118 protein-coding genes, 1 tRNA gene, 1 other RNA gene and 1 pseudogene (2 of these 121 only partly in view) are annotated in these 108,704 nt (G+C 62.8%); 60 read left to right on the top strand and 61 right to left on the bottom strand.

The annotated features are described in order from the left end of the window. Nucleotides 1–539 carry the 3' portion of an ABC transporter permease gene (locus AC1DXN_RS18030; protein ID WP_477277220.1) on the top strand. 505 nt of this gene lie to the left of the window's left edge, so 539 of the gene's 1,044 nt are visible here — the last part of the coding sequence; its start codon lies beyond the left edge, outside the window; its stop codon occupies nt 537–539. Between the two features lie 27 nt (nt 540–566). Here the strand turns inward: AC1DXN_RS18030 and AC1DXN_RS18025 are convergent, their stop codons facing one another. The 3 genes from AC1DXN_RS18025 to AC1DXN_RS18015 all read right to left on the bottom strand — a co-directional run bounded on the left by AC1DXN_RS18025 (nt 567) and on the right by AC1DXN_RS18015 (nt 6,465). After that, complete coding sequence (locus AC1DXN_RS18025) at nt 567–3,272, bottom strand: ATP-dependent helicase (protein WP_477277218.1); 2,706 nt, start codon at nt 3,270–3,272, stop codon at nt 567–569. Between the two features lie 141 nt (nt 3,273–3,413). Next, complete coding sequence (locus AC1DXN_RS18020; protein WP_477277216.1) at nt 3,414–4,700, bottom strand: flavin-containing monooxygenase; 1,287 nt, start codon at nt 4,698–4,700, stop codon at nt 3,414–3,416. A 124-nt stretch (nt 4,701–4,824) separates the two neighbouring features. After that, nucleotides 4,825–6,465, bottom strand: coding sequence for a LuxR C-terminal-related transcriptional regulator (locus tag AC1DXN_RS18015; RefSeq protein WP_477277214.1), 1,641 nt, complete (start codon nt 6,463–6,465; stop codon nt 4,825–4,827). Between the two features lie 262 nt (nt 6,466–6,727). On the opposite strand from AC1DXN_RS18015, the gene AC1DXN_RS18010 reads away from it, so the two are divergent. Next, a complete protein-coding gene (locus AC1DXN_RS18010) occupies nt 6,728–9,040 on the top strand; it encodes a glucose/quinate/shikimate family membrane-bound PQQ-dependent dehydrogenase (protein ID WP_477277212.1) in 2,313 nt (770 codons plus the stop codon). A 34-nt stretch (nt 9,041–9,074) separates the two neighbouring features. Here AC1DXN_RS18010 and AC1DXN_RS18005 read toward each other — a convergent pair whose 3' ends face one another. From AC1DXN_RS18005 to AC1DXN_RS17990, 4 genes are all read right to left on the bottom strand, one after another. Further along, entirely contained in the window at nt 9,075–9,515 is a 441-nt protein-coding gene (locus tag AC1DXN_RS18005) for a hypothetical protein (RefSeq protein WP_477277210.1), read from the bottom strand. Nucleotides 9,516–9,537: 22 nt separating this feature from the next. Beyond that, on the bottom strand, nt 9,538–9,699 hold the full coding sequence (locus tag AC1DXN_RS18000) for a hypothetical protein (protein ID WP_477277208.1): 162 nt from the start codon (nt 9,697–9,699) through the stop codon (nt 9,538–9,540). A 132-nt stretch (nt 9,700–9,831) separates the two neighbouring features. Next, complete coding sequence (locus tag AC1DXN_RS17995; RefSeq protein WP_477277206.1) at nt 9,832–10,626, bottom strand: SAM-dependent methyltransferase; 795 nt, start codon at nt 10,624–10,626, stop codon at nt 9,832–9,834. 24 nt (nt 10,627–10,650) lie between these two features. Further along, nucleotides 10,651–12,024 carry a cytochrome P450 gene (locus AC1DXN_RS17990; protein ID WP_477277204.1) on the bottom strand — a complete coding sequence of 458 codons (1,374 nt, stop codon included), beginning with the start codon at nt 12,022–12,024 and terminating at the stop codon, nt 10,651–10,653. A 187-nt stretch (nt 12,025–12,211) separates the two neighbouring features. Between AC1DXN_RS17990 and AC1DXN_RS17985 the strand changes: the two genes are divergently transcribed. Then, on the top strand, nt 12,212–13,102 hold the full coding sequence (locus AC1DXN_RS17985; RefSeq protein ID WP_477277202.1) for a dienelactone hydrolase family protein: 891 nt from the start codon (nt 12,212–12,214) through the stop codon (nt 13,100–13,102). Between the two features lie 10 nt (nt 13,103–13,112). On the opposite strand, the gene AC1DXN_RS17980 is transcribed toward AC1DXN_RS17985, so the two are convergent. Then, nucleotides 13,113–14,006 carry an EamA family transporter gene (locus AC1DXN_RS17980; protein ID WP_477277200.1) on the bottom strand — a complete coding sequence of 298 codons (894 nt, stop codon included), beginning with the start codon at nt 14,004–14,006 and terminating at the stop codon, nt 13,113–13,115. An 89-nt stretch (nt 14,007–14,095) separates the two neighbouring features. On the opposite strand from AC1DXN_RS17980, the gene AC1DXN_RS17975 reads away from it, so the two are divergent. Continuing rightward, nucleotides 14,096–14,575, top strand: coding sequence for an Lrp/AsnC family transcriptional regulator (locus AC1DXN_RS17975; protein ID WP_477277199.1), 480 nt, complete (start codon nt 14,096–14,098; stop codon nt 14,573–14,575). A gap of 18 nt (nt 14,576–14,593) precedes the next feature. On the opposite strand, the gene AC1DXN_RS17970 is transcribed toward AC1DXN_RS17975, so the two are convergent. After that, complete coding sequence (locus AC1DXN_RS17970) at nt 14,594–14,791, bottom strand: hypothetical protein (protein WP_477277197.1); 198 nt, start codon at nt 14,789–14,791, stop codon at nt 14,594–14,596. Nucleotides 14,792–14,939: 148 nt separating this feature from the next. Further along, nucleotides 14,940–15,425: a thioesterase family protein gene (locus tag AC1DXN_RS17965; RefSeq protein ID WP_477277195.1), complete on the bottom strand. Its 486-nt coding sequence runs from the start codon at nt 15,423–15,425 to the stop codon at nt 14,940–14,942. Between the two features lie 192 nt (nt 15,426–15,617). Between AC1DXN_RS17965 and AC1DXN_RS17960 the strand changes: the two genes are divergently transcribed. The 4 genes from AC1DXN_RS17960 (at nt 15,618) to AC1DXN_RS17945 (ending at nt 22,590) form a co-directional block, all read left to right on the top strand. Then, complete coding sequence (locus AC1DXN_RS17960; RefSeq protein ID WP_477277193.1) at nt 15,618–17,027, top strand: FAD-binding oxidoreductase; 1,410 nt, start codon at nt 15,618–15,620, stop codon at nt 17,025–17,027. A gap of 83 nt (nt 17,028–17,110) precedes the next feature. Then, entirely contained in the window at nt 17,111–17,548 is a 438-nt protein-coding gene (locus AC1DXN_RS17955) for a hypothetical protein (protein WP_477421619.1), read from the top strand. Nucleotides 17,549–17,702: 154 nt separating this feature from the next. Next, nucleotides 17,703–21,650 carry an AsmA family protein gene (locus AC1DXN_RS17950; RefSeq protein WP_477421617.1) on the top strand — a complete coding sequence of 1,316 codons (3,948 nt, stop codon included), beginning with the start codon at nt 17,703–17,705 and terminating at the stop codon, nt 21,648–21,650. Between the two features lie 4 nt (nt 21,651–21,654). Then, complete coding sequence (locus AC1DXN_RS17945) at nt 21,655–22,590, top strand: trypsin-like peptidase domain-containing protein (protein ID WP_477277186.1); 936 nt, start codon at nt 21,655–21,657, stop codon at nt 22,588–22,590. A gap of 43 nt (nt 22,591–22,633) precedes the next feature. On the opposite strand, the gene AC1DXN_RS17940 is transcribed toward AC1DXN_RS17945, so the two are convergent. The 4 genes from AC1DXN_RS17940 to AC1DXN_RS17925 all read right to left on the bottom strand — a co-directional run bounded on the left by AC1DXN_RS17940 (nt 22,634) and on the right by AC1DXN_RS17925 (nt 24,445). Further along, nucleotides 22,634–22,876, bottom strand: coding sequence for a ribbon-helix-helix domain-containing protein (locus AC1DXN_RS17940; protein WP_477277184.1), 243 nt, complete (start codon nt 22,874–22,876; stop codon nt 22,634–22,636). 10 nt (nt 22,877–22,886) lie between these two features. Next, nucleotides 22,887–23,078: a DUF4169 family protein gene (locus tag AC1DXN_RS17935; protein WP_477277182.1), complete on the bottom strand. Its 192-nt coding sequence runs from the start codon at nt 23,076–23,078 to the stop codon at nt 22,887–22,889. A gap of 18 nt (nt 23,079–23,096) precedes the next feature. Continuing rightward, the gene (locus AC1DXN_RS17930; protein WP_477277180.1) at nt 23,097–23,639 is read right to left on the bottom strand and encodes an SspB family protein; all 543 of its coding nucleotides are present in this window, start codon (nt 23,637–23,639) and stop codon (nt 23,097–23,099) included. A gap of 119 nt (nt 23,640–23,758) precedes the next feature. Further along, nucleotides 23,759–24,445: a TetR/AcrR family transcriptional regulator gene (locus tag AC1DXN_RS17925; protein ID WP_477277178.1), complete on the bottom strand. Its 687-nt coding sequence runs from the start codon at nt 24,443–24,445 to the stop codon at nt 23,759–23,761. A gap of 185 nt (nt 24,446–24,630) precedes the next feature. Here AC1DXN_RS17925 and AC1DXN_RS17920 point away from each other — a divergent pair, with 185 nt between their 5' ends. After that, on the top strand, nt 24,631–25,836 hold the full coding sequence (locus tag AC1DXN_RS17920; RefSeq protein ID WP_477277176.1) for a multidrug effflux MFS transporter: 1,206 nt from the start codon (nt 24,631–24,633) through the stop codon (nt 25,834–25,836). Nucleotides 25,837–25,895: 59 nt separating this feature from the next. Here the strand turns inward: AC1DXN_RS17920 and AC1DXN_RS17915 are convergent, their stop codons facing one another. Further along, entirely contained in the window at nt 25,896–27,320 is a 1,425-nt protein-coding gene (locus tag AC1DXN_RS17915) for an aminotransferase-like domain-containing protein (protein ID WP_477277174.1), read from the bottom strand. 84 nt (nt 27,321–27,404) lie between these two features. Between AC1DXN_RS17915 and AC1DXN_RS17910 the strand changes: the two genes are divergently transcribed. Beyond that, a complete protein-coding gene (locus tag AC1DXN_RS17910) occupies nt 27,405–28,268 on the top strand; it encodes a DMT family transporter (protein WP_477277172.1) in 864 nt (287 codons plus the stop codon). A 57-nt stretch (nt 28,269–28,325) separates the two neighbouring features. On the opposite strand, the gene ssrA is transcribed toward AC1DXN_RS17910, so the two are convergent. Beyond that, nucleotides 28,326–28,685: a transfer-messenger RNA gene (ssrA, locus tag AC1DXN_RS17905) on the bottom strand. 181 nt (nt 28,686–28,866) lie between these two features. Here ssrA and AC1DXN_RS17900 point away from each other — a divergent pair. Continuing rightward, nucleotides 28,867–29,178 (top strand): DUF2853 family protein, encoded by a 312-nt coding sequence (locus tag AC1DXN_RS17900; RefSeq protein WP_477277170.1) that lies wholly within the window; start codon nt 28,867–28,869, stop codon nt 29,176–29,178. A gap of 101 nt (nt 29,179–29,279) precedes the next feature. Continuing rightward, the gene (locus tag AC1DXN_RS17895) at nt 29,280–30,074 is read left to right on the top strand and encodes a thymidylate synthase (RefSeq protein WP_477277169.1); all 795 of its coding nucleotides are present in this window, start codon (nt 29,280–29,282) and stop codon (nt 30,072–30,074) included. Between the two features lie 179 nt (nt 30,075–30,253). Here the strand turns inward: AC1DXN_RS17895 and AC1DXN_RS17890 are convergent, their stop codons facing one another. Next, nucleotides 30,254–30,463 carry a TOBE domain-containing protein gene (locus AC1DXN_RS17890; RefSeq protein ID WP_477277167.1) on the bottom strand — a complete coding sequence of 70 codons (210 nt, stop codon included), beginning with the start codon at nt 30,461–30,463 and terminating at the stop codon, nt 30,254–30,256. Nucleotides 30,464–30,636: 173 nt separating this feature from the next. Here AC1DXN_RS17890 and modA point away from each other — a divergent pair, with 173 nt between their 5' ends. The 4 genes from modA (at nt 30,637) to AC1DXN_RS17870 (ending at nt 33,695) form a co-directional block, all read left to right on the top strand. Then, the gene (gene modA, locus AC1DXN_RS17885; protein WP_477277165.1) at nt 30,637–31,434 is read left to right on the top strand and encodes a molybdate ABC transporter substrate-binding protein; all 798 of its coding nucleotides are present in this window, start codon (nt 30,637–30,639) and stop codon (nt 31,432–31,434) included. 15 nt (nt 31,435–31,449) lie between these two features. Continuing rightward, nucleotides 31,450–32,154 carry a molybdate ABC transporter permease subunit gene (modB, locus tag AC1DXN_RS17880; RefSeq protein ID WP_477277163.1) on the top strand — a complete coding sequence of 235 codons (705 nt, stop codon included), beginning with the start codon at nt 31,450–31,452 and terminating at the stop codon, nt 32,152–32,154. Then, nucleotides 32,151–33,263, top strand: coding sequence for a molybdenum ABC transporter ATP-binding protein (gene modC, locus AC1DXN_RS17875; protein WP_477277161.1), 1,113 nt, complete (start codon nt 32,151–32,153; stop codon nt 33,261–33,263). Before modB ends, modC begins: the two co-directional genes overlap by 4 nt. A gap of 90 nt (nt 33,264–33,353) precedes the next feature. Then, nucleotides 33,354–33,695 carry a winged helix-turn-helix domain-containing protein gene (locus AC1DXN_RS17870; protein ID WP_258600902.1) on the top strand — a complete coding sequence of 114 codons (342 nt, stop codon included), beginning with the start codon at nt 33,354–33,356 and terminating at the stop codon, nt 33,693–33,695. A 96-nt stretch (nt 33,696–33,791) separates the two neighbouring features. Here the strand turns inward: AC1DXN_RS17870 and cobF are convergent, their stop codons facing one another. Then, nucleotides 33,792–34,553 carry a precorrin-6A synthase (deacetylating) gene (cobF, locus tag AC1DXN_RS17865; protein WP_477277159.1) on the bottom strand — a complete coding sequence of 254 codons (762 nt, stop codon included), beginning with the start codon at nt 34,551–34,553 and terminating at the stop codon, nt 33,792–33,794. A gap of 142 nt (nt 34,554–34,695) precedes the next feature. Between cobF and AC1DXN_RS17860 the strand changes: the two genes are divergently transcribed. The 7 genes from AC1DXN_RS17860 to AC1DXN_RS17830 all read left to right on the top strand — a co-directional run bounded on the left by AC1DXN_RS17860 (nt 34,696) and on the right by AC1DXN_RS17830 (nt 40,900). Next, entirely contained in the window at nt 34,696–35,715 is a 1,020-nt protein-coding gene (locus tag AC1DXN_RS17860; RefSeq protein ID WP_477277157.1) for a DUF4424 domain-containing protein, read from the top strand. Next, complete coding sequence (locus AC1DXN_RS17855; protein WP_477277155.1) at nt 35,715–36,245, top strand: dihydrofolate reductase; 531 nt, start codon at nt 35,715–35,717, stop codon at nt 36,243–36,245. The genes AC1DXN_RS17860 and AC1DXN_RS17855 overlap by 1 nt, the downstream gene beginning before the upstream one ends. Next, complete coding sequence (locus tag AC1DXN_RS17850; protein WP_477244748.1) at nt 36,242–36,856, top strand: dimethylsulfonioproprionate lyase family protein; 615 nt, start codon at nt 36,242–36,244, stop codon at nt 36,854–36,856. Before AC1DXN_RS17855 ends, AC1DXN_RS17850 begins: the two co-directional genes overlap by 4 nt. 154 nt (nt 36,857–37,010) lie before the next feature. Next, nucleotides 37,011–38,129, top strand: coding sequence for an FtsH protease activity modulator HflK (hflK, locus tag AC1DXN_RS17845; RefSeq protein WP_477244750.1), 1,119 nt, complete (start codon nt 37,011–37,013; stop codon nt 38,127–38,129). Continuing rightward, on the top strand, nt 38,129–39,061 hold the full coding sequence (gene hflC / locus AC1DXN_RS17840; protein WP_477277153.1) for a protease modulator HflC: 933 nt from the start codon (nt 38,129–38,131) through the stop codon (nt 39,059–39,061). Before hflK ends, hflC begins: the two co-directional genes overlap by 1 nt. Before the next feature lie 6 nt (nt 39,062–39,067). Further along, entirely contained in the window at nt 39,068–39,259 is a 192-nt protein-coding gene (locus tag AC1DXN_RS17835) for a DUF2065 domain-containing protein (protein ID WP_477244753.1), read from the top strand. Between the two features lie 123 nt (nt 39,260–39,382). Continuing rightward, nucleotides 39,383–40,900, top strand: coding sequence for a DegQ family serine endoprotease (locus tag AC1DXN_RS17830; protein WP_477277151.1), 1,518 nt, complete (start codon nt 39,383–39,385; stop codon nt 40,898–40,900). Between the two features lie 46 nt (nt 40,901–40,946). On the opposite strand, the gene AC1DXN_RS17825 is transcribed toward AC1DXN_RS17830, so the two are convergent. Both AC1DXN_RS17825 and serB read right to left on the bottom strand, forming a co-directional pair. Beyond that, a complete protein-coding gene (locus tag AC1DXN_RS17825; RefSeq protein WP_477277149.1) occupies nt 40,947–41,519 on the bottom strand; it encodes a GNAT family N-acetyltransferase in 573 nt (190 codons plus the stop codon). Continuing rightward, nucleotides 41,516–42,403, bottom strand: coding sequence for a phosphoserine phosphatase SerB (gene serB, locus AC1DXN_RS17820; protein ID WP_477277147.1), 888 nt, complete (start codon nt 42,401–42,403; stop codon nt 41,516–41,518). Before serB ends, AC1DXN_RS17825 begins: the two co-directional genes overlap by 4 nt. Here serB and miaA point away from each other — a divergent pair. Together miaA and AC1DXN_RS17810 are read left to right on the top strand one after the other, a co-directional pair. Then, nucleotides 42,393–43,361, top strand: coding sequence for a tRNA (adenosine(37)-N6)-dimethylallyltransferase MiaA (gene miaA, locus AC1DXN_RS17815; RefSeq protein ID WP_477277145.1), 969 nt, complete (start codon nt 42,393–42,395; stop codon nt 43,359–43,361). The two genes, serB and miaA, sit on opposite strands and share 11 nt — an antisense overlap. Nucleotides 43,362–43,490: 129 nt before the next feature. Further along, nucleotides 43,491–44,282, top strand: a complete 792-nt coding sequence (locus tag AC1DXN_RS17810) for a GGDEF domain-containing protein (protein ID WP_477277143.1) — start codon at nt 43,491–43,493, stop codon at nt 44,280–44,282. A gap of 281 nt (nt 44,283–44,563) precedes the next feature. On the opposite strand, the gene AC1DXN_RS17805 is transcribed toward AC1DXN_RS17810, so the two are convergent. After that, nucleotides 44,564–46,390: an ATP-binding protein gene (locus AC1DXN_RS17805; RefSeq protein ID WP_477277141.1), complete on the bottom strand. Its 1,827-nt coding sequence runs from the start codon at nt 46,388–46,390 to the stop codon at nt 44,564–44,566. A gap of 151 nt (nt 46,391–46,541) precedes the next feature. Between AC1DXN_RS17805 and AC1DXN_RS17800 the strand changes: the two genes are divergently transcribed. From AC1DXN_RS17800 to AC1DXN_RS17790, 3 genes are read left to right on the top strand one after another with little or no spacing between them, the layout of a single operon-like run. Beyond that, complete coding sequence (locus AC1DXN_RS17800; protein ID WP_477277139.1) at nt 46,542–47,108, top strand: helix-turn-helix domain-containing protein; 567 nt, start codon at nt 46,542–46,544, stop codon at nt 47,106–47,108. Nucleotides 47,109–47,112: 4 nt separating this feature from the next. After that, nucleotides 47,113–47,421 (top strand): hypothetical protein, encoded by a 309-nt coding sequence (locus AC1DXN_RS17795; RefSeq protein ID WP_477277136.1) that lies wholly within the window; start codon nt 47,113–47,115, stop codon nt 47,419–47,421. Nucleotides 47,422–47,443: 22 nt separating this feature from the next. After that, entirely contained in the window at nt 47,444–47,971 is a 528-nt protein-coding gene (locus AC1DXN_RS17790) for a GNAT family N-acetyltransferase (RefSeq protein ID WP_477277134.1), read from the top strand. An 8-nt stretch (nt 47,972–47,979) separates the two neighbouring features. On the opposite strand, the gene AC1DXN_RS17785 is transcribed toward AC1DXN_RS17790, so the two are convergent. Together AC1DXN_RS17785 and AC1DXN_RS17780 are read right to left on the bottom strand one after the other, a co-directional pair. Next, nucleotides 47,980–49,782: an NAD(P)-binding domain-containing protein gene (locus AC1DXN_RS17785; protein ID WP_477421615.1), complete on the bottom strand. Its 1,803-nt coding sequence runs from the start codon at nt 49,780–49,782 to the stop codon at nt 47,980–47,982. A 175-nt stretch (nt 49,783–49,957) separates the two neighbouring features. Further along, on the bottom strand, nt 49,958–50,833 hold the full coding sequence (locus tag AC1DXN_RS17780) for a LysR family transcriptional regulator (protein ID WP_477277130.1): 876 nt from the start codon (nt 50,831–50,833) through the stop codon (nt 49,958–49,960). Nucleotides 50,834–50,953: 120 nt separating this feature from the next. Between AC1DXN_RS17780 and tmpA the strand changes: the two genes are divergently transcribed. The 11 genes from tmpA (at nt 50,954) to AC1DXN_RS17725 (ending at nt 64,205) form a co-directional block, all read left to right on the top strand. Continuing rightward, a complete protein-coding gene (tmpA, locus tag AC1DXN_RS17775; RefSeq protein WP_477277128.1) occupies nt 50,954–52,105 on the top strand; it encodes a 2-trimethylaminoethylphosphonate dioxygenase in 1,152 nt (383 codons plus the stop codon). Next, nucleotides 52,102–52,707, top strand: a complete 606-nt coding sequence (gene tmpB, locus AC1DXN_RS17770) for a (R)-1-hydroxy-2-trimethylaminoethylphosphonate oxygenase (RefSeq protein WP_477277126.1) — start codon at nt 52,102–52,104, stop codon at nt 52,705–52,707. Before tmpA ends, tmpB begins: the two co-directional genes overlap by 4 nt. A gap of 388 nt (nt 52,708–53,095) precedes the next feature. Continuing rightward, the gene (locus tag AC1DXN_RS17765) at nt 53,096–54,877 is read left to right on the top strand and encodes an acetolactate synthase 3 large subunit (protein ID WP_477277124.1); all 1,782 of its coding nucleotides are present in this window, start codon (nt 53,096–53,098) and stop codon (nt 54,875–54,877) included. An 84-nt stretch (nt 54,878–54,961) separates the two neighbouring features. Next, nucleotides 54,962–55,534, top strand: coding sequence for an acetolactate synthase small subunit (gene ilvN, locus AC1DXN_RS17760; protein WP_477277122.1), 573 nt, complete (start codon nt 54,962–54,964; stop codon nt 55,532–55,534). A 171-nt stretch (nt 55,535–55,705) separates the two neighbouring features. Continuing rightward, complete coding sequence (locus tag AC1DXN_RS17755) at nt 55,706–56,302, top strand: LysE family translocator (protein ID WP_477277120.1); 597 nt, start codon at nt 55,706–55,708, stop codon at nt 56,300–56,302. Nucleotides 56,303–56,619: 317 nt separating this feature from the next. Further along, entirely contained in the window at nt 56,620–57,885 is a 1,266-nt protein-coding gene (locus tag AC1DXN_RS17750; RefSeq protein WP_477277118.1) for an efflux RND transporter periplasmic adaptor subunit, read from the top strand. Next, nucleotides 57,882–61,049, top strand: a complete 3,168-nt coding sequence (locus AC1DXN_RS17745) for an efflux RND transporter permease subunit (protein WP_477277116.1) — start codon at nt 57,882–57,884, stop codon at nt 61,047–61,049. The genes AC1DXN_RS17750 and AC1DXN_RS17745 overlap by 4 nt, the downstream gene beginning before the upstream one ends. A 62-nt stretch (nt 61,050–61,111) precedes the next feature. Continuing rightward, nucleotides 61,112–61,717, top strand: a complete 606-nt coding sequence (nthA, locus tag AC1DXN_RS17740; protein WP_477277114.1) for a nitrile hydratase subunit alpha — start codon at nt 61,112–61,114, stop codon at nt 61,715–61,717. After that, nucleotides 61,714–62,373: a nitrile hydratase subunit beta gene (nthB, locus tag AC1DXN_RS17735; RefSeq protein ID WP_477277112.1), complete on the top strand. Its 660-nt coding sequence runs from the start codon at nt 61,714–61,716 to the stop codon at nt 62,371–62,373. The genes nthA and nthB overlap by 4 nt, the downstream gene beginning before the upstream one ends. Next, the gene (locus AC1DXN_RS17730; protein WP_477277110.1) at nt 62,360–62,710 is read left to right on the top strand and encodes a nitrile hydratase accessory protein; all 351 of its coding nucleotides are present in this window, start codon (nt 62,360–62,362) and stop codon (nt 62,708–62,710) included. The genes nthB and AC1DXN_RS17730 overlap by 14 nt, the downstream gene beginning before the upstream one ends. Before the next feature lie 367 nt (nt 62,711–63,077). Then, nucleotides 63,078–64,205, top strand: coding sequence for an ATP-dependent DNA helicase (locus AC1DXN_RS17725; RefSeq protein WP_477277108.1), 1,128 nt, complete (start codon nt 63,078–63,080; stop codon nt 64,203–64,205). Here AC1DXN_RS17725 and AC1DXN_RS17720 read toward each other — a convergent pair. Next, nucleotides 64,198–64,605, bottom strand: a complete 408-nt coding sequence (locus AC1DXN_RS17720; RefSeq protein ID WP_477277106.1) for a SpoIIAA family protein — start codon at nt 64,603–64,605, stop codon at nt 64,198–64,200. The two genes, AC1DXN_RS17725 and AC1DXN_RS17720, sit on opposite strands and share 8 nt — an antisense overlap. A 170-nt stretch (nt 64,606–64,775) precedes the next feature. On the opposite strand from AC1DXN_RS17720, the gene AC1DXN_RS17715 reads away from it, so the two are divergent. The 3 genes from AC1DXN_RS17715 (at nt 64,776) to AC1DXN_RS17705 (ending at nt 68,717) form a co-directional block, all read left to right on the top strand. Then, complete coding sequence (locus AC1DXN_RS17715; protein WP_477277104.1) at nt 64,776–65,516, top strand: pyridoxine 5'-phosphate synthase; 741 nt, start codon at nt 64,776–64,778, stop codon at nt 65,514–65,516. Nucleotides 65,517–65,619: 103 nt separating this feature from the next. Continuing rightward, complete coding sequence (locus AC1DXN_RS17710) at nt 65,620–67,539, top strand: potassium transporter Kup (protein ID WP_477277102.1); 1,920 nt, start codon at nt 65,620–65,622, stop codon at nt 67,537–67,539. Between the two features lie 137 nt (nt 67,540–67,676). Continuing rightward, a complete protein-coding gene (locus AC1DXN_RS17705) occupies nt 67,677–68,717 on the top strand; it encodes an SDR family oxidoreductase (protein WP_477277100.1) in 1,041 nt (346 codons plus the stop codon). A 46-nt stretch (nt 68,718–68,763) separates the two neighbouring features. Here the strand turns inward: AC1DXN_RS17705 and AC1DXN_RS17700 are convergent, their stop codons facing one another. Continuing rightward, nucleotides 68,764–69,657, bottom strand: coding sequence for an SDR family oxidoreductase (locus AC1DXN_RS17700; protein ID WP_477277098.1), 894 nt, complete (start codon nt 69,655–69,657; stop codon nt 68,764–68,766). A gap of 158 nt (nt 69,658–69,815) precedes the next feature. On the opposite strand from AC1DXN_RS17700, the gene AC1DXN_RS17695 reads away from it, so the two are divergent. Next, nucleotides 69,816–70,205 (top strand): winged helix-turn-helix transcriptional regulator, encoded by a 390-nt coding sequence (locus AC1DXN_RS17695; RefSeq protein WP_477277271.1) that lies wholly within the window; start codon nt 69,816–69,818, stop codon nt 70,203–70,205. A 71-nt stretch (nt 70,206–70,276) separates the two neighbouring features. Next, on the top strand, nt 70,277–71,512 hold the full coding sequence (locus tag AC1DXN_RS17690) for an FAD-dependent oxidoreductase (protein ID WP_477277096.1): 1,236 nt from the start codon (nt 70,277–70,279) through the stop codon (nt 71,510–71,512). On the opposite strand, the gene AC1DXN_RS17685 is transcribed toward AC1DXN_RS17690, so the two are convergent. After that, on the bottom strand, nt 71,460–72,191 hold the full coding sequence (locus tag AC1DXN_RS17685; protein WP_477277095.1) for a glutathione S-transferase family protein: 732 nt from the start codon (nt 72,189–72,191) through the stop codon (nt 71,460–71,462). The genes AC1DXN_RS17690 and AC1DXN_RS17685 overlap by 53 nt on opposite strands. Before the next feature lies 1 nt (nt 72,192). After that, nucleotides 72,193–72,498: a Rieske (2Fe-2S) protein gene (locus AC1DXN_RS17680; protein ID WP_477277093.1), complete on the bottom strand. Its 306-nt coding sequence runs from the start codon at nt 72,496–72,498 to the stop codon at nt 72,193–72,195. 97 nt (nt 72,499–72,595) lie between these two features. Between AC1DXN_RS17680 and AC1DXN_RS17675 the strand changes: the two genes are divergently transcribed. The 5 genes from AC1DXN_RS17675 (at nt 72,596) to AC1DXN_RS17655 (ending at nt 76,400) form a co-directional block, all read left to right on the top strand. Beyond that, complete coding sequence (locus AC1DXN_RS17675; protein WP_477277091.1) at nt 72,596–73,054, top strand: MarR family winged helix-turn-helix transcriptional regulator; 459 nt, start codon at nt 72,596–72,598, stop codon at nt 73,052–73,054. Between the two features lie 154 nt (nt 73,055–73,208). Next, nucleotides 73,209–73,859 carry a TetR/AcrR family transcriptional regulator gene (locus AC1DXN_RS17670; RefSeq protein ID WP_477277269.1) on the top strand — a complete coding sequence of 217 codons (651 nt, stop codon included), beginning with the start codon at nt 73,209–73,211 and terminating at the stop codon, nt 73,857–73,859. A gap of 26 nt (nt 73,860–73,885) precedes the next feature. Beyond that, nucleotides 73,886–74,905, top strand: coding sequence for a ketol-acid reductoisomerase (gene ilvC, locus AC1DXN_RS17665; RefSeq protein ID WP_477244814.1), 1,020 nt, complete (start codon nt 73,886–73,888; stop codon nt 74,903–74,905). Between the two features lie 139 nt (nt 74,906–75,044). After that, a complete protein-coding gene (locus AC1DXN_RS17660; protein WP_477277089.1) occupies nt 75,045–75,314 on the top strand; it encodes a hypothetical protein in 270 nt (89 codons plus the stop codon). Nucleotides 75,315–75,431: 117 nt separating this feature from the next. After that, nucleotides 75,432–76,400, top strand: coding sequence for a DUF3592 domain-containing protein (locus AC1DXN_RS17655; protein WP_477277087.1), 969 nt, complete (start codon nt 75,432–75,434; stop codon nt 76,398–76,400). 19 nt (nt 76,401–76,419) lie between these two features. Here the strand turns inward: AC1DXN_RS17655 and AC1DXN_RS17650 are convergent, their stop codons facing one another. Beyond that, nucleotides 76,420–76,779, bottom strand: a complete 360-nt coding sequence (locus tag AC1DXN_RS17650; protein WP_477277086.1) for a hypothetical protein — start codon at nt 76,777–76,779, stop codon at nt 76,420–76,422. 89 nt (nt 76,780–76,868) lie between these two features. Here AC1DXN_RS17650 and AC1DXN_RS17645 point away from each other — a divergent pair, with 89 nt between their 5' ends. After that, a complete protein-coding gene (locus AC1DXN_RS17645) occupies nt 76,869–77,477 on the top strand; it encodes a hypothetical protein (RefSeq protein ID WP_477277084.1) in 609 nt (202 codons plus the stop codon). Nucleotides 77,478–77,594: 117 nt separating this feature from the next. On the opposite strand, the gene AC1DXN_RS17640 is transcribed toward AC1DXN_RS17645, so the two are convergent. Continuing rightward, a complete protein-coding gene (locus AC1DXN_RS17640) occupies nt 77,595–78,017 on the bottom strand; it encodes a cupin domain-containing protein (protein ID WP_477277082.1) in 423 nt (140 codons plus the stop codon). 54 nt (nt 78,018–78,071) lie between these two features. Between AC1DXN_RS17640 and AC1DXN_RS17635 the strand changes: the two genes are divergently transcribed. Further along, a complete protein-coding gene (locus AC1DXN_RS17635) occupies nt 78,072–78,566 on the top strand; it encodes a MarR family winged helix-turn-helix transcriptional regulator (RefSeq protein ID WP_477277080.1) in 495 nt (164 codons plus the stop codon). Between the two features lie 160 nt (nt 78,567–78,726). Here AC1DXN_RS17635 and AC1DXN_RS17630 read toward each other — a convergent pair whose 3' ends face one another. Both AC1DXN_RS17630 and AC1DXN_RS17625 read right to left on the bottom strand, forming a co-directional pair. Then, a complete protein-coding gene (locus tag AC1DXN_RS17630; protein WP_477277078.1) occupies nt 78,727–79,011 on the bottom strand; it encodes a PilZ domain-containing protein in 285 nt (94 codons plus the stop codon). A gap of 177 nt (nt 79,012–79,188) precedes the next feature. Continuing rightward, the gene (locus tag AC1DXN_RS17625) at nt 79,189–79,746 is read right to left on the bottom strand and encodes a BA14K family protein (protein ID WP_477277076.1); all 558 of its coding nucleotides are present in this window, start codon (nt 79,744–79,746) and stop codon (nt 79,189–79,191) included. 168 nt (nt 79,747–79,914) lie between these two features. Here AC1DXN_RS17625 and AC1DXN_RS17620 point away from each other — a divergent pair, with 168 nt between their 5' ends. Next, nucleotides 79,915–81,027: an endonuclease/exonuclease/phosphatase family protein gene (locus AC1DXN_RS17620; RefSeq protein ID WP_477277074.1), complete on the top strand. Its 1,113-nt coding sequence runs from the start codon at nt 79,915–79,917 to the stop codon at nt 81,025–81,027. Nucleotides 81,028–81,032: 5 nt separating this feature from the next. Further along, nucleotides 81,033–81,764 carry a hypothetical protein gene (locus AC1DXN_RS17615; protein WP_477277071.1) on the top strand — a complete coding sequence of 244 codons (732 nt, stop codon included), beginning with the start codon at nt 81,033–81,035 and terminating at the stop codon, nt 81,762–81,764. A 52-nt stretch (nt 81,765–81,816) separates the two neighbouring features. Here AC1DXN_RS17615 and AC1DXN_RS17610 read toward each other — a convergent pair whose 3' ends face one another. Continuing rightward, nucleotides 81,817–82,929 carry a 1-aminocyclopropane-1-carboxylate deaminase gene (locus AC1DXN_RS17610; protein WP_477277069.1) on the bottom strand — a complete coding sequence of 371 codons (1,113 nt, stop codon included), beginning with the start codon at nt 82,927–82,929 and terminating at the stop codon, nt 81,817–81,819. A gap of 146 nt (nt 82,930–83,075) precedes the next feature. On the opposite strand from AC1DXN_RS17610, the gene AC1DXN_RS17605 reads away from it, so the two are divergent. Beyond that, nucleotides 83,076–83,552 carry an Lrp/AsnC family transcriptional regulator gene (locus AC1DXN_RS17605; protein ID WP_477277067.1) on the top strand — a complete coding sequence of 159 codons (477 nt, stop codon included), beginning with the start codon at nt 83,076–83,078 and terminating at the stop codon, nt 83,550–83,552. A gap of 8 nt (nt 83,553–83,560) precedes the next feature. Here AC1DXN_RS17605 and AC1DXN_RS17600 read toward each other — a convergent pair whose 3' ends face one another. Beyond that, nucleotides 83,561–83,803, bottom strand: coding sequence for a hypothetical protein (locus tag AC1DXN_RS17600; RefSeq protein WP_477277065.1), 243 nt, complete (start codon nt 83,801–83,803; stop codon nt 83,561–83,563). Nucleotides 83,804–83,972: 169 nt separating this feature from the next. Here AC1DXN_RS17600 and AC1DXN_RS17595 point away from each other — a divergent pair, with 169 nt between their 5' ends. Both AC1DXN_RS17595 and AC1DXN_RS17590 read left to right on the top strand, forming a co-directional pair. Beyond that, complete coding sequence (locus tag AC1DXN_RS17595) at nt 83,973–84,317, top strand: ArsR/SmtB family transcription factor (protein ID WP_477277063.1); 345 nt, start codon at nt 83,973–83,975, stop codon at nt 84,315–84,317. A gap of 4 nt (nt 84,318–84,321) precedes the next feature. Further along, nucleotides 84,322–84,818, top strand: a pseudogene (locus tag AC1DXN_RS17590) (SRPBCC domain-containing protein). 72 nt (nt 84,819–84,890) lie between these two features. Here AC1DXN_RS17590 and AC1DXN_RS17585 read toward each other — a convergent pair. Genes AC1DXN_RS17585 through AC1DXN_RS17575 form a run of 3 tightly spaced genes read right to left on the bottom strand, consistent with a single transcriptional unit; the run spans nt 84,891 to nt 88,114 of the window. Then, complete coding sequence (locus AC1DXN_RS17585; RefSeq protein WP_477277062.1) at nt 84,891–86,108, bottom strand: ABC transporter permease; 1,218 nt, start codon at nt 86,106–86,108, stop codon at nt 84,891–84,893. A 2-nt stretch (nt 86,109–86,110) separates the two neighbouring features. Then, nucleotides 86,111–86,818, bottom strand: coding sequence for an ABC transporter ATP-binding protein (locus AC1DXN_RS17580; RefSeq protein ID WP_477277060.1), 708 nt, complete (start codon nt 86,816–86,818; stop codon nt 86,111–86,113). 3 nt (nt 86,819–86,821) lie between these two features. Further along, a complete protein-coding gene (locus AC1DXN_RS17575) occupies nt 86,822–88,114 on the bottom strand; it encodes an efflux RND transporter periplasmic adaptor subunit (RefSeq protein WP_477277058.1) in 1,293 nt (430 codons plus the stop codon). Nucleotides 88,115–88,215: 101 nt separating this feature from the next. Here AC1DXN_RS17575 and AC1DXN_RS17570 point away from each other — a divergent pair, with 101 nt between their 5' ends. Together AC1DXN_RS17570 and AC1DXN_RS17565 are read left to right on the top strand one after the other, a co-directional pair. After that, nucleotides 88,216–89,124 (top strand): PhzF family phenazine biosynthesis protein, encoded by a 909-nt coding sequence (locus tag AC1DXN_RS17570; protein ID WP_477277056.1) that lies wholly within the window; start codon nt 88,216–88,218, stop codon nt 89,122–89,124. A gap of 106 nt (nt 89,125–89,230) precedes the next feature. Then, a tRNA-Lys gene (locus AC1DXN_RS17565) sits at nt 89,231–89,306 on the top strand. A gap of 150 nt (nt 89,307–89,456) precedes the next feature. Here the strand turns inward: AC1DXN_RS17565 and AC1DXN_RS17560 are convergent. Beyond that, nucleotides 89,457–89,729: a hypothetical protein gene (locus AC1DXN_RS17560; protein ID WP_477277055.1), complete on the bottom strand. Its 273-nt coding sequence runs from the start codon at nt 89,727–89,729 to the stop codon at nt 89,457–89,459. Between the two features lie 160 nt (nt 89,730–89,889). Next, nucleotides 89,890–90,474, bottom strand: coding sequence for a hypothetical protein (locus AC1DXN_RS17555; RefSeq protein WP_477277053.1), 585 nt, complete (start codon nt 90,472–90,474; stop codon nt 89,890–89,892). Between the two features lie 422 nt (nt 90,475–90,896). Between AC1DXN_RS17555 and AC1DXN_RS17550 the strand changes: the two genes are divergently transcribed. Further along, nucleotides 90,897–91,073 carry a hypothetical protein gene (locus AC1DXN_RS17550; RefSeq protein ID WP_477277051.1) on the top strand — a complete coding sequence of 59 codons (177 nt, stop codon included), beginning with the start codon at nt 90,897–90,899 and terminating at the stop codon, nt 91,071–91,073. A gap of 525 nt (nt 91,074–91,598) precedes the next feature. On the opposite strand, the gene AC1DXN_RS17545 is transcribed toward AC1DXN_RS17550, so the two are convergent. The 22 genes from AC1DXN_RS17545 to cbiE all read right to left on the bottom strand — a co-directional run bounded on the left by AC1DXN_RS17545 (nt 91,599) and on the right by cbiE (nt 107,374). Beyond that, complete coding sequence (locus AC1DXN_RS17545; protein ID WP_477277049.1) at nt 91,599–92,195, bottom strand: hypothetical protein; 597 nt, start codon at nt 92,193–92,195, stop codon at nt 91,599–91,601. Continuing rightward, nucleotides 92,192–92,929 carry a TIGR04255 family protein gene (locus AC1DXN_RS17540; RefSeq protein ID WP_477277047.1) on the bottom strand — a complete coding sequence of 246 codons (738 nt, stop codon included), beginning with the start codon at nt 92,927–92,929 and terminating at the stop codon, nt 92,192–92,194. The genes AC1DXN_RS17545 and AC1DXN_RS17540 overlap by 4 nt, the downstream gene beginning before the upstream one ends. A 291-nt stretch (nt 92,930–93,220) precedes the next feature. Then, nucleotides 93,221–93,610: a hypothetical protein gene (locus tag AC1DXN_RS17535; RefSeq protein ID WP_477277045.1), complete on the bottom strand. Its 390-nt coding sequence runs from the start codon at nt 93,608–93,610 to the stop codon at nt 93,221–93,223. Continuing rightward, a complete protein-coding gene (locus tag AC1DXN_RS17530) occupies nt 93,603–94,058 on the bottom strand; it encodes a hypothetical protein (RefSeq protein WP_477277043.1) in 456 nt (151 codons plus the stop codon). The genes AC1DXN_RS17535 and AC1DXN_RS17530 overlap by 8 nt, the downstream gene beginning before the upstream one ends. A gap of 106 nt (nt 94,059–94,164) precedes the next feature. Beyond that, complete coding sequence (locus AC1DXN_RS17525; RefSeq protein ID WP_477277041.1) at nt 94,165–94,425, bottom strand: hypothetical protein; 261 nt, start codon at nt 94,423–94,425, stop codon at nt 94,165–94,167. Next, nucleotides 94,422–95,654 (bottom strand): HK97 family phage prohead protease, encoded by a 1,233-nt coding sequence (locus AC1DXN_RS17520; RefSeq protein WP_477277039.1) that lies wholly within the window; start codon nt 95,652–95,654, stop codon nt 94,422–94,424. The genes AC1DXN_RS17525 and AC1DXN_RS17520 overlap by 4 nt, the downstream gene beginning before the upstream one ends. 11 nt (nt 95,655–95,665) lie before the next feature. After that, nucleotides 95,666–96,718 carry a phage major capsid protein gene (locus AC1DXN_RS17515; RefSeq protein ID WP_477277037.1) on the bottom strand — a complete coding sequence of 351 codons (1,053 nt, stop codon included), beginning with the start codon at nt 96,716–96,718 and terminating at the stop codon, nt 95,666–95,668. Nucleotides 96,719–96,794: 76 nt separating this feature from the next. Then, a complete protein-coding gene (locus AC1DXN_RS17510) occupies nt 96,795–97,022 on the bottom strand; it encodes a hypothetical protein (RefSeq protein WP_477277035.1) in 228 nt (75 codons plus the stop codon). A 197-nt stretch (nt 97,023–97,219) separates the two neighbouring features. Beyond that, nucleotides 97,220–97,726 (bottom strand): hypothetical protein, encoded by a 507-nt coding sequence (locus AC1DXN_RS17505; RefSeq protein ID WP_477277033.1) that lies wholly within the window; start codon nt 97,724–97,726, stop codon nt 97,220–97,222. After that, nucleotides 97,723–98,079, bottom strand: coding sequence for a hypothetical protein (locus tag AC1DXN_RS17500; RefSeq protein WP_477277031.1), 357 nt, complete (start codon nt 98,077–98,079; stop codon nt 97,723–97,725). Before AC1DXN_RS17500 ends, AC1DXN_RS17505 begins: the two co-directional genes overlap by 4 nt. Continuing rightward, nucleotides 98,063–98,263, bottom strand: coding sequence for a hypothetical protein (locus tag AC1DXN_RS17495; protein WP_477277029.1), 201 nt, complete (start codon nt 98,261–98,263; stop codon nt 98,063–98,065). Before AC1DXN_RS17495 ends, AC1DXN_RS17500 begins: the two co-directional genes overlap by 17 nt. A gap of 78 nt (nt 98,264–98,341) precedes the next feature. Then, nucleotides 98,342–98,569, bottom strand: a complete 228-nt coding sequence (locus AC1DXN_RS17490; protein ID WP_477277027.1) for a hypothetical protein — start codon at nt 98,567–98,569, stop codon at nt 98,342–98,344. A gap of 87 nt (nt 98,570–98,656) precedes the next feature. After that, nucleotides 98,657–99,085, bottom strand: a complete 429-nt coding sequence (locus tag AC1DXN_RS17485) for a hypothetical protein (protein ID WP_477277025.1) — start codon at nt 99,083–99,085, stop codon at nt 98,657–98,659. Continuing rightward, nucleotides 99,082–100,233 carry a tyrosine-type recombinase/integrase gene (locus AC1DXN_RS17480; protein WP_477277023.1) on the bottom strand — a complete coding sequence of 384 codons (1,152 nt, stop codon included), beginning with the start codon at nt 100,231–100,233 and terminating at the stop codon, nt 99,082–99,084. Before AC1DXN_RS17480 ends, AC1DXN_RS17485 begins: the two co-directional genes overlap by 4 nt. Before the next feature lie 299 nt (nt 100,234–100,532). Then, nucleotides 100,533–100,865, bottom strand: coding sequence for a hypothetical protein (locus tag AC1DXN_RS17475; RefSeq protein WP_477277021.1), 333 nt, complete (start codon nt 100,863–100,865; stop codon nt 100,533–100,535). Nucleotides 100,866–101,063: 198 nt separating this feature from the next. Continuing rightward, a complete protein-coding gene (cobT, locus tag AC1DXN_RS17470) occupies nt 101,064–102,074 on the bottom strand; it encodes a nicotinate-nucleotide--dimethylbenzimidazole phosphoribosyltransferase (protein ID WP_477277019.1) in 1,011 nt (336 codons plus the stop codon). A 24-nt stretch (nt 102,075–102,098) separates the two neighbouring features. Continuing rightward, nucleotides 102,099–102,875 (bottom strand): adenosylcobinamide-GDP ribazoletransferase, encoded by a 777-nt coding sequence (locus AC1DXN_RS17465; protein WP_477277017.1) that lies wholly within the window; start codon nt 102,873–102,875, stop codon nt 102,099–102,101. Nucleotides 102,876–102,878: 3 nt separating this feature from the next. Beyond that, on the bottom strand, nt 102,879–104,189 hold the full coding sequence (locus tag AC1DXN_RS17460) for a cobyrinate a,c-diamide synthase (RefSeq protein ID WP_477277015.1): 1,311 nt from the start codon (nt 104,187–104,189) through the stop codon (nt 102,879–102,881). Beyond that, a complete protein-coding gene (gene cobA, locus AC1DXN_RS17455) occupies nt 104,186–105,004 on the bottom strand; it encodes a uroporphyrinogen-III C-methyltransferase (RefSeq protein ID WP_477277014.1) in 819 nt (272 codons plus the stop codon). The genes AC1DXN_RS17460 and cobA overlap by 4 nt, the downstream gene beginning before the upstream one ends. Further along, complete coding sequence (gene cobM / locus AC1DXN_RS17450) at nt 105,001–105,765, bottom strand: precorrin-4 C(11)-methyltransferase (protein WP_477277012.1); 765 nt, start codon at nt 105,763–105,765, stop codon at nt 105,001–105,003. Before cobM ends, cobA begins: the two co-directional genes overlap by 4 nt. Then, nucleotides 105,762–106,148 carry a cobalamin biosynthesis protein gene (locus AC1DXN_RS17445; protein WP_477277010.1) on the bottom strand — a complete coding sequence of 129 codons (387 nt, stop codon included), beginning with the start codon at nt 106,146–106,148 and terminating at the stop codon, nt 105,762–105,764. The genes cobM and AC1DXN_RS17445 overlap by 4 nt, the downstream gene beginning before the upstream one ends. Further along, entirely contained in the window at nt 106,145–107,374 is a 1,230-nt protein-coding gene (gene cbiE / locus AC1DXN_RS17440; protein WP_477277008.1) for a precorrin-6y C5,15-methyltransferase (decarboxylating) subunit CbiE, read from the bottom strand. Before cbiE ends, AC1DXN_RS17445 begins: the two co-directional genes overlap by 4 nt. Before the next feature lies 1 nt (nt 107,375). Between cbiE and AC1DXN_RS17435 the strand changes: the two genes are divergently transcribed. Further along, a complete protein-coding gene (locus AC1DXN_RS17435; RefSeq protein WP_477277007.1) occupies nt 107,376–108,143 on the top strand; it encodes a cobalt-precorrin-6A reductase in 768 nt (255 codons plus the stop codon). Here the strand turns inward: AC1DXN_RS17435 and AC1DXN_RS17430 are convergent. Further along, nucleotides 108,107–108,704: the 3' portion of a precorrin-3B C(17)-methyltransferase gene (locus tag AC1DXN_RS17430; protein WP_477277006.1), read on the bottom strand. It continues 167 nt past the right edge of the window; the window shows 598 of its 765 coding nt (coding positions 168–765); its start codon lies off the right edge, out of view — the gene reads right to left on this strand; its stop codon occupies nt 108,107–108,109. The genes AC1DXN_RS17435 and AC1DXN_RS17430 overlap by 37 nt on opposite strands.

Genomic DNA, 108,704 nt, shown 5'->3' with positions numbered 1-108,704 from the left:
AGGGCAAGTCGATGGCGCTGACCGGCCTTGCCGACAGCTGGGCCTACAAGATCTTCTCCAGCCAGCTCTACGGCATCCCGGTGCAGATATTCTGGGCCATCGCCTTCGTCGTATTGTCGGCGATGCTCTACAACCGCCACCGCTTCGGCGCGCAGGTGAGGGTGGTCGGCGACAATCCTGACAGCGCCCAGCAGATGGGCATCGACGTCAAGCGTGTCAGGGTCAAAGTGTTCGTCTTCGTCGGAATCGGTGCCGCGATCGCCGGCACCTTTTCGGTGATGATCAACTTCACCTGGTGGCCGACCGCCGGCGACGGCTATCTGCTGCCGGTGCTGGCCTCGGTGTTCGTCGGGGGCACGCCGACCTGGGGCGGCATCGGCACCGTCGTCGGGGGAGCCATCGGCGCCGTCACCGTTTCCTTCATCCAGACCGGCGTAGTCGCGGCAGGGTTGAGCGGCTTCTACGTGCAGTTCTTCAACGGGCTGATCATCATCCTGTCGCTGCTCGGCCATAAGTGGAACCAGGCGAGGTATCGGTGACAGTAGGCTCTTTGTAGCCGAGAGGCGTCACACCGCCGCGACAAACCCGTCCAGCACGCGCTTCTGGCCGGCCTTGTCGAAGTCGATGGTCAGCTTGTTGCCTTCGATGGCGGAAATGTTGCCGTTGCCGAATTTCTGGTGGAAGACGCGGTCGCCGATGCTGAAGGCCGACGGTGTGTCGGCGACGGATTTGGCGACCAGTTCGCCGTCGATGGTGCGACCTTTGACGCTGGTGCGGCCGGCGCCATAGCCTGAGTCCGTCTCGCCATAACCGATGCGCTCGACCTGATGGCCGGAGCGCGAGCCCCAGTTGCGGTCGGTCGCCTCGGTGCGGTTGGCCTGCGCGCGCTGCCAGCCGGGCGTCGCATAGGTGTTGGAAAAGGCGCCGGATTTCTCCGCGCTGCCGGTGTTGGCGCCGACATTGTCGAAGCGTGAGGCGCCATACGGATTCTGCCTGCCGCCACGGCCGGAGGCGAATGAGCCGCCACCATAGGAATTGCCATAGCCGCCGTAGGAGTTGCCGCTTTCGGCGACCTCGACATGAGCGTTCGGCAACTCTTCGAGGAAACGCGACGGGATGGTGGACTGCCACAGCCCGTGGATGCGGCGGTTGGAGACGAACCAGATATGCAGGTTCTTCTTGGCGCGGGTCAGGCCGACATAGGCGAGGCGGCGCTCTTCCTCCAGCCCGGAGCGCCCGCCCTCGTCGAGCGCGCGCTGGTGCGGAAACAGGCCTTCCTCCCAGCCGGGGAGAAAAACAGTTTCGAATTCGAGGCCCTTGGCCGAGTGCAGCGTCATGATATTGACGGCGTCGAGCTCGGCATTCTGCTCGGCGTCCATGACCAGCGCGACATGCTCGAGGAAGGAGCGCAGCGATTCGTACTCCTCCATCGAGCGGATCAGTTCCTTCAGGTTCTCCAGGCGGCCGGGGGCTTCGACCGAGCGGTCGTTCTTCCACATGTCGGTGTAGCCGCTCTCCTCCAGAATGGTCTCGGCGAGCTCGGTGTGCGGTGTGGTTTCCAGCGCCTTCTGCCAGCGCTCGAAATTGGCGGCGACTTCGCGCAGCGCGGCGCGCGGTTTCGGCTTCAGCTCATCGCTTTCCGCGAGTTTGGCGGCGGCCTCCAGCATCGGGATGCGCAGTGCGCGCGCGGTGTCGTGGATCTGGCGGATGGTGGCTTCGCCAAGGCCGCGCTTGGGCACATTGACGATGCGCTCGAAGGCAAGGTCGTCGGCGCCTTGCGCGACGACGCGGAAGAAGGCCAGCGCGTCGCGGATTTCGAGGCGCTCGTAAAAGCGCGGGCCGCCGATGACGCGGTAGTTGAGGCCGAGCGTGACGAAGCGGTCCTCGAACTCACGCATCTGGAAGGAGGCGCGCACCAGGATCGCCATGTCGTTGAGATTGTGCTTTGCGCGCTGGTAGGTCTCGATGGTCTCGCCGACGGCACGGGCCTCCTCCTCGGAATCCCAGGCGGCATGGACATGCACCTTCTCGTCGTCCTCGGCGATTTTTTCGGTGAAAAGCGTCTTACCGAAGCGGCCTTCATTGTGGGCGATGAGGTGGGAGGCGGTGCCGAGGATGTGCGCGGTGGAGCGATAGTTGCGCTCCAGCCGGATGATGGTAGCGCCGGGGAAATCCTTGTCGAAGCGCAGGATGTTGTCGACCTCGGCGCCGCGCCAGCCATAGATCGACTGGTCGTCGTCGCCGACACAGCAGATGTTGACGGTGGCCGGGCGCTGATTTCCCTCCCCCTTGAGGGGWGGGTGGCCGGGCGAAGCCCGGTCGGGTGGGGTCCGAGCGGCAGTGCTCGACGTTCTGGTGTTTGATGACTGGGAGGTGCCTTCTCCGCCGACCCCCTCCGCCCGCTTCGCGGGCACCTCTCCCTCGAGGGGGGAGGATTGCGGCCGCTGCGCCAGCAGGCGCAGCCACATGTACTGGGCGGTGTTGGTGTCCTGATACTCGTCGACGAGGATGTATTTGAAGCGCTTGTGGTATTCCTTCAGCACATCCGGATTGGCGCGGAAGATACGGATCGGGTGGCATAAAAGGTCGCCGAAGTCGCAGGCGTTCAGCGTCTTCAGTCGCTCCTGATAGGCCTTGTAGAGCTCGCGGCCCTTGCCATTGGCGAAGGCGCGGGCATCGCCCTCGGGAATGTCGGCGGGGCCAAGCCCCTTGTTCTTCCAGCCGTCGATCATCTGGGCGAATTGTTTGGCCGGCCAGCGCTTGTCGTCCAGACCTTCTGCCTGGATCAGCTGCTTGATCAGGCGCACGACATCGTCGGTGTCGAGGATGGTGAAATCGGATCTGAGCCCGGCAAGCTCGGCGTGCCGGCGCAAAAGCTTGACGCCGATCGAGTGGAAGGTGCCGAGCCAGGGCATGCCCTCAACCGCTTCGCCGACCAGCAAGCCGATGCGCTGCTTCATCTCGCGCGCGGCCTTGTTGGTGAAGGTGACGGCGAGGATCTGCGAAGGGAAGGCTTTTCCGGTGGCAAGAATGTGGGCGATGCGGGTGGTCAGAACGCGCGTCTTGCCGGTGCCGGCGCCGGCCAGCACCAGAACCGGGCCTTCGGTGGTTTCCACCGCCAGCCGCTGCTCGGGGTTGAGGCCGTTCAGATAATCGGGTGCATTGTTGTGGCCGCTGCGGGCCGCCATGGCGCGCGCGGCTATACCCGACGGGGCCGTGGGCCGCGCGTTCGGTTCGTCAAAAAAAGGCATGTCTTCCGAAAAGCCGGACATCGCCCCCGAATGTAGTGATTCGGTGGAGAAAGGCCAGAAGTGTCTACGTTTTGTTCTGGTTTGGAAGCCAGATTCCCGGGCGCCGTGCGAATAATGTCGCCGCAGCGCCCGGCAAGCTGTGCAAAACCCTCTCGCCCGGCATTACCCCGCGGCCGCTCGCATCCGCTCGCTGATCTTGCCTGCGACATAGCCGGCATCGCGTGCCGCGCCATGGATCATTGTCGAGGATGTGGAGTGCTGGAAATGCAGGCCGCAGACATAGAGGCCGGGTTCGCCCTCCACAGCGCCGCGATACTGCTTCACCCGGCCGCTGTCGTCGAAGATCGGCAGCTTGATCCAATCCAGTCCGGCCCGAAACCCGGTACACCAGATGACGTTCGAAACGTCGAGAAGCTGGCCGTCGTCGAGCAGCGGTTTGCCGTCGCGGACACCGGCAACGCGGGCGACCCTGCGGACGCCGGCGGTATCCAGATCCCGAGGCTTGACCCGGATCAGCGGCAGGCCATGGGCGAGCTGCCCAGGTTTGGCCTTGCGGCCCATTGGCGTATCGACCGTGAGCACCCGGTGGAAGACAAAGCGGAAGACGATCGGCAAGATCAAACGCATCGCGAAATAGCCATTGTAGGCGACCGGGATGTTGCCGGGATGTCGTCCGGCCAACCAGACCTGATGGGTGGAAGCGATGTCGATGGCGATTTCCGCGCCGGAATTGCTGGCGCCGACCAGAAGCACCTTGCCCGGCTTGAGTTGCTCGGGGTTCTTGTAGGCGACCGAATGGAATTGCCGGATCGACGGATCGAGCGAGGCCGCGAAATCCGGGATCTTCGGCTTCTGGTAGCTCGAGGCCGCGACCACGACATGATTGGCGATGTACCGCGTCCGGCCAGCCGTCACGACATAGCGACCGTCGATGCGGGTCACCTCGTCGACCTTGACGCCGGTGCGCACCGGCAGGGCGAATTTCTTCGCGTAGGCCTCCAGATAATCGGCCATGTCGTCCTTGGTCGGGAACGAGTAGCGGGCGGCAGGAAAGGGCATGCCGATCAGCCCGTCAAAACGCGCCGGCGTGAACAGGCGCAGCGAATCCCAACGCGAACGCCAGATGTCGCCGACGCGTTCGCGTGCCTCCAGGATGACGAACTTCACGCCCTTGCGGGCGAGGTGATAGCCGACGGAAAGGCCATTCTGTCCAGCGCCGATGACGACGACATCGACATGTTCTTCCCTCGGTACCGGTCGCGTTTCGTCGCCGATAGGCGCCTGGCTTCCAGCTGCCTGCAGTGCACCAGCCTCCAGTTGCATGAACGCCACGCCTTGTTCCAGCAGCGCGCCGGCACGCGCCCTGGTCTCGGCGATGCCGACGTTACGGCGGCTATGCGGTTTCGCCGCGTGGCTTGAAGTCGGGCCAGATGTTGAAGTCGGGGTCATGATCGTCTCCATGCGGTTTCGTCAATCATGGATCAAAAAATAGCGAACCGGCTCGGCGGCGCTTCGGGGAGATACCCCACACGACAAAAGAAACGGCATGGGGATTCCCCCCCATGCCGCAGCGTCAGAGCAGGCCGTTCTGAAAGGCGTAAGCGGTCGCTCCAGCGCGCGAGCTGACCGCGAGCTTGTCGAATATGTTGCTCAGATGCCGGTCGACGGTCTTTTCGCTGAGGCCCAATTCGGTCGCTATCAGCCTGTTGGTCTTGCCGGTGGCGACAAGGCCAAGCACTTCGATCTCGCGCTTTGTCAGGCCGTGCGAAGTTGAATTGGCTGGTCCGGTCAGCGCAGTGACGCGGGCGAGGTCGGGCGCGGCGCCAAGTTCGGCGAAGATCGCCCGGGCGGCATCGAATTCAAGTCCGGCGCTGTCCTCGTCGCCAAGGCTGCGGCAGGCCTGCCCGGCCAGGACGCGCAGACGTGCCTCCAGATAGGGCGCGCCGGCCCGCTGCCAGGTCGTCAGCGCGGCGCGGAAATGGCCGAGCGCTGCTGCCGGGTTGCCTTCGGCCAGTTCGATTTCGCCTCTCGCCTGCGATGCCATCGCGGCAAGAATGTCGGTGGCGAAGCGGTCGGAGATCGCCTGCAATTCCTGGCAGGCGTCGCGCGCCTCCTCTTTGGCGCCGGCGGCGATCATGATCTCGACCAGCGCCGGCAGCAGGCGCGCCCGGCTCAGCGGAGCCTTGGTCGTGGCCAGCACGCGGCGAATGGTTGCCGCCGCCTGTTCAGCCCGGCCCTGCATGAGACGCAGCAGGGCCATGCCGGGCTGCGGCTCGAGCCCGAGCCGGCTGGCGGAACGGTAGAGCTTCTCGGCGGCGGTGACTTCGCCGCGCAGCCGATGGATTTCGGCCTCCTGGTAGGCGGCTCCAGCCTCCATCTCGTTGCCGATCGCATGGGCCAGCGACAGCGTCGCGCGCCGTGCCTCGGTAATGGATTCCTGCCAGGCGCCGTTCAACTCCAGGATCTCGGCGCGGTGCAGCATGCAGATGCCGTGGAACTGAACCAGCTGCGGCTGTGCTCCGCACCAGTTCGACAGCGCGTCGGTCCATTCGCGCGAGCGGTCGAGCGCATAGACCTGCCGGCACGCAGCGATGAGGTTGCAGTAGATGAGGCCGGTGACGATGGGCGAGAGCTTGCCTTCCGCAGCCGGCAGCATGGCCTCGTCGAGCAAGGCGATGCCTTCCTCGATCCGGCCCTGCCGCACCAGGGCACGGCCGAGATAGCACCTGCCGAAGGCGATCAGGTCGATGTCGCAACAGCGTTCACCGATCGCCAGCGCCTGCCTTGCCAGCACCTCCGATGCCGGATCGTTGCCGGTCATGCTTTCCTTTTGGGCGGCCAACAACACCAGGTAACCATGCGCGGCGCACTCGCGGCCGAAGCCATCCGCGAGGCGCTGCGCCTGCTGGATACAAGCGGTTGCGTGGCCTTCCTCGCCCAGTGCGAAAAGCCGAAAGCCACGGAAGAATGCCCAATACGCCGCCCGGTCGTCGCGGCCGGCTTCGATAAGCATGTTGAAGAGGCGCTCGCCGGTGGCGAAGCTGTCCTCATCGCGGTCCAGCATGCCGGCCGTCCAGAGCAGCCGTTCCAGGTCTTCCGGGCCTAGCGGGGCGATCTCATCCGTCGCCCGCAAAAGCTCGAATGCATCCGCCCACGCGCGCTGCCCATAGGCATTGCGGGCCTGTTCGAGCAGTGAGGCGGCATCGGCTTTCATCGGCAAAGCATAGCATTGCTCGATGGGCGGCAGAAGAACGGCAAATGCTACGCCCTGTCATTTCGACGTGAGCGGGGGCACGACCAGAGGATGGGCAAAGCAGGGTCGGGGGCATCAAAGGATGTTGTTCTGCTAATTTGACACCGGGCGCAGGCGGGCGGAAAACTGCGGCAGCGGGTGAAATAGAATCGGAAGAAAGCTACGTTTCGATTTCATGGTGGCGGTTTGGGCCGCTCGCCTGTTGGCCTGAAGGAGTGTCGTCATGGCAACCGTCCTCACCGCCCTCATTTTGGCTGTTATCGGTCTGGTGATTGGCGGCGGTGGCATACGGTTGGCGATGCTGGGCGGCAGTTGGTACTACGTCATCACAGGCATCGCCTTCCTGATCGCAGCATGGCTGCTCTACAGGCGCCGGTCCACGGCGCTGTGGCTCTACGCGGCGATCGTCATCGGGACGCTGTGCTGGGCGGTCTGGGAAATCGGCTTCGACTGGTGGGAACTCGGCCCGCGCGGCGGCGTCATCGTGCTTCTGGCGCTGTGGCTGTTGACGCCGTGGGCGCGGCGCGGCCTGACCGGTCCCGACGGGCGGGCGCCGCTCATCCTGGCGGTGCTGGCCTCGCTCGCCGTCGCCGGCTATTCGATGACCGCCGATCCCAAGGATATAGCCGGCGATCTCAACGCGGAAAAGGTGACGCCATCCGCCGATCTCGGCGGCAATGTGCCTCCCGGTGAATGGCACTTCTACGGCCGCACGCAATATGGCCAGCGCTATTCGCCACTCGACCAGATCACACCAGACAATGTCGCCACACTGCAACCGGCATGGACCTACCGCACCGGCGACGTGAAAGGACCCGACGACATCGGCGAGACGACCTACCAGGTGACGCCGCTGAAGATCGGCGATGCCCTCTACATCTGCACGCCGCACAATTTCGCCATCGCCATCGATGCCGCGACCGGCAAGGAGAAGTGGCGCTTCGATCCCAAGATCAAGCTGGACAAGGACCGCCAGCATCAGACCTGCCGCGGCGTGTCCTATTATGCGGACGCCAAGATCACTGCCGGCCAGCCCTGCGCGACGCGTGTCTATCTGCCGACATCCGATGCGCGGCTGATTGCGCTCGATGCCGCCAACGGGCAGGTCTGCCCGTCCTTCGCCGAAGCCGGCACACTGAACCTGCTCGCCAACATGCCTTACCCGAAGTCGGGCTATTATTATTCGACCTCGGCGCCGCTGATATCGGGCGGCAAGATCATCGTCGGCGGCGCGGTCAACGACAACTATTCGACGCAGGAGCCCTCCGGCGTCATTCGTGCCTTCGACGTCGACACCGGCGCCCTGGTGTGGAACTGGGATTCAGGCAATCCGGACGAGACGACGCCGCTGGCGGCGGGCCAGACCTACACCAACAACTCGCCCAACATGTGGTCGACGGCGAGCGCTGACGAGAAGCTCGGCCTGCTCTACGTGCCGCTCGGCAACCAGACGCCGGACCAGCTCGGCATGGGCCGTAGCGCCAATGTCGAGAAGTTTTCCTCCTCCATAACCGCGCTCGATCTCGCCACCGGGCAGTTGCGCTGGGTGCGGCAGACCGTGCACCACGACCTCTGGGACATGGACGTGCCGGCGCAGCCGACGCTGGTCGACATCACCACCGCTAGCGGCGTGGTGCCGGCGCTGGTCGGGCCGACCAAGCAGGGCGACCTCTATGTGCTCGACCGGCGCACGGGCGAGCCGATCGTTCCGGTCAAGGAAGTGCCGGCGCCCGGCGGCGCGGTCGACGGCGACCAGGCCTCGCCGACGCAGCCGGCTTCGGACCTGAGCTTCAATCCGAAGCCGCTGACGGGCGCCGACATGTGGGGCATCACCATGTTCGACCAACTGGCCTGCCGGATCGAATTGCTGAAGCTGCGTTATGAGGGCCGCTACACGCCGCCTTCCGTGCAGGGCTCGCTGATCTATCCCGGCAATTTCGGCACCTTCAACTGGGGCGGCGTGGCGATCGATCCGGTGCGGCAGGTGATGTTCGGCATGCCGACCTATCTGGCGTTCAAGTCGCAGCTCATTCCGCGCGATCAGGTGCCGCCGCCGGATGGAGGTCGTGGCAGCGAACAGGGGCTCAACCGCAATGAAGGCGCGCCCTATGCGGTGGTGATGGGGCCGTTCCTGTCACCGCTCGGTGTCCCTTGCCAGGCGCCGCCCTGGGGCTATGTCGCCGGCGCCGATCTCAGGACCGGCAAGATCATCTATAAGCACCGCAACGGCACGATCTACGACATGACGCCGCTGCCGCTGCCGCTCAAGGTCGGCGTTCCCGGCATCGGCGGGCCGATGATCACCGCCGGCGGCGTCGCCTTCCTGGGCGCCGCGCTCGACGATTATTTGCGCGCCTATGACCTGACATCGGGCAAGCAGCTCTGGCAGGCGCGGTTGCCGGCCGGCGGCCAGTCGACGCCGATGACCTACACGGTCGCCGACGGACGCCAGTTCGTCGTCATCGTCGCCGGCGGCCATGGCTCGGTCGGCACCAAGCCGGGCGACTATGTGATGGCCTACACGCTGCCGAAGTAATTGCGGGTGCAGAGCTACGCTGGGGCGGGCGGGATCAGAGCCCGAGATGGCTCTTCAGGCTTGGCACCGAGCTGAGCACCTGGTTGGTCAGATCGGGGCCGGCAGCGGCTTCCGCCTGCTGGATCAGGGTCGTGCCAGCCTTCTGGATCTGCGCCATGTCGAGGCCGGATGCCTTGAGCGCGGCGACGCCGTTGATCAGCGCGCCGGTCTTTTCGCCAAGCACGCCGCCGAGCGCACCTTGCAGCGACGACAGAAAACCGCCGCCGCTGGTGCCGCCGGCCGTGCCGGCAGCCATCACGTCGTATTTTTGGGCGAGGGCGTCGGCTCCGGGAATCCTGGCGAAGAATGAGGAGATGCTGGTGCCTTCCGCCTCATGCTCGAGCACCGAAAAAATAGTGCCGACGACCTTTTCGGTCGTTGTCTGGTCGAGACCGGCCTTCTGGGAGACGGTGTTCACGATGTCCTGGACGTTCATGGTCTCGACCTCAGGCTTGGGTTCAGTCGTTGGTTTTCGAGCGGCGGCCAGTGGGCCGGGGCCGGTTGCTGCGGACCTTGACCATCGATCGCTTCGTGGCGGCCAAAGCGGCCGACCGCAGCGCCAGCAAGGCGGCGCCGGCAAGCATGAACGCGCCGGCGAGGATCGGGGTGGGGAAGGTCATGGGCGTTGTTCCTTCTTGGTCGGAATGGGTGCAACTGCAGGGCAGGGACGTGACCGCCACCGGCAGCTTCCCTTTATATTGTGGCAGCAGCACCAAGATTGTTGGAAATGACCAAAATGTGATTAAGGGGCATTACGGCTTTCGCGCCGAAACCAGCAGATATGCCTTGGTGATCGCGCCGAAATAGCCCGCAATCAACCGGCAGACTGCGGTGCTGCTCAGGCTCATGGCCAGGCTCATGGCGCCTTTCGCGCGTTCGGACGCCGGCCACGCGACGAGGCTGCGGCGGAAGCCGCCGAGGCATTCGTCGGTGGCGTCTTCGACCGTCACGTCCTTGAATCCCGCCGCGTCGAACTGCGCCCGATAGGACGGAATGTCCGGGCAAAGGTTGGCTTTTGGCACGCCGATGCGGTCGGAGATGCCGGATGTGAACCCGCGGAACAGGATGTCGGAGAGGACGAGCGCACCGCCGGGCTTGAGCACGCGAAACGCCTCAGTCAGGAAGGCCGCGCGCGTCTCGAAGTGAAAGGCGGCCTCGACGCAGATCACAGCGTCAAAACTTTCATCGGCAAAGGCGAGCTTGGCGGCGTCCATCTGGAGCACCGTCGCACCGGGAGCGTTGCGGAGCGCCGTGGCGACCTGAGCGGCGGAGATGTTGATGGCGGTGACCGCCTGCTGGGGATAGCTGAGCAGCAAGCGCCTGGTCGAGGCGCCCAGCCCGCAGGCGACGTCGAGGATGCTGCCGCCCTTTTTGGGAAGCCGCGCCAGCAGCGTGTCGACCAGCGCTTCGCTCGCCTCGCGCTGCGATGCCGCGCCCGTCGCCCAATAACCGAAATTGTAGAAGCCGCTGCCGCCATAGTAGCGGCGCTGCTTGCCGCTTTTCATGGCCCGGTCGTAGATGCGGACCATCATGCGTTCTCTTTGCATTGTTCGTTTCCGTCAGCGTGTGGGCTAAAGCATATCAGGAAGGGCGACGAGATCGCGGAAACGGCCGTTGGCGCGGGCCTGGCGGACAGCTTCACCGCGCGGCCGCAAGATGACCTCGACCTTGCCGTGAGGCCGGTGGGTCACGGCAAGGCGATGGCCGATGTTCGAGCCAGCCGGCAGTTCGACTGCGCGCTTGGTCAGAATGGTCGCCAGCGCGATGCGCATCATCTGATAGCCGAACGTGGTGCCGGGGCACATGTGGCCGCCGGCACCGAACACCAGATATTGGAAAGGCGACGGCTTCAGAGCTTCCCAACGGTCGGGGTCGAAGCGATCCGGTTCCGGGTAGAGCGAGGGATCGCGGTTGATCAGCATGCCGCCGATCAGGACCCTTTCACCACGCCTCACATCCTCGTCGCCGAGCCTGGTTTTCGCGGCCGCCTTGCGCATCAGCAAGGGTACCGGCGGGAACAGCCGCATGGCTTCCTTGACCACGGATTCGAGCAGCGGCACCCGATCGAGATTCTTCATGGTCACCGGTCCGCCGTCCAGGGCGACATCGAGTTCGCCGACGAGCTGGGCCATGATGGCGGGATGCTGGGTCAGCAGGATCATTGTCCACGACAGCGCGTTGAGGCAGGTGTCGTATGCAGCGCCAAAGAAGAAACTGATGATGCCGCCGATCAATTGCGGGCTCGGCGGGTTGCCCGCCTCGTCGAAATTGTTGGCGAGCAGCGCCAGAATATCCTGGGCGTCCGGGTTGCCCCGTTTTTCCGCCGCCCAGTCGAGGATGGCGCGTTCGAGCTTCGGCGCCTGGAGGATCCAGCGCACATAGGCCGGACCGGGTACGATCCAGCTTGCGGTCATCAGACTGCCGATCATGTCGGCGACCGGCAATCCGCGGGCGGAATCATCACCGAACAACAGCCCTACGGCGAGATGCTTTGCCATCTGGGAACTGATCTGTGTCAGCGGCAACGGCGCACCGACAGGCCAGCCGTCAACCAGCGTTTCCGCGATCGACGCCATCCTGGGTGCCATGGCGAGCACGGGCGGCCGTTTGAGCGGTGGCACGAACATTTTGCGGTAGTGCTCGTGACGCTGGCCGCGCAGTCGCGTCATGCCATAGACGAGGCGCGAAGAAGCATGGTTCTTCCTGCCAGCCATGTTGATCTGCACGTTGAGCCAGGTTTCGGTCCCGGACAACAAGGTCCGGCACAGCCCCGTATCGGCAACCACCAACAGCCGCTTGGGGTTGGCGCGGGTCGAGTGCGGGTAGTCGATCTGCAGAAAGGGGCCAAAGGCGCGGTGCGCATCACGCACGGTGACCAGCGGATCGGCGAGAAACCGCGCTATAAAGCCAAGAGACCGGCGTCTGCCCAATCGATACGGTAACATGCAATTCCCCCGGGTCAGGCATCCTAAGGAAATCGTCGCGCTGGTCCAGAGGCTTATGCAGGTGGATTGATGTGGCACCCGCGTCGTTGTTGCCTGGTGCGCATCGTCACCCATCCGTGACTGGACCATGCAAGTCTCGACCCTATCTTGCGCAGCGAGCGCGTTGCCGAAGCCGAGGAGCACAGCCATGACCAAAACCGCCAGCACCAAGCCTGCCATTACCCAGGCGATGATCGATGCCTATGACGAATACACGCATCTGACGCTCGACCGCCGCAGCTTCATGGAGCAGTTGACCAGGCTGGCCGGATCGGGTGCCGCGGCCGCCGCGATCGCGCCGCTGCTTGCCGCCAATTCGGCGCAGGCGGCGATCGTCGCCGACGACGACCCGCGGGTGAAGGGGGAGGACATCACCTATCCCGGCAGCAGCGGTGAGATGAAGGGCTATCTGGTCAAACCGGCGGCGCAGACCGGCAAGCTCGGCACGGTCATCGTCGTGCATGAAAACAGGGGGCTCAACCCGCATATTCGCGACGTGGCGCGGCGCGTGGCGCTGGAAGGGTTCGTGGCGCTTGCGCCGGATTTTCTGTCGCCGCTCGGCGGCACGCCAGGAGATGAGGACAAGGCGCGCGACATGTTCACCAAGCTCGACGCCAGCCAGGTCACGGCCGATGGCGTGGCGACTATCGCCTACCTCAAGGGCGAGAAGGATGGCAACGGCAAGGTCGGCGCGGTCGGCTTCTGCTGGGGCGGCGGCACGGTCAACACGCTGGCCGTCAATGCGCCCGATCTCGCAGCAGGCGTCGCCTATTACGGAATGCAGCCGAAGGCCGAGGATGTAGCGAAGATCAAGGCAGCGCTTTTGTTGCACTATGCCGGCCTGGACGAGCGCATCGACGCCGGCATCGATGCCTACAAGAAGGCGCTCGACGCCGCCCATGTTGAATACACCGTCTATGTCTATGACGGCGTCAACCACGCCTTCAACAACGACACATCGGCCGCGCGCTATGACAAGAAGGCAGCGGATCTCGCCTGGGGGCGGACGATCGCCTTTCTCAAGGAGAAGCTCGCATAGCCGATCCGGATCAGTCCGGGGCCGGCTTGTGGAAGGCGACGCCGGCGACGACCAGCGCGATGCCGATACAGTCGCTGATGCCAGGAATCTGGCCGAGCACGACGATGCCGATCAGCGTTGCGGTGACCGACAGCAGCGACAGCATCAGGGCAAAGCTGGAGCGCGGCAGGCGCGACATGGCGAGCTGGTCGCAGATATAGGGAATGACCGACGAGCAGGTGCCGACGCCGATGGCGGCAAGCAGCAGCAGCGGTGAGAAGAAGGCCGGCAGGGCATCGGTGAAGCCGACCGGCAGCACGACGAGGAAGGCGACCGCCATCGCCGCACCCAGGCCGGCTATGCCGTCGCCGGCACCGGCAACGCGGTGGCCGAGCACGATGTAGCCTACGAACAGCGCGCCATTGAGGAAAGCCCAGGACAAGCCGATAGGGTCGCTTGCCCATTTGACGTCGATGAGCAGCAAGGTGCCGGTAACGGCGACGGCAAGGGCGGCGAGATTGCGCGGGCTTCTGAGGCCGATCAGAGCGACGCCGATGGTGCCGACGAATTCGATGGCCGCCACGAGCGAGATCGGCAAGCGGTCGAGCGCGAGATAGAACGAGCAGTTCATCACCGCCAGGCAAGCGCCAAAGGCCAGAAGCAGCAGCCGGGTGTGCCGGTCGGCGCGAGCGAATGTTTTCCACGGCTTGGTCAGTGGCGCGAAGACAAAAGCGGCGGTGGCGACGCGCAGCCATGCCATGCCAAGCACGCCGACATGCGGGAAGAGCAGCACGGCGAAAGCCGGCCCGAGATAGTGGAACACGGCGCTGACGCCGAACCAGACATGCGGCGGCAGCGAGCTTGCCAGGTTGGCATAGACAAAGCGGGCGGGGTTGGCGACGGGTGCTTGCGTTTGATCATCCATGCGATCAGTATCGCAGGCGATTTACGCGATCTATATGGGTGATGGTTGGCTCAGGCAGTTGTCTTCCATCTAGATGCAAGGATTTTTCCATGAAACGCCTTCGAAATGAAATTCCCGATCTGGATGCGGCGGATCTGAAGATCCTGCGCCTGCTGGAAAAGGATGCCCGCACCAGCACGGCGGAACTGGCGCGGGCGGTCGGCCTTTCGGCGCCAAGTGTGGCCGAGCGCATCAAGCGGCTGCAGGAGAGCGGCGTCATCGAGGCCTATACGGTCAGGATCAATCCGGCCGCCCTTGGCATGAAGCTGTCGGCATGGCTGCGGATCAGGCCGGTGCCGGGGCAACTGGCTGTTGTGACCGAGATCATCCGCGAGCTGCCGGAAATCGCGCAATGCGACCGGGTGACCGGGGAGGATTGTTTCATCGCACTAGCGCATGTCGGCTCGGTGGGCGAGCTCGAACGGGTGATCGACCGCATCATCCCCTATGCCATGACCAATACGGCGATCATCCAGTCGTCACCAGTGGTGGCACGCTCGCCACTGGAAGCCGTGGTGAGAGGGCGGTGATTCTAAGGGCGGTGATTCTCAGGCGTGGCCGCGCTTCATGCGCGCCTGTTTCAGGATGGCGCGCCAGCGGATCATGTCGAAAGGAATCGGCTCGTTGCTGTTGGCGATGTGAAAGATCTCGTTGTTGACGTTCTTCAACGAGCGCCAGAAATCATAGTCGGTAATGCGCGGATCGGCGACCAACCTGTCGACCTCGACCTTGATGTCGGTTTTCATGCACTTCCCCCGAACCAGCTTCCGCCCCCGCCCCCCGTATCGCAAACCCGATACGAACGGTTTCTACCGCCGCGCTGAGTCGTTCAACGCCTCAATTCGCTTGTTCACGTTAAAACCCCGGTAAGGTTAACGGCGGCGGGCTTCAGGTTCAAGATGTCTTGCGGCGAATACCGATCGAGCGGCCGGCGCGCTCCGGCATTGGCAGCACGGAATGGGCGGCGCGCATGGCCTCCACCTTGGCCAGCACATCGGCAGGAAAGGGCGCTACCTTGGGGCCTGACATGTCGACATGCAGCGACAGCGTTTCGGAGGTTGCGGCGAGCCAGCCATCGACGTGGCGGATTTCCTGATAGGCCCTGAGCCGCTTCTCATCATGGTCGATGAGCTGGAAGGAGACGACGACCTTGTGGTCGAGATGCAGCTCCTGCACGTAGCAGACATGGACTTCGGCCGTGTAGATGGTCAGCCGCCGCTCTTTCACATAGTCCAGCCCCATGCCCATCGCCTCGAAGGCTTCGTCCGAGCAGCGGTCGAACAGCACGTTGTAATAGGCCATGTTGAGATGGCCGTTGTAGTCGATCCAGTCCTTCTCGATGTCCATGGGTTTGGAGACGAAGGGGGCGGGGATGGACATGGAAGAGCTTCCTTTTCGTCTTTGCTGGACAGAGCGTGGCTGGTGCGAGTCTTTTGGTCTGACGCAATCCCCAAGGGAAAGCGCTGTTCGCTTTTCCCGGGAAAACCGCTTCACACTTTTCCTGGAATTGCTTTAGGCATGATCCATAATCGCATAACAAGCGTGGACGCTGGTCCATTCGCGGAGGAATTCATGGCTCTGAGCGACCTCAACCCGGTCGAGCGCAACGAAGAAGGCATCGCGGCCGTGCTTGGCATTCTCAAGCAGCAGCTGGGCGAGCGCTTCCAGACCGGCCAGGCGATCCGCGCCCAGCATGCGCATACCACCACCTATATCCCGACGCAGGCGCCAGACGGCGTCGCCTTTCCGGAGACGACTGAAGAGGTGCAGGAGATCGTGCGCGCCTGCGCCGCGCATCGCGTGCCGGTGATCGCGTTTGGCGTCGGCTCCTCGCTCGAGGGGCACACCAATGCGCCGGGCGGCGGCATCTCGGTCGATACGTCGCGGATGAACCGCATCCTTGCGGTCAATCCGCAAGATCTCGACTGCACCGTCGAGCCCGGCGTGACGCGCGAGGATTTGAACCGGCATCTGCGCGACACCGGCTTGTTTTTCCCGATCGATCCGGGCGCCAACGCTTCGCTCGGCGGTATGGCGGCGACGCGGGCGTCCGGCACCAATGCAGTGCGCTATGGCACCATGCGCGAGAACGTTTTGTCGCTGACGGCCGTGATGGCCGACGGCGAGACGGTGACCACCGGCAAGCGGGCGAAAAAGAGCTCGGCCGGCTATGATCTTACCCGGCTTTTGGTCGGCTCGGAAGGCACGCTCGGCGTCATCACCTCGCTGACCCTGAAGCTGCAGGGGATACCACAGGCGATCTCCGGTGGTGTGTGCCCGTTTCCGAGCCTCGAGGCGGCCTGCAACGCGGTCATCGCAACCATCCAGATGGGCATCCCGGTGGCGCGCATCGAACTGGTCAACGCGCTGCAGATGCGGGCGATGAAGAATTATTCGAAGCTCGATTATCCCGAGAGCCCGTGCCTGTTCGTCGAATTCCACGGCAGCGACGCCGGTGTTGCCGAGCAGGCCGAGACGTTCGGCATGATTGCAGAAGAAAATGGCGGCGGACCATTCCTGTGGACCAGCGTCGCCGAGGAGAGGACGAAACTGTGGAAGGCCAGGCATGACGCCTATTGGTCGTCGCTGACGCTGCGGCCCGGCGCCAAGGGCCTGTCGACCGATGTCTGCGTGCCGATCTCGCGCTTTGCCGAATGCGTCACCGAGACCGAGGCCGACATTGCCGAGATGGGGCTGATCGCGCCAATCGTCGGCCATGCCGGCGACGGCAATTTCCACGTGCTGGTGCTGATGGATGTCGAAGACCCCAAGGAAATCGCGCTGTCGGAAAAATTCGTCGCGCGGCTGAACATGCGGGCGATCGCCATGGATGGCACCTGCACCGGCGAACACGGCATCGGCCAGGGCAAGGTCGGCTTCCTGCGCCATGAGCTCGGCCATGGCGTCGACATCATGCGCACCATCAAAAAAGCGCTCGACCCGCAAGACATCATGAACCCTGGCAAGATATTACCTGCATAGCCGAAATGTGAGGAGCGGCAATGCGATACGGGAGAGAGACTATTGAGCCCCTGGTCATAAGCGCATCGCGCGGCAAGACACTGTTGTTGTTGTCGGCCAGTCTCGCCTTTGTCCTGGCCTGCGCTTTCCTGATCCATGTCTCCAAGGACGGCGACAYCGCCGGCCTTTGGTGGTGCATGGCCTTCTTCGGACTGGGCGCGTTGGTGTTTGCCTGGCAACTTGCGCGCCCGCAGATTCTGATGCTGAACGTACAAGGTTTCAGTCTCGGCGGAGGTCTTGTCCGATCGCCCAAGCTGGTCCCCTGGAAGGATATCGAAGGCTTCTACGTCGTCCATCGTCGGCGCAGAATCGGCGATATGATCGGGTACGATTTCGCACCGGGGGTCAAGGAAAGCTCCGTCGTGCGCAGCGTCACCAAAAGCCTGGGCGCCGAAGCCGCATTGCCTCAGGGCTGGACATTGTCGCCCGAAGAGATGGTCGTGTTGCTGAACGAATATCGCCGAAGGGCCATGGCGGGATAGGCTGCGTATAGGCGGGCACGCAATCACCGGCTGCCGAGAACCTCCGATCTTCCAGATGCATCAGAGATCAAGCGTCTCTGGATGAATTGCCTCTTTATAGACACGCTGATGCGGGTAGAGTGCGGCTGGCTTTCAACCAACCCAATCGGAGCTGATGCTCGCACGCCTGTTCGTGATCTTCGGTGGCCTTTTCGTGCTGGTGCTGTGTGCGGCGCTGGTAGTGCCGTATTTTGTCGACTGGACGGGCTACCGCGCCGAGTTCGAACGCGAGGCAAGTGCCGTTCTGGGGCGCAAGGTCACCGTCGAGGGTGATGCGACGGCGAGGCTGTTGCCGTTTCCCTCGGTGACGTTTTCGGACGTCACCGTCGCCGGGGGGCCGGGCGGCCAGCCGGCAATGACCGTCGAGACTTTTTCGATGGATGCCGAACTCGCGCCCTTCCTGCGCGGTGAGGTGCTGATCTTCGACATGCGGCTGGTGCGGCCGAAGGCGACGATCGACATTGCCGCCGACGGCACCGTCGACTGGGCGATGCGGCCGTCCTCGCCCTTCGACCTCAACCAGATTTCGATCGAGAAGCTGACAGTGACGGAGGGAGAGATCGCGTTGAGCCACGCCGCCGGCGGGCGCAGCCATCTCATTTCTGAGATCAATTCAACCATTTCGGCCAAGTCGCTGGCCGGGCCATGGCGGATGGATGGATCGCTCCGGCTCGACGGGTTGCGCACCGCAATCACCGCTTCCACCGGCAAGGCCGACGGCACCGRCCAGATGCGGCTCCGGCTCAAGGCCGATCCGGATGCCTATCCCGTGGTCATCGAGAGCGACGGCAATGCCGGTATCGTCAAGGGCGCGGCTGTCTATTCGGGCCAGTTCAAGATCTCCGGCGCCGACAAGAATTCGGCCGAGCTGCGCGGCACCGACGGGGAGACGGTCAAGGTCAGCACCGGCAAGCCGGATCCCGGGTTCCGGCTGAACGGCAAGTTTTCGCTCGACCACCAGAAACTCGGCGTCGATGAATTCCGCTTCGAGACCGGGCCGCTCGACAATCCCTACACCGCCGACGGCAAGGCAAGCGTCGACCTTGGGCTGAAGCCGCGCTTTTCCATCGAGGCCAATGGCGCGCAGGTGCAGTTCGATGAAGCTGTCGGTGCCGCGGCCGGCGCCGGGCTGACCCTGTCCAAGCGCGTCGCGGCACTCGAGCAGGCGCTGCTCGATTTGCCGAAACCGACCATACCCGGCACCGTCGAGGTCAAGCTGCCGGCGGTGGTGGCCGGCGACACGACGGTTCGCGACGTGCATCTTTCCGCAGAACCGACCGATGGCGGCTGGTCGGTGAAGTCGCTGGCCGCGACGCTGCCCGGCCGCGCCACGCTGGAAGCCAATGGCATGCTCAGCGTCGGGGATCAGTTCAACTTCACCGGCTCGCTGCTGCTGGCCGTGGCGCAGCCTTCCGGCTTTGCCGCCTGGCTGTCGAAGGATGTCGACGAGGCAATCCGGCTGCTGCCCGCCGCCGGCTTCAAGGCCAAGGTCGATCTCTCGGAGAAGCGCCAGGCCTTCACCGATCTCGAACTCATCCTCGGCAAGGCGAAATTTTCCGGCCGCATCGATTCCAGCCAGCCGGACGATGCCAAACCGTCGGTGTTGATGCGGCTGCAAGGCGGCGAGCTCGACGTCGATGGGCTTGCAGCTTTCGCCTCGATCTTTGTCAGCGACAAGGGCGCCAACCGTTTTTCCGACCGCGACCTCGATTTCCAGATCAAGGCGGGGCCGGTCAGTGCCGGCGGGCTGACCGCCGATACGGTCGATACGGCGCTGAGGCTGCGTGATGGGCTGGTCGAAATCGACCGGCTGTCGCTCGGCGGGCTGGCCGGTGCATCGATCAGCGCCACCGGCCGCATCGAGGATTTTCCGGAGAGCCCGACCGGCAAGCTCGACGCGTCGGTGGTCGCTGTCGACCTCAAGCCGTTGATCGATGTTGCCGCACAACACTATCCCGACAACGTGGTGCTGAAAGGGCTCTCGGCACGCGCAGCGGCCTATCCCGACCTGTTCCAGGACGCGCGCATCGATTTGGTGGCAAGTGCCGCCGACAATGGCGACGGCACCACGGGGCTCGCGGTCAGCGGGCAAGGCAAGGCCGGCGGCTCGGCCTTTTCAGCGTCGCTGTCCGGCAAGGGGGCGCCCGACCGGCTTCTCGATGCGCCGATGGCGCTGACCTTCAATGCGAGAAATCCTGACGCCACGGCGCTGCTGGCGCTCTATGGTTTTCCGGCGCTGCCGCTCGGCATGCTCGGCCAGGCAACCACTGACGTCTCGGCGAAAGGCACGCTTGGCGGCGGCCTGGCAACGAGCGTCAGCCTTGCCGCCGACGACTTCAAGGCTGGCTTTGACGGGACGTTCGCCGACACGCCGCAAGGGGCGACCGCCAAGGGCAAGGTCAGCCTCGAGGCCACCGACATCGAGCCATGGCTGATGACGGCTGGGGTCGGGCTACCGGGCATGGGGGCAGGGATGTCGACGTCGCTCGCGGCCGACGCCGATTTCGGCAACGGCCTGCTGGTGCTAAGCGGGCTCAGCGGCGCCATCAACGAAGCGGCGGTTGCCGGCGACCTCAACATCGATGTGAAGGACGGGCTGCCGCATCTTGCCGGCGCGCTGACGCTCGACGAACTGGACCTCGACCCGATGGCGGTAACGCTGTTCGGTGACCAGGCCTTCCTTGGTGAGGGCGGGGCCTGGCCGACGGCGCCATTCAGCCAGAAGTCCAGCCTGCCGTTTACCGCCGACCTCGACCTGACCACGGCGGCCCTTGCCGCCGGCTCGTTCGCCACAGCCTACGACGCAGGCTTTACGCTGAAGCTCGACCAGGAAGGGATTCGCGTTTCGGACCTCAAGGCCAAGCTCTTGGGTGGTGCACTGACGGGGCTGTTCGAATTGAAGAACACTGACGGCACCGGGCTTTTCACCGGTCAGATGAAACTGTCGAGCGCCGATCTGGCCACCGTGCTGCCGGACGCCGGAATGACTGGAAGTGGTGATTTCTCCACGTCGCTTTCGACCAGCGGCAAATCGGTCGACGGAATGGTCGCGGCGTTGTCGGGCGCCGGCACGGCAGCGCTGAAAGGGCTGACCATTGCCGGCGTCAATCCTGACGCCTTCGGCGCCTTCATTGCCAAGGCCGACACGATCGGGCGGGATATCGATGCCGCCAAGACCGCCGACTTCGCGCCGCAGATTGCCGCCGATGGCAGTTTTCCGGCGCAGGACACGGATGTTGCCTTCGCGATTGCCGGCGGCACGCTGCGGGCACCGCCGGTCAAGCTGGAGAATCCGCAGGCGACACTGTCCGCCGACATCACCGCGGACCTGAACGTCGGCACCGTCGCTGCAAAGGGATCGATCGCCTACAGGCCTGGCGACGAGGCGCTGGTGGGCTCCGAACCGACGATGAATTTCAGCGTCGACGGACCGTTCGGCGCAGCGAAGCGGCAGTTCGACAGCGAGCCGCTGGCGCAGTTCCTGACCCAGCGTGCGCTGGAAAAGGAACAGCAGCGGGTCGAGGCGATGCAGGCGGCACTACTTGAAAAACAGCGCCTGCGGCGCGAGGTGCGTTATTACGCGGCGCTGCAGACCGAGCGCGACAATGCAGCGGAGGAACTGCGCAAGCAGGAGGAGGCGGCGCGGTTGCAGGCGGAAGCGGACGCCAAGGCGAAAGCGGAAGCCGACGCCAGGGCTCAGGCCGAGGCGGACGCAAAAGCCAAGGCTGACGCCGAGGCAAAGGCTGTGGCGGACGCGAAAGCCCAGGCTGAAGCTGACGCAAAGGCCAAGGCGGATGCCGATGCGAAGGCGCAGGCCGAGCAGCAGGCTGCCGATGAGGCGGCGAAGGCTGAAGAGCAGGTGCGCAAGAAGGCGGAAGACGCGATGCGCATCGCGTCGCAGGAAAAGGCCAGGCTCGAAGCCGAGCGCAAGGCTGCGGAGCAGGCGCCAAAGGTCGACCGATCGCTCCCTGGCGTCAACGACAATCCACCGCCGGCCCCGCCGAAGCCGAAGGCCAATCCGTTCTCGGTCGACAATCTGCTGAAGTCGCTGGGTGGCGGCTAGGCCGATGTTTCCGGACTTCAAGGCAGACCTTCAGCGCGTCGTCTTACCCATCCTCGCGACCGGGGAGCATGGACTGTTCGAGGCTATTGGCACGGGTTTCGTGGTGGGCGCATTCGGACGACAGGCGCTCGTTCTTTCAGCGGCCCACAACTTCGATCATATCCGGCGCCTCGATAGGCCGTACATTCGGCATCATCCGTCCACGCCATTCTTTGTGGAAGAGACCGACGTGACGCTTAGCCGTACGACCATGAGGATGGCCTTCTGGGATGGTGATCGAGGGGTCTTCCCGGCTTCAGTTGATAAGGTTTGGATCAGTAATCCTCTTGATATAGCCGTTTGCTCGGTGCGGCTTGGTGAGGACACTCCGCCTGAAGTCGCTTTTCAAACTAGGCTGGCTATTGACACTGCACCTCCCAGCGTTGGTGACCAAATAGCTGCTGTAGGATACGCGGATATGGAGGCCGTGCCGATAGGCGAGGCTATTGCCTATCCGTATGTCGTTCGTATGGAGCAGCGACTTGATTGGCGCGAAGGTACTATAACCGAAGTATTCAATGGAACGGGGCCGCGGGGCCAGCCGTGGCCATCCTTCCAGTGCAATGTTGGCTTTGATTCCGGCATGAGTGGAGGACCGATTATTGCTAAGAAACACGGAGACGTACTAGTTGCGTGCGGCGTGATCAGCACCGACTCTTCACTGGACAGTAAGCAGATGAGGCGCGGTTCGGGACTCGACGCTATCGCTGCGATGCTGTGGCCGGCGATGGTTACCAGCATTCCGATTGAGACAGAGAGCGGGCCGTCTGTCGTTTCGCTTGTGGAATTGCAGCGACAAGGCTTCGTGGATGACCGGGGTGATGCGGCGCGACACATCATCTTCGGACGAGACACTCAGGGTGAGATAGCGACAGTCAGGTGGACGGCTCTCGAATTGTAAATTTGTAGCGAATATTTGAATCTAAATCAGAATTCGCCTTCACTTAAGATCGGGCAATTTGCTCGGCATTGCTGCCGCGCTTTGCCCAGTCCAGCACATAGAGCCTGAGCGCCGAGGACAGGTTGGCATCGCGTGGACGGGTTTCGTCGATTTCAGTGACCAGCGCTGCCAATGTCAGTTTTCGCGCAGCCGCGATGACGCTGAGGTCGTCGTAAAAAGGCTTCTCGAGCGAATAGCTGGTGCGGTGGCCGCGAATGGTGACCGAACGTTTTTCGACCGGGCTCACGTGATCCCGCCTAATCCGGGTCGCCGGATTTGTCGCGGCGATGGCTGGCGACGAACTTTTCGGCCTTGTCGGCGGTCAGGCGATCATGTTCGCGCTCGGCTTTGGTGCGGCCGTGCAGCGCCCGGTTCTGGCTGGCCAGACGGTCCTTCTCAATCCGCGCCTTCTGCTTGCGCGCCTGGCGGAGATTGACGATGTCGGCCATGTCGCGCGACCTGCCGGCTCACTTCTTGCGGAAGGCGTCGAGCGAGACGACATCGGCGCCCTTGCCAGCGGCGGCGTCGGCCACGGCAGGCTTCTTTTCGGCCTCGGCGGCAGCCTTTTTCTCCGCCTTCGGCTTTTTCTCGGTGACGATGGCCAGCGGTTCGGGAGCAGGCTTTGCCGTTGGCTCGTCTTCTGCGGGCGTGTCCGTCTTGACGTCGAATTCAAGTTCGAAGTTGACGGACGGGTCGTAGAAGCCGCGCACGGCCGAGAACGGGATTTCCAGCTTTTCCGGCACGTCCGAGAAGGACAATCCGACTTCGAAGCCGGTGTCGGTGACTTTCAGGTCCCAGTACTGGAACTGGATGACGATGGTCATCTGTTCGGGATAGCGCTCGCGCAGCCTTGAAGACACGCGCACGCCCGGCGCCCCAGTGAGGAAGGTGATGAAGAAATGGTGGTTGCCTGGCAGGCCGGTGCGTGCGACCTCGGCCAGGACCTTGCGCATGACGCCGCGCAACGCCTCCTGGGCCAGAATGTCGTAGCGGATGTGGTCGTCGGCCATGTGGCGGTCGGGTTCCGTTGAATCGTCCGCATAGCTGTAATCAAGCTTGAGGGCGGCGTAAACCGGATATAGCGCCCGACTTCGCAGATGCGAGGGGGCGATGCCTGCGATTTGATCGCTCAGGCGCTGGTGAGGGCGTTGTGTTTGTCGGCGCGAACCGCCTGCCGCTTGCCGAAAGCGCGCAGGAAAGTGCGCACGCCGTTGGTTGCGGACTGCAGCACCTCATCATCCCCGGGCGAGCCACCGAGCATGAAGGTTGTCTGCAGTTCGGCATTGGCGAGCGCCAGGAACTGGCGCGCCGCCACATCGGGATCCTCGATCGTCAGGTGCCCGGCATGGGCGAGGCGGGCGAAACGGGCGGCAAGTGCGGGCCATGTCCGGCCTGGCCCTTGGTCGCGCCACTCGGCAAAAAGCTCGGGATAGCGCTCGCCTTCGGTCTGGATCAGCTTGCGCAGGAATTTTCCATCGCGATTGCAGATGCAATTGCGGTTCATGCGCACGGCAAAGCCGATCAGGTCGGCCTCGAGATCCCTGGGCTGGTCGGGGAAGCTGGCGAAGGTGGCAAAGATCCCGGCATTGCAGCGCTCGGTGAGATCGCGCACGACGGCAACGAACAACCTCTCCTTGTCGCCATGGTGGTTGTAGACGGTCTGGCGCGACACGCCGGCCTCGACCGCGATGAGGTCGATGTTGGCGCCGGCAAAGCCTTCCCGGCAAAACACCGAGGCTGCAGCATCAACAATCGATATGCGCTTGGCCTCATGGCCGCGTGGCGGGAAAATGTCAGGAGAGACGTGCAGTTTCATAAAAATCTATATAGAGGTGATTGACGAATTAGACAAGACTGTCTAAATTTGTGGACATAACACAAAGAGATTTCGGTCCGGAGAGACGAATTTATTCGCTCTGGAGTCGGGATTTCACGGGATGGAACGTCCTAGGGTAGACGCCGCTTTGCGGCGGCAACCAGAATTCGAAAGAAGCCATTATCATGAGTCCCAAATTCCTCCGCATTGCGGTCGTGCTCGGTTTGTTGTCTGCCATCGGCCCGTTCGCCATCGACATGTATCTTCCCGCGCTGCCGTCGATCGGCGAGGATCTGCACGCCGGCACTGCGGCCGTGCAAATGAGCCTGTTGATCTTTTTCCTGTCGATGGGCTTCGGCCAGATCGTCGTCGGGCCGATCTCCGACATGGTCGGCCGCAAGCTGCCGCTCTATGGCGGCCTCGTGCTGTTCATGATCGGCGGCGTCGGTTCGGCGCTGGCGCCGACCATCGAATGGCTGATCGCCTTCCGCTTCCTGCAGGGCCTTGGCGCAAGCGCCGGCATGGCGGTGCCGCGGGCGATCGTGCGCGATCTGCACACCGGCACTGAAGCGGCCAAGCTGATGTCCTTGTTGATGCTGGTGTTTTCGGTGTCGCCGATCCTGGCGCCGCTGACCGGCAGCCAGATCATCGAGAATTTCGGCTGGCGCGCCGTGTTCTGGACGGTGACGGGTGCCGCACTGCTCGCCACCATCCTTTTGGCGACCTCGCTCAAGGAGACACGGCCGGTCGAAGAGCGCGTCGGTTCTTCCTTCGGCACCGCGCTCTCAGGCTACCGCTTGCTGATGGGTGACCGCAACTTCCTGGGTCTGGTGGCCATCGCCGGCTTCGGCATTGCCAGCTTCTTCGTCTATCTCTCCAGCTCGTCCTTCATCCTGATCGACCATTACGGGCTGTCGCCTTCGGTCTACAGCGTGTTCTTCTCGATCAACGCGGTTGCCTTCATCGGCATGTCGCAGCTGACGGGACTGCTGGCCGAGCGCTTCGGGCTGCGGCGCGTGGTGCGGGTCGCGGTGACCGGCTATGCGACGACCATGGTGGTGCTGTTTGCGGTGATGGCAACCGGCGTCGACCGGCTCGACGTGATGGCCGCATTGCTGTTCGTCGGCTACGGCTTCCTCGGTCTCGTCATCCCGACCACGTCGGTGCTGGCCATGGAAGAGCATGGCGAGATCGCCGGAACGGCCTCGGCGCTGATGGGCACGCTGCACTTCGCCATCGGCGCAGTCGCCATGGGTGTCGCCGGTGTGTTCTTCGACGGCACGCCGCTGCCGATGGTGGCCGGCATCACGCTTTGCGCGGTGATCTCGTTCACACTGGCGAAGGTGACGCTTGGCCGTTCGCGCGACGCGGTCGAAGCGCCGGCAGAATAAGCAACACCACCGAGATCGAAATAGGCCGGGTCAGTGCCGGCCTTTTTCATGAGCGCATTTCAGCCCTGCATCGCCCGTTCAAGCGCCGAGAAGATGCGCGGATCCGATGATTGCGCAACGTTGAAACGCAGATACCCGGTGGCGGATTGCACGAGGCTGAAGGCATTTCCCGGCGCCAGCACGATGTTTTCAGCCAGTGCGCGGCGCGCAATATCGGCCGCGTCCAGGCCCTCAGGCAGCGTGCACCACAGGAACATGCCGCTCCTTGGCTCGATCCATGGCTTGATGCCCATGACCTTCAACCGCGCGCCGGTTTCCGCCATGGCGCGGGACAGGCGATCGCGCAGGCTGTTGATGTGCTTGCGATAGGTTCCATCCCTGAGAATGCCGAGCACAAGCTCGGCGGCAATCGGGCTGCCGCCGAATGAGGTGGCGATTTTCAGGTCGATCAGCCCATCCGTCCAATCGCGTCGGGCGGCGATGAACCCACACCGCGTCGCTGCCGACAGCGTCTTGGAAAAACTGCCGATGTGGATGACCCGGTCGAGCCCGTCAAACGCGGCCAGGCGCGGCGCGGGCTCGTGTTCGAAGTCGGCGAAAATATCGTCCTCGATGATGGTCAGCCCCGATTGCTCGGCGAGCTTCAGCAGCCGGTGTGCAACGACAGGCGAGAGCGTCGCCCCGGTCGGATTGTGGATCGCCGAATTGGTGATGTAGAGGCGCGGCCGATGCTCGCTCAGCGCTTGCCCGAACAGCTCCATGTCGGGGCCGGATTGCGTGTAGGGAACACTGACGACCTTGGCGCGATGCGCGCGCAACAGGGCAAGAAAATTGAAATAGCAGGGGTCGTCGACAAGCACCGTGTCGCCCGGCTCGATCAGGAACCGGCACAGCAGATCAATCGCCTGCGTGCCGGATTCCGTCAGCATGATCTGGTCGGGTGCTGCCTCGATGCCGCGCTCGGCCATGCGCCGCGACAGAAGCTGGCGCAGCGGCAGAAGGCCGAGCGGCGTGCCGTAGTCGGTCAAAGCAGTGGCATCGGCGCGGGCCAGGCCGCGCAGCGATCGGCGCAAATCGGCTTGCGGCATCCATGCGGCGGGAAGCCATCCGCAGCCCGGCTTCATTGTGTCGCCGCCGGCTTCCAGCGATTGCCGCGACACCCAGAACGGATCCACGGCGCGATCCAGCCGCGGACCGATTTCGGCAAGAGCCAAAGGCGGCAGGTGGCCGACAACATAGAATCCCGAGCCGCGCCGCGACTGGACGACGCCTTCGGCGACGAGCCGGTCATAGGCTTCGACTACGGTCGACTTCGAAACGTCCATGACTTTGGCAAAGCCGCGGATGGAGGGCAGTTTCGCCCCCGGTGCGAGCGTTCGTCCGACGATGCGTTGCCGTATCGCCGCCATGACGCGCTGGACAAGCGTGCCGGTATCGTTCGGACTATCCAGCCTGGTGTCCATCCGTACTGCTCCTGCAGCCATGACAGTTTGCCAAAACTGTCATGCACTGTCTCTTAGAAATCGGCTCGACGCAACCGATACTGGCGACGAAACAGGACAGGTGTGATGGACAAGGCGACCAGCGGCTGGATCAACGGCTTTCTCGGGGTGCTGATCTTCAGCGGATCGCTGCCGGCGACACGGGTGGCGGTGGCCGCCTTTGACCCTGTGTTCCTCACCGCCGCCCGTGCGGGAATCGCCGGCGTCCTGGCGCTCTGTCTGTTGCTGGCTTTTCAAGAGAAGCGGCCGGGAGCGACCGATATCGTTTCGCTGATCGTCGTCGCCCTTGGCGTCGTCGTTGGTTTTCCCCTGCTGACGGCGCTGGCGCTCAAACATGTCACCTCCGCGCATTCCATAGTCTTCATCGGCCTGCTGCCGTTGGCGACGGCGATTTTCGGGGTCATACGCGGCGGCGAACGACCACGCCCGGCCTTCTGGCTGTTCTCCTGCCTTGGCAGCAGCCTGGTTGCCGGATTTGCGATGACGCAGAGTTCTTCCGTTTCGCCGGTCGGTGACATGTTGATGCTCGCGGCCGTCGTCGTTTGCGGCCTTGGCTATGCCGAAGGTGCAAAACTGTCGCGAACGCTCGGCGGCTGGCAGGTGATTTCCTGGGCGCTGGTTATCTCGTTGCCGATCATGGCAACGCTGGCCGTCGTCATCATGCCGGCGTCTTTTGCCGGAACGGGGCAGGCGGCCTGGATCGGTCTCGCCTACGTCTCCCTGTTCAGCATGCTGATCGGCTTCATCTTCTGGTACCGGGGGCTCGCCCAGGGCGGCATCGCCGCCGTCGGGCAATTGCAGCTGCTGCAGCCGTTTTTCGGGCTGACCCTGGCCGCGACCTTGCTGCACGAAGCCGTGAGTTGGGCCATGGTGGCCGTCACCGCCGCCGTGGTCCTCTGCGTCGCCGGCGCCAAACGCTTCGCCAAATGATGCGTGCCGCTTGAAGATAGCTGCAGGCTGCAGTGAAACAGGCATGGTGTGGGGAGAAGTGGAGGTTTCTGTTGCCAGGTACCTCCGAACCCCGCCTAGAAGTGCGAACCTCTAGGACTTGAATTGAAGCTATCGCACCGCTTACGCGGCGAGACGTGCTTCCGCATAGTTGTCATTTGCAACTACAGGTTTAGCCCGATGACGGTGGTACCATGCCGGGCAAAAGTACGATCTTTACACCTTCGTCGATCCTATTTCGCCCCCATCAACAGCCGCTCTGAATGACAGAGCGGTTCTTGGTGGAGGCGCCGGGTACCGCCCCCGGGTCCGAACGGCTTATTTCATCGCCCATTTATCGCCATAGTCGGTCAAGCCGACAAAACGAATATAGGGGGCCATCGCAAAAAATGAAAGGCCGCATTGATGCTTTGTCCCTGGGTCAAACCGTGTGCCAAACGGTGACGCAAAGGGTTGACTCGCAAACGGTCTCAACCGAAGCTTTAAGGCGGTGAGGAGTTAAACGACCTAGCGCACAAGTTGCGGCAGCGCGCCACAGCCCTCACCGATCGGATCCGTGGCGCCGACGTGGGGAAATCTGATGGCCGACTATCTCACAGACGTGAAGAAATACGACGCCGCGGCAAGCGCCGACGTGGTCGCCAAGATCGTCAAGCATCTGGGCATCGCGCTGAGAAACCGCGATTCCTCGCTGGTGTCCTGCACCGACCCCAAGGAACTCGATCGCGTCAAAGCGGGCTGGGTTTCCAAGAAGCTCGGCATCACCGACGGCAGCAAGGCCGATGCCTCGATAGAAAAGGCCTGCAAGGCGATGGCGGCCGACAACACCAAGAGCCGGGTGACCTTCTACTATCTGGTCGCAAAGGATTTGGGCAAGCTCGGCTCCCTCTGACGAACACCCTATTTGATGCAGATGCCGGCGCGATTTTCGCGCCTGCTTCTGTTGCCGGATTCGGCTATACTCACCGGTAACCCCGAATCGAGGCGAAACCGATGCGCCAATATCTCGACCTGTTGAAACACGTGCTGGAAAACGGCGCCGATCGCGGCGACCGCACCGGCACCGGCACGCGTGGCGTATTCGGCTACCAGATGCGCTTCGACCTGGCGCGCGGCTTTCCGGTCACCACCACCAAGAAGCTGCACCTGAAGTCGATCGTGCATGAGCTCCTGTGGTTCCTGGCCGGCGACACCAACATCAAATATCTCAACGACCACGGCGTCTCCATCTGGGACGAATGGGCCGACGAGAACGGCGACCTCGGCCCGGTCTATGGCAAGCAATGGCGCTCGTGGCCGGATGGCCATGGCGGCGGGATCGACCAGATTGCGAACCTTCTCAAGGAGATACGCAAGAACCCTAATTCGCGGCGGCTGATCGTTTCGGCGTGGAACCCGGCCGAGGTGGAAGCCATGGCGCTGCCGCCCTGCCACTGCCTGTTCCAGTTCTATGTCTCGGAAGGCAAGCTTTCCTGCCAGCTCTACCAGCGCTCGGCCGACATCTTTCTCGGCGTGCCGTTCAATATCGCTTCCTACGCGCTGCTGACGCTGATGGTGGCGCAAGTCACCGGGCTGAAGCCGGGTGACTTCATCCATACGCTTGGCGACGCGCATCTCTATTCGAACCATTTCGAGCAGGCGCGCGAACAGTTGCGGCGCACGCCCAAGGCGCTGCCGACGCTGTGGATCAATCCCGAGGTGAAGGATCTTTTTGCTTTCCGCTTCGAGGATTTCCGGCTCGAGAACTACCTCGCCGACGCAACGATCAAGGCGCCGATCGCGGTCTAAGGCGTGCCGATATTCAGGTGAGGCCGGCCTGCAAATGGCTGATACCTGCGCTTCCGGTGCTCACGTACTTAAGTACGCTCCGCCTCGGTATCAGCCATTTTCGACTCGGGCTGACCTGAATCTCAACACACCTTAGGTTCAATGTCGGAATTTGCAGGACGTCTGCCCGACCATCGCTGTCAATCGATGCCGACCATGACGTCCGAGGCCTTGATCACGGCATAGGCCTGCTTGCCCTTTTCAAGCTTGAGGTCGGCGACGGCCTCGTTGGTGATCGAGGCGGTGACGACAGCGCCGCCGCCAATGTCGATCCTGACATGCGAGGTGGTGGCTCCCTTGACGACCTCGACAATCGTTCCCTTGAGGATGTTGCGGGCACTGATTTTCATAGGACGTCTCCTTTGATCTCTATTTCGCTGTATCCAACTGAAATCATCGTAGGTCGCGACAGCCTCAAGATACAATGGTGGCTTGGAGCAAAAGCCTTCCATTGTTATGTTCATCCGGATATATCGATCGGCAGGCCGCGAGCCGATCAGGTTTCAAACCCAGGGAGAGTTTCATGCTGACGCGCAAAGGTTTTGGATTGAGGGCGATTGCGATCGGTGGTTTTGCGGCAATGCTGGCGGCTGCCGTGCCGGCGGCGCACGCGGAAGACGAGGTGCTGGTTTTTGCCGCGGCGAGCCTGAAGGACGGACTCGATGCCGTGAACAAGGCCTGCGAGGCCGATGTCGGCGAAGCCGCGACCATTTCCTACGCGGCAAGCTCGGCGCTGGCCAAGCAGATCGAGGGCGGCGCGCCGGCCGATGTCTTCATCTCGGCCGATCTCGACTGGATGAAATACCTTTCCGACAAGAAGCTGACCAAGCCCGACACGCAAGTGAAGCTGCTCGGCAACCAGATCGTGCTGGTGGCGCCGAAGGATTCGAAGGCCGAGACCAAGATCGAGAAGGGTTTCGACCTCGCCAAGCTTATCGGCGACGGCAAGCTCGCCATGGGCGATTTCAAGGCGGTGCCGGCCGGCAAATACGGCAAGGCCGCACTTGAATCGCTCGGCGTCTGGTCCTCGGTCGAGGGCAAGGTGGCGCAGGCCGAGAATGTGCGCGCAGCGCTCAAGCTGGTCTCGACCGGCGAAGCAGCGCTCGGCATCGTCTACGCCACCGACGCGCATGCCGACAAAGCTGTGAAGGTGGTCGGCACCTTCCCCGAGGATTCGCACCCGCCGATCATCTATCCGGTTGCCCAGACGGCCGATTCCAAGGACAAGGATACGCCGGCTTTCCTGAAGTGTCTTGAGTCTGCCAAGGCGGCGGAACTGTTCAAGGCACAAGGCTTCACGATCCTGGCGCCGAGCAACTAAGGCAACGCCTGACGCATGAACTGGCTGCTGGACCTCACTCCCGACGAATGGAATGCGGTCCGGCTGTCCATCAAGGTAGCGACGGTGGCGATGCTCGCCAGCCTGCCACCGGGCATATTGATCGCACTGGTGCTTGCCCGAGGCCAATTCTGGGGCAAGACGCTGCTCAACGGGCTGGTGCATCTGCCGTTGATCCTGCCACCGGTGGTGACCGGCTATTTGCTGTTGCTGACCTTCGGCAAGCGCGGCCCGGCCGGCGCCTTTCTTGCCGAGCATTTCGGCATTGTTTTCTCCTTTCGCTGGACGGGCGCGGCACTGGCCTGTGGCGTCATGGGCTTTCCCCTGATGGTGCGGGCGATCCGGCTGTCGATCGAGGCGGTGGATCGCAAGCTGGAAGCGGCGGCGGGAACGCTTGGCGCCAATCCTGTGTGGGTGTTCGCCACCATCACGCTGCCGTTGATCCTGCCTGGCCTGATTGCCGGCGCCATCCTGTCGTTTGCCAAGGCGATGGGCGAGTTCGGCGCGACCATTACCTTCGTTTCCAACATCCCGAACGAGACGCAGACGCTGCCGTCGGCGATTTATACTTTTACGCAGGTGCCGGGCGGCGATGAAGGCGCGCTGCGGCTGACGCTGATCTCGATCGTCATCTCGATGGCGGCGCTGGTCGCCTCGGAAGTGCTGGCGCGGCGCGTCGGCCGGCGGATGGACATCGAATGAGTGTTCTCGTCGACATCAGCCATCGCCTCGGCGATTTCGGCATCGACGCCCGCTTCGAGAGCGACGGGCGGCTGACCGCGCTGTTCGGGCCCTCCGGCTCCGGCAAGACGACGCTGATCAATTTGATCGCCGGGCTGATCCGGCCCGACAAGGGGCGGATCGAAGTCGACGGCCGTGTGCTGGTCGATACCGATGCCGGCCTGTTCATGCCGAAGCACAAAAGGCGAATCGGCATGGTGTTCCAGGACGCGCGGCTGTTTCCGCATCTGAGCGTCGCCGGCAACCTTCGTTATGGCCACTGGTTTACGCCGACGGCGGAGCGCTACGCGGATTTCAATGCGGTGGTCGACTTGCTTGGCATCGCTCATCTGCTCGACCGGCGGCCGGCAAAGCTTTCCGGCGGCGAAAAACAGCGCGTGGCGATCGGCCGGGCGCTGCTGGCCAGTCCGAAACTGCTTTTGATGGACGAGCCGCTGGCTTCGCTCGACGAAGCCCGCAAGGCCGAGATCCTGCCCTATGTCGAGCGGCTGCGCGACGAGACGAAAATCCCGATCGTCTATGTCAGCCATTCCGTCGCCGAGGTGGCGCGGCTGGCAAGCGACGTGGTGGTGCTGTCGCAAGGCCAGGTAGCCGCTTTCGGCCCGACCGGGGCGATCATGCAGCGGCTCGACCTTCTGCCGGCGGAAGAGCGCGGAGAAGGCGGCGCGGTGCTGGACACCAGCGTGCTGCGCCACGACGAGGCGTTCGGCATGACCGTGCTTGGCTCGGCAGCGGGCGAGATCCGTGTGCCGCGGCTGGCAATGGCGGCCGGTGCCCCGGTGCGCATCCGTATTCGCGCCCGCGACGTGATGATCGCCACCGAGCAGCCGGCGGGGCTCAGTGCACTCAACATTTTGCCAGGCACGATCATCGCGATAAAGCCGGGCGAGGGACCCTCGGTCGAAATCGGCATCGACTGCAACGGCGCCATCGTGCTTGCCCGCATCACCGAGCAGTCGCGGCAGACGCTGAAATTGCGGCTCGGCGGAAAAGTCTTCGCGGTGGTCAAGACGGTGAGCTTCGATCGGGCGAATACCGGCGCCGGCCTGCCTGCCGAGGCGCATGGATAGTCGCGAACGATGTCGTTATATCGATTTGGAATAGCGGTGAGCGCGTTGAGGGCCTAATGTGGGTAAGGACGTGACTGCGGAGGACCGGAAATGCCATCGCTGAGCTTGCGCATAAACCTCGATCCGGACGGGCGCATCGGACCCGGCAAGATCGAGCTTCTCGAGCAGATCGCCGCCTTCGGCTCGATCTCGGCCGCGGCGCGCGGCATGGAGATGTCCTACAAGCACGCCTGGGATCTGGTTGAGGACATGAACCGGGTGTTCGGCAAGCCGCTGGTCGCAGCGCAGACCGGTGGCAGAAAAGGCGGCGGCGCCCAATTGACGTCTGTAGGGCTCGCCGTGGTCAGCCGCTTTCGCGCCATAGAACGGGCGGCGACGTCCGCGGCAGCGACGCATATGGAGGCACTGCAGGCGGAGATTGATGCGGGGTGAGGGAATAGGCAGTAGTGAGTAGGCAGTAGGCAGTAGGCAGTAGGCAGTAGGCAGTAGGGAACGACGCCGGCTTCACCGCTCACTATCGACTACTCCCTATTCCTGCTTGCGCAGCAGATACGTGTCCATGATCCAGCCCTTCATCCGGCGGGCTTCTTCGCGAGTTTTCTCGATCGCGGCGCCGACATCACCAAGGCGGCCGGCGATCAGGATCTCGTCGGGCGTGCCGAGATAGGCGCCCCAGTGGATGATGAGATCCTTGTCGGCCAGCGTGTTGAAGGCGCATTTGCCGTCGAGCATGACRACCGTGCTGCCGGCATTTTCGGGCATGCCTTCCTCGGTGAGGCGGCGACCGGTGGTGACCAGGATGGAATCGCCGATGTGGTTCAGCGCCATTTTGTGGCCGGCGGCGAGCGCCTGGACGGCGGTGATGCCGGGAATGACTTCCAGCTCGAACCCGACATTGCCTCTGAGCCCCACCCGCTCGAGGATGCGCAGCGCGCTGTCATAGAGCGACGGGTCGCCCCAGATCAGGAAGGCGCCGCAGCCGTCGTCTGCAAGCTCGTCGCGGATCAGGCCTTCGTAAATCGCCGCGATCGCCTCATGCCAGTCATCGACGGTCGAGCGATAAGAGGGCGCCGGTTCGGCGCGCACCGGCACGTCGAACTCGACTCGACGCGATTTCGGATTGGTGACGAAACGGTCGCAGATATGGCGGCGCAATTCGGCAAGGTCGTTCTTTTTCGTGCCCTTGTCGGGGATAAACAGGACGTCCGCCCGGTTCAGGCCGTCGATGGCCTGGACCGTCATGTGGTCGGGATTGCCGGCGCCGATGCCGATGACGAGAAGCTTGCGCATGGGCGAACTCCTGCCCGATCGCAACGTCGGTGTCCAGACGGCCATGACATGTGCGCAAGCCTTGCCGGGCATGTTGAAGGGCTTTGAAACGCCACATTGAAACGTCTAGTGTCGCCGCGGCATTCTTGCCGAGGGGGCTTCCATGTTTCGTACCATCCTGATCGCAGCGCTGGCGCTTTCTGCCGCACCTGCATTGGCCAATGATTCGGTCGCCGAACTCGGCACCGGCGGGCTGATCCTGTCGCGCAGCGATGCGGTGTCGATGCAAAGCGAGGATCTCTTTATCTCGCCGGAAAAGGTGACGGTCGACTACGTCTTCCACAACAACACCGACAAGGATGTCGATGCCATCGTCGCCTTCCCGTTGCCTGACATCGAAGGTAACCCGGAGGAAATGCCGGCGATCCCTGAAAATCAGAGCGACAATTTCCTTGGCTTCGAGGTGACGATCGATGGCGTTGCGGCAAAACCGCAGCTCGAGCAGAAGGTGTTTGCGCTCGGCATCGACATCGGCGCCGATCTGAAGGCGCAGAACGTGCCGTTCAATCCATTCGGCGATGCGGCAAAGGCGGCCCTGGCGAAGCTGCCGAAGGCGGTAGCCGAGGATTGGGAGAACCGTGGCATCATCATCGAGGATACGGGAAGCGACGGTACTGAGGCGAACAAGGTCTATACGCCGTGGTGGCAGTTGCGCTCGACCTATTGGTGGCACTCGACCTTTCCGGCCAACAAGGATGTCCATGTCTCGCACCGCTACAAGCCCAGCGTCGGCGGCACGTCATCCGTCAGCTTCTTCTATGACGGCAAGTTCCAGGGTAGCCAGTATGCTCCCTACAAGACCCGCTATTGCCTGGACAACGATTTCGAGAATGCGGTGAGCAAGGCGGCCAAGGAAGATCCGGACGGTTATCCCAAATTCTACGAGAAACGCATCTCCTATATCCTGACCACCGGCGGCAACTGGGCGAACGGCAGCATCGGCAAGTTCAAGTTGACCGTCGACAAGGGCAATCCGAAAGCGCTGATCTCGTTCTGCGGTGACAATGTCAAAAAGGTCGGGCCGACGACCTTCGAGACGACGGCGAAGGATTTCTATCCCGAGCACAACATCGACCTATTGCTTTTGGAGCCGTCGGATGACGACGCCGGGGAAGCCAACTGATGGACCTCGCAATCTATGTTGCCATTGCCGAGAATGGCGTGATCGGACGCGATGGCGGCTTGCCATGGCGGCTTTCCACCGATCTCAAGCGCTTCAAGGCCGATACGATGGGCAAGCCGATCATCATGGGCCGCAAGACCTATGAAGGCATCGGCCGGCCCTTGCCGGGCAGGCTGAATATTGTGGTGACCCGCGACAAGGCCTGGCGCGCCGAGGGCATCGAAATCGCGCATTCGCTCGACGAGGCCATCAAACTGGCGACCGTGCGTGGGCGCTGCATGGCCGGCGCCGACGAAATCTGCGTCGTCGGCGGCGGCGAGATCTATGCTCAGGCGCTGCCGCTGGCCGACCGTCTGCACGTCACCCATGTGCTGGCCAGTGTCGATGGCGACGCGCATTTCCCTGACATCGACCCGGATTTGTGGCGGCTTGTCAGTTCGCAGGATATCCCAGCCGGTGAAAAGGACAGTCATGCGACGCGCTATACGGTCTATGAACGCCGCCGGCCAATGGCACAGGTATTTCCATGACGGTCAGCATGCATCGGCCGCTCGGTGCTTTCATGGATTTGCTCAGCACGGAGATCCGCTCACGTATGGGAAATGATCCGTCGCGCGAAGCCGCCCATAGGCGGATTTTCGGCGACATGGCACTTGAGGCGCCGCAGGCGAGCCATGAGCTGCCCCAACGCCAGCCGGCCTGCCGTCATCTTGCGGCGTGCTTTGCCGATCTTGAAAAGCTCGGCGGCAATCTCGGCAAGCTCGCTGTCGCGTTGCGTGAGATCGAACCCAATCTCAGCTGGAACAACCAAAGCGAACGTCGCAAATCGGCGGTGCTAGCTGAGAACTACGCCGATTCCTTCATTGTCGGTCCGCGCGGCTTCGTCCCGAGCAGCAGAGTCGAGATCGGAGTCTCGGTGATGGCGCCGCACACGACGTATCCCGACCATAGGCATCCACCGGAAGAGCTCTATCTTGTCTTGTCGCAGGGCGAGTGGCGGCAGAATGCCGACGCGTGGCACGAGCCGGGCGTCGGCGGAGTCGTCTACAATCCGGCTAACATCGTCCATGCCATGCGTGCCAACGCGAAGCCACTTTTTGCTATTTGGTGCCTGCCCTTAGACAATGGGCCGCATTCATAGGGCGACTTATTGGAATTTGCCGCTTTCGCCGGCTCAAATCGGACAATGCAGTGTCGGATCGCGTTGAAAGCGCGCCCGGGCATCCCTATAGAAGAACAACTGGATTTCGCGCCGCAACGCCGGCGCCGAGGGAATTCCAAGCGAAAGGACATTCATGCCCTGGAACGATAAAAGCGGCGGTGGCGGCGGCCCATGGGGCGGCGGCGGCGGCAACAATCAGGGGCCCTGGGGGCAGGGACCAAAGGGACCGAGCGGTCCGCAAGGCTCGCCTCCCGATCTTGAAGACATCATCCGGCGCGGCCAGGACAGGCTCCGGCGCGCGCTGCCCGGCGGTGGCGGCGCCAGCCCCGCCGTCTTCGCACTGATCGCGGCCGCACTGGTCGTGCTGTGGGCATTCAAGGCGGTCTACACCGTGCAACCCGATGAGGTTGCGGTGGAGTTGCGCTTCGGCAAGCCGAAGGCCGAACTCTCGCAACCCGGCCTGCATTTCCATTGGTGGCCGATCGAAACGGTCGAGACGGCCAACATCGCAGAGCAGCTCGTCGATATCGGTGGCGGCAACACCAGCGGCAACGGCCTGATGCTTTCCGGCGACCAGAACATCGTCAACGTGCAGTTCTCGGTGGCCTATCAGGTTTCCGATCCGCGGGCCTATCTGTTCGACGTCTCCGATCCCGAAGGCATGCTGCAGCAGGTCGCCGAAAGCGCCATGCGCGAAGCCGTCGGCCGGCGACCGGCCCAGGACATCTTCCGCGACGACCGCCAGGGTATTGCAGCGTCGGTGCGCGAAATCATCCAGACGACCCTGGACGGCTACAAGGCCGGCCTGAACGTCAATGCGGTTTCGATCGAGGACGCGGCGCCGCCGCGCGATGTCGCCGATGCGTTCGACGAAGTGCAGCGCGCCGAGCAGGACGAGGACAAGTTCGTCGAGCAGGCCAACCAGTATTCCAACCAGAAGTTGGGCCAGGCGCGCGGCGCGGCGGCACAGGTCCGCGAGGATGCGGCCGCTTACAAGAACCGTGTCGTGCAGGAGGCCGAAGGCGAGGCGCAGCGCTTCATCTCGGTCTATGACGAATACGCCAAGGCGCCGGATGTGACGCGCAAGCGGCTTTATCTGGAAACCATGGAGAAGGTCCTGAAAGACTCAAACAAGGTCATCGTCGAACAGGGCAACGGGCAAGGGGTCGTTCCCTATCTGCCGCTGCCGGCACTGCAGCAGAAGGCGCCGGCGCCTTCTGCGCTGGGTACGACCACGGGAGTAGCCCAGTGATGGCCAACCGTCTCCCCATCCTCGCGGTCGTCGCCGCGGTCATCCTGTTCCTGATCTATTCGTCTGTCTTCGTCGTCAACGCACGCCAGCAGGCGCTGGTGCTGCGCTTCGGCGAGATCGTCGACGTCAAGAATGAGCCCGGCATCTATTTCAAGGCGCCTTTCGCCTTCTTCGATGCCGACAGCGTGCAATTGATCGAAAACCGGGTGCTGCGCTTCGATCTCGATAACATCCGCGTCCAGGTTTCGGGCGGCAAGTTCTATGAGGTCGACGCTTTCATCGCCTATCGCATCTCGGATCCGCGCGTGTTCCGCGCCGCCGTATCCGGTCAGATCGGACTGGCCGAGGCACGGCTACGGACGCGTCTCGATGCGGCGCTGCGCCGTGTCTACGGTCTGCGCGACTTCGAGGCAGCACTCTCTGAGGAGCGTGCCGTGATGATGCGCGAAGTGCGCGATCAGCTCAGGCCCGACGCCACCTCGCTCGGCCTGCAGATCGAGGACGTGCGCATCCGCCGGACCGACCTGACGGCCGAGGTTTCGCAGCAGACGTTCGACCGCATGAAGGCTGAACGTCTGGCCGAGGCCGAGCGGCTCAGGGCTCGCGGCAAAGAGGCGGCGCAGCGCATCACCGCCCGTGCCGACCGTGAAGTGGTGGAGATCGTCGCCGAAGCACAGAAGGAATCGGAGATACTGCGCGGTGAGGGCGAAGCCCAGCGCAGCGCCACCTTCGCCGATGCCTACAAACGCGATCCGGCCTTCTTCGATTTCTACCGGTCGATGAGCGCCTATGGCACGGCGCTGGACAATAGCGGCACGACGATGGTGCTGTCGCCGAACTCGGAGTTCTTCCGTTTCTTCCGCGACCCCGACGGCAAGGCTCCGCCGGCAGCACCCGCTGCACCGGCTACACAGCCGAGCACCGGCCAGTAACGGCCGGTGCAGGATTTCCTGGCGGCAATAGGCCTGGTCCTCGTCATCGAGGGCCTGGTCTATGGCGGCTTTCCGAACCTCGCCAAAAAACTTGCCGGGGAGGTGCTGTCGATGCCGGAGAATGCGCTGCGCATTGCCGGGTTGGCTGCGATCGCCATCGGTGTCGGCATCGTCTGGCTGGTGCGCGGTTGGCTGTAACGGAGGATTTATCCTCTGCCGGTAGTCATAGCCGCAAACGTGCCGTATTTTTTGCCAACATGGCGCGACGCGGCATTTTGCCAAAGCGCTTTTCTTTTTCTTAAAACACCGGGAGGCTTCTCGATGACATCCAACACCCTTCTGCGCGCAGCGAGGCGGACGTTCATCGCCGGCGCAGCGGCACTTCTCGTCGGCGCCGTTGCCGTCCCGTCCTTCGTGACGCCGACGGTGGCCGCGGACGGGCCGGCTTCGGTCGCCGACCTTGCCGAGGGCCTGCTTGGCGCGGTGGTCAACATCTCGACCTCGCAGACGGTGAAGGGCACGGAAGGTCCGGGCGCGGTGCCGATGCCGCAGCTTCCGGAAGGTTCGCCCTTCCAGGATTTCTTCGACGATTTCTTCAAGAACCGTGGCGGCGACAAGGATGGCGGCGCGCAGAAAGTGCAGTCGCTGGGTTCCGGCTTCGTGGTCGACGCCGAGCAGGGCATCGTCGTCACCAACAACCACGTCATTGCCGACGCCGATGATATCGAGGTGAATTTCTCCGATGGCATCACGCTGAAGGCGACGCTGGTCGGCACCGACACCAAGACCGATGTTGCCGTGCTGAAGGTCGACCCGAAAGGGCACAAGCTGACAGCGGTCAAGTTCGGCGATTCCAACAAGATGCGTGTCGGCGACTGGGTGATGGCGATCGGCAATCCGTTCGGCCTCGGCGGCACGGTGACGGTCGGCATCGTTTCGGCCCGCAACCGCGACATCAATTCCGGCCCCTATGACGACTTCATCCAGACCGATGCCGCCATCAACCGCGGCAATTCCGGTGGACCGCTGTTCAACAGCGTGGGCGAGGTCATCGGCATCAACACCGCGATCATCTCGCCGTCAGGCGGCTCTATCGGCATCGGCTTCTCGATCCCCTCGCAACTCGCCTCGGGCGTCGTCGACCAACTTCGCCAGTTCGGCGAGACGCGGCGCGGCTGGCTTGGCGTGCGCATCCAGCCGGTGACCGACGACATCGCCGAAAGCCTCGGCATGGCGACAGCCAAGGGGGCGCTGGTGGCCGGCGTCATCAAGGGCGGACCGGTCGACAACGGCACCATCCTGGCCGGCGACGTCATCATCAAGTTCGACGGCAAGGACATCCATGAAATGCGCGACCTGCCGCGCGTCGTCGCGGAAAGCCCGGTCGGCAAGGCGGTCGACGTGATCATCGTACGCAAGGGCGTCGAGCAGACGGTCAAGGTGACGCTCGGCCGGCTCGAGGACGGCGAGAAGCTCGCCAGCGGCGAAGACGGCACTACCGACGAGGATAAGGGCGGCGACAAGGCGCCGGCGGTTTCAACGGCTTCGGTGCTCGGCATGACCGTCGGCGAACTCAACGACGAGACGCGGACCAAGTTCGGCATTGCCGCCGATGTCTCGGGCGTCGTCATCACCGACGTCACCAAGGATTCGGCCGCGGCTGAACGCGGCATCCAGGCCGGCGAGGTGATCACCGAGATCGCCCAGGAATCGGTCGCGACCCCGAAAGACGTCATGGACCGGATCGGCGCGCTGAAGGAGCAGGGCCGCAAGAATGCGCTTCTGATGCTGGCGTCCAAGACCGGCGAATTGCGGTTCGTTACGATCCGGATGGATTGAATCCGGAAGGGCCGATAACGCTCTGATCCTGATATGAAAAAGGCGGCTACTCAGCCGCCTTTTTTCTTGCCTGCCAGTCATGCCGCGAAAGCCGGTAGAGGACGTGCCTCTTGAGATGAGGGTGGCTGTCGGGAATCTCTGGATGATCGAAGTCTCTCGATGGATCGGCGGTCATGCCAAGCCGCTCCATGACGGCGGTCGAGCGGCGGTTGGCCGCGACGGCGAAGGAGACGATTTCGTCGCGATCAAGCGTTTCGAAACCAAAGGCGAGCCAGGCTTCGGAGGCCTCGGTGACATAGCCCTTGCCCCAGAATTCCGGCGCCAGCCGCCAGCCGATCTCGATCGTATCTGAAGGCATGGACGGCACGTGATCGGTCTCCAAGAGGCCGACAAAGCCAATGCATTCGCCCGTCGCGGCAATTGCGGCGGCGGCAAAACCAAAGCCGTCCTCGGCGATCCAGCCCCGAAATTCGTCCATCTTGGCATCCGTCTCGGCACGCTCGCGGCGGAACGGAAAGAATTCCATCACCCGCTCGTCCGAATTGATGCGATGGAAGAGTTCGCGATCGCGGTCTTCCCAGTTGCGCAGGATCAGGCGCTCGGTGCGCATCGGTTTCATCCGGCAAACTCCTCCTGGTGATAGCCCTGGAGATAGAGCAGCGCCGTCAGATCGCCATGGTCGATGCGAACCTTGGCTTGCGCGGCCACAGTTGGCTTGGCGTGCAGCGCAACACCGGTGCCGGCCAGCCGGATCATGTCGAGGTCGTTGGCGCCGTCGCCGACGGCAATGGCGTCGGCCGGAGTCAGGCCCAGGCGGGCCGAAATCTCGTTCAGGGCATCGGCCTTGGCGGCGCGGCCGAGGATCGGCTCGGCGACCAGCCCGGCAAATCGGCCGTTCTCCTCAATCAGGCGGTTGGCGCGGTTTTCCTGAAAGCCGAGCATGTCCGCGATGCGGCTGGTAAAGACGTCGAAGCCGCCGGAGACGAGTGCCGTCCAGGCGCCGTTCTTCCGCATCGTCTGCACCAGAGCGCGGCCGCCGGAGGCCAGCGTCAGCCGATTGGCGATGATGCGGTCGACCACGGCAGTGTCGAGGCCTTTCAACAACGCCACCCGCTCGCGCAGGGCCGGTTCGAACGCGATCTCGCCATTCATCGAGCGCGCCGTGATGGCGGCGACACGATCCTTGACGCCGATCTCGTCGGCAAGCTCGTCGATGCACTCCTGGTCGATCATGGTCGAATCCATATCGGCGATGAGAATCTTCTTTCGCCTGCCGTCAGCCTGCTGGACGATCACGTCGAGCGGTTCGGACGCCAGCGCGGCGCGCAGATTGGCGGTCGTTTCAGCGGCTTTGGCGGCCTCGGGCAGGACAAGATCGCAAGCGATGCCTTCGGCCAGCCAGCGAACAGCGCTTGCGCGGACCGACCGTGACGCCATATTCGCAAGCGAGGCCGACAATGCGTGGCCGGCGGGATGAGACACGAGCGTGGCGATGAGCGGCATTGAATATTCCGACGAGCAGGCGGGCGAGGGCCGCGTGAAGAACGCGATCCTGATAGCCGGGCCGACCGCCAGCGGCAAGTCGGCGCTGGCGCTCGATCTCGCCGAGCGCAAGGGCGGTGTCATCGTCAACACCGATTCCATGCAGGGCTATTCGGTGCTCGACGTGCTGACGGCGCGGCCGCGTGCAGCCGAGCTCGCCCGCGCGCCGCATTTTCTCTACGGCCACGTTCCTCCGTCGACTGCTTATTCCACCGGCGCGTGGTTGCGCGACGTGATGAAGCTGATCGACGACGGCACGCTTTCCGGGCGACCTGACGGCACGCTCTTCGAACGGCCAGTGATTTTCGTCGGCGGCACCGGGCTTTACTTCCGGGCGCTGGCGGAAGGCATTTCGGAAATGCCCGACATTCCGCAGTCGATCCGCGACCGCTGGCGCTATGAACTCAAGGAGCAGGGGTCGGAAAAGCTGCACCGCATCCTGCTGCATGAGGATTCGGCGGTCGCCATGTCGCTGAAGCCGACCGACAGCCAGCGCATCGTGCGCGCGCTCGAAGTGCTCGATGCGTCTGGCCGTTCCATCCGGGAGTGGCAAGCGGCGCGCGGCCGGCCGCTGATCGACCGCGACAGCGCAAAATTCCTGGTAATCGAGCCGGATCGCGGGGCCTTGGTGGAACGCATCGAAGCGCGGTTCGACCGCATGCTCGACCAGGGCGCGCTGGATGAGGTCAAGCAGTTGGTGGCGCTCGGCCTCGACCCTGATATGCCGGCGATGAAGGCGATCGGCGTGCGCGAACTGCAGGCGGCGATGGCCGGGGACATGAGCTTTGCCGAAGCCATCGAACGGGCCAAGATCGCGACACGGCAATATGCCAAGCGTCAGGCGACCTGGTTCAGGCACCAGCTAGGCCCGCAATGGCGCAGATTGCTGCCCGGCGACATCTCGGAAATCGCCATCTGAGTCAACGCTTCTCAACCAATCTTAAAAGTTGACGTTAATTGTAGATTTCCCGTCGAGGTTGTCCTGGTTAACCCTCCGTAAGGCCCTGCATGCCATAAAGTCTATGGGCACTTTTCCAACGGGGAGCAGATGCGTTTCCACAAGGCGGAATCCGCATTTTTCGTCTTTATCTTCGTGATCCTCGCCGCGGGCCTGGTGACGCTTCATGCCTATGGACTTCTGCAAGCCTTTGCCGACGAGGTCCACACGCCTTCCAAGACCGAGGAGATCGCCTATCTCAACAAGCTGTTGCTGGCGACCGGCGTGCTTTTGGCGACCGCATTGTTCTTCGGTATTTTCTTCATCTACCCGATGATCCGCAGGCAGGCGGCGGAAGAGGGCAAGCTGCGCGCCATGACGGTCTCGCTCAGCGCCCGTTCGGATTCGCTGGAGCATGCAGCGCTGACCGACGGCCTGACGGGTATGCAGAACCGGCGCTATTTCGACGATGCGCTGAAGGAATATCTCGAGGAATTCCGCCGCATCGAGAAGCCCGTCGGGCTGATGATCCTCGACCTCGACCATTTCAAGCAGGTCAACGACACCCATGGCCACGATGTCGGCGACGAGGTGCTAAGGGCCGTCGCCGGTTGCCTGAAGGGCATCACACGCTATCACGATGTGGTGGCGCGGCTCGGCGGCGAGGAGTTCGCCGTGGTTACGCCCAATATGGACGCCGAGCTTCTGGCCAAATTTGCCGAGCGCATCCGCAAGGCGGTCGCCAACATGTCGGTGCTGTCAGGCAATGTCCGCCTGAAGATCACCACCAGTGTCGGCCTTGCCGTCTGGGACCGCAAGGAAACGGCGGAGGATTTTTATCGCCGCGCCGATCGCCAGCTGTATGAAGCCAAGAGGCAGGGACGCAATCGCGTCTCCGCCTAAAATCCCGTCATTAAATTCGTGATGCTGGCCGTTTGATGCCGGCTTCTGCGCTTCCGGCCTTCGCCGGCCGAAGCACTCATGAGTGGTGTGACTGTCAAGGCTACGGCCGGCGTAGGCCGGTGCTCACGGACCCAAAAGTCCGCTCCGCTCCGGTTCTCGAAGTCGACACCAACCGACTCAGCCTGACGAATTTCCTGACGGGATTTACCCAAGCGGGCCAACGAACAAGAGCTTGACGCGGCTTCTCGATCGTTCGGTGGAGTGGGGTTAGGCCTCTCGCCTCAGTCGTTCTGCGGGCGCAGGCCGAAAGTTGCGGGCTTGAGGCCGTAGCGCAAGTCGAAATCGTCGTCCGGCTGGATGCGCGTCGCGGGCGGCTTGCGGTAGTCGGGATCGCCGGCCTGCCGGCCCGAATCGACGACTTCGGCAAAAGCCATCGCAGATTGCGCCTTTGGCACGTTGCGCAGTCGTTCGACGATCGCGGCAAGATCGACATCGCCGCTGGTTTCCGACTCAAAATCGTCGCGCTTGGCGGTGCCGGGGATCAGTTCTTGTGACAGTTTCTCGAATTTGAGCCGCATGGTGGTCGCTACGCCTTCACCGAAGGCGATGGCTTCGCGCTGGCCCATGGACGACAGGAACGCCAGCGTCGAGGCCGAGGAATCGGCGATCGCCGAGCGGATGATCGCCTGGTCCTGTTCATTGGCCAGCCGCATGGCAAAGAAGGTCGAGCACTGCGACAGGATGGTTGGGTCGAGTTCGCCAGGGCGCTGGGTGACGACACCGAGATAGCAGCCATATTTGCGGCCTTCCTTGGCGATGCGCGACAGCGCGTGCCGGGTCGGCGCGAAGCCAAGGCGAGGATCGGCCGGCATGTAGCGGTGTGCTTCCTCGCACAGAAGGAGCAGCTTCAGCCGTCCCTCGCTCCACAGCGCGAGGTCGAAGGCCAGGCGCGCCAGCACCGAACAGACGGAATTGACCACTTCGGACGGCATGCCCGCCATCTCGAAGCAGGTCACCGGGCGGCCATGGTGCGGCACGCGGAAAATGTTGCCGATCGTCTCGTGGATGGTGTCCTCGATCAGGCGCGAATTGAACATGAAGCGGTAGCGCGGATCGGATGCCGCCGATTCGATGCGCGTCTTCAGCGATTTCAGCGTGGGGCGGTCGTTCTTGCTTTCCAGCAGTCCCATGCGCTCGTCGATCTGCTTGATGAGATCGACCATGCGATAGGGCACGGGTGTGTCCGCGGTCAGGGCATCGCTGCCGCGCTTGAGGTAGGCGCCGGAATTCGGATTGCGGTACAGATTCTTGGCGGCCGGGATAAGATCGCGCAGGACATCGACTTCTTCCGGAACGGTCTCGCGCCCGCGAAACAGCACTTCGGCGAACTCCTCGAGCCTGAACATCCAGAACGGCAGGTCCAGCGTCTTTGAATCGACCCGGACGCAATATTCGGGCAGCGATGCGGCGAATTCATTGTGCGGATCGAGAATAAGGATACGCAGGTCGGGCCGGGCGGCGATCGACTTGCGCAACAGCAGCGAGACGGCGGTGGATTTGCCGACGCCGGTGGTGCCGACAATGGCGAAATGGCGTGCCAGCGTGTCGTCGATGGCGATGTTGGCGTCGATCGCCTCGTCCTGCGACAGGGTGCCGATGGTGATCGAATGACGCCCGGCGAGATCGTAGACCGCCTGCAGGTCGCGGCTGCGGATGCGGTGGGCAATGGCGCCGATATGCGGATAGGTGGTGATGCCGCGGTCGAAAATCGGTTTGGCGCCAGGCTCGGCGCCGTCGCGGACCTCACCGATGAGCTCGACGCTGACCTCGATCGGGTTCTGGCCCTCATTGCTCCAGGCACGATCCGACTTGCCGATCTCATAGACCAAACCGACGGTTCGCGACGTGCCGAGATTGATGGAGATCATCTTGCCGACCGTCCACAGGCCGGTGATGGCGCCTTCGATGTCGTCGGCATAGGCGCTGATGGTGGCCCGCGCGCCATCGCATTGCACGACATTGCCCAGAATGCGCTTGTCGTTCTGTTCCGCGTGGCGGCGCTCCTGCGATGTCGGTTCTCCGACGGAGGCTTCGCGTTCGACAAACATCAATAGCCGTCCCCATTTCCCTGAGCTTCGACCCTACACAGACGGGGTTAAGGCGGGGTGAGGTCGGATGGTGTAGGCGGTGTTAAGCTCTTTGCGAAAATTGACTCGATTAGCCTCTTTTCCCGTCTCATAAATTCGATATATTGGACGAATGACTGATATAGCGAATGACATCTCCTCGACCATCGGCAGAAGAATACACGCCGAGAGGACTTTGCGGGACTGGTCGCTGGCTGAGCTCGCCGACCGCTCCGATGTGTCGAAAGCCATGCTGAGCACCATAGAACGCGGCAAGACGAGCCCGACCGCGGCACTGCTCGTGCGTATCGCAGCGGCATTCGGCATGACGCTTTCCACGCTGATCGCGCGGGCGGAACTGCAAGGCGGAGGCCTGCTTCGCGAAAGCGATCAGCCGCTGTGGCGCGATCCTGCCACGGGCTATGTCCGGCGGCATCTTTCGCCAGTATCGGACATGCCGCTCGAACTGGTCAGGGTGCAGCTGCCGGCCGGCGCCAAGGTGAGTTTTCCGGCGGCATCCTACGCCTTCATCAAGCAGCAGATGTGGTTGATCTCCGGGCGGCTGGAATTCACCGAGGGCGATGTCGTGCACAATCTCGAGCCTGGCGACTGCCTGGCGCTCGGGGCGCCGTCGGACTGCACCTTCCACGCTGCCGGGCCGGACGCCGCCGACTATCTGGTCGCGCTGGTCAGGGGCTGAACGCATGGCACGCCGTCCCAAACGCTCCGACAATGGAGGGCCGCCGCTCGACGACTACAAGGGGCCGCCATGGGGCAAGGGCGACCCCTACATCTTCCTCGCCTGGCAGGCCGCGCACGCCAAGGCGTGGAAAGCGCCGAGCCGCGAGGTTATGCTGATGCGGATGGAAAAGGCCGAACGGCTGGGCCTGACCTATGAGGAATACACGCTCGAAATCCTCGAACGCGGGCTGCATCTGCAGCCGAAGGACACCGATCGCATTGCCGCGATCAAGGCTGCGCGGAAGCGACGCCGGGTCAGTCGTGTGGATTGAAGACAGCAAGGACACAGGACGCATGGGTTCCATGGAAATCAAAGTTCTGAGCCAGGCTGCCGCGACGCAGGCGATGCTGGTCGACATACTGATCGAGACGGTCGCGGCCGGCGGATCGGTCAGCTTCATGCATCCTTTGTCGAGGCAAGCGGCGGGAGACTTCTGGACCAACGCGCTGGCGGCGGCAGCGAGGGGCGAAAGAGCGGTGTTCGGCGCATGGGATGGCGAGGTGCTGGTGGGCACTGTCACTGTGCTGCTCGATTGTCCGCCCAACCAGCCGCACCGGGCCGAGATTGCCAAGCTGATGACTCGTGTCGACCATCGCGGCAAAGGCATTGCGACCCGCCTGATGCGGGCCGCCGAGGACCTTGCCGTGGAGAGGGACCGCAGCTTGCTGGTGCTGGACACCGCCACCGAGGAGGGTGCTGCCGGTCTCTACGAGAGACTTGGCTTCACGCTTGCCGGCGAAGTACCGGACTATGCGTTGAAGCCGCATGGCGGGCTGACCGGCACGCTCATCTACTGGAAGCGCGTCGGCCAGCGTCGGTAACGGCTGCGCTAACCCTTGTGATGCACCTGCTGCAGCCCGTAGACCGGTGTCGCGATGCCTTCGTGCCGCGCCTTCAGCTGCAGCGACAGGAACTGCGAATAGTGGCGTGACTGGTGCAGATTGCCGCCGTGGAACCACAGCGCCTCCTGCTGCGTCGGCTTCCACATGTTGCGCAGCTCGCCTTCCCACGGCCCGGGATCCTTGGTGGTGTTGGAACCGAGGCCCCAACATTTGCCGACCTTGTCGGCGACATCCCTGGAGATCAGGTCGGCCGCCCAGCCATTCATCGAGCCGTAGCCGGTGGCGTAGACGATCAGATCCGCCGGCAATTCCGAGCCGTCGGAGAGCAGAACCGAATGCTCCTTGATCYCGTTGACGTCGACACCGCTTTTCAGCTTGATCGAACCGTCGATGATCAGCTCGGAGGCGCCGACATCGATGTAGTAGCCTGAGCCGCGCCGCAGATATTTCATGAACAGGCCGGACTCGTCATCGCCCCAGTCGAGCATGAAGCCGGCCTTCTCCAGGCCCTTGTAGAACTCGGCGTCGCGCTTCTTCATCTCGGCATAGGCCGGGATCTGGAACTCGTGCAGGATCTTGTAGGGCAGGGAGGCAAAGATGAGGTCGGCCTTGGCGGTGGTTATGCCGCTCTGCACCGCCTTCTCCGAATAGAGCGACCCCAGGCCGATTTCCATCAGCGTGTCGGATCTCGAGATATGGGTGGTCGAGCGCTGCACCATGGTGACATCGGCGCCGGCTTCCCAAAGTGCGGCGGCGATGTCGTGGGCGGAATTGTTGGAGCCGATGACAACCGCCTTCTTGCCGGCATAGGCGTCCGGCCCGGGGTGTTTCGAGGAGTGGTGCTGATCGCCCTTGAAGGTTTCCATGCCTTTGAATTTCGGCAGATTGGCCTTGCCGGATTGTCCGGTGGCCAGCACCAGCTGCTTCGGCCTCAGGGTGATGTCCTTGCCGTCGCGGCGCACCACAACGGTCCATTCCTTTTTCTTGTCGTCATAGACGGCGCTCTTCGCCTCCGTCGACGACCAGTAGTTCAGCTCCATGACCTTGGCATACATTTCCAGCCAGTCGCCGATCTTGTCCTTGGGCGCGAAGACCGGCCAGTTCCTGGGGAAATCGATATAGGGCAGATGGTCGTACCAGACCGGATCGTGCAGGCAGAGCGACTTGTAGCGCTTGCGCCAGCTGTCGCCGGCGCGCTCGTTCTTTTCGACGATGATGGTGGGAACGCCGAGCTGCCGCAACCGGGCGCCGAGCGCGATGCCGCCCTGGCCGCCGCCGATGATCAGCGTGTAGGGCTGCGTCTTGAAGCCGAGCTCGGCGGCCTCCTTCTCGCGCTCTTCCTTCCAGGTTGGACGGTTCTTGCCATGACCGTGCTTGGCGCCGAGCGGGCGGTCGAAGCCGGCCGGTTCCTCATGGCCTTTCAGTTCGACCATGGTGGTGAGCAGCGTCCAGATCTTGCCGTCCTTGAGCCGGATGTGGCCGAAGCCGCGCGCCACCTCTGTTTCGAAGCTGATCCAGCCTTCCAGCAGCCCGTCGCTTTCGCTGGCGTCTTCGCCTTTGGCAATTTCCCAATTCGATGGTTTTGTCTTCGCCAACTGGCTCACCAGCATGGCGCGCACCTGGTCGCGGCCTTCCATTGTCTTGATGTTCCAGGTGAAGGTGACGAGGTCGCGCCAGTAGCAATCCTCCTGAAAGCAGGCGACGGCCTTGTCGATATCGCCGGCGGCAAGTGCCGCGCCGAATTTGTCGAGCAGGTCGGAAAGCTTCTTGTTGGGGGCCTTGTCGAGCATCAAATTTCCTCCGCAATTTTTTTCGTGGCCGCTTGGGATGAGCGGAACCTGCCGAAGCTTGATGTCCGGCCTTGCGCAGTATCGCGGCAAACTGGGCGCCGCGTCACGTCGTCAAATAGTTTGGCGCGTTTTCAGCGGCTTATCGGGAAAGTCGGGGAGACTGACCCTGCCGGGATTAATGCGAGAGGTGGTCGCTCATGCGTTGGGCGAACACAGTCGCGAACCATTGACGGACATCGTCTTCCGCGCGGCTGAGATGGGCGCCGGAAGGTGCGGTCAGATAATGGCCGGCGCCGCTCGACAGGGCGAAATCCGACAGCGTCACGAGCGATCCGTCGGCAAGTGCCGCGTTAGCCAGCGGGCGTGAGCCGAGCACCATGCCGGCGCCGTGTTTTGCCGCTTCAAGCGCGGTGACGAAACTGTCGAACTTGTGCGTCGGACCGATCGCCGGCGTCATTCGGGCGGCGGCGAACCATTCGCCCCACATTTCGCGCGCGCCGACGACGCCCAGCATCGGCAGCTGTGTCCAATCCGGGGTTTTGGCGAGGCTGGGCGCCGCCATCGGGATCAATGTCTCGCGGGTCAGGCGATCCGCCTGGCGGCCGGTAAAAGAGCCGTTGCCGAAGCGGATGTCGAGCACGCCGGAGCGTTCGCCATAGTCGGCCGGCGTGTGGATGGTCTCGATCTGCAACTGGACGAAGGGCAGGCTTTTGGCCATTTCAGGCAGGATCGGCGCGATCATCAGCACGGCAAACGAAATCGGCGAGCGTATCGTCACGCTCCGCAGCGTCTTGGGTTCGAACAGCTCCCGCGTGCTGTGGCCGATCACCGCAAAGGCCGATTGCAGATGCGGCAGGTAGGCAGCACCTTCCGGCGTCAATTCGACGCCGCGCGCCAGGCGGATGAACAGCGGCTGCCTGAGCCGATCTTCAAGCGAGCGGACATGTTGGCTGACGGCCGCTTGGGTGAGGCCGAGCTCGGCGGCGGCAGCGGTGAAATTCGACAGCCGCGCGGCGGCCTCGAAACTGCGCAGCCAGTCCAGTGGCGGCATCTTTCCTGCTGACGCACTAGTCATAAAATTTCTATGGCCTTAGGTCGTAAAATGATAACTTGAATTATGCATGCCTAGGGGTCAGGTTGCAATGGTGGAAGCCAGGCAGGGACCCCGATCATGCTGACCAATGTGGAAATCGCCGAGGACGGGCGAACGGTTGAACTGAGCTGGAGCGGCGGCAAGCGTGGCCGCTTTCATGCGATCTGGCTGCGCGACAACGCGCTCGACGACAAGACACGCAGCCCCGGCAACGGCCAGCGGCTGATCACCATTCTCGACATTCCGGCGGAGACCTGGATCGACCAAGCTACGATCGAACACGGCGAGCTGCGGCTGCGTTTCCTGCCCGAAGGCAAGGACGTGACATTCCCGTCGGCGTGGCTGAGCGCAAACAGCTATGATCGCCAGGCGCCAGACACGGCAGGCTGGACCGGCGAGACCATCCGGCGCTGGACCAAGGCGACGATGCAGGACACACTGCCACTTGCCGGCTATGCCGCGGCGGCTCGCCATCCCGCGGTGCTGGCAGGCTGGCTGGCGGCGGTGAGGAGCTATGGCTTTGCCGTGATGGATGGCCTGCCGACCGAATCCGGAGCCCTGTGCAAGGTCGTCGACCTGTTCGGCTACATCAGGGAGACCAATTACGGGCGCTGGTTCGAGGTGCGCGCCGAGGTCAACCCAAGCAATCTCGCCTACACCAATCTCGGCCTGCAGGCGCATACCGACAACCCCTATCGCGATCCGGTGCCGACGCTGCAGGTTTTGGCCTGCATCGAAAACACGGTGGAGGGCGGTGAATCGAGCGTCGTCGACGGTTTTGCGGTTGCCGCCGCGCTGCAAGCCGAAAACCCCGAGGGGTTTCGTCTGCTGAGCTCATGTCCGGCCCGTTTCGAATATGCCGGCTCGTCCGGTGTGCGGCTTCAGTCGAAGCGGCCGATGATCGAGCTTGGCCCGGACGGCGAGCTGATCGCCATCCGCTTCAACAACCGCTCGCTTGCCGCCACCACCGACGTGCCGTTCGCCGATATGGAAGCCTACTACGCCGCCTATCGCCGCTTTGCCGAACTGATCGAGGATCCCGCCTTCGAGGTAACCTTCAAGCTCGAACCGGGACAGGCTTTCATCGTCGACAACACCCGCGTCATGCATGCGCGCAAGGCGTTTTCGGGCACCGGCAGGCGCTGGTTGCAAGGATGCTACGCCGACAAGGACGGGCTGCTGTCGACGCTGGCCGCGATCGAACACGGGTTCAGGGAAGCAGCCGAATGAGCAAGCAACAGCCGACTGTCGACACCATCGTCGAATTCATCGCCGACATCTTTGAGCGGCGCGGCGCCGAGTCCTATCTCGGCGAGCCGGTGACGATGTCCGAGCACATGCTGCAAGGCGCCTGGCTGGCCGAGCGGGACGGCGCGCCCGACGTCCTGATAGCGGCAGCCCTGCTGCACGACATCGGCCACTATACCAGCGAGTTCGGCACCTATTCGCCCGACGATGTCGAGGACAAGCACCACGACGAAGCCGGCGGCGAGGTGCTAGCGCCGTTCTTCCCGCCGGTCATCGTCGAATGCGTCAGGTTGCACGTGTCCGCCAAGCGCTATCTCTGCGCCACCGACCCAACCTATTTCTCCCGACTGTCACCGGCTTCGGTGCACACGCTGTCGCTGCAGGGCGGGCCGATGAACGCCGAGGAAGTCGCCGAGTTCCGTGAGAATCCGTACCATGAAGAAGCGGTGCGGGTCCGCAGGTGGGACGAGGGCGGCAAGGTCGCCAACATGAAGACGCGGGCGTTCCGCGACTATGTGCCGATGCTGCGGCGGGTTGTTCGCGACTTCAAAAAAGCGCGCCTGACGGCGGCGGATCACCGGTGAGGAGGCAGCCCATGTGTTTTTGCTTCGATGGTGAAGGCGCGGTGGCTGCATACCGGCCCGACGACTGCCGGGAACGCCTGCCAGCCACAAGCAGCCCCGCTGCGCTACCAACGTCTCCCCCCGGCAAGTCGATTGAACCTGATATCATCTGCGCGTCCGGACAGGTCGAGGAGGTGCACATTCGCCGTTGACATCGGCGCAAAACCAATTCTATTGTCCGCCACCATGAAAAAGGCACTCATTCTCGTAGGAAAGCGCGTGGGCAAGGCGGTGTAACCGCCGGGCGAAATCCCCCCATGCGCACGACACAGGCTCCCTCGGGGGCCTTTTTTATTGCCTGAAACACGACTAAACAACGCCCAAACGGCGACAGTACGGGACCAGACCGATGAGCAACGGACAGAACGAACGGCGTGAGATGACGGGCGCCGAAATGGTGGTGCAGGCGCTGAAGGACAATGGCGTCAAGCATATCTTCGGCTATCCCGGCGGCGCCGTGCTTCCGATCTATGACGAGATTTTCCAGCAGGACGAAGTCGAGCACATCCTGGTTCGCCATGAGCAGGGTGCCGGCCATGCGGCGGAAGGTTATGCGCGCTCGACCGGCAAGGCCGGTGTCATGCTGGTGACCTCGGGGCCGGGCGCCACCAATGCGGTGACGCCGCTGCAGGACGCGCTGATGGATTCGATCCCGCTGGTCTGCCTGACCGGGCAGGTGCCGACCTCACTGATCGGCTCCGATGCCTTCCAGGAGTGCGACACCGTCGGCATCACGCGCCCCTGCACCAAGCACAACTGGCTGGTGAAGGACGTCAACGAACTCGCCGCCACCATCCATGAAGCCTTCCATGTCGCCACCACCGGCCGTCCCGGTCCGGTCGTGGTCGACATTCCGAAGGACGTGCAGTTCGCCAGGGGCATTTATGTGCCGCCGCAGACGGCGCCGCGCACCAGCTACCAGCCGAAGGTCCAGGGCGATCTGGAAAAGATCAAGGCGGCGGTCGAGCTGATGGCCGGTGCCAAAAAGCCGATCATCTATTCGGGCGGCGGCGTCATCAATTCCGGCCCGGAGGCGAGCCATCTGCTGCGCGAGCTGGTCGATCTCACCGGCTTCCCCATCACCTCGACGCTGATGGGGCTGGGCGCCTATCCGGCATCGGGCAAGAACTGGATGGGTATGCTCGGCATGCACGGCACCTATGAAGCCAACATGGCCATGCATGATTGCGACGTCATGATCTGCATCGGCGCGCGCTTCGACGACCGCATCACCGGCAGGCTGACCGCGTTCTCGCCGAACTCGAAGAAGATCCACATCGACATCGATCCGTCGTCGATCAACAAGAACGTCCACACCGAAGTGCCGATCATCGGCGATGTCGGCCGGGTGCTGGAGGATATGGTGCGGCTGTGGCGGGCGTCCGCCAAGACCGACAAGAAGGCGCTGCACCCCTGGTGGGAGCAGATCGCCAAATGGCGGGCGCGGGATTCGCTCGCCTACAAGATGAACCACGACGTGATCATGCCGCAATATGCCGTCCAGCGGCTCTATGAGCTGACCAAGCATATGGACACCTACATCACCACCGAGGTCGGCCAGCACCAGATGTGGGCGGCGCAGCACTATCATTTCGAGAAGCCGAACCGCTGGATGACCTCCGGCGGGCTGGGCACGATGGGCTATGGCCTGCCGGCCGCGCTCGGCGTGCAGATCGCGCATCCCGATGCGCTGGTCATCGACATTGCCGGCGACGCCTCGGTGCAGATGACGATCCAGGAGATGAGTGCGGCGGTGCAGCACAATGCGCCGATCAAGATCTTCATCCTCAACAACCAGTATATGGGCATGGTGCGGCAGTGGCAGCAACTGCTGCATGGCAACCGGCTGTCGCATTCCTACACCGAAGCGATGCCGGATTTCGTCAAGCTGGCGGAAGCCTATGGCGGCCACGGCATTCGCTGCGAAAAGCCTGACGAGCTCGACGACGCCATCAAGGAGATGATTGCGGTGAAGAAGCCGGTGATCTTCGATTGCCGCGTGGCGACGCTCGCCAACTGCTTCCCGATGATCCCGTCGGGCAAGGCGCACAACGAGATGCTGTTGCCGGACGAAGCCACCGACGAGGCCGTTGCCAACGCCATCGACGCCAAGGGCAGGGAACTGGTGTAGCCAACAAGCCGGGGCAGGGCTTGTCCAGAGAAGCCGTGCGCAAACAGAGAATTAGCTCAAAAGTTTGAAATCGAGATTCATATCATGAACGCACAGCTTCAGCCGACCGGCTCGGCCTATTTCATCGCCAAGGAAACGGAAAAGCCGGAGAACCACACGCTCTCCGTGCTGGTCGACAATGAGCCGGGCGTGCTGGCCCGGGTCATCGGCCTGTTTTCCGGGCGCGGCTACAACATCGAGAGCCTGACCGTCTCCGAGACCGAGCATGAAAAACATCTGTCGCGCATCACCATCGTGACGCGCGGCACGCCGCATGTGCTGGAGCAGATCAAGCACCAGCTCGAACGCATCGTGCCGGTGCACCGCGTCGTCGATCTCACCGTGCGCTCGCACGAGTTCGGCCAGGAGCGGCCGCTGGAGCGGGAACTGGCGCTGGTCAAGGTCGCCGGCACCGGCGAAGCCCGTGTCGAGGCGCTCAGGCTCGCCGACGCGTTCCGCGCCAGCGTCATAGACGCCAACACCGAGCATTTCATCTTCGAGATCACCGGCAAGGGCTCCAAGATCGACCAGTTCATCGCCATCATGAAGCCGCTCGGCCTGGTCGAAATCTGCCGCACCGGCGTGGCGGCATTGAACCGCGGCGCGCAGGGCATGTAGCCCTCGGCCTCGCGCCGCCTCTTTCAAAAGGTGACCATCTGGCCCCGCCGCGAGGCGGCTGTGGCCTTTGCGCGTCCGATTTGAAAGGACAATACTGCTGACTTACTTTGATGCATGTCGTTGACCCAAAACCGCTGGACACTTTTGGGCGACATGCATTGGGAGGATACAATGTCCCTCGACGCCTTCCTTGCCTTGCTGGTCTACGCCTTCGTGACCTCGATCACGCCGGGGCCGAACAACCTGATGCTGCTGGCGTCAGGCGTCAATTTCGGCATCGTCAGAACCATTCCGCACATGTTCGGCGTCAGCATGGGTTTTCTCGTGCTGTTGCTGGCCGTTGGCTTCGGCCTTGGCGCGGTGCTGACGGCGTTTCCGGCATTGCATGCGGGATTGAAGATCGCCGGCGGCGTCTATCTGCTTTACCTCGCCTGGAAGATCGCGATGTCGCGCTCGCTGAGCGGCAAGGGCGAGACGGAAGCGCAGCCGATGCGTTTCATCGATGCGGCCGCATTCCAGTGGGTCAATCCGAAGGCCTGGGTGATGGCGATCACCGCCATGGCCGTCTATGCCAACCCTGAGCACCCGTTTCTGTCGGTGGCGCTGGTCGCGATCGCCTTCACCGTCGTCAACCTGCCAAGCGTCTCGGTATGGGCCGGTTTCGGCACCGCGCTGCGCGGTTTTCTGTCGGACCCGGTGCGGCTGAAATGGTTCAACATCGCCATGGGTGTGCTGCTGGCGGCAACGCTTTGGCCCATGCTGCGCTAAGGTGCATTGATATTCAGGTGATGCCGGCCTGCAAACGGTGGTTTTCTGCGCTTCCGGTGCTCACGTACAAAAGTACGCTCCGCTCCGGTTCTCGAAAACCACCATTTTCGGCTCAGCCTGACCTGAACCTCAACACACCTTAGTTCGACTGCCGCCTTATTGTGCAGTGCACATTAAATCTTCGTAATGCCGTGTTTTGGCCCTTTTCCGACAAAGGCGCGTCCTATCTATTCGGCGAAATCGCGGCAAGAGCTTGCGAGTTACGCTAGAATGCGACCACCGGCTTCGGCGTGTCGGATGAAGAAGGCATGTTGTCGATGCGTGGAAAGATCGTTCTGGCGGTGGTGGCCGTGGCCTGCGTCGTGGCGGCCTGGCTCTATCTTTCGCCCACCGCCATGGGCAGTCTTCAGCAATTACTGGCAGGCAAGCAAACGGCGGCTGCGGACAAGCCGGCGGCAGGGGGAAACGCCGCACGTTCGACCTCAGTGCTTGCCGCCACCGCCTCGACGGCCGACTTCCCGATCCGGCGCTATGCCATCGGATTTGTCTCGTCTCCGGCCGTCGTCAGCATCAACGCCCGGGTTTCCAGCCAGATCGTGTCGATCGCCGTCAAGGACGGTCAGATGGTCAAGGCCGGCGATGTCCTGCTCTCACTGGACGACCGCGCGCTGAAGGCGCAGCTGGCCAAGGACCAGGCGACGCTGGCCAAGGACCAGGCGCTGCTCGCCAGCACGCAGTCGGATCTTCAGCGTGCCAAGGACCTCGTCGCCAAGCAGGCCGGCACGCAGCAAACCTACGATCAGGCGGTCGCGGCGCAAAAGGCGGCCGCAGCCACCGTCGATGCCGACAAGGCGACGCTCGATGCCGATATGGTGCAGCTCGGCTTTGCCACCATCACCGCGCCGATCTCCGGCAGGCTTGGCGCGGTCAACGTCGCGGTCGGCGATCTCGTCACCACCAGCAACGGCAACAGCAGCACCGCAACGCCGCTGGTCACGATCACCGAGATGGACCCGCTGCAGGTGAACTTCAATCTTCCCGAAAGCGATCTCGCCTTGCTGCACAAGGCGCTGGCGACGCCGCTGGTGGGCGGGGTGACGCTGACCAAGGACGGCAACCCGGCGCCGATCGGCAAGGGCACGCTCGACTTCGTCGATTCCAGCGTCGACACGGCCTCCGGGACGATCGCAACGCGGGCGAGCATACCCAATGCCGATCTGTCGCTGTGGCCCGGGCAGTATGTGAATGTCGTGCTCGATGCCGGCACCATGCCGCAGATGACGTCCGTGCCGACAGTTGCGGTCCAGCCCAGCCAGAAGGGGCCGTTCGTCTATGTCATCAAGGCCGACAGCACGGTGGAGATGCGCCCCGTTCAGGTGGCGCTGACCGAAGGCGGCAACAGCGCCATCAGCCAGGGCCTGAAGAGCGGCGAGCGGGTCGTGGTCGAGGGCCAGACCAGGCTGAAGAATGGGGCCGCTATCCACGAAGGCAAGGCGACTGCCGCCGATGACCAGGCGGCGCCGAAGGTCGCGGAAGCCGACAAGCCCGGTAGCGCCGATAAAGCCGGCGGGGCGCGTCCATGATTTCCGAATTCTGCATACGCAGGCCTGTCGCCACGCTGCTGATGTCGTTCGCTCTCGTTCTGGGCGGGCTGTTTGCCTACAAATTCCTGCCGGTGGCCGCCTTGCCGAGCGCCGAGTTTCCGGTGGTCAATGTCTCGGCGTCGCTGCCGGGCGCCTCGCCGGAAACCATGGCGACCTCGGTGGCAACGCCGCTGATCAAGCAGTTCTCCACCATCGCCGGCATCGATTCGATCTCGACCACCAATTCGCTCGGCTCGACCTCGATCGCCATCCAGTTCGTGCTCGACCGCGACATCGATGCCGCGGCGGCGGACGTGCAGGCGGCGATCGCGCGCACGCAGCGGCAATTGCCGCCGGAGATGACCAGCCCGCCCAGCTATCGCAAGGTTAACCCGGCCGATGCGCCGATCCTGTTGATGTCGCTGGTCAGCGACACGGTCCCGTTGACCGATCTCGACGCCTTCGCCGAGAACGTGATCTCGCCGTCGCTGTCGACGCTCGACGGCGTGGCGCAGGTTTCGATCTTCGGCCAGCAGAAATACGCCGTGCGCATCCAGATCGATCCGACAGCACTTGCCGCGCGCGGCATCTCGATCGACCAGTTGCAGACGGCTATCGCCTCGGCCAACAGCAACACGCCGCTCGGCGTGCTGCAGAACGATCAGCAGCAGCTGACGATCACGGCCAACACGCAGCTAACCAATGCCGCGGGCTTTTCCAACCTGATCATCGCCACCAAGAACGGCCATCCGGTACGGCTCGGCGAGGTGACGCGCGTCATCGATTCCGTGCAGACGACGACGACGGCAAGCTGGTATGACGGCACCCGTGCGGTCATTCTGGCCGTGCAGCGCCAGCCCGACGCCAACACCGTCGAGGTGGTCGATCGCGTCAAGGCGATGCTGCCGTCCTTCGAGGAGCAGATGCCGGCGGCGGCCAGCATCAAATTGCTCAACGACCGCTCGACCTCGATCCGCGCCGCTGTCGACGACGTTCAGTTCACGCTGCTGCTCACCATCGCGCTGGTGGTGATGGTGATCTTCCTGTTCCTGCGCCGTGTCACGGCGACGATCATCCCGGCGGTGGCGGTGCCGATCTCGCTCATCGCCACGCTCGGCGTGATGTTCCTGTTCGGCTTTTCCATCGACAACATCTCGCTGATGGGGCTGACGCTGGCGGTCGGCCTGGTCGTCGACGACGCCATCGTCATGCTGGAAAACATCTTCCGCCACATGGAGGAGGACGGGCTGTCGGCCATGGAAGCGGCGCTGAAGGGCGCGCGCGAAATCGGCTTCACCATCATCTCGATCTCGATCTCGCTGGTGGCGGTGTTCATCCCGGTGCTTTTGATGGGCGGAGTGATCGGGCGCATCTTCAACGAGTTCGCGGTGGTGGTGACGGTCGCCATCCTGGCATCGATGTTCGTCTCGCTGACGCTGACCCCGATGCTGTGCTCGCGGCTGCTGTCGGTGTCGAAGGCCGAGCGGGACGCCGCGTATGGCGAAGGTCGCAAGCATGACTTCGTCACGCGCGCCTATGACTGGCTGCTGACGTTTTGCCTGCGCCACAATTTCCTGGTTTTCCTGGTCTTCATCGGCACGGCGGCAGCGTCGGTCTGGCTGATCCAGATCTCGCCGAAGGGCTTCTTCCCGCAGGAGGATATCGGCCAGATTTCGGTGACGACGATTGCCCGCCAGGACATCTCGTTCGACGCCATGGTCAAGCTGCAGGGCCAGGTGGCGAATGTCTTTTCGCATTCGCCCTATGTCTCGCATGTCGCGTGGTCGGCCGGCAGCGGCGGCAACGCGCTGAACCAGGGCCAGCTCTATGTGCAGTTGAAGGACAAGGACAAGCGCCCCAATATCGAGAAGGTGCAGGCGGATCTGCGCAAGCAGCTGGCCACTGTCCCAGGCATCGAGGCCTATATGCAGCCGGTGCAGAACCTGCGCCTGGGATCGCGGTCTTCCGCCAGTGCCTATCAGCTCGTCGTGCAGGGCCTCGACACCGGCGCGACCGACATCTGGGCGCAAAAACTGTCGGATGCGATGGCCGCGGATCACAGCGCCTTCACCGATGTCACCAACGATCTGCAGAACAACGCTTTGCAGGCGACGCTGGTGGTCGACCGCGACAAGGCGGCAACGCTCGGCATCGACACCGATACGCTGCGCTCCAGCCTCTATGGCGGCTTCGGCACCCAGCAGGTCTCGACCATTTTTGGTTCGGCAGACAGCTATCAGGTGGTCATGGAGCTCGATCCGAAGATCGAGTGGTCGCCCGAGAGAATGCTGGCCATCCAGGTGCGGACGGCCAGCGGCAGCCTGGTGCCGCTCGGCGCCTTTGCGCGTGTCGATCGCACCGCCGGCGCCTTGACCGTCAACCAGCTCGGCCAGCTTCCGGCGGTGACCATCTCCTACAATCTGCCGCAAGGCGTGGCGCTAGGCGACAGCGTCACGCGCATCAATGCGCTGAAGGACAAGATCGGGCTGCCGTCGACGATCTCGACCAGCTTCGCCGGCACGGCCAAGACGTTCCAGGATTCGCTGGCCAACCAGGGCCTGCTGATCGGTGGCGCCATCCTCACCATCTACATCGTGCTCGGCATCCTCTATGAGAGCTTCATCCACCCGCTCACCATCCTGACCGGCTTGCCTTCGGCCGTGCTGGGCGCGCTGGTCGCGCTGCGGCTGGCGGGGATGGACCTGTCGGTGATTGCCGTCATCGGCATCCTGATGCTGATCGGCATCGTCAAGAAGAACGGCATCATGATGATCGACGTCGCGCTGGAGCTGCGACGAGACGGCATGTCACCGATCGAGTCCATCCACAAAGCCTGCATCATGCGATTCCGGCCGATCATGATGACGACGCTGGCAGCCCTTATGGGTACCATCCCGATCGCGCTCGGCACCGGCGCCAGCGCCGAACTGCGCCAGCCGCTCGGCGTGGCGGTCGTCGGCGGTCTTGTCGCCTCGCAGGCGCTGACGCTGTTCGTGACACCGGTCATCTATGTCTACATGGAGCGCTTCTCCGGCTGGCTGCTTGGCCTGTGGACGCGGCCCCAGGGCAGCGAACCGCGCCCGATCGAGGCCGTCGACCAGCCTTCGCTGTTTGACGCCAAAGAAGAGCCATTGGACGAGCCGCAAAGGGCGGCCGCCGAATAGCGACGGTCCTGGCCCAAGCCGTCGTGCTTGCAGCCTCGTGCTCCCGATCGTAATTTGCGGCCATGGCACACGATCATGACCACGACAACGAACTCGACCCCTTTGCCGCGCGGGTGCGCGCGCTGGAAACGATCCTGACCCAGAAGGGGCTGATCGATCCGGCGGCGATCGACGCCATCGTCGACACCTACGAGACGAAAATCGGCCCGCGCAACGGCGCCAGGGTGGTGGCCAAGGCCTGGGTCGACGCGGACTTTGCCGCCTGGCTGAAGCGGGATGCGACGGCGGCGATCGAATCGCTGAGCTATACCGGCCGGCAAGGCGAGCACATGCAGGCGGTGTTCAACAGCGATGAGACCCACAACCTCGTCGTCTGCACGCTGTGCTCCTGCTACCCGTGGTCGGTGCTCGGCCTGCCACCGGTCTGGTACAAGGCGCCGCCCTATCGCTCGCGCGCGGTGATCGATCCGCGCGGCGTGCTGGAGGAATTCGGGCTGATATTGCCGGCGGCGAAAAAGATCCGCGTCTGGGATTCGACCGCCGAGCTGCGCTATCTCGTGGTGCCGATGCGGCCCGAGGGTACCGAGGGCTGGAACGAGGAGCGGCTTGCCGATCTGGTGAGCCGCGATGCGATGATCGGCACAGCGCTGGCGAAAGAGCCGGCATGAACGGGCCGCAGGATCTCGGCGGGCAGATGGGGTTTGGGCCGGTCGCGCCTGAAACGGACGAGCCCTATTTCCATGCCGCATGGGAGAGGCGGGCGCTTGGTGTGACGCTGACCGCCGGCGCCATGGGCGCCTGGAACATCGATGAGAGCCGGCACGCAAGGGAATCGCTGCATCCGGCCGTCTACTATTCATCAAGCTACTACCAGATCTGGATCAAGGCGCTGGAGGTGCTGTTGCAGCGCCACGGCTTCATCAGCGAGCGTGATCTCGCAGCCGGCAAAGCAGTCGATCCCGCCGCGACACCCAAACGCGTGCTGAAGGCCGAAAACGTGCCGGCGGTGCTGGCCAAGGGTGGGCCGTGCGATCGTCCGGTTGCGACACCGGCGCGATTCAAAGCAGGGCAGGCCGTGCGGACGAAGAATTTTAGTCCCACCGGCCACACGCGGCTACCGCGCTATGCGCGCGGCAAGCAGGGAATTATCGAGGCAGTGCGCGACGGTTTTGTCTTTCCCGACAGCAATGCGCGTGGGCAGGGCGAAAATCCGCAATGGGTTTATACCGTGGCTTTCACCGGTGGTGAAATCTGGGGTGAGGGCGCCGACCCGACGCTCGTTGTGTCGATCGATGCCTGGGAGAGCTATCTTGAGCCGGCGTGAGGGCGCATTGCCGGCAGGCTTCGACGAACCGGTTTTTTCGGAGCCATGGCAGGCCGAAGCTTTTGCCATGACGGTGGCGCTGCACGACAAGGGCCTGTTTTCCTGGAGTGAATGGGCCGATGCGCTATCTGCCGAGGTGAAGAGACCGGACGCCGCAAGTGACGGCCACGATTATTACGAGCACTGGCTGGCGGCGCTGGAAACGCTGCTGGCGGCCAAGGGCGTCGCCGGCAAGAGCGATGTCGACACGCTCGCCGCCGCCTGGGAACGCGCCGCGCATGCGACCCCGCACGGCAAGCCGATCCTGTTGGAGAATGATCCCGGGCTTGGCGATTAGGCTCGTCTCTCGACGGTGGATGAAGTCCTTGCGGCGTTTGCGCTGCCCCTCACCTGCCTGCCGGCATCCTCTCCCCGTATAGTGACGGGGAGAGGGGGCCTGTCGCCGACGGTTTCGCTAATCTCCAGCATCTCATGATGGCAAGGAGGATGCGGCCAGCCCTTTCTCCCCGTCACTATACGGGGAGAAATGCCCGGCAGGGCAATGAGGGGGCAGCGCGGACGGTTGCCCTTTATCAGGGTGCGATTTGCTTCCTTTGCTGCGTTTGTTCCCTTTACGTTCCAAATCAGCCCTGATAGCCTGACCGCCTGAAGGCATTGATGGTGGCGGCCTTGTCTTTCCCTTGCGAATCCGGTCTCTCGCGCTGATGGAATTCTCTCCCCAACAGGATGAGGCGCTGCAGGCAGTTGCGCGCTGGCTCAAAGAGGGCCGGCCGCAGCTGTTCCGGCTGTTCGGCTATGCCGGCACCGGCAAGACCACGCTGGCGCGCTATTTTGCCGAACATGTCGATGGCCAGGTGCAATTTGCTGCCTTCACCGGCAAGGCGGCGCAGGTGCTGCGCTCCAAGGGCGCGGTCAATGCCCGTACCATCCATTCGCTGATCTACAGGCCCAAGGGCGAGGAATCGGTGTCGGACGAGGTCACCGGCAAGACCTCGATGACGCCGACCTTTTCGCTCAATCGGCAAAGCCCGATCTCGCGCGCCAAACTTGTCGTCATCGACGAATGCTCGATGGTCGACGAGCAGCTTGGCCGCGACCTGATGAGTTTCGGCACGCCGATCCTTGTGCTCGGCGATCCCGGCCAGTTGCCGCCGATCTCCGGCGGCGGCTTCTTCACCGACCATGAGCCCGACATCCTGCTCACCGAAATCCACCGCCAGGCGCGCGACAATCCGATCCTGCGCTTGGCGCTCGACGTGCGCGAGGGCCGCGAATTCATGCGCGGCGACTATGGCACCGCGCAAGTGATCGGCAAGGAAGACGTTACCCAGGAGCTGGTGCTGAAGGCCGACCAGGTGCTGGTCGGCACCAACCGCACCCGCCGCCGCTACAATCAGCGCCTGCGCGAGTTGAAGGGCTTCAACGCCGACTACCCACAGGCCGGCGACAAGCTGGTCTGCCTGCGCAACGACCCGGCCAAGGGGCTGCTCAACGGCTCGCTGTGGAAGGTGATGACGTCGTCACGCGAAACGGTGAAGCCCGGCATCAACCTTCTGGTGTCGCCGGAAGAGGACGATCCGGACCGCGGCGTCGCCAAGATCAAGCTGCTCAAATCGGCGTTCGAGGATCCGGATGCCGATATTCCCTGGCAGCAGAAGAAGCGCTTCGACGATTTCGATTATGGCTACGCGCTGACCGTGCACAAGGCGCAGGGCTCGCAGTGGAACGAGATCGTGCTTTTCGATGAAAGCTGGGCGTTCAAGGAAACGCGCCAGCGCTGGCTCTACACCGCCATCACCCGCGCCGCCGAGAGGCTGACCATCGTCAGGTAGCTGATACGACCGGCTTGGCGCCGAGCCATAGCCAGGCGGCCGCTTCGTCTGCGGCGCTGAAATGCCTGAGATCGATGGATGGTGAAGCGGGCAGGAAGCTTTGCGCGTCGGCGACCCAGTTCGGCTTGCCGACCGCCGCGCAGCGTCCGATATGAGCCAATGCGTGGACGGTTCCCTGCTTTATCGTGTCGTCCGCGATGTCGGCCCAGTCGACGCCCTCGTGCTCGATCAGCCGCACCAGCGCGTCTATTCGGGCGTGGAGTGCGTAGGCTGCCTCCAGCAAACCAAACAGGTTTTCCGCGTCGGCGGCCGAGACATGGCCAACGATTTCGATGGCGAAAAGGTCCTCGCGGTCGGTATCGATGCGGCGGATCGCCGGCACAGTGTCGAGAAAATTCATGGCTGTCCTCAGCTTGCAGGGCACATACCTAACTGGAACACCCGAAACCCCCTGTCTGTTCCCATCAAAGGCAGTATAGATGCGCTGCAAATCTCTGTTTCCATGCATGTCGTTGCCCCAAAACCGCTGCGCAGTTTTGGGCGACAAGCACCAAACCGGACCCGAAGCCCATGCCTGCAAAGCTTTCTGTCAATCTCAACGCCATCGCCATGCTGCGCAACCGGCGCGACCTGCCATGGCCGAGCGTGATCGGGCTCGGGCGCCTTGCTCTTGCCGCCGGCGCGCATGGGCTGACGGTGCATCCGCGCCCCGACGAACGGCACACGCGGCACTCCGATTTGCCTCAGATCAGGGCGTTGATCGACGACGAGTTCCCCAAAGCGGAGTTCAACATCGAGGGTTACCCGAATGAGGATTTTCTGGTGCTCGTGGAAAAGCACCAGCCCGAACAGGTGACGCTGGTGCCCGACGACCCGTCGCAGGCGACCTCCGATCATGGCTGGAACTTTGTCGCCGAGGCTGCGTTCCTCACGCCCATCGTCAAGCGCCTGAAAAAGGCGGGGGTTCGCGTATCGCTGTTTTCCGACTCCGATCCTGAAGGCATTACGGCGGCGCGTGATACCGGCGCCGACCGGATCGAGCTCTATACTGGTCCCTATGGCAGCTGCCATTCCGATTTCGCCAAAGCAGCCAAGGAGCTGGAAAGATTGGGAAAAACCGCTGACGCAGCCCTTGCTGCCGGGCTCCAGGTTAATGCCGGGCACGACCTGGTGGTCAATAATTTGCCGGCACTGGCAAAGCGCATCCCGGCCTTGGCCGAAGTGTCAATCGGACATGGGTTGACAGCCGATGCGTTGGAGTATGGCATGGCCGGCACGGTGGGGCGGTTTCTGAAAGCTTGCGGGTGGTAGAGTGAAGAACCCTGGCGTTAAGGCATCGCAGCCATTACGTGAGGGCACTTGATATTGCATCGCAGCAAGCGTAGAGCACCGCGCGCTTATCGGAGTGTCGTCCATGGCCCTTACCAACACTGGTAGTGAGGCAGAACCCGTCGAACAATCGAGCCATCCAGAGATCGAACAGCATAGCACCAAGGTGTTGATGCTGGGCGCGCTCGGTGTGGTCTATGGCGACATCGGCACCAGCCCGATCTATGCCCTCCGTGAGGCTTTGCATGCCTCGTCCGGCGGCAATGTCGCCGAGCGCGGCGATATTCTCGGCGTGCTATCGCTGATCATCTGGTCGCTGACGATTACGGTCACAGTAAAATACATCATGTTCGTGCTCAGGGCCGACAACCGCGGCGAGGGCGGCGTGCTGTCGCTGATGGCGCTGGCACGCGGCAGTTTCCCGACACGCTCCGCGTTGATCCTCGGCATCGGCATCATCGGCGCCTCGCTGTTCTTCGGCGATGCCGTCATCACGCCGGCGATCTCGGTGCTTTCCGCCGTCGAAGGCATGAATGTCGTCACGCCCGCTTTCCAGCCTTATGTGGTGCCGCTCACATTGCTCATTCTCGCCGTGGTGTTCGCCGTGCAACGGTTCGGCACGGGCGGTGTGGGCCTGGTATTCGGCCCGGTGACCGCCGTATGGTTCCTTGCCATCGGCCTTTCCGGCCTCAACCACATCATCACAGATCCGGAAATCCTGTGGGCAATCAGTCCACACTATATCGTCGCCTTCCTGATCAATTCGCCCGACGTTTCCTTTGTGACCATCGGCGCCGTCTTCCTCGCCGTCACTGGCGCCGAGGCGCTCTATGCCGACCTTGGCCATTTCGGCCGCAAGCCGATCGTGCTCGCCTGGCTGGCGATCGTATTTCCATGTTTGCTGCTCAACTATGCGGGGCAAGGTGCATTTATCCTCGCCAATGGCGGCATCGTCGGCCATCCGTTCTTCGAAATGAACCAAGGCTGGTCGCTGATACCCATGGTGGTGCTGGCGACCGCCGCCACCGTGATCGCCAGCCAGGCGGTGATTTCGGGCGCCTTCTCCCTGACCAGGCAGGCGGTGCAGCTCAACATGCTGCCGCGCCTGGAAATCCTGCATACGTCGGAAAGACAGTCCGGCCAGATCTACATGCCGCGCGTCAACCTCTTGCTGGCGCTGGTGGTGATGCTTCTGGTGGTTGGCTTCGGTGAATCCAGCAAGCTGGCCTCGGCCTACGGTATCTCGGTGACCGGCAACATGCTGGTGACGACGGTGCTGCTCTTCGTCATCATGACGCGTATCTGGAAATGGAACCTCTGGGCGGCAATCGCAATGACGTCGGTATTCGCCTTCATCGACATCGGTTTCTTCGCCTCCAACATCGTCAAGGTGTTCGAGGGCGGCTGGGCGTCGCTGGCGGTGGCCTTCACCATCGTTCTGGCCATGGCGACCTGGGTGCGCGGCAGCCGCTATCTGTTCGACAAGACACGCAGGAACGAGATCCCGCTCGATTTCCTTGCCGCCAATTTGCTGAAGAAGAAGCCGCAGCTGGTGTCCGGCACGGCCGTGTTCCTGACCAGCGACCCGCAAAGCGCGCCGACCGCGTTGATGCACAGCCTGAAGCACTACAAGGTGCTGCACGAACAAAACGTCATCCTTTCGGTAGTGACGGCGCCGCAGCCCGTGGTGCCCGACAGCGAGCGCGTCAAAATGGAGACGGTCAACGAGCTGTTCATGCGGGTGACGCTGACCTTCGGTTATATGGAACAGCCCAACATTCCGCGCGCGCTGGCGATCTGCCGCAAGCAGGGCTGGAAGTTCGACATCATGACCACGTCGTTCTTCCTGTCGCGGCGTTCGCTCAAGGCTTCGCCCAATTCCGGCATGCCGGTGTGGCAGGACAAGCTGTTCATCGGCCTGGCGCGCACCGCCGCCGATGCGACGGAGTATTTCCAGATCCCCACCGGGCGCGTGGTCGAGATCGGAACGCAGGTGGCGATTTGAGGGTCTCGAACGCATAGAGCGGTTCATCGTTTCACGGAAACGCAGAGCCGCTCTATCTCGTTGTTTTAACGCAATTCCGGTCGGAAAACCGTTTCACACTTTTCCTGGAATTGCTCTGGATCATCGCGGAGGCGGGCATGAGCGGCGAACTGGTGCTTGTTACCGGCGGATCGGGTTTTCTCGGCGCTCACTGCATCCTGGCTTTGCTGGATGCAGGCTACCGCGTGCGCACCACGGTGCGATCAGCCAAGCGTGAAGCCGATGTTCTCGCTATGTTGAAGGTCGGCGGCGCCGAGCCCGGCGAAGCGCTTTCATTCGCCTATGCCGATCTGATGACCGACACGGGTTGGCCGGAAGCCGTCGCCGGATGCGCGTATGTTCTTCATGTCGCTTCGCCGTTCCCGCCCGATGTGCCCAGGCATGAAGACGATCTGATCATCCCGGCTCGCGAAGGCGCCCTGCGCGTGCTGCGGGCCGCGCGCGATGCCGGCGTCAAGCGCGTCGTGCTGACCTCGTCCTTCGCCGCCGTCGGCTATGGCCAGGCGCCGGTTGCCGGCCGTCCGTTCACGGAGGAGAACTGGAGCAACCTGGCGGAAAAGGTCAGCGCCTATGTGAAATCGAAAACGCTGGCGGAGCGGGCAGCGTGGGATTTCATTGCCGGTCAAGGCGGTGCATTGGAGCTGGCGGTCGTCAATCCGGTCGGGATCTTCGGACCGGTCCTGGGACCGGATCATTCGACCTCCACGGAGTTCATAGGACGCTTGATGGACGGCGCAATGCCGGGTCTGCCGCGCATGCTGTTCGGCGTGGTCGACGTCCGGGACGTGGCGGACCTGCATCTGCGCGCCATGACCAATTCGCTCGCCAAGGGCGAGCGGTTCCTGGCCATCAGCGGCGATTTCATGACGATGCTGGAGATTGCACAAACGCTGAAAGCCCGGTTGGGCACTGCGGCCTCGCGCGTGCCGACGCGAGTGCTGCCGGATTGGCTGGTGAGGATCGTCGGACTGTTCGACGGGCAGGCAGCCCAGATCGTGACCGAGCTCGGCAAGGCGAGGAACGCGACGGGGGCCAAGGCCATGCGCATGCTCGGCTGGGCGCCACGCTCGCGGGAAGAGGCCATCGTTGCAACCGGCGAAAGCCTGGTCCGGCTGGGATTGCTCAAGAGATCGAAGTAGCAGTGCGGGAAGCCGAACTCGAGTTCGGCTCCCCACAGCGCAGGCTTCAGCCGGCCAGGGCGGCCTTGTTGGCCTCGAGGAACTGCTTGAGCGTTTGCGGCTTCCTGCCGGACAGCGTCTCGACCGCGTCCGTCACCAGGTCGATGCGGCCTGAGCGCGTGTTGGTGTCGAAGGAAACGATGACGCTTGCGAAATCCTCGGGAACGCCGGCCGCTTTCACGCCTTCGATCAGGGCCTCTTCAGGCAGTTGGATGACGTCCAGCTTCTTGCCGGTGACTTCGCTGACCAGGGCGGCGATCTCGGCCGTCGTATAGGCTTGCGGGCCGGTCAGCGTGTAGGTCTTGCTGTCGGTCGAACCGGAAGCGAGGCCGGCGGCGATGGCTGCTGCCATGTCGTCGCGCGCACCATGGGCGACGCGGCCGTCGCCTGCCGACGTATACCACTGTCCCGAGGCAATGGCGTGCGGCAGCGCCATGAACAGGTTCTCCTGGTACCAGCCGTTGCGGAAGATCGTATGGGCAATACCGCTGGCTTTGATCGCCTGCTCGGTGCCGTAGTGGTCGCCGGCAAACAGCACCGGCGAACCCGGCTCCGGATTGGGCATCGAGGTGTAGAGCAGATGTGAAACGCCGGCCTGCTTCGCAGCGGTCACCGCCGCCTCGTGCTGCTTCAGACGCCTGCCGCTTTTGATGTCGAGATCGCTGGTCGAAATGATCAGCACCCTGTCGGCACCCTTGAATGCGTTTTCCAGCGAGGCCGCGTCGTTGAAGTCGGCGGCCCTGACAACGACGCCGCGCGCCGCCAGATCGGCCAGGCTTTCGGGATTGCGAGTGGTGGCGATGATGTTTGCCGGCGCAACCTTGTGCGTGTCCAGCAGATGATTGATGACGCCGCGGCCGAGCTGGCCGGCGGCGCCGGTGACGAGAAGGGTTTCGGTCATTGGGAGGTCCTGTCGTTGCGCCGAAGCGGCGGGTGCCTACATAGGTCTCAAAAAGAGACCAGCACTAAAATAGGAATTGACCGACCCCCGTAAAGAAGGCAGTTTTACGGGAGGTAGGCACAGGCAAGGAACCAGCCGTGGACAGCAGCATCGTCAATCTGAGGTCGAAACTCGAGATCTACAAAGCGCAGAGCGGCGGCGGAAATCTTGCCGATTGCCCGGTGCGCGATGTGATCCAGGGCATTAGCAGCCGATGGAGTTCGCTGTTGATGATGGCGCTTGCCGAAAAAAACTATCGCTTCGGCGAGTTGCGCCGCCTGGTGCCTGATATTTCGCAGCGCATGCTGACCCAGACGCTGTACGATCTGCAGCGCGATGGGTATGTGCATCGAGAAGTGTTTCCGACCAAACCGCCGAGCGTCGAATACAGTCTCACCGATCTGGGGCGCTCGATGTTCGGCGCCTTGCATCAGCTGATCCAGTGGGCCGAGCTCAACCACGATGCAGTGCGCAATGCGCGGGCTGTTTTTGATGCTGACCAGGCGTGAAAGCCCCGACCGCAACTTGATTTAGCGACACCGCTGAAGGATTGTCCGGCCTGGGCAAGACTCGGCGGGCAATGGGCATCTCTCTCGACATCGCGATTGCCGGCGCCGGGCCGGCCGGACTGGCCGCCGCTCTCTATCTGAAGCGCGCCGGGCACCGGGTCACCGTATTCGAGCGCTTCGAGGAGCCGAAGCCCGTCGGTTCCGGGCTGATCCTGCAGCCGACCGGGCTGACGGTGCTTGCCGATCTTGGCCTGCTCGACGACATCCTGGCGCTTGGCAGCCGCATCGACCGGCTGCATGGCGCCGACGCCAGCACCGGCCGCACCGTGCTCGCCGTGCGCTACGATGCGCAGAGCGGCGGACGCTTTGGGTTGGCGGTGCATCGGGCGGCGCTGTTCAACGTGTTGTTCCGCGCCGCGCAGCGCCAAGGCATAGCCATCGAAACCGGCGTCGAGATCGAGACGCTGGACGTGGGCGAGCGGGCGAGCCTGATCTTCGACAATGGCCGTAAGGCAGGGCCGTTCGACCTCGTCGTCGACGCCAGCGGCTCGCGCTCTAAGCTGCGCCAGTGCCTGAACGATCCAGCCGAGCCGCGGCCGCTTACCTACGGCGCGTTCTGGGCGTCGCTCGGCTGGCGCGAAGGGTTTGACGAGAACGCGCTGTTGCAGCGCTACGACAAGGCCAGCGTGATGATCGGCGTGTTGCCGATCGGCCGGCCGGAGCCGAGTGCTGAAAAGATGGCAGCGTTTTTCTGGAGTCTGAAGCCGGCGGATGTCGAACAGGTTCGGGCAGCAGGACTCGACGCCTGGAAAGCAAGACTGGTTTCGCTATGGCCGGAGTGCGAGGCGTTCACCAGCCAGATCGACAGTTTCGACCAGCTGTCGCTGGCGCGTTATGGCCATCACACGATGAAGCTGCCGGCCGGCCGGAGGCTGGCGGTGATCGGCGACGCCGCGCATTCGACCAGCCCGCAGCTCGGGCAGGGCGCTAACATGGCGCTGCTCGACGCGGCCGCGCTCAGCCATGCATTGGCACAAGCGGACAGCGTCGAGGCGGCGCTGGAAGCCTACGCCCGGGCGCGGCGATGGCATATCCGGGTCTTTCAACTGCTGTCGCTGGCGCTGACGCCATTCTACCAGTCGGACGGAACGATGCTGCCCTTTTTCCGTGACAGGCTGGTGGCGACCATCGCTAAAATCCCGCCAGTGCCAAGCGTGCTTGCCTCGATGGTGGCCGGCACCGTGATCGATCCGTTCAGGCGGATCGGGCTTGTTGAAGCGAAGTGGCTGGATCGTTTCGGCGAATGAGGGCCGACAGATGCGAGCCCTTGGCCAGCAGGAAGGCATCAAGGCGCTGCGGATAGTCGGGGGCGACCGCGTTCTTCACCGATTGGCGCTCGGCCAATGCCTTGCGCCAGGCCTGGACAAGCGGCTTGCCGCTCAGCATGCCGAAATCGGCGATGCGGTCGAAGGCATCGAAGTAGCGGAAGATCGGGCCGTAGACCGCATCGACGAGTGAAAAGCGCTCGCCGGCGAACCATGGCCCTGACCGATCGATACCATCCGCGAGTTCGGCTTCGAGACGATCGAACATCGCCGACAGCGCCTCGGCTTCGGCAAGCAGGGATCCTTGCGTCGGCGCCGAATAGAATCGTCCGATGGCGTTCAGGGTTGCCGAGCCGAATTCGATCCAGGCGCGGTGTCGGGCGCGGGCATAGGGATCGGCAGGGTGGAGTGGGTTGTCCTGTGTTTCCTCGAGGAATTCGAGGATGACGGCCGATTCGAAAATTACCGTTTCGTCGCTTTCATGCCGCACGCGCAGCAGCGGGACCTTGCCGAGCGGCGACATCGCCTTGAACCAGTCCGGCTTGTTGGCAAGATCGATGGTGACGCGCTCGAACGGCACGCCCTTCTCGGCCAGCGAAATCGCCGCGCGCTGCACATAGGGACAGAGATGGTGGCTGACCAGGATGAACTTGTCGGTCATCTCACTCTCCCCAGACATAGTTCAGGGCGCCGTCCTCGACGCGGGTGGAGAGGAACATCAGCCGGGAGGCTTTTGGCGCCGGGCCTTCGAGGCGGTCGCCGCTTTCCATATCGAACGAGGCGCCGTGCCACTGGCAGACGAGCTTGCCGTCCTTGCAGTCGAGCGGTCCGCCGAAATGCAGGCAGACATTGGCGGCGGCGCGGATCCGGTCGCCGCTGCGGTAGACATGCACCTCGCGGCCGAAGAACGGCGCGATCAGGCTGCCTGCTTGCGGGATGTCGGCGAGTTTGCAGATTTCGTGCTTCATCGGATTCTCCCTCAGTTAATGCAATTGCATCTATATAGATGCATGTGCATTGATCGTCAAGCTTGATGCAACTGCATCTATCGGTTAGGGTATGGCCATGACAGAGAAAGCCACGCCTTCGCCGGCGGCCATCAAAGGCTGGGCCCGCCTGATGCGGGTTTCACGCCAGTTGGTGGAAAGCGCCGAGGACGCGTTGAAGGCCGGTAGCCTGCCGCCGCTTGCCTGGTACGATGTGCTGCATGAGCTTGCCGAGGCGGGCGAGGGTGGGCTGCGGCCGTTCCAACTCATCGAGCGCACCTTGTTTGCGCAATACAACATCTCGCGGCTGCTGGCGCGGCTCGAGGCCGATGGGCTGGTCGAGAAGCTCAGGGTTGCCGATGACGGCCGTGGCCAGACCATCCGCATCACCGCCAAGGGCCGCGAGACGCGCCGCCAGATGTGGGCGGTCTATGGAAAGTCGATCGCCGAACTGGTCGGCGCCAGGCTCTCGCCGGTTGAGCTCGACACATTGTCGGGTCTGCTTGGACGGCTGCGACTTCCACCCGCAAGCGACTGAGCCAAGGCCTTAGCGGGCATTGGGCATCTGCAGTTGGTGATTTTTTCCGTATCGGCTCTTGCACCGGCAGCCGGATTGCGCAATATGCCGAACCGTAACGTACGGTACGCCTCTGGGTAAATCCCCAGACATCATCGGGCAGGAAACAGTCTTGTTGCAGGCAAGCGCCGACATCGACAGCAGCGAAGCACTGACAGAACGGCAGAAGGCCGTGCTGGATGCCGCACTTCGCCTGCTGGTCGAGGAGGGCGATCATTTGACCATGACCGCCGTGGCGCGGCGGGCGAGCTGTTCCAAGGAAACGCTCTACAAATGGTTCGGCGACCGCGACGGGCTGTTGACGGCGACGGTGCAGTGGCAGGCCTCGAAGGTGCGGGTGGCACAGGTCGACCGCAAGGGTCTCGATCTCGCCTCGCTGACAGCGAGCCTCGAGCGCTTCGCTTGCGACTGGCTCAAGGTGATCTCCAGCGACACCTCGATCGCGCTCAACCGCGTGGCGGTTGGTCATGCGGGTTCCGGCAAGGACGATCTTGGCGCCATCGTGCTGGAGAATGGTCGCTTTGCGCTGGCGAGGCGGCTGAAGCCGGTGCTGGAAGCGGGCAAGCAAGCGGGGTTTCTCGACTTTACGGATGCCGAAACGGCGTTCCGGACCTTTTTCGGGCTGGTCGCCCGCGATGTGCAGATCCGTCTGCTGCTCGGCGACCGGCTGGAATCGACTGAAGCGGCAATCGGCGGCGATGCCGCGCGGGCGACGCAGCAGTTTCTCGCTCTCTACGGAGCAAAAACCGGGCCGCAGGGCCTCTGATTTTCAAAACGGGAAGGAAGCAAAAGATGCGTGTTTATTACGATCGCGACGCCGATCTCAACCTGATCAAGGGCAAGAAGGTCGCCATCATCGGCTATGGCAGCCAGGGTAGGGCGCATGCGCTCAACCTCAAGGATTCCGGCGCCAAGGAGATCGCCATCGGCCTCAAGGCCGGCTCGGCGACGGCCAAGAAGGTCGAGGCCGACGGGCTCAAGGTGATGAGCGTGGCGGACGCCGCCAAATGGGCTGACCTGATGATGATGGCGACACCTGACGAATTGCAGGCCGACATCTACAAGAACGAGATCGCACCGAACATCCGCGACGGCGCGGCGATCGCTTTCGCCCACGGCCTCAACGTGCATTTCGGCCTGATCGAGCCGAAGTCGACCGTCGATGTCGTCATGATCGCGCCGAAGGGGCCTGGCCACACGGTGCGCGGCGAATACCAGAAGGGCGGCGGCGTGCCGTGCCTGGTCGCCGTCAACCAGGACGCCTCGGGCAACGCGCTCGATCTCGCTCTGTCCTACGCCTGCGGCGTCGGCGGCGGCCGTTCGGGCATCATCGAGACCAATTTCCGCGAGGAATGCGAGACCGATCTGTTCGGCGAACAGGTGGTTTTGTGCGGCGGTCTTGTCGAGCTGATCCGCGCCGGTTTCGAGACGCTGGTGGAAGCCGGCTACGCGCCTGAAATGGCCTATTTCGAGTGCCTGCACGAGGTCAAGTTGATCGTCGACCTGATCTATGAAGGCGGCATCGCCAACATGAACTACTCGATCTCGAACACCGCCGAATGGGGCGAATATGTCTCGGGTCCGCGCATCATCACCGCCGACACCAAGGCCGAGATGAAGCGCGTGCTGAAGGACATCCAGACCGGCAAGTTCACCTCGGAGTGGATGCAGGAATACCGCGCCGGCATGTCGCGCTTCAAAGGCATCCGCCGCAACAATGACAGCCACCAGATCGAGGAAGTCGGCGCCAAGCTGCGCGCGATGATGCCGTGGATTTCCAAGAACAAGCTGGTCGACAAGGCGAAGAACTAGTTCGCGATTTCACCACTGCACAAGAAAAGCCGGCGGAGCGATCCGCCGGCTTTTTGCGATCGTGCCACTCCGGCACGAAAGAGACTGGCACGAAACTCGCTTCGCTGTCCTCATCGACAACGGGGCTGGAACGATGCAGATGACAATTGACAGCAACGCGATCAGCGAGCGCCGCGTGGATCGGCGGCGGCGCGCACTCAAAGGCGCAGTGCTGCGCTTCAACAGAGGCTTTGGCACGATGGAAGGCGTCGTGCGCAATGAGTCCGAAAATGGGACACTGCTGAGCTTCGGCGATGCAACCGGCGTGCCTTCGGGGTTCGATCTGGCGATCAACGGTGCGGCGCGAAGCCGTGCAGCACGCGTGTGCTGGCGCTCGATGACGCTTGTCGGCGTCGAATTCGTCGACTGAGGCCCGCGCTCTCAAGGTCTTTTGAACAGACGCGTTGTTCTCAACATCCATGCTATGCGTGTGCGGGGTAGGACCAATCGACATGTCGATTGGGCACGCAGTGCCAGGGGGTGAGTGTTGGATATCAAGTTTCTGTTGATCGGGTTCGCATGCCTGGTCGCCGGTGGGCTCAGCCTTGTGACGTTGTTGAAGTGGCGAGAGGTGCGGGCGGTCAGTCGCTGGTTGCCGACGCCGGGCAAGATCATCTCGTCACGAGTGGAGGCGCGCGAGGTGACGAGCTCGGGATCCGGCTCGGACAGCAGCACTTCGACCGAGATCCGCAACTTTCCGGCGATCACCTTCCAGTACAAGGTGGGCGGCAAGTCATTTCAAAGTTCGCATTACAGCGTGCAGGAGAACCTCGGAAATTTCGAGGTGCCTGAAACGTTGGCGCGGTTTCCCAAGGGGGCCGCTGTTACCGTTTTCTACGACCCGTCCAATCCGGCCAAGGCCGTGATCGAGCGCACCATGCCCGAAGGCGCCTTCAAGTTCATGGCCACGCTCTCCGTGGGCCTGGTGGTTGGCGCTCTCGTGCTGGTCTTTTCCGTCGGCGGTGCGCTGGAAGCGATCGGGCCGCATTTGCCCAAGCCGCAGAATCTTAGCGCCGCAGTGCTGCTGCTGGTCATGGGATTGTTCATCCTGCGCATGGGCTTTGCCCAGAAGTCGCTGGCGGAACAGGCGGCCAAATGGCCTGTCACCGCCGGGCGCATCGACACGTCCGGCCTGCAGGAATTTCAAACCCGCAACAGTGGCTACCGCCCCTGGCGCACGGTCTTCAAATCCCGAATCGTCTACAGCTATAGCGTCGCCGGCCAGCGCTACAGCGCCGATCGCGTCGCCTTCGGTGGAAAGCTGACGGCCACGCTGCCCAGTCTCGTCGGCGGCCAGGCGAAGCGCTATGTCGAGGGCAGCAAGGTCGATGTGCACTATGATCCCGCCAATCCCGCCGCGGCCGTGCTCGAATGCAAGGTCTTGGGGCTCTGGGTTCTGTGGGTCTCGGCCGCCGGCTTCCTTGGCGGGGCAGCGTTGCTCGTCGGGCTGATCTAGGGGACAAAGTCGACTGTCTTCAGCATTTGACCAGCGGTCCGCTGTCGAAGCCAGGCCAGGTCAACCGCAGCAGCGCTCGGTCGGTAACGATATGGATGACACGGGAGAATGGCTCTTCGGCCGATGAATCGGAGCCGTAGCACTGGCTCGCCCGCACCAGCCAGCCTGTGGCGTCCTTGCGAAATTTCGCCTGCTCGCAGCCGAGATCGGGAGCCGAAAGGGCTTTCCGGTAAAGAGTGTAGACGGTCTGGCGCTGGACCTCGGCGGCAGCCGTGCAGTTCAGCCGATCGCTCGACCAGGTGCCGACATAGGGCTCGGCGCCGAGGGCAGGACCGCCCAGAAATGCGCATATCGAGATCGTCACCATCAGACGCTGCATCACCGGATTTCTTTCCCTTTGGCCACGACCCTGGGACAGCGCGGCCTGGGATGCCTTCACCTTGACTGGATGCAGCGATGAATAGAAGCGTGAGATTGTTCGCCCCCGCCCTGCTGGCGCTTGTGGCCATGTCTGGCGGGGCGCATGCCGCCAAAGGCAAGCCGTCGCGTCCGCCTGTCGACAAATGCGCCTGGGAAAGGCTGGCGGACCAGGGCGTCGGACTTGCCGCCTGGGTGCAGCGCTGCGATTTCGGCTTTCGCCAGATCCATTTCGAGTTTGTCGGCAGAGCACTTGCCATCAAATACAGCGATGGCGGCGCGGCCGATCCTCTGGTCGAGGTCTTCGATGTCCGGCACGGTGAAGCCGCCGAGGCTGCATTGCAGCGCATATTCCAGGAGAAGACGGATAAGGCCGTCGCCAAGCGCTGCGAGCTGAAGCCCTACAGCGAAGGGACCACGCCGGCGGGCGTCACCCGATACATTTTCAGCCCCAACGCCGCCTATGCCAAGGAGTTGAAAGCCCTCGCCAATCCCGATGAGGTTGGTGAGCCGCCTTGCGGCGAATGGGGTGAAGCCCCCGACGGCATCCAGTATTTCGAGGTGCAATCGTCCGAGCCGGGCAGGTTACTGTTTGTTCGCATCGGCCAGGACGAACCCTTGTTTGACGAGCAGACACTGAAAATCCTGCCGCCGGGCTAGAGGCGCGTTCTCCGACTGCAAAGAGCGCGCTTCCCGGGCGTTCAGCCGTAATGCCAGTGAGGTTTTGGCTCGGTGCCGGTGAACAGCACGCCGATGCGGTCGTCGCGGCTGGGGAACCTACGCGGGCACCAGCCCGTGGCGCAGCATGACCTCCTTCGCCTTGGCCAGGTCGGGTTTGCCGGGGACATTGATCACCTCGGCAATCTCGTCGAAGTAGCGGCGCCCGATAGACCCCGGCGTCATCACGGCCAAAGTCCGCGACACACCGTCGTGCAGGTTCTCGTGGTGGTGGACGCTTCCACGCGGAATGAAGATGGCATCGCCGGCGCCGAGCTCCTGCTTTCGGCCATCAACGGTGATCGTCAAAATGCCCTCCAGCCCATACAGCGTTTCGTCCGCCTCCTGATGGTAGTGGGGCGCCGGTACGCGGGCGCGGGAGGGGACAACGAATTCAAACACGGTTGCACCCTTGTCGGTGACCAGGAAGCGCAATTCCAGCTCACCGATCCTCAAGACGCTCTGCGTACTACCCGCTTCCATCGACATGCTCCTTGTTGTAAAGTGGTTTTACAGAATTTGTAAAAGGACTTTACAATGTTGTCAACGACCAATCAGACGGCAGAACCGCCGGAGCCCGACAGACAGCTGCGCCCGCCCTTCTTCGGGGCTCTCCTGCGCATCACCTGGCAGCATGTTCGCAACCAGATGCACGAGGCCATTCATGCCGCCGGCTTCACCGACTTCCAGGACGCTCACTTCGCCGTGTTCTCCTATCCCCTTCCGGATGGCGTAAGGCCGTCGGAACTGGCTCGCCAGAGGCGAATGTCGAGGCAGGCGGTCAACTACCTCCTCATCCAGCTCGAGGAGCTCGGCTATATTGAGCGGCGCTCTCCCGAGGGCAGCGACCGGCGCCTCATCTATGTGAGCGAGCGCGGGTGGCAGCTTGTCGAGACGATTTTCACCTGCCTGCGGCGGTTGCACGCGGAATGGGCGAAGGAGATCGGTGAGGAGCGGTTCAACGGCTTCCTTGACGTGTTGAAGCAGCTGTCCGCGAGGGCGCAGGAGGAAGACTTCAAAAATCCAGGCTAGCAGTCGCTACTAGAGCCTGTTCCATCCCGATGGGATCGGGATGGGGCTCTATCTCTTTGGAGCATGATCTTTTCCGAAAACCGGTTCCCACTTTTCGGGATCATGCTCTAGCCGAATGATCGCGGCGGCGTGCTGCACGTCACTTGGCTCGCGGTTCCGCTCAGCCGTAGTGCCAGTGAGGTTTCGGCTCGGTGCCGGTGAACTCGACGCCGATGCGGTCGTCGCGGCGCCAGCGGACCAAGGTCTTGTAGCCGATGCCGTCGGTTGGCACATAGAGCAGGAATTCGTCCGGCACGCGCGCGCCAACCGCCACTTTCAGCTCGGCGCCGCCGGCATGCATGTTGCGCACCGTGCATTTGACCTCGGAATTGGTCAGGCCGGTCAGGATCGTCGCGCCCTTGAGGACACGCTGCCTGCGTTTGTCTCTGTGTTCGTCGTCGGCCATCGCACAAAAATCCCGGGCGATCCTCGCATGGGGAGCGGTCTGATCAATTGATCGATAGACCTGTCGGATAAACATAGCGTTAGCGTCGGGGATGCTGCGCAGATTTTGTGGTGCCTGTTGCACGAAAAACGGCGCCGCGATGCGCGGCGCCGTGGGGAATTCGCCAGGCTGGCTTGCTTAGCTATAGGGCGACCAGCACTGCTGGCGAGGGCCGCCATAGGGCTGGAAGCTGTTGTCCCAGGCGCGATACGACCGGTAGCGATCGTAGCACCACTGAACATGGGCGCTGGAAAGCCGCTGCGTCCGATAGTGGCGGCGCGGTGCCGGCGCAACGTACTCATAGTTGTTGAAGTACTGGTAGGCGGGTATCCCGAGGCCGAGGCCGAGATAGATCGAGGAATCGTTGAAATGACGGCGATGGTGGTGGCGCCGCCAGCGCCAGTCATCGTTGTTCCAGTTGCCATTGTCCCAATCGTTCGACCTGAAGAAACGGCGCTCGCCGAAATTGTTGGACCACCGACGGCCATCGTGAAGGCGCCAGTTCCAATCTTCCTCGGATTGCCTGTTGCCGGCCCACTCGTCGCGGACAGGTGTGATTTCCGGCGCCGCGGCATTGGCCGGGACCGATAGATCGGGTTGCAGGACAGGGCCGGCCAGGGATGGGGCCGTCAGGCCCGCCAAAAGGCCCAAGGTCATCAAACTGGACCGGACAGAAGACAAAAAGAGCGAGTTCATTGCACTCTCCTGGAGATACAGGCCCCACGCCCAGACTACCCCGGGGAAGAACCGTATTGATGGAACTTTCCGTCTGAACGGAGGATGAACGGAAAGGTTCCATCAACCATGACGGGCATGGAAGCGGCCCCTTGTCTTCGTGCCCGCTTGCAGGCAAAGGTCACGGTCATGTCGCTGCGTCTTGCCACCTTCAATGTCGAAAACCTGATGAACAGGTTCGATTTCTCCGGCTATCGCAACCAGCTCAACGAAGACCGCACGCTGGCGCTTTTCGACATCCAGAGCGAGGCCGAATACAAGATGCTGGAGCAGGCCCGCGCCATCGCGCAGTCCGACGACACGCGCCAGCTGACGGCGCTGGCCATAGCTGCGACGCGCGCGGACATCATCTGCATGCAGGAGGTCGACAATATCGAGGCGCTGAAGGCTTTCGAATACGGCTATCTGTTCAAGATGGTGGGGCAGGGCTACCGGCAGAAATACACCACCGCTGGCAATGATTCGCGCGGCATCGACGTTGCCGTGATGATGCGCAACGAGACCGCGCAGGGCCAGCCGATCGAATTCGTGCGCATGACCAGCCATGCCTACGTCACGTTCGAGCAGTTCGGCCTGCACACGCCGGAGCTGGCGGCACTGGGAAACCAGGCCAATGAGCGCATCTTCCGGCGCGATTGTCTGGAGATCGACGTGACCGTCGGTGGCGTGCCGCTGACGCTCTATCTCGTCCATTTCAAATCGATGGGCTCGCCCCGCAACGGCCTCGACGGGCGCGAGGCGACGATGCCGGTACGCATCGCCGAGGCGCAAGCGGTGCGTCGCATCATCGAAGAGCGTTTCAGCAAGGACCATGCCGCCGACAAGCGCTGGGCGATCTGCGGCGACATGAACGATTACCGGCAACGGGTGAAGATCGAGGGTGACAATATCGATGGCTATCGCTTCACGGTGGTCGACGAGAGCCAGTCCTGCCTCAACGTGCTCACCGCTGGAGGCTTTTGCGAAAACGTCGTCGAGCGGCGGCCGGAAATGGACCGCTGGAGCTTTTATCACACGCGCGGACCGGAAGAGCGGCATCTGTGCCAGCTCGACTATATCCTGTTGTCGAAGGGGCTGGCCGCCAGCAACGCGACAGCCGTTCCCGACATCATCCGCAACGGCCAACCCTGGCGCACCATATTCCCGGCGGGACAGGCGGTGGACCGCTTTCCGCGCGCCGGCTGGGACCGGCCGAAGGCCTCCGACCATTGCCCGGTGGCGATCACCCTGGATATGGTCTGAGGGCGTTGAGTTTCGATCTGCCACGCAACGTCATCCTGCCGGTCGATGCCATCGACGTCCGGCTCGATCCTGGCCCCCACCCATTCGCGCTGGATAATGCAGAGGCGATTGCCGAAAACTGGCAGCGCGAGACAACAACCAACCCGGCGCTGTTCGACGGCACGGTGGTGTTGCTCTCGCAACTTGCTTGGCGCGACAACCGCCTCGTCGGCCGCTGCCACGCCGTCGGCTATTCGACCTTTATGCTTTGGCGCAAGCGGCGCGAGAATTCCGGTGCCGAGCACGCCTATGCGCATGCGATGCTCGTGGCCGGCGACAATGCGCTGGTGGCGATCCGCATGGGCGCGCACACGGTCAATGCCGGCCGCGTCTATTTCGCCGCCGGCTCGTTCGAACCGATCGATTTTCGCGACGGGCTGGTCGATGTCGATTTCAATATGATCCGTGAGGTGCGCGAAGAGACCGGCCTCGACCTGTCCGGTGCCGAACGCGGCAAGCGCTGGCATGCCCTGTCGACCAATAGCGGCACCGTGATCTTCCGCCGCTATCACCAGACTACGCCCGCCGACGAGATCGCTCAACGCATCAGCGCCTTCGTCGCGACCGAGGCCGATCCGGAGATCGAGGGGCCAGTCATCATCCGCCATGCCACCGACCTGCCGGACGGGCTATCGCCGCACATGAAGCCGCTGGTCGAGTGGCATTTTGCGGGTGGTGAACTGGACCCCGGCCTGTGATGTCGCCGAGCGGTGACTCGTCGTCAGAGTGAGCGCCTGAATCGAAACCGAACTACGGGAAGAGTGGCGGCAGCGCGTCGTACTGCGAGCTGCTAGGTTCGTCCGCTGGGACCACCGCTTGGTTCGGCCGGTTCGGAAGGCGGGCGCCGTCGTCCTTGTAGTAATAGCTGTAGCCGTTGATGGCTGGGGCGCCACCCAGATGCGCGTAGAGAACTCTGGAGCCCTCAGGGAAAAAGCCTTTCGCAGTTAGATCGATCAGGCCCTGCATCGATTTCCCCTCGTACACCGGATCCGTGATCATGGCCTCCGTTCGGGCTGCCAGCCTGATCGCATCGTTCGTGGCGTCCGACGGAACGCCATAGGCCGGATAGGCATAGTCCGGATTGATCACGATTTCGTCGTCGCGCACAGTGCGGCCAAGCCCGACGAGGGCGGCGGTGTCGTCGACGATGCGGCGGACCTGCGCGCGGGTCTGGTCTGGTGTCCCGGAGGCGTCGATGCCGATCACCCGGTCGGCGCGGTCTTGTGCGGCGAAGCCAACGATCATGCCGGCCTGCGTCGAACCAGTGACGACGCAGACGATGATGTAGTCGAAGGTGAAACCGAGCTCGGCCTCCTGGCTCGCTACCTCCTCGGCGAAGCCGACATAGCCCAGCCCGCCGAACTTGTGCACCGAGGCGCCGGCCGGGATTGGATAGGGCTTGCCACCTGCGTCTTTGACCGACTGGATCGCGTCCTCCCAGCTCTTGCGGATGCCGATGTCGAAACCGTCGTCGACGAGCCGGCAGTCCGCACCCATCAGGCGCGTCATCAGGATGTTTCCGACCCGATCGTAGACGGCATCATAGTGGGGCACCCACTTCTCCTGGATCACCACGCACCTCATGCCGATCTTGGCGGCCGTCGCGGCGACCATGCGCGTATGGTTCGACTGGACACCGCCAATCGACACCAGCGTGTCGGCGCCGGAGCGAATAGCGTCAGGCACGATGTATTCGAGCTTTCGCAGTTTGTTTCCGCCCATTGCGAGCCCGGAATTGCAATCGTCACGCTTGGCGTAAACCTGCACCTTCCCGCCCAGCGCCGCGCTCAGCCGCGGCAGATGCTCGATCGGCGTGGGGCCGAAGGTCAGCGGATAGCGTTCGAACTTTGCGAGAAGTGACATCGATCTGTCTCCGCCGTGGTCGTTTTCTATGGGCTGATCATAAGCGGACTCATGCGAGAGGTGCTCTCGAACTTGCTTATGGAATTTACACGCAATACAAAAAATTGCAGTATCATTGGACTAATCATCCACTTGGATCCTAAAAAATGGAAGAATCTTCCGATGAAGCTCTCGACCGCGTCGACGTCAGGATCCTGCGCCTCCTTCAGGCCGAGGGACGGCTGACCAATGCGGACCTGGCGACCCGCGTGAATGTCAGCGCAGCCACCTGCCATCGGCGCACACAACGCCTGTTCGATGAAGGCTACATCAAAGGGGTCAGGGCCGAGATCGCGCCCGCTGCGGTGGGGCTTGGTGCGCTGGTGATGGTCGGCGTCGTGCTCGACCGCTCGACACCAGAAAGCTTCGCCGCTTTCGAGGCGGCCGTGCACGAGCTCAAAGAGGTGTTGGATTGCAATCTCGTGGCGGGCGACTTCGACTATCTGTTGAAGATAAGAGTTCGCGACATGGCGGATTTCAACAAGCTCCACGGGCAGAAGCTGATTGCGCTACCTGGTGTTCGGCAAACCCGGACTTTCTTCGTCATGAAGGAGGTCAAGGAGAATGCGCGGCTTCCGTTTTGACGGCGGGGTCAGCCTTGCCCCTTGTTCTGCGCCGCCTTGCGGTCGTTGCGGGCGGCGACGAAAAACAGCAGGACGCCAAGACCCAGCAACCCGCCCATCGCCATTCCCATGGTCTGGCCGACGACCTGCTGGAAATCAGCGTGGACGCGATCCGGATTGGCCATGCCGTAGCGGGCGAGATACCACCAGAGGCCTGCCAGTGCGGCCTCGATGATGAACATCACCAAGATCAGTCGTGCCTTCTTGCTCATGCGTTGTTCGCCCCCGACCAGGATATCTTGCCTTAAGGCCAGGAGATCGCCGAGTCGATCGAATCTGCATCGAAATAATGTCGATTTGGGAGCGAGGGCGGCTGGCAAAACAGCACGCGCTCGGCCTCCCCTTGCATGCCGCCAATTCGTCTGCTAGATACTGAACCATATGGTTCAGTATATTCGCCCCCATCTCGATGCCTCGTTCGCCGCGCTCTCGGACACCACCCGACGCGGCGTGCTGGAGCAGCTCGGACGTTCCGATGCTTCGATCACGGAGCTCGCCGAGAAGTTCCACATGACCCTCACGGGCATGAAGAAGCATGTCGGCGTCTTGGAGCAGGCGGGGCTCGTCACCACGGAAAAGGTCGGGCGCGTGCGGACCTGCACGCTCGGCCGGCGCCGACTGGAGGAAGAGGCGGCATGGATCGAGAGGTACCGCCAGGTCTGGGACGCACGCTTCGACGCGTTGGACAAGGTTGTCGAGGAATTGAAACAGAAGAAGCGAGAGTGAGCCCATGAACAACCGCACCACGGTCGAACGGAAGTCCGACCGAGAGCTGGTCGTTACGCGAACCATCAACGGCCCGGCGCGCATCGTGTTCGAGGCGTGGACCAAGCCCGAGCTGTTCAAGCGGTGGTGGGCGCCGAAGTCGATGGGCATGTTCCTGCGTTCCTGCGAGATGGATGTTCGTACCGGTGGCACGTACCGTCTGGTGTTCGGCCACGATCCCGCAAACTCTGACGAGTTCTTCGGCAGGTATGTCGAAGTGATACCGCACTCGCGCATCGTCTGGACCTCTGGACCAATGACGAAGGTGGTGACGTTGGACCCGTCACCACGGTGACCTTCGAGGAAAAGGGTGGCAAGACGCTGCTGGTCCTGCACGAACTCTATCCCTCGAAGGAAGCTCTCGACGCTGCCGGGACCGGGGCGGCGGATGCGATGGGCGAGCAGTTCGAGCAACTGGATGAACTTCTCGTCGCCCTGGGTGCGGGCGGGGGAGGGTCATGAAGTCGTCCGCGCATGGAGCAGCGTTGACCGGTCGCTGATCGGTACGGCGACAGCGATGGAGCTGGCCTGGTCTTACTCGTGCCGCAGCGCGTCGATCGGATCGAGGCGGGCGCCGCGCAGCGCCGGGAAAAAGCCGAACACCATGCCGATCAGCGCGGAAAAACCGACGGCGAGCAGGATCACCGCCGGGCTCGGCGCGAAGGGGATGGCCAGTGTCAGCGAGGCAAGGCCGGCCAGCGCCAGGCCGATCAGGATGCCGATGATGCCGCCGAGCAACGACAGCACCGTGGCTTCGACCAGGAATTGGATGAGGATGTGCTTTTCGTGCGCACCGATGGCGAGCCGGATGCCGATCTCGCGGGTGCGCTCGGTGACCGAGACCAGCATGATGTTCATGATGCCGATGCCGCCGACCAGCAGGCTGACGCCGGCGACAGCGCCCAGCATGCCGGTCATGGTGGTGGTGGCGCTGGCCATGGCGTCGGCAATCTGGGTCATGTCGCGGATCGAGAAATCATCCTCGCGGTCGGGCGTGATGCGGCGCGTGTCGCGCAAGATGTCCTCGACGCGCGTTTGCAATTCGCTGGTCGGCGTCCTGTCGTCGGCGGCGACATAGATGTTGTCGATGTCGCGATTGCCGGCGATGCGGCGCTGGTATGCGGCAAGCGGAATCAACACGACATTGTCCTGGTCCTGGCCAAAACCGGTATAGCCCTTCGGCTCCAGCAGGCCGATGATCTTGCAGGAGGTGCGGTTGACGCGGATGATCTCGCCTTCGGGGTCGCCGGCGCCGAAGAATTGTTGGCGTACCGTCTCGCCGATCAGGCACACGCCGGTGCCCGAGCGTGTCTCGGAATCGCTGAACGCGCGTCCCGAAACCAGCTTCCAGTCGCGCGCATCGAGATAGGCGCTGTCGGTGCCGGTGACGCCAGAGGTCAGGCTCTGGGTGCCGAAGATGACGCGGACCTGTTTTTGCGAGGCCGGCGAAATGGCGCGCGCCCCGGTCAAATGCGCGACCAGTGCGGCAAGATCCTTTTCGGCCAGCGGGCGGACGACCTGGTCGAGTCCGCCCGGTCCGCCGGGGCCAGCCGGGCGGCCGGAGCGGACGACAAGCAGATTGCTGCCGAGCTTGGAGATGTCAGCCTTGACCTTTTCGGTGGTGCCCGAGCCGATGGTCAGCATGGCGATGACTGCGGCGACGCCGATGACGATGCCGAGCAACGTCAGGAAAGAGCGCAGCACGTTGCGGCGGATGGAGCGGAGCGAGAGGCGGACGGTTTCCCAGAGCATGGTTATGCCATTTCCCGCTTCACGGTGTCGGAGGCGACGTGGCCGTCGAGGAAGCGGATCGTGCGCTCGGCGTAGCCGGCGACATCGGCCTCATGCGTGACCATGGCAATGGTCAGGCCGAGCTCGGTGTTGAGCCGCGTCAACAGCTCCATGATCTCATGCGTGCGTGCGGTGTCGAGATTGCCGGTCGGCTCGTCGGCGACGAGCAGCGTCGGCCTGGTGACTATGGCGCGCGCGATCGCCACGCGCTGCTGCTGGCCGCCTGAGAGTTCGGCCGGCGTGTGGTGCTCGCGGCCGACGAGGCCGACCTGCGCCAGCGCCTGCATGGCGAGATCGCGCCGCTCGCGGCTTGCCACGCCGCGATAGATCAGCGGCAGTTCGACGTTTTCCGCCGCCGTGGTGCGCGGCAAGAGATTGTAGCCCTGGAAGACGAATCCGATATAGAGATTGCGCAGCAGAGCGCGGCGGTTGCGGTCGAGCCGGCCGGCATCGACGCCCATGAACGAGTAGGTTCCCGCCGTCGGCGTGTCTAGGCAGCCGATGATGTTCATCGCCGTCGACTTGCCGGAGCCGGACGGACCCATGATGGCGACGAATTCACCGCGGCGGATGGCGAAATCGACACCGGCCAGCGCATGCACCTTGGCCTCGCCCTGGCCATAGGTCTTCCAGACCTGGTCGAAGCTGATGAGGGTCGCGCCCGCCGCCACGGCTTAGCTCCGCTGCTGCGACGCGGTGATGACCAGTGCGCCTTCGCCAAGGCCGGAGGTGATCTCGGTCAGTTCGCCGTCGGTGGAACCGATCTTGACGTTGACCGGGTGCGGCCGCCCATTCTCCAGCACATAGAGCGTGCGCGAGCCGTCGGTGGGCGGTGTCGGCTGCTGGCGCTGCCGATTGCCGCCCGGACGCCCCATGCGGCCGGTGAACAGGTCGCTCAGGCTCCATGTGCGGGCGGCTTGCTGCGCAGGGCGGTAGCGGAAGGCGGTGGACGGCACGGTGAGCACGCCCTTGGCCTGCCTGGTGACGACCGAGACAGTGGCGGTCATGCCGGGCCGCAACAAAAGCTCGTTGTTGTCGACCTCGAGCCGCGCATTGTAGGTGACGACGCCGTCAGTGGTCACCGAGGCAAAGGAAATGTCGCGGATCTCGGCGTCGAATGGCCGGTCGGGGAAGGCATCGACGGTGAAGCGGGCATGCTGGCCGGTCTTGACCGCGCCGATATCTGCCTCGTCGACCGCCGCCACCAGTTCCATGTTCCTGAGATCGGCGGCGATGATGAACAGCACCGGCGCCTGCAGCGAGGAGGCGACCGTCTGGCCGGGATCGACCGAACGTGTCAGCACGATGCCGTCGATCGGGGCATAGATGGTGCTGTTGGCCAAATCCGTCTGCTGTGATTTCAGATCGGCATTGGCGATGGCGAGATTGGCCTCGGCACTATCGAGCGCCGCCTTGGAGCGGTCGCGCGTCGCGGTCGCTGCCTCGAGCGACTGGTCGGTCGCCATGCCGCGCCTGGTCAGCTCGGCGGCGCGCACCAGCGCCTTTTCGTTTTCGGTCAGCGTGACGGTGGCGTCCTCGACATTGGCGGCCGCTGCCTTGGCGGAGGCCTGCGCCCGTTCTATCTGCACCTGCAGCTTGGTGGTGTCGAGCGCGGCCAGCACGTCACCCTTCTTGACTTGCTGGTTCTCGTTGACCGAGACCGAGCGGACGACGCCGGACAGTTGGCTGGAAATGTCGACCTGGGTGAGGGGCTGCAGCGTGCCGGTCGCGGAGACCGCGACGGTGAGGTCGGCGACAGCGGCCGGCGCCGTGGTGTAGTCGATCTTGGCAGGGGACCCGGCATACCACTGGTAACCGGCGAGGCTTGCGGCGATGATGATCAGCGCCAGCAGGCCATAGAGCCAGCCACGGCGACGTGTTTTGCGCCGCCCTGTGTGATCAAGGCCGAGCGCCGTCTCGATGGCGGAATCCGATTCCGTCTTTGGCAGATTGACAATCTGGTCCACGCCGGACCCCTATGATGCGCAATGTCCCTATCAGTGCACAGATCAGGCTTGCTGGTTCGAATATCAAATTAAATTTCGCCCATGTTGGGATTGAGGCAAGAATGAAAACCCGAAACTACTTGCTCTACGACGTGTTTACGACCGAGCGGCTGGCCGGCAATCCGCTGGCCGTGGTGCTGGACAGCAAGGGGCTGGATACGGCCGCCATGCAGGCCATCGCACGCGAGTTCAACCTGTCCGAATCGGTGTTCGTGCTGCCGCCGGACAATCCCAAGCACCGAAACCGCATTCGCATTTTCACGCCCGACTATGAAATGCCGTTTGCCGGCCATCCGACCGTGGGCGCGGCCATTGCGCTCGCCGAGCTGGCGGGCGAGGGCGGCGCCGGTATCTTCGTGCTGGAAGAGAATATCGGCCCGGTGCGCTGCGCCGTCAGCAAGCACGATGGCGCCACCTTCGCCGAGTTCGACCTGGCCAAACTGCCGGAGCCGCTGGAACTATCCGCCGACCCGGAGGCGATTGGGGCGGCACTTGGCCTGACGCCGCATGAGATCGGCTTCGAGAATCACCGGGTCTCGTTCTGGTCGGCCGGCGTGCCCTATGTGACCATTCCCGTCGCCAATCTGGAGGCGGCGGCGCGGATCAAGCTGGACAACCAGGCGTGGTCGGAACTGGCGCCGCGCAAGAGCGAATGGGCCTTCGCCAGCCCGTACGTCTATTGCCGCGAGACGGTGAACCACGAAAGCGCCTTCCATGTCCGCATGATCGTGCCGGGCACGCCTTCCTATGAAGACCCGGCGACTGGTTCTGCGGCAGCCGCCTTCGCCGGTGCCATCATGCATTTCGACGCCCCGACGGATGGCAGTTCGCAGCTTTGGATCGAGCAAGGGCTGGAGATGGGACGGCCGTCGCGCATCCGCCTCGAACTGACGGTGCAAGGCGGAAAACTGGCCTCCGCGCGCATCGGCGGCCACGCCATCAAGGTGGCGGAAGGCAAGCTGTTCGTCTGACCATCTGCGGCACTTAGGCGATTTGTCGGGAAATGATTCCGGCAGGGCTGGACACGGCCGGTATCGGCGGCTATATGCCCGCCGACGCCGGTTTTTCCGGTCGAGTGGGTGCGTAGCTCAGTTGGTAGAGCAGCTGACTCTTAATCAGCGGGTCCACAGTTCAATCCTGTGCGCACCCACCATTTAACTAGCCGAAAACGCTAGGAAATTGGTTTCCCCTCCGAAACGTCCGGTGACCCGAAAAAGAGATTTGGGCACATTTTCGGGCACGCAAATGAAAAAGCCCGCCACCGTGAGGCAGCGGGCTATCAAACCGCAAATTTGCGGAATGATCAGGCGTGGTCGGGCTGTCTCGCCTGAGCCAGTTCCAAGACATTGAGCGATTGGCCGGTCATCTGTCCCGCCATTCGTAACAACCTCACGACGCTGCCAATGGCTTCGTTGACCAAGGCGTCCTGGCCCAGATTTGGAATTTGCTCCATCGCCAATTCGCAAACATTGATGATCGCGCAGGCGTCATAGGCGCGATCAATATCATCATGGGTTATTAGCCCGCGTGTCGGTGCAACGTCAGACAGATTTGTGACTTTGGATTGCCCGTTCATTGCCCAATCTCCCGCTCGACTTGGCGAAGGACGCGGCTGCCAGCGTCGCCAAGGGCGTTCGATAGGCGCAGCAGTCTCAGCGCTAGGTGAAGGCGCACAAGGCGCGTGCGTAGCGCCGCCGCGACGAGCAGCATGGCTATTGCGATGTAGGTCAGGGCGCTCATACGACACCTTTCCCGGCCACCCGGGCAACATCTTCCATGATGTAGTTGAAGTCCTCGCCGTCGAACTCCCAGACGCGATGCACCCGCACCTTGGCGGCAAGGTCATCAAGCGTCGTGGCCGGATAGCTAAGGAGCGCGTTGGCCGCGTCCGCAGTGCGGTGCGTGGCCTTCCTGTATGCATTATCCAGCTTGCCGAAGCCCGTCTTGCGGCGGACAGCAGCATCGGCCTTGTTATAGGCGCGCATGGCCTCGGCATGTTCGACGCTGCCCCGGCTCGGTGGCAGCTTTGCGACATCAGCGACAGTCGTTTGCCGGAGCCTTTCGACTTCCTCCGGTGTCATTTCAGCCATGACGGGGCGACGGCCCTTGAGGTCCATATAGCGCACCTCGGCCGCATTCAGCGCCGGTTCCATGGCGCGCAGCGCTGCCCATTCGGCATGAAATGCGGCTTCGAGTTCGGCAATCTTTTGCGGGTCAGCACGACGACGATGCTCGAAGCCGATAGGGAACGGGCAGGACTCCGACGGATGGATATGGGCAATCCAATAGTCGGGCACTCCATCAATGCTGAGGTCGGCCATCCAGTCGTCCATAGCCCTTGCAAGCTCTGAGGCAAGCCGATTGACACGCTGGACCGGTATTTCACGGGCAGCAGGAGTCGCCAGGACGGGCGGTGGCGCTGAAGGCTGTGATGTGGCGGGCAGTGCCAAAGCGCTTCCTGTGCCCGCTGCGGTCGAAATAGAGGCTATGGCAGATATCGCCTGCCGACGTGTGATCATGGTCATGGTGAATGCATTCCTCTAGCTTTTGGGAAGCCGAGGAACCTAGCGATGACGCTGGTTGGAATGATAGATTCGATTCGGTCACTGCGAGGCTCTGATCAGCTTCGTGGTTTCAAGTGCCGGCCGATGGTTAGCGCCATCGGTCGGTGCGCCTACGATGTTCCCAATCTCAGGAATCGTCAAGGCGCGCCCTTGCGGGGGCGAAGCTATGGAGGGACGGAATGGATAGAACTGTCGAAGTCTGGGGCAAGCGCGTTGAAGTCAGCGTCCATCAGTTGTCAAAAACTGTTTGGGAGGCGGTCGGGACCTACATGGGCGAAACCATCAGGACGAAAGACCGAACGGCATCCACTGCTTTGAAGCGATGGCAAGAGGCCGCCAAGTACAAAGGTGGATGATGCCTCAATGGCCATGGCCGGCTAGCTGTCGTTAGCGTTTCTTCGGCTTCGGCGTGATCTCGATCTGGCAGACGTTCGGGCGTTCACGAAACTGAAGCAACGCTAGAATTAAGGAACCACTCAGACCAAGCCTCCTCAGCAAGTAACGCGAATAATTCCCATTCGTCAGGTGGAAATCTGCGAACTGCCACGTGGGCATCATTGTCGTCCTCGGGCTCGTGGACAACTCGAATGTTATGTCGCTTGGTTGCACAAGCAGCGCGAATTGCATCAACATTGCCAACCGTAAAGCCACTTTTGGGAGCGACCTTTAGAGAGCTAAGTCTTATCGCCCCAACCGCTTTTGCGATTCTCTCGGCTCGCGACCCTTGAAAGTACTCTACCCAAGTTGCGGAGAGATACGCATCAACTTCCCTCATGACGAACGCGCTGGGAAGGACACCAATGACGTCGTCGCACCCGTCCGCCTTTCTCAGCTTTGAGAACGGCACATTGCGTAGCAAGTGGTCTTCACCCGGGATCTTGTCACCCTTCATTCGAAAACCATTGCGGAGCGTTGTATGGTTGCAAAACTTCGGGCAGCCTTATGATTGTGGTCTGCCCGGCTGCAGTCTCCTTCCCACCCTCGGTTGCGACAGAAACGATCCACCTGACCGCGTCGCTAGGTTGGCAGATAACCGTCAGGCGGTTCTCGCCTGTCGTCCAGCTCGCAACCAAATTTCCGTCGCCTGTTGCTCCCAAACCCGGGCGTCGAGTCTTAAGGAAGAGTATCATCCTGATGAACGTCAGCGAAGAACCTGAAGCTATCGGCTTATCATCATCATCCCACTCATCGGCGTCCAGCAAACTGTCAATCTGCTTGAAGAGCTTGTCACGCCAGCCCTCAGATAGATGCATCGCTACCGTGTTGGTCGTCACCTTAAAGATCGATTTCGCGTTATGCAAAAGCGTTTCAACGTGGGCATTGCTACCTGTGGCAGCTTTGCCAACGTCTAGAGCGCCAAGCGAACGGCTTAGATACGTCCTCTTGGCGCTGTCGATCTGCTGGGAGTATTTGCCGCCAGACGCGCTACGCGCCAATTGACCAAGCGTTTTGGGGGCAATCGTCGACGATCCACTCATTTGAACAAAGCTCGCGCTGTGTTCGTGACACAAGTTTCAAAGATGGAGTTTTTCAAATTCCGGCCCTGCTGGAGAACTTCGAACATCTCCGATTCTTTGGAGGGTATGTCACGAGTTCTAAACACGTCAATATCGAGCAAGATCGACATATGGTTCACAAGGGGAGACGGTACAACAATCGTGGACAACAAATTCGCATCCCAGTTAGGATCAATTGTCGGCTTCGTTACCTGAATAAGAAATGATGCCATTGGTTTTTGCGAGATCGGGGGCACGAGAGGCACGAACGTGAGATAATCATGCAGCGACATCTCGTCTCGACCGTCATTAGGGATATCTAACCGATTGATGTATCTAAGTCCGATCCGAGATATTTTCCGACCAGCCGGACCTTTTGACCAAAGGCGCCAGTTTCGACGTGCCTTTTGGTACAGCGAATCCCACCCTTGATAGGACCCAAGTCGGACAGTGGCCAAATTTGTTGGCGAAAAAATAACGATATCGGCTTGGTCGTCGGATGTGAGGCGGTGGCGCTGAGATTCATCGCTGGTATGCACGGTCGGGGCGGCACCCGTTCCATCAATCCTAACTTCAATGTCCTTTTCTAGGTTGTGCTCAGGATATTCGGACGCTAGCCGTGTGGCCATCGCGTCGAGGGTGTCGCTCGAAATTCGGGTTTCCGTTACGAACTCGATCACAGCCTCAACTACAGGAGGGCGAGGATAGTTGATCATTCGCGCTCACTTCCCGTGACAAATCCGGCCAACTCATTACAGGTCCAAATGACCGCAGTCGACATTCCTATAACCTTAATTCGTTACGGCATGCTTGTACGACGGTTGCCGAAGGCGGCCAGATCGTCATGGGCCGTGCCGGCTAGCTTCGTGGGAATGCTGCGGCCGGCGGCGTAAAGCTGGTATCAGAGCCGTAGCGGCTTTGGCCGACCGCCTGGCGGAGAGCCCGCCGCCAGCGTTGCCGAACAGTTGGCCCGTGAACAGAAGCATTTTACCTCACCTTTTCAAAGATCATTGCTTCGCCCTCATCAGCGCCGCTGGCGGGTCAGGCTCAAACTGCGAAAGGTTTGCCCTCAACATTCGGCGGAGGAGGCGCCAAGACGGCGGATCTTCCATGCGGCCATGAACCGGCGGCGATTCCCATGGCTTCAAACGCAATGAATGCATCTGGCAGCAATAGCTTGCGAAGATCGCGGCCTCGAACCAACCGCCGTCATTGTTGGCGATTTTCCACTGGATCTGTTCGGCGCGGCCCGCGCGCTTATCCTGGCACGCTATTTCGATGCACCTCTCCAGCGCCTCACGGTCGATCGGATCAAGGTGCGAACCGTCCGCTTTCTCGCCGGGCTTCAGAAAGCCCCTCACTGGAAGGTTTGGCGTGCGTTGGAATCCCTCAGTCATCGAAAAACTCGTCTTTGTTGCCTTCGAGATCGTAATAGCTGGGCAGCATTCCATTGCGGCGAGCGCGGCCGGCAGTTTTCGGGTCGACCCTGCTTTGTGAGGTCAGGCGAAGGCTTCGCGCGCAGGCGAGCATCGCGCGGCTCTCAACGGAGCGCATTCGGAGAAGCTTTTCGTAGCGAGCAATCCCGCCATCGACCCTAAGCCACTTCGGATTGAAGCGAGCTATCATGGTCGAGATGTCTCTCGTCGAGACCGCGTGCCGACAGTAACCGGCCAGCAATTCGGCCGATTCTCTGGCGATGAAATCCAGGGGAAGGCACCGGAGAACGTCGAGCCAGACGTCGGTTTCGGCCTGGCTCATGCCCTCCGGCGGCAGCATGATCTTGCCGTCGACCTTGGATGAGATCGAGGTTGTTTCAACCGCGGATTTTCTGCCTCTGGCACCCATTGCGAATTTCTAACCTTCGATGAAAATTCTGGACGAAATTGAACGTGAAACTCCCGGAGCGGTCTGCGGTTTTGATGGGCCAGGATGTTGACCCTCCGCCCCCTGCCTACTGCAACTTGGTCGACGGCGCGTCCTCATCGATGAGCCAGCGTCTCACATCGGCCAGACACTCGGCCTTCCACTCTGCATGGACTGCGCGGCGCATTGCGAGGAAGTCTGCAACCTCTTGTTCGGTCGGGTAGCCAACGTCGAAAAGGAATAGCTCATCCTTCTCAAGCTGAGCCTCAATGGCGAGGTCGAGCGCGGCGCTGTTCTTCTCCTCGATCTGTTCTGGTGTCAGCCCATCGAGGTTGATGTTGATGATCATTGTTCCTCCACATGCTTGCGTGTTTCGAGAATGCGGCCTGCGGCGTCATGCCTGGTGACGGTCGTGACCTCCACCTTGCCATGCTTCTTTGCGTTACCGGTGATGCGCTTGCCGGCCGTGTCGCGTTGCGTGAGAGGCGGTTCGCCCGCCTTTGAACACAGTGTCCATGTCGCTGGGTTCTCGCCTGGCTCGACGCCTTGGGTGGCGTAGCCATTGGCGTGCCAAAGCGAGCCGCGATGCGTGCTGAGGCTCCCGGCTGGATAGGCGATTTGCTTTTGCCAGACGCCCATGAATTTGCTGCCGACCACGATGCCAGCTTCGAGACCCTCGATGCGCGAGCGCATGCGTCCCAGTGCGGCGAATAGCTCCTTGAGAAAAACCGCATGTTCGCCCTGCGTCACCGGGAAGCGTCGGGATCGCTCCGGTAAGCCAAACTCCTGCATGGCAGCGGTTTCGGCAGCCAGATATTCCCGGCCGGCTTCGGTAGTAGGTTGTGCCTGTTTCTCCGGCTGCTGTGGAACGGCAACGACAGGCTCGACGTAGATGCCGGCCATGATTTCGGCGCGCTTGGTTTCCAGTTTCTGCAGGTTGGAACGGGCTGTTCCTAGTGCTTTGCCGGTCGCATGCCATCTCGGGTCATCAAGCTTGCTTTCGGCGTCGGCGTATTCGGCATCGAGCTTCTTAATGCGTTCCTTCGCACCCTTGATCTCGTCATCGACATCGGCCCAGGGCTGGCGAGTTATAGCCTTCCCGCTGCCGGCGGTGAAATCGAAGCGCTTCACGTTGAGAATCGAGGCTTCCATGTTCGCGGCGATGGTCACGCAACTAAGCTCCAGCCAAAACCATTTTTTCCAGCGCGTGCCGTAGGTGCCCTGTATCGGCTCTTGCGACAGACCCTTGAAACCGATCGACAGACCTTTCACGAGACCGGCGCGGATTGCCGACCACGCTCCGTCGACAAAGTCTTTGAATGCACCTGCATCGGGGATCTGCGCGATCTTGGCGACGATCTCGATGCCAGCGTCGGTGACCCTGGCCTCCGTGACATGGCCAATCGGCTGGTCGTGCTTGTGCTGCCACAGAAGCGGGATTGGCAGTTTGAAGACGGCGCCGCGCGGCTCAACGATGTCGTCTTGCAAGTCGGTTGCCGGCGTGGTGGCGATGCCAAAAATTGTGCGCTCGTCATCCGAGACGCGCTTGATTGTGATCAGCGAATAGGCGCGGTTCATGGTTGCTGCCCTCACGGCGAATTCGCCGAACCCCAATCCACGCTTGTCAGCTTGTAGACGCTGCTGCTGCGGACGACTTTCGCCCCGGCCCAGGTCGATGCCTGGATGGCAATAAGGCCTCGCTGGAACAGCGGTATCAGCACAGTGCTAGAGGTTGCCGGCGAGTCGGGCGCATCGTCCATCTGGATTGTTCCGTGCTTGAAGCGCTCGACAATGACGGTATCGAGGTTGCCTGCGATGCCGGAAGCATCCAGCGCGTAGAAGCTGCCATAAGCGCAAGCATCGCAGGGAATGAGCGGCGTCTTGAGCAAGAGACCGCCCGAAACAGGATTGATGTCCCCGAACGCCACGCCACCGTCGATGGTCATCGTGGCGAGCATTTTCACGGTGTCGGGATGCGTGATGAAAAACAGCTTCGACTGCGCGCCCAGGTCGAGCGCGGCAAGTGCCGTTTTCAGATCCTGTTGAATCGCATTGACGGTCGAGCCGCTGCTAGCCGAAGAGGTTGCTCCGGCATCGAGGATGGCGAGAAATTGCTGATCGGTTGTGAGCGAGACCGCGCCGCGCAGTTCATGGCTTATGAGGGGGTCGGCAAGCTGGCCGAGTTCAAGCATTTCTTTCGTGACGACCAGGAAGCCAACGGCGCGGAAGGCGTCGATGGTCTCGTTTTCCAGCGACAGCCGGGTCATCTTCTTGGCCGAGCCTTCGCCGCTCACGTAAGCGGTTGCGGTGGCCGTCAGCGCCGTTAGTTTCGACCTGAGCGGCACCCGCAAAATGGAATCGGCGATGCGGAAGAAAGCGCCGACGTTTCGCAAGGATTCCATGAAGCCGCTGGCCACGACGGAATAGGGCGCCAGTTCGCTGCCCCATGTGCCGCCGTCGATGCTGCCCGCAGTCACGGCGCTCTTGAGCGTTTTGGCCGCATCGATGATGCGAGGGGAAAACGATCCGCCAAGGTGGTCGAACTCATAGTTGCTATCGGTCGTGGCCAGAAGGCGAACGACGCGCGCCATGTCCATACCCTTGTCGACGTCTAGGCTTGTAACGTGCACCGTGCCGCGCATGGAAATTTCCTCTGAAATTATTCGTTCTCGGAATTTCTCATAGTTCGCGAAGGCGTGTTGCAACATGTTGCACGTTTCAGACATCGAACTCGGCCGCGCGGCCGGCGGCGATATAGCGCTCCAGAGCCCGTTCAATGGCTTGCTTGTCGTCGGCCAAATTCGGGTCGAGATATTCTTTTAGCAGTGCCGTTATGTGCGTTTCGTCGTGCCAGGTTCTCAGGCCGATGAGCCCTTGCCGCGCCCTCTGCCGGGAGAGTTGCCAGTGTTTCGGCTTCTCGGCTGTTTTCGCTTGGCCGCCGGTCATTAGGTCTGGCCCAGGAGATAGAGTGGGAATGGGCAGTCGGGATCGGGATCGCGGCTGTTGTCGTTAGCTGCCTTTTTCCTTTTTCCCAAGCGATGCTCTAAAGTCTCTCTTTCGGTTTTTCGTATGCGTATGGTCTCCGTTTCCGTTTCCGTTTCCGTCTCCGTATATCGATAGTCATCCGATACCGTATCCATGAGCTATCCCCTCATGATGCGGGTATTCAGCAATCGGCTGCCCGAATTGGCTGGGGATGGTCTCTCGCTGGTTCGCTCTGCCTCTCCAGCCTCATAGGCAGCTTGCCCGAGTTCGGTGGCCGCGAAATCGGCGTTCACCTTCTCGCGAAGCATTTCGCTTTCGATCTTGTCGATATGGCCCTGGACCGCCTTGGCGTACTTCCAGGAGCCCTTCGAGTTGTGCTTGAACCAACGCTCGATATAGATCTCATCTGTTTCTGGGTCGGTGATGATGAGCCGGGCCTGTCCTTCAAGGTCGGCGAGCCTGGTGAGATACTTTGCCAGTGGCCAGTTCGGCCCAAGGTCTGCACATGCATAGCCCGGCTTGATCTGCGAACAGCCGCAGCTTGTCTGGTGCGGGCCAGTCAGCAGATAGAGGAACAGCGCGCGTCCGCTGTCATCAAGATCCACGAAACGCCTGGAGCTATGAAGCCCAGGCGCCACCATGGTGAAGTTACGGGTGTTGCTCATCCGGTTGCCTCGCACTTCAGCGAAAGCTTCAGTTCGCGCTCGGCCGCCTTATGATGCTTCCTGCAAAGCCACTGACAAAAAAGTGGGGTTTTCCATTCCGGGTGATGGGCGTCGGTCTTGGGATCGCCGCAGACTTCGCATGGCTGGCGCTCGATGATGCCGCGCCTGATCGCAGACGCCGTGGCGCTGTGGCACCAGGCCGCGATCGGATTGCGCTGCCGCCACCGTGCTTGCGGCGTCTGGAGCGGTTTGCTATCTTCCGAAGCCTCAGTAGCTGCCAAGCTTGAGATTTCTTCGGAGCCGGTTCTCGCGTCCAGCGGAGCCGGCTTTCGACGTTCAAGAGCCGCCCGCATCGACGCCTCCTGCTCGGATTTTGTTGGCCAAGCCGATCGCTTCGCAAGCACCTTGCGCGCCGACATTCGGGAAGCGTGCGCGGATTTCCACGACGGCCGCACGCGGGCGTTCGGACTTAGGCGTTTCGATCAGCCATCTAGCGATTTGCTGTATCTGAAAGTCGGGTTCGAGATCGATACTCATGGCAGCCATCCCAGGACGACGGCGAGCAGGAGGAGTAGCGCAGCGGCGCTGATGGCGTAGGGAAGGGCGGCGGCCATTTTATGCGGCCTCCCCATGAATGCGAGCCTTCGTCTCCGCGCGCTCGCGCTCCAGGCACTCCGCAATGTCCGCCCACCACCACCATGCAGAGGCCTGCATGCGGTCGCTGTCCTTATTCGGCGGAGGAAGCTTACCCGCCTTGATTTTCTGTGCTTGGTCGAAGCGATTGCGAACGATTCCCATCGCCCGCAGGTCAGCGTGGCTGACCTTGATCTTCTGTTGGTTCATCGTCGCGCTCTCCTTTCAGAAGCGCGACGAATAGATATTCCTATATACGGCAGTGATGCACGAGGTTTAGTTGGAAAGAAGTCGGACTTATTTCTGCGTCTTCTGCCGTTGCCATGAAGGATGCATCGTATCCCGATGCGTGGTGATGGCCTTCTCGATTGTAGGTTTGCCGATCTTCCTTTTCTTAAGGTCGGGCCGTTTCAACAGTGCGTCGACCGCACTCTTTCGGTTTAGCCCCTTGTCAGCAAGGATGCGTGCGTGCAAGGCGATGAAGTGTCCCATAAATTCCGTCTCGCCCTTGGCCACTCGACTAGCGGGGCGCTTGAAGGTGCCATCAATGATATCGGCCGCAAGCTTTCGCTCGGCGACAGTGACATACGGAGAGTTGCGCAGCCGGTCGAGCAGCGGCCCGTATTCGAAGCTCTCTCTCGCATCAAGGACGGCAAAGTGGCCGTCAATCTTCTGTTGTTCCCACTCTTCGAGCGTCGGATGATAGGGAATGAAGCGCTCGCTCATGACGCAGCCCGCCGTGCGACGAGCTTCGACACGCTGTCGGTCCAAGCCTGCAGCGCAGCCGTTTTCTGCTTCTCCAACTCGGCCAGCATGTAGTGCGACAGCGCGCCGGTGACTGTTGCGTGGTTGACGGTCGCCTTGATGGTCATTTGGTCAATGCCGAGATCCGCCAGGCCGCTGACAAAGGTTCGCCGGAGATCGTGCACGACCCAGCCCTTCACACCGCACGCTTCATCGAGGGAGGCTTTCAGTTTCGAGAAGCCGGAGATTTCACCGCCGCGCTGCCCAGGAAAGCAGAGGTCTGGTGCGGCGCCCTTGTTCAATTGAGCGAGTGCCAGTTTAGGAAGGCGCAGTTTGTGTTCTCGCTCGCTCTTGTTGCGGTCGCCCTGCCGCCAGACACCATCGAGAATATGCCCATACCTGAGCCCGGCGCCCTCACTGAGGCGGCAGCCGGTCAGCATGAGGAAGCGAATCAAACGGGCATAGGATTTTGATGCCGTCTCGGTCCCGAAGGTGTCACATGCCTTCCAGATTGCGCGCAGCTCATCGGGCGACAGTTTGCGCTTGCGCTTGCGGGAAGCGGACTTGCGGAGATCGCCGACAAAGTTGGTGGCGATGATGTCTTCCTGCGCCGCCCATTTCAAAACCGGCGACAGGTTGCGCAGGAGAGCATTTGCCTGCGACGGCGCATTCTCGGCCACAGTATCGCGCGCGGCGCGAAGGTCCGCCTTGGTGAAGTCGGACGCCATTGTGGTGAGATAGGGTTTCAGGCAGTGGCGCAGCGTCATCATGGAGCGCTTGAGCCGTTTCGTGCGCGGTTCTCGCTCGCGCATCTTCTCATAGCGATCGAGCAACTTGCCCAGTGTCAGCGCGTCGGGCGAGGTTGGATGAACGACGGCTACAGGTGCCGGTGGCAAGCCGATCTCTAGGCGCTTGTCGATTTCGGAAGCGGCGTTTCGAGCCTCGGCCAAGCCCATCTTCGGCAAATAGCCCAGCCGGTCACGCTTCTGGCTGCCGCCCACACGATAACGATACAGCCAGGTCTTGCGGTTGGCGCCCACCCTCAGGTGCAAACCGGGATGGCTGGCGTCCCAATATTCGCCCGCAGCGAGGTTACCGGCGAGAACTGCGGAACTCAGCTTCTTTTTCATCAGCGGCTCCTGTTTTGGGCACAAATGGGCACAGGCACCCTATAACATATGGTTCCATACTATTCCATACTGCTATATAATATTTAGCATTATCAACGGCTTGTGTATGGCTAAGTGATTGTTAAGGTTGACGGTTCCGCTTGCTCTTAATCAGCGGGTCCACAGTTCAATCCTGTGCGCACCCACCATTTTTTCCGCTGATATTTTCCTTTTTCTCGCGCGGGGACCCTTCGCTGCGAGATGAGTTGCCGAGCCCAACCGTGGCTGCCAAGGCTGCGTCAAGCGATGGAAGTTGTCCGCTAGGCTTGGAAGAATTGTTCGATGTCATCCAAAACGGTGATGGTTACAACGATGTCCAGCGGGCTATTCCAGTCGACGTGAAGAAGGAATTCAACGCCTCCCGCTTCCACGCCAGCGCGGCCGTGGGGCCCAACATTGGTCACGTAAACGTTGGCCAGGCCAAGGTTAGGACGTCCAAGTGTCTTAGGCCCGCCACCAAGGCCGCCGAAGACCGGTGTAAATTCCGCCGCTGTTATGACTACCGTGGAGTCCAGATTGATTGGGTCCCAATTGAAGTTCTTGCGAATTGTACCATGCTGACCTCTGTAGAGAATTCGAATTGAACGAGCCATGTCTGCCTCCTTTTTCAGTACTATTTTTGCGATCAAAATAGTGACTCAAGGTAACTGGCATGGTTGTTGTCTTTGATATGTGAAGTGAATCACAAATCATGCAAAATATTGATGATTGGCGCGGCGCAGGTGTTCTTGGGAGCTAACAGCAGAACCGGAAAGTTGGTTGAGGGCAGGCCAAAGCGATCGGCTGTCTCGTCACTTCTCCGAAACGCCGGCCTCGGCAAAACTTGCCATGCGGGCATGGCATTCCAGCGCCGAGCGGACGATGTTGACCGCGAGGCAGGCGCCGGAGCCTTCGCCGAGCCGCATGCCGAGATCGAGCAGCGGCGGCAGCTCAAGTGCTTCAAGCAAGCGGCGATGGCCAGACTCGGCCGAGACATGCGCGGCGAGTGTGTGGCCGAGGCCGGTTGGGTGCAGCTTTGCCAGCGGCGCTGCGGCTGCGGTGCAGACGAAGCCGTCGAGCAGCACCGGCACGCCGAGGTGGCGAGCGGCGAGCGTCGCGCCGAAGATGGCGGCGAGTTCACGGCCGCCGAGCGCGGCGGCTATCCCCAGTGGATCGGCCAGGGCCTCGGCATGGCGCTTGAGGCCGGCTTCGATGGCCGTGACCTTGCGCTTCAGGCCGGCATCGTCGACGCCGGTGCCGCGCCCGGTCCATTTCTCCGCACCGCCGCCGAACAGCGCAGCTGATATGGCTGCGGCCGGCGTGGTGTTGCCGATGCCCATTTCGCCGAAGCAGACCAGGTCGATGTCCTTCGTCACCGCGTCGTAGCCGGCCGAGACGGCGGCAAGGAAGGCCTTGTCGTCCATCGCGGGTGCCTGCGTGAAGTCGCCCGTGGGATGGTCGAGGTCGAGCGGGATGACGTCGAGCTCGGCGCCGGCGATGCGGGCGAGCTGGTTGATGGCGGCGCCGCCACCGGCGAAATTCGCCACCATCTGCACGGTGACCTCAGACGGGAAGGCTGACACGCCTTGCGCGGTGACGCCATGATTGCCGGCAAAGACGAAGACTTTGACGCGGTCGAGCTTCGGCATGTCGCGGCCCTGCCAGCGGGCCAGCCAGGCGGCGATGGTCTCGAGCCGGCCGAGGCTGCCTTGCGGTTTGGTCAGCGTGTCCTGACGGCGGGCGACGGCATTGGCCGCAGTGTCACTGCCGGCAGGCAGATCGAGACACGCGGCGCGCAGTTCAGCAAGCGATTTGAAGGGCATGGGGGCAAATTCTCCGAGGAAGAGTCAGGAAAGGGAAACGGAAGCGACGAGCAGGATTGCGATCTCGGCCAGTTGTTGCAGCGCGCCGACCGTATCGCCGGTCTGGCCGTCGATCTGGTTGAGGCAGAGTGCGCGGAAGGCGAAAAACAAAAGACCGAGCAGGATGAGCGCGAAAACCGCGCCGCCAAGCCCGAGCAAGAGGAGTGGTATCGCGCCGAGCACGGCGCCGGCTATGGCGACTTCCTGCGATACGGTGCCGGCTGCGGCCGAGAGGCCATCGGACCGCGCCGGGTGCAGCAGATGCATGAAGGAGCCGAGCAAGCCGCGCGAGGCCGCGTGTGCGGCCACGAGGGCGAAGAGGGCTTGGTTGGGATCGGCGAATTGCGAAAGCGTGCTCCAGCGGATCAGCAGCGACAGGCCAAGTGCCGACGCGCCATAGGCGCCGATGCGGCTGTCATGCATGATCTCCAGTTTCCGGCCACGCGACTTGCCGCCGCCAAAGCCATCCGCGACATCGGAAAGCCCGTCCTCGTGCAGGCAGCCGGTGGTTAGCAAGGTTGCGGCCAGAGCAAGTGCCGCCGCCGGCCCCATGGCGAGGCCAAACCTTTCCGCAGTGGCATAGACGACCGCGCCGATCAGGCCGACGACAAGGCCGGCGACCGGTGCAGCCCAGATCGCTGCGGCAAGGCTGCGGCCGCGAAAGTCGAAAACGGGCAGCGGCAGCCTGGTGAAGAAGACCAGGCAAAGCACGATATCGTCGACGAGCTGGCGCGGCGAAAGCTTCATGTTCTGGAGCTTCATGCTCTAGCCCCTCGCAATGGCATGGAAGAAGGTGCCGCTGACATGGCCGCGCCGATAGCCGGAGGCGCCGAGCGGATTGCCCTGTCCGTCGGCAAGGTCAGCCAGCGGCTCGTCATTGCCGGTCGAAATCATTTGCGCATAGTGGAATTCATGACCGCGGATCAGCGCGCCTTGCGCCCCCAGCGGGCAATCAGCGCGCAGCCGCGCCTCGCGGTAGCCGAGGTTCATCTTGCGCTTGGCAAAGCTGGTGGAATGGCCGAGCAGGCCGAGCATTATATGCGTCTCGGCAGCCGCGTCTTCCAGCGCTTCCCCCAGCACCATGAAGCCACCGCACTCGCCATGCACCGGCTTCGTCGCGGCAAAGCTAGCCATGCCGGCGCGGAAATTTCCTGCAGCAGCGAGCTTGCCGGCATGAAGCTCCGGATAGCCGCCGGGCAGCCAGCAGACATCGCAGTCCTCTGCCGGCGCTTCGTCGGCGAGCGGCGAGAAGGGGACGATCTCCGCGCCGGCCTTGCGCCAGTGCGCGGCGACATGCGGGTAGAGGAAGGTGAAGGCAGCGTCCTCGGCCAATGCAATGCGCTGGCCGGGCGGCGACAGCGCGTCGCCGAAACTGCCTGACGCAGGCGTAAATGGCGCCGTCAGCGCCATGATGGCGTCGAGATCGAGCGACTTTTCGACCATGTCGGCGAGGCGGTCGAGATGGGCCATCAGGTCGGCGTATTCGCCGGCCTGGACGAGGCCGAGATGGCGTTCCGGCAGGTTCAGCGAGGGATCGCGCAAAATGGCGCCGACGACCGGCAGGCCAAGCGCCTCGATGGCCTCGCTGCACAGTTTGCGATGGCGTTCGCTGCCGAGACGGTTGAGCACGATGCCGGTCATGCGCACATCCGGATCGTAGGTGGCAAAACCCTTGGCGACGGCTGCCGCCGTAGTCGACTGTCCCGAGACATCGAGCACCAGCAGTACCGGCAGGCCGTAGAGCCGGGCCAGGTCGGCGGCCGAGCCGGTGCGTCCCGGAGCAGCAGGGATGCCGTCAAACAGGCCCATGGCGCTTTCGAGGAAGACGAAATCGGCATCCTCGGTGGCGTTGCCGGCCAGCGCATTGAGCAGATCCGGCGACATCGCCCAGCTGTCGAGGTTGACACCGGACAGACCGGTGGCGGCGGTGTGGAAACCGGGATCGATGTAGTCGGGGCCGGACTTGGCGCCGCGCACCTTCAGGCCGCGCCGCGCCAATGCGCGCAGAATGCCGATGGTGACGCTGGTCTTGCCCGAACCCGAGCGTGGCGCGCCAATGATGATGGCGTGGGTCATTGTTCGCCCGCCAGTGCTGCGCGCATGGCAACGATGCCGCCGACGACGATCAACGCCGGCGAGGCAAGGCCGGCTGCCGCGGCTTGCTCGGCGATGGTTGCGAGCGTGGCGACGACGATGCGCTCCTGCGGCGTCGTTGCGGCGACGATCACGGTGGCTGGCGTCGACGGCGCCAGTCCGCCCTCGAGCAGGGAGGCCGCGATAACCGGCAGATTGGCCATGCCCATATAGATCACGACCGGCTGGCCGGTGCGGGCGATTGCCGCCCAGTCGAGGTCGTCATCGGTGCCCGCGGCGTGGCCGGTCGCCAGGATCACCGCCTTGTTGATGCCGCGCATGGTGGCGGGAATGCCGGTCGCGGCCAGCGCGCTCAGGCCCGAGGTGAGACCGGGCAAGACGCGGAACGGGATCCTTTCCCGCGCCAGCGCCAGCGCCTCTTCGCCGCCGCGCCCGAAAATATAGGGGTCGCCGCCTTTCAGCCTGACGACGCGGCGGCCCTCGCGCGCCAGCCGCACCAGCAAGGCGGTGATGTCGTCCTGCTTCATCGACGGTTTTCCGCCGCGCTTGCCGGCATAGAACAGTTCCGCGCTCTCGGCGACGGCGACAACATCAGGCGAAACCAGTGCGTCGTAGACGAGAGCGTCGCACTGCCCGAGTGCTGCCAGCACTTCCAGCGTCAGGCAGCCGGGATCGCCGGGGCCGGCACCGGCCAGCCAGACATGGCCCGGCTCGAGCTGGCGTGGCTTGAAGTTCAGCCGGGCCAGTGCCTGCTCGAGCGTGGCGTTTCCGCCGTTGTTTTTGGCGCTGCCGCTCACAATCCGTCCCGTCCGCGAAAACGCCGCTGGTAATGGGCGTCGTAAAGTGAACTCTCGCCAAAGCCTTCCGCCGCCAGCGAACGGCCGACGAAGATGATCGCCGTGCGCTCCATTGGGTCGGCAGCCAATTGGGCTTCTATGGTCGCCAGCGTGCCGGTCAGCACGCGCTCGTCCGGCCAGGAGGCGCGGAAGACGACTGCCACCGGGCAATCGCCGCCGTAGAGCGGCGTCAGTTCGGCGACGACGCGATCGATGGCATGGATGGCAAGGTGGATGGCGAGGGTGGCGCCGGTGCGGCCAAAAGCGGCCAGCGTTTCACCAGGCGGCATTTTTGAGGCGCGGCCGGAGATGCGGGTCAGGACGAGGCTTTGGGCGACCTCGGGAATGGTCAATTCGCGGCGCAGCGCTGCGGCGGCAGCAGCGAAGGACGGCACGCCGGGCGTCAGCGTGTAGGCTATGCCGTGCTTTTCCAGCCGGCGGATCTGCTCGGCAACGGCGCTCCACACCGACAGGTCGCCGGAGTGCAGGCGCGACACATCATGGCCGGCTTCGTGAGCCGCCACATATTCGGCCTCGATCTCGTCGAGCGACATCGGTGCGGTGTCGATTATTTTTGTCCCCGGAGCGCAGTGCTGCAGCAATTCCGGTGCGACGATCGATCCGGCATGGAGACAGACCGGACAGCTGGCCAGCAGCCTTGCGCCGCGCAGGGTGATGAGGTCGGCAGCACCGGGGCCGGCGCCGATGAAATGGACGGTCATGGCGCATCTCCGCTGATGGCGATGGCGCAGGTGACCGGGCCGAGCACGGTGCGTGGGCCAAGTAGTTTCGCGCCAGCGCCGGCGGCGGCAAGCGCGGACGCTTCGGAAACCGATGGCGTGCCGGCACGCGCCTGCGACTGGTCGGAGCGGCTGAGTGTGTCCGGTGAGGCCACCTTGAGCGCCTCGTCTTCGACGACGATAACCGGAAGGTCGAGCTCGCGGCCTGCGGCAAAGATTGCGTCTTCGTCGCGCTTGAGAGGGGCGGTGGCCAGCGCCGAAAGCGCCGTCATCGCCAGCCCATGCGCTTCGAGCGCGGTTTCGATCGCCGCAAGCACTTCACCTGTGCTGACGCCCTTTCGGCTGCCGATGCCCGCGACCATCATGGCTTCACCCAACTCCATTGGGTGACCGGCATGGCCGGCCGCCAGGCCTGCATCGAGCCGACAGGGGAAACGCGCGACAGCGCGATGCGGGTGAGATCGCCGCCGAGCGAGGCGTGGCGGGCAAGGAGCAATGTTTCCATCTCCAGCGTCACCGCATTGGCGACGAGGCGGCCGCCGGCGCGCAGCGCCTTGATGGCGGCGTTCAGCACGCCTGAATCACTGCCGCCGCCACCGATGAAGATCGCGTCGGGTGTTGCCAGCCCGGCAAGTGCCTTCGGTGCGCTGCCTTCCACCACGACAAGGCCGGGAACGCCGCAGGTGGCGGCGTTGCGGCCAATACGGGCGGCGCGAGTCGCATCGGCCTCGATGGCAATCGCGCGCATCGAGGGATGGGCGAGCATCCATTCGATGCCGATCGAGCCGGAGCCGGCGCCGATGTCCCACAGCAATTCGCCGCGCCGGGGGGCCAGCGCCGACAGCGTGATGGCGCGCACTTCGCGCTTGGTGATCTGGCCATCATGCTCGAACAGATGATCGGCAAGGCCTGACGTCAGCGGCAGGATGCGGGCTTGCGGCGTCGATTCAATTTCGATGGCCAGCACGTTGAGCGGATTGATGTTTGTGAGGTCGAAGGCATCGGCTTGCGCCGAACGCAGCAGCTTCTCATTTGGGCCACCCAAAGCTTCCAGAACCGTCAGCTGCGAGGCGCCGAAGTCGAGTTCGGTCAAAAGGCGGGCGATCGCCGCCGGTGCTTCGGCGTCGGAGGTCAGGGCCAGAATGCGGGCGCAGGGCTGCAGCAGCGGCCGGATCAGGTCGAGCGGGCGGCCGTGTAGCGAGACGGTCTCGATGTCCTGCAGCGCCCAGCCGAGGCGGGATGCGGCCAGCGAAATCGCCGATGGCGCCGGGATGACGTGCATGTCCTCTACCGCAACTTTGCGGGCGAGGGTGACACCGACACCGTGGAAGAACGGATCGCCGGAGGCGAGCACGCAGACCTTTTTGCCGGCAAGCGCCAGCACGTCAGCCATCTCGGCATCGAAAGGGGTTGGCCATGGCCGTGCCTCGCCTTTGGCGAACGATGCGACCAAAGCGAGGTGGCGCTTGCCGCCGAAGATCACTTCGGCCCCGGCAATGCGCCGCTTGGCCTCGTCACCGAGACCCGCTAAACCGTCCTCGCCGATGCCGACGACAGTGAGCCAGGCAGGCGATTGACCTTCAGCAGGCATGATGACCCACCGCATTCTGATCCTTGGCGGAACCACCGAAGCCCGCCAGCTGGCCGGTAAGCTCGCCGCGCGCGATGATCTGTCGATCACGCTGTCTCTGGCCGGCCGCACGGAAAACCCGGTTGCGCAAAATGTGCCGACGCGGGTCGGTGGCTTTGGTGGCGCTGGCGGGCTGGCGGCTTACCTCAACGACATGCGCATCGATTTGCTGATCGACGCCACGCACCCTTATGCTGCGCAAATCTCCGCCAATGCCGCTGAAGCAGCGCGCAAGACCCGCATGCCGATCATCGCCCTGCGGCGTCCAGGCTGGGAGCCTGTAGCAGGCGACCGCTGGACACTGGTCGGCACCGTAGCCGAAGCGGTCGAGGCGCTTGGACCGGCGCCGCGCCGCGCCTTCCTTTCGCTCGGCCGGCAAGAGGTCGCCGCCTTCGAGGTGGCACCGCAGCATCACTACCTCATCCGAAGCGTCGATCCGGTCGAGCCGAAGCTTGCGGTTCCCGATGCTGAATATCTGCTGGCGCGTGGGCCATTCCGGGAGGCCGACGAAAACGCCCTGTTGCGGGATCACCGCATCGATGTTGTCGTGTCCAAGAACAGCGGTGGCGAGGCGACCTACGGCAAGATCGCCGCGGCGCGGGTGCTGGGTATCGACGTGGTGATGGTCCGCCGGCCGGCCTTGCCGGACGTTCCCTCCGCCGAATCCTTGGAAACGCTTGCCGCGATGGTCGATCATTTTCTCGGGCCCGTTGCCGACCGCGGCGTATAGACCAGCGCCGGCCTGTCGCTGCGCTTGATGATCCTGGTTTCGGGCGAGCCGATGATGATGCAGGTCGCCATGTCGGCCTTTTCAGCCTCGACATCGGCCAGCAAGAAAACCTCGATGCGCTCGTCCGGGCGGCCGGCGGCGCGACCGAAAATCACCGGCGTGGTGCCCGGCAGGATCGCGGTGAGGCATTCGAAGGCGCGGCCAAGCTGCCAGGGGCGCGCCTTGCTGATCGGATTGTAGAGCGCAATGACGAAGCCGGCGCCCGCCGCAGCCAGCAGGCGCAGTTCGATCAGCTCCCAGGGCTTCAGATTGTCGGACAGCGAGATGGCGCAGAAATCATGGCCGAGCGGCGCGCCGATGCGGGCGGCAACGGCAAGCATGGCAGTGATGCCAGGCACGACAGCGATATCGACGGTGCGCCATTCGGCCGGACCAGCCTCGATCGCCTCGCAGACGGCGGCGGCCATGGCGAAGACGCCGGGATCGCCGCCCGAGACGACGGCGACCTCATGGCCCTCCGCGGCCTTGGTCAGCGCATCCTTGGAGCGGGCGAGTTCCTCG

Source organism: Mesorhizobium sp. P2_H9, from assembly GCF_056403215.1.
The sequence above is the reverse complement of the archived record's forward strand: the minus strand, read 5'-3'. Positions and strand labels throughout refer to the sequence as shown.

Excerpts from the sequence above, each read along its gene's own strand:
- AC1DXN_RS17750 (WP_477277118.1), top strand. The coding sequence starts at position 56,620 with ATGCGTGGAAAGATCGTTCTGGCGGTGGTGGCCGTGGCCTGCGTCGTG.
- AC1DXN_RS17545 (WP_477277049.1), bottom strand. The coding sequence starts at position 92,195 with ATGAGTGGATCGTCGACGATTGCCCCCAAAACGCTTGGTCAATTGGCG.
- AC1DXN_RS17500 (WP_477277031.1), bottom strand. The coding sequence starts at position 98,079 with ATGCGGGCGGCTCTTGAACGTCGAAAGCCGGCTCCGCTGGACGCGAGA.
- nthB (WP_477277112.1), top strand. The coding sequence starts at position 61,714 with ATGAACGGGCCGCAGGATCTCGGCGGGCAGATGGGGTTTGGGCCGGTC.
- cbiE (WP_477277008.1), bottom strand. The coding sequence starts at position 107,374 with ATGCCTGCTGAAGGTCAATCGCCTGCCTGGCTCACTGTCGTCGGCATC.
- tmpB (WP_477277126.1), top strand. The coding sequence starts at position 52,102 with ATGAGCAAGCAACAGCCGACTGTCGACACCATCGTCGAATTCATCGCC.
- AC1DXN_RS17915 (WP_477277174.1), bottom strand. The coding sequence starts at position 27,320 with ATGGCTGCAGGAGCAGTACGGATGGACACCAGGCTGGATAGTCCGAAC.
- AC1DXN_RS17895 (WP_477277169.1), top strand. The coding sequence starts at position 29,280 with ATGCGCCAATATCTCGACCTGTTGAAACACGTGCTGGAAAACGGCGCC.
- hflC (WP_477277153.1), top strand. The coding sequence starts at position 38,129 with ATGGCCAACCGTCTCCCCATCCTCGCGGTCGTCGCCGCGGTCATCCTG.
- AC1DXN_RS17445 (WP_477277010.1), bottom strand. The coding sequence starts at position 106,148 with ATGATGGTCGCGGGCATCGGCAGCCGAAAGGGCGTCAGCACAGGTGAA.
- AC1DXN_RS17485 (WP_477277025.1), bottom strand. The coding sequence starts at position 99,085 with ATGAGCGAGCGCTTCATTCCCTATCATCCGACGCTCGAAGAGTGGGAA.
- AC1DXN_RS17960 (WP_477277193.1), top strand. The coding sequence starts at position 15,618 with ATGGCTCTGAGCGACCTCAACCCGGTCGAGCGCAACGAAGAAGGCATC.
- AC1DXN_RS18020 (WP_477277216.1), bottom strand. The coding sequence starts at position 4,700 with ATGACCCCGACTTCAACATCTGGCCCGACTTCAAGCCACGCGGCGAAA.
- AC1DXN_RS17460 (WP_477277015.1), bottom strand. The coding sequence starts at position 104,189 with ATGACCCACGCCATCATCATTGGCGCGCCACGCTCGGGTTCGGGCAAG.
- AC1DXN_RS17970 (WP_477277197.1), bottom strand. The coding sequence starts at position 14,791 with ATGAAAACCGACATCAAGGTCGAGGTCGACAGGTTGGTCGCCGATCCG.
- AC1DXN_RS17600 (WP_477277065.1), bottom strand. The coding sequence starts at position 83,803 with ATGAGCAAGAAGGCACGACTGATCTTGGTGATGTTCATCATCGAGGCC.
- AC1DXN_RS17560 (WP_477277055.1), bottom strand. The coding sequence starts at position 89,729 with ATGAACGGGCAATCCAAAGTCACAAATCTGTCTGACGTTGCACCGACA.
- AC1DXN_RS17650 (WP_477277086.1), bottom strand. The coding sequence starts at position 76,779 with ATGCAGCGTCTGATGGTGACGATCTCGATATGCGCATTTCTGGGCGGT.
- AC1DXN_RS17810 (WP_477277143.1), top strand. The coding sequence starts at position 43,491 with ATGCGTTTCCACAAGGCGGAATCCGCATTTTTCGTCTTTATCTTCGTG.
- AC1DXN_RS17870 (WP_258600902.1), top strand. The coding sequence starts at position 33,354 with ATGCCATCGCTGAGCTTGCGCATAAACCTCGATCCGGACGGGCGCATC.
- tmpA (WP_477277128.1), top strand. The coding sequence starts at position 50,954 with ATGCTGACCAATGTGGAAATCGCCGAGGACGGGCGAACGGTTGAACTG.
- cobM (WP_477277012.1), bottom strand. The coding sequence starts at position 105,765 with ATGACCGTCCATTTCATCGGCGCCGGCCCCGGTGCTGCCGACCTCATC.
- AC1DXN_RS18005 (WP_477277210.1), bottom strand. The coding sequence starts at position 9,515 with ATGAACGTCCAGGACATCGTGAACACCGTCTCCCAGAAGGCCGGTCTC.
- AC1DXN_RS17860 (WP_477277157.1), top strand. The coding sequence starts at position 34,696 with ATGTTTCGTACCATCCTGATCGCAGCGCTGGCGCTTTCTGCCGCACCT.
- AC1DXN_RS17625 (WP_477277076.1), bottom strand. The coding sequence starts at position 79,746 with ATGAACTCGCTCTTTTTGTCTTCTGTCCGGTCCAGTTTGATGACCTTG.
- AC1DXN_RS18000 (WP_477277208.1), bottom strand. The coding sequence starts at position 9,699 with ATGACCTTCCCCACCCCGATCCTCGCCGGCGCGTTCATGCTTGCCGGC.
- AC1DXN_RS17725 (WP_477277108.1), top strand. The coding sequence starts at position 63,078 with ATGGAATTCTCTCCCCAACAGGATGAGGCGCTGCAGGCAGTTGCGCGC.
- hflK (WP_477244750.1), top strand. The coding sequence starts at position 37,011 with ATGCCCTGGAACGATAAAAGCGGCGGTGGCGGCGGCCCATGGGGCGGC.
- AC1DXN_RS17980 (WP_477277200.1), bottom strand. The coding sequence starts at position 14,006 with ATGGATGATCAAACGCAAGCACCCGTCGCCAACCCCGCCCGCTTTGTC.
- AC1DXN_RS17550 (WP_477277051.1), top strand. The coding sequence starts at position 90,897 with ATGGATAGAACTGTCGAAGTCTGGGGCAAGCGCGTTGAAGTCAGCGTC.
- AC1DXN_RS17855 (WP_477277155.1), top strand. The coding sequence starts at position 35,715 with ATGGACCTCGCAATCTATGTTGCCATTGCCGAGAATGGCGTGATCGGA.
- AC1DXN_RS17515 (WP_477277037.1), bottom strand. The coding sequence starts at position 96,718 with ATGCGCGGCACGGTGCACGTTACAAGCCTAGACGTCGACAAGGGTATG.
- AC1DXN_RS17705 (WP_477277100.1), top strand. The coding sequence starts at position 67,677 with ATGAGCGGCGAACTGGTGCTTGTTACCGGCGGATCGGGTTTTCTCGGC.
- AC1DXN_RS17975 (WP_477277199.1), top strand. The coding sequence starts at position 14,096 with ATGAAACGCCTTCGAAATGAAATTCCCGATCTGGATGCGGCGGATCTG.
- AC1DXN_RS17525 (WP_477277041.1), bottom strand. The coding sequence starts at position 94,425 with ATGATCATCAACATCAACCTCGATGGGCTGACACCAGAACAGATCGAG.
- AC1DXN_RS17640 (WP_477277082.1), bottom strand. The coding sequence starts at position 78,017 with ATGGAAGCGGGTAGTACGCAGAGCGTCTTGAGGATCGGTGAGCTGGAA.
- AC1DXN_RS17710 (WP_477277102.1), top strand. The coding sequence starts at position 65,620 with ATGGCCCTTACCAACACTGGTAGTGAGGCAGAACCCGTCGAACAATCG.
- modB (WP_477277163.1), top strand. The coding sequence starts at position 31,450 with ATGAACTGGCTGCTGGACCTCACTCCCGACGAATGGAATGCGGTCCGG.
- cobT (WP_477277019.1), bottom strand. The coding sequence starts at position 102,074 with ATGCCCTTCAAATCGCTTGCTGAACTGCGCGCCGCGTGTCTCGATCTG.
- AC1DXN_RS17945 (WP_477277186.1), top strand. The coding sequence starts at position 21,655 with ATGTTTCCGGACTTCAAGGCAGACCTTCAGCGCGTCGTCTTACCCATC.
- AC1DXN_RS17610 (WP_477277069.1), bottom strand. The coding sequence starts at position 82,929 with ATGTCACTTCTCGCAAAGTTCGAACGCTATCCGCTGACCTTCGGCCCC.
- AC1DXN_RS17700 (WP_477277098.1), bottom strand. The coding sequence starts at position 69,657 with ATGACCGAAACCCTTCTCGTCACCGGCGCCGCCGGCCAGCTCGGCCGC.
- ilvC (WP_477244814.1), top strand. The coding sequence starts at position 73,886 with ATGCGTGTTTATTACGATCGCGACGCCGATCTCAACCTGATCAAGGGC.
- AC1DXN_RS17530 (WP_477277043.1), bottom strand. The coding sequence starts at position 94,058 with ATGGGTGCCAGAGGCAGAAAATCCGCGGTTGAAACAACCTCGATCTCA.
- AC1DXN_RS17930 (WP_477277180.1), bottom strand. The coding sequence starts at position 23,639 with ATGGCCGACGACCACATCCGCTACGACATTCTGGCCCAGGAGGCGTTG.
- AC1DXN_RS17480 (WP_477277023.1), bottom strand. The coding sequence starts at position 100,233 with ATGAAAAAGAAGCTGAGTTCCGCAGTTCTCGCCGGTAACCTCGCTGCG.
- AC1DXN_RS17620 (WP_477277074.1), top strand. The coding sequence starts at position 79,915 with ATGTCGCTGCGTCTTGCCACCTTCAATGTCGAAAACCTGATGAACAGG.
- AC1DXN_RS17510 (WP_477277035.1), bottom strand. The coding sequence starts at position 97,022 with ATGACCGGCGGCCAAGCGAAAACAGCCGAGAAGCCGAAACACTGGCAA.
- AC1DXN_RS17540 (WP_477277047.1), bottom strand. The coding sequence starts at position 92,929 with ATGATCAACTATCCTCGCCCTCCTGTAGTTGAGGCTGTGATCGAGTTC.
- nthA (WP_477277114.1), top strand. The coding sequence starts at position 61,112 with ATGGCACACGATCATGACCACGACAACGAACTCGACCCCTTTGCCGCG.
- AC1DXN_RS17505 (WP_477277033.1), bottom strand. The coding sequence starts at position 97,726 with ATGAGCAACACCCGTAACTTCACCATGGTGGCGCCTGGGCTTCATAGC.
- AC1DXN_RS17995 (WP_477277206.1), bottom strand. The coding sequence starts at position 10,626 with ATGCAAAGAGAACGCATGATGGTCCGCATCTACGACCGGGCCATGAAA.
- modA (WP_477277165.1), top strand. The coding sequence starts at position 30,637 with ATGCTGACGCGCAAAGGTTTTGGATTGAGGGCGATTGCGATCGGTGGT.
- AC1DXN_RS17805 (WP_477277141.1), bottom strand. The coding sequence starts at position 46,390 with ATGTTTGTCGAACGCGAAGCCTCCGTCGGAGAACCGACATCGCAGGAG.
- AC1DXN_RS17900 (WP_477277170.1), top strand. The coding sequence starts at position 28,867 with ATGGCCGACTATCTCACAGACGTGAAGAAATACGACGCCGCGGCAAGC.
- AC1DXN_RS17920 (WP_477277176.1), top strand. The coding sequence starts at position 24,631 with ATGAGTCCCAAATTCCTCCGCATTGCGGTCGTGCTCGGTTTGTTGTCT.
- AC1DXN_RS17595 (WP_477277063.1), top strand. The coding sequence starts at position 83,973 with ATGGTTCAGTATATTCGCCCCCATCTCGATGCCTCGTTCGCCGCGCTC.
- miaA (WP_477277145.1), top strand. The coding sequence starts at position 42,393 with ATGAGCGGCATTGAATATTCCGACGAGCAGGCGGGCGAGGGCCGCGTG.
- AC1DXN_RS17790 (WP_477277134.1), top strand. The coding sequence starts at position 47,444 with ATGGGTTCCATGGAAATCAAAGTTCTGAGCCAGGCTGCCGCGACGCAG.
- AC1DXN_RS17765 (WP_477277124.1), top strand. The coding sequence starts at position 53,096 with ATGAGCAACGGACAGAACGAACGGCGTGAGATGACGGGCGCCGAAATG.
- AC1DXN_RS17435 (WP_477277007.1), top strand. The coding sequence starts at position 107,376 with ATGACCCACCGCATTCTGATCCTTGGCGGAACCACCGAAGCCCGCCAG.
- AC1DXN_RS17965 (WP_477277195.1), bottom strand. The coding sequence starts at position 15,425 with ATGTCCATCCCCGCCCCCTTCGTCTCCAAACCCATGGACATCGAGAAG.
- AC1DXN_RS17850 (WP_477244748.1), top strand. The coding sequence starts at position 36,242 with ATGACGGTCAGCATGCATCGGCCGCTCGGTGCTTTCATGGATTTGCTC.
- AC1DXN_RS17830 (WP_477277151.1), top strand. The coding sequence starts at position 39,383 with ATGACATCCAACACCCTTCTGCGCGCAGCGAGGCGGACGTTCATCGCC.
- AC1DXN_RS17675 (WP_477277091.1), top strand. The coding sequence starts at position 72,596 with ATGACAGAGAAAGCCACGCCTTCGCCGGCGGCCATCAAAGGCTGGGCC.
- AC1DXN_RS17720 (WP_477277106.1), bottom strand. The coding sequence starts at position 64,605 with ATGAATTTTCTCGACACTGTGCCGGCGATCCGCCGCATCGATACCGAC.
- AC1DXN_RS17755 (WP_477277120.1), top strand. The coding sequence starts at position 55,706 with ATGTCCCTCGACGCCTTCCTTGCCTTGCTGGTCTACGCCTTCGTGACC.
- AC1DXN_RS17985 (WP_477277202.1), top strand. The coding sequence starts at position 12,212 with ATGACCAAAACCGCCAGCACCAAGCCTGCCATTACCCAGGCGATGATC.
- AC1DXN_RS17795 (WP_477277136.1), top strand. The coding sequence starts at position 47,113 with ATGGCACGCCGTCCCAAACGCTCCGACAATGGAGGGCCGCCGCTCGAC.
- AC1DXN_RS17535 (WP_477277045.1), bottom strand. The coding sequence starts at position 93,610 with ATGACTGAGGGATTCCAACGCACGCCAAACCTTCCAGTGAGGGGCTTT.
- AC1DXN_RS17910 (WP_477277172.1), top strand. The coding sequence starts at position 27,405 with ATGGACAAGGCGACCAGCGGCTGGATCAACGGCTTTCTCGGGGTGCTG.
- AC1DXN_RS17715 (WP_477277104.1), top strand. The coding sequence starts at position 64,776 with ATGCCTGCAAAGCTTTCTGTCAATCTCAACGCCATCGCCATGCTGCGC.
- AC1DXN_RS17990 (WP_477277204.1), bottom strand. The coding sequence starts at position 12,024 with ATGTTACCGTATCGATTGGGCAGACGCCGGTCTCTTGGCTTTATAGCG.
- AC1DXN_RS17660 (WP_477277089.1), top strand. The coding sequence starts at position 75,045 with ATGACAATTGACAGCAACGCGATCAGCGAGCGCCGCGTGGATCGGCGG.
- AC1DXN_RS17475 (WP_477277021.1), bottom strand. The coding sequence starts at position 100,865 with ATGGCTCGTTCAATTCGAATTCTCTACAGAGGTCAGCATGGTACAATT.
- AC1DXN_RS17925 (WP_477277178.1), bottom strand. The coding sequence starts at position 24,445 with ATGAAACTGCACGTCTCTCCTGACATTTTCCCGCCACGCGGCCATGAG.
- AC1DXN_RS17490 (WP_477277027.1), bottom strand. The coding sequence starts at position 98,569 with ATGAACCAACAGAAGATCAAGGTCAGCCACGCTGACCTGCGGGCGATG.
- AC1DXN_RS17605 (WP_477277067.1), top strand. The coding sequence starts at position 83,076 with ATGGAAGAATCTTCCGATGAAGCTCTCGACCGCGTCGACGTCAGGATC.
- AC1DXN_RS18015 (WP_477277214.1), bottom strand. The coding sequence starts at position 6,465 with ATGAAAGCCGATGCCGCCTCACTGCTCGAACAGGCCCGCAATGCCTAT.
- AC1DXN_RS17570 (WP_477277056.1), top strand. The coding sequence starts at position 88,216 with ATGAAAACCCGAAACTACTTGCTCTACGACGTGTTTACGACCGAGCGG.
- AC1DXN_RS17890 (WP_477277167.1), bottom strand. The coding sequence starts at position 30,463 with ATGAAAATCAGTGCCCGCAACATCCTCAAGGGAACGATTGTCGAGGTC.
- AC1DXN_RS17935 (WP_477277182.1), bottom strand. The coding sequence starts at position 23,078 with ATGGCCGACATCGTCAATCTCCGCCAGGCGCGCAAGCAGAAGGCGCGG.
- modC (WP_477277161.1), top strand. The coding sequence starts at position 32,151 with ATGAGTGTTCTCGTCGACATCAGCCATCGCCTCGGCGATTTCGGCATC.
- AC1DXN_RS17685 (WP_477277095.1), bottom strand. The coding sequence starts at position 72,191 with ATGACCGACAAGTTCATCCTGGTCAGCCACCATCTCTGTCCCTATGTG.
- AC1DXN_RS17680 (WP_477277093.1), bottom strand. The coding sequence starts at position 72,498 with ATGAAGCACGAAATCTGCAAACTCGCCGACATCCCGCAAGCAGGCAGC.
- AC1DXN_RS17800 (WP_477277139.1), top strand. The coding sequence starts at position 46,542 with ATGACTGATATAGCGAATGACATCTCCTCGACCATCGGCAGAAGAATA.
- AC1DXN_RS17825 (WP_477277149.1), bottom strand. The coding sequence starts at position 41,519 with ATGAAACCGATGCGCACCGAGCGCCTGATCCTGCGCAACTGGGAAGAC.
- serB (WP_477277147.1), bottom strand. The coding sequence starts at position 42,403 with ATGCCGCTCATCGCCACGCTCGTGTCTCATCCCGCCGGCCACGCATTG.
- AC1DXN_RS18010 (WP_477277212.1), top strand. The coding sequence starts at position 6,728 with ATGGCAACCGTCCTCACCGCCCTCATTTTGGCTGTTATCGGTCTGGTG.
- AC1DXN_RS17585 (WP_477277062.1), bottom strand. The coding sequence starts at position 86,108 with ATGCTCTGGGAAACCGTCCGCCTCTCGCTCCGCTCCATCCGCCGCAAC.
- ilvN (WP_477277122.1), top strand. The coding sequence starts at position 54,962 with ATGAACGCACAGCTTCAGCCGACCGGCTCGGCCTATTTCATCGCCAAG.
- AC1DXN_RS17745 (WP_477277116.1), top strand. The coding sequence starts at position 57,882 with ATGATTTCCGAATTCTGCATACGCAGGCCTGTCGCCACGCTGCTGATG.
- AC1DXN_RS17555 (WP_477277053.1), bottom strand. The coding sequence starts at position 90,474 with ATGGCCGACCTCAGCATTGATGGAGTGCCCGACTATTGGATTGCCCAT.
- AC1DXN_RS17520 (WP_477277039.1), bottom strand. The coding sequence starts at position 95,654 with ATGAACCGCGCCTATTCGCTGATCACAATCAAGCGCGTCTCGGATGAC.
- AC1DXN_RS17495 (WP_477277029.1), bottom strand. The coding sequence starts at position 98,263 with ATGAGTATCGATCTCGAACCCGACTTTCAGATACAGCAAATCGCTAGA.
- AC1DXN_RS17635 (WP_477277080.1), top strand. The coding sequence starts at position 78,072 with ATGTTGTCAACGACCAATCAGACGGCAGAACCGCCGGAGCCCGACAGA.
- AC1DXN_RS17465 (WP_477277017.1), bottom strand. The coding sequence starts at position 102,875 with ATGAAGCTCCAGAACATGAAGCTTTCGCCGCGCCAGCTCGTCGACGAT.
- AC1DXN_RS17630 (WP_477277078.1), bottom strand. The coding sequence starts at position 79,011 with ATGGCCGACGACGAACACAGAGACAAACGCAGGCAGCGTGTCCTCAAG.
- AC1DXN_RS17690 (WP_477277096.1), top strand. The coding sequence starts at position 70,277 with ATGGGCATCTCTCTCGACATCGCGATTGCCGGCGCCGGGCCGGCCGGA.
- AC1DXN_RS17780 (WP_477277130.1), bottom strand. The coding sequence starts at position 50,833 with ATGCCGCCACTGGACTGGCTGCGCAGTTTCGAGGCCGCCGCGCGGCTG.